The sequence below is a fragment of the Kineosporia babensis genome (assembly GCF_021129305.1).
Lineage (GTDB): Bacteria > Actinomycetota > Actinomycetes > Actinomycetales > Kineosporiaceae > Kineosporia > Kineosporia babensis.
In genome coordinates this window covers 1-111,084 of sequence record NZ_JAJOMB010000030.1, presented here as the reverse complement: position 1 = coordinate 111,084, position 111,084 = coordinate 1, and the positions used below count along the sequence as shown (strand labels likewise).

101 protein-coding genes and 1 pseudogene are annotated in these 111,084 nt (G+C 69.2%); 53 read left to right on the top strand and 49 right to left on the bottom strand.

Annotated elements, in window-relative coordinates; translation table 11 throughout:
• The 4 genes from LR394_RS37090 to rhaI all read right to left on the bottom strand — a co-directional run.
• On the bottom strand, positions 1 to 660 hold a 660-nt coding region (locus LR394_RS37090; RefSeq protein ID WP_231449378.1), incomplete at its 3' end, for an alpha-hydroxy acid oxidase.
• Between the two features lie 14 nt (positions 661 to 674).
• Positions 675 to 2,096 carry a rhamnulokinase gene (locus tag LR394_RS37085; protein WP_231449377.1) on the bottom strand — a complete coding sequence of 474 codons (1,422 nt, stop codon included), beginning with the start codon at positions 2,094 to 2,096 and terminating at the stop codon, positions 675 to 677.
• Positions 2,093 to 4,129, bottom strand: a complete 2,037-nt coding sequence (locus LR394_RS37080; RefSeq protein ID WP_231449376.1) for a bifunctional aldolase/short-chain dehydrogenase — start codon at positions 4,127 to 4,129, stop codon at positions 2,093 to 2,095. The genes LR394_RS37085 and LR394_RS37080 overlap by 4 nt, the downstream gene beginning before the upstream one ends.
• A gap of 31 nt (positions 4,130 to 4,160) precedes the next feature.
• Positions 4,161 to 5,324, bottom strand: a complete 1,164-nt coding sequence (gene rhaI, locus LR394_RS37075; RefSeq protein ID WP_231449375.1) for an L-rhamnose isomerase — start codon at positions 5,322 to 5,324, stop codon at positions 4,161 to 4,163.
• Positions 5,325 to 5,557: 233 nt separating this feature from the next.
• On the opposite strand from rhaI, the gene LR394_RS37070 reads away from it, so the two are divergent.
• Complete coding sequence (locus LR394_RS37070; RefSeq protein ID WP_231449374.1) at positions 5,558 to 6,022, top strand: hypothetical protein; 465 nt, start codon at positions 5,558 to 5,560, stop codon at positions 6,020 to 6,022.
• Between the two features lie 86 nt (positions 6,023 to 6,108).
• Here LR394_RS37070 and LR394_RS37065 read toward each other — a convergent pair whose 3' ends face one another.
• The gene (locus tag LR394_RS37065) at positions 6,109 to 8,343 is read right to left on the bottom strand and encodes a glycoside hydrolase family 3 C-terminal domain-containing protein (protein ID WP_231449373.1); all 2,235 of its coding nucleotides are present in this window, start codon (positions 8,341 to 8,343) and stop codon (positions 6,109 to 6,111) included.
• Positions 8,344 to 8,449: 106 nt separating this feature from the next.
• Between LR394_RS37065 and LR394_RS37060 the strand changes: the two genes are divergently transcribed.
• Entirely contained in the window at positions 8,450 to 9,061 is a 612-nt protein-coding gene (locus LR394_RS37060) for a TetR/AcrR family transcriptional regulator (RefSeq protein ID WP_231449372.1), read from the top strand.
• 60 nt (positions 9,062 to 9,121) lie between these two features.
• Here the strand turns inward: LR394_RS37060 and LR394_RS37055 are convergent, their stop codons facing one another.
• From LR394_RS37055 to LR394_RS37010, 10 genes are all read right to left on the bottom strand, one after another.
• A complete protein-coding gene (locus tag LR394_RS37055) occupies positions 9,122 to 9,415 on the bottom strand; it encodes a WXG100 family type VII secretion target (RefSeq protein ID WP_231449371.1) in 294 nt (97 codons plus the stop codon).
• A 41-nt stretch (positions 9,416 to 9,456) separates the two neighbouring features.
• Complete coding sequence (locus LR394_RS37050; protein WP_231449370.1) at positions 9,457 to 11,253, bottom strand: protein kinase domain-containing protein; 1,797 nt, start codon at positions 11,251 to 11,253, stop codon at positions 9,457 to 9,459.
• The gene (locus tag LR394_RS37045; RefSeq protein WP_231449369.1) at positions 11,250 to 13,454 is read right to left on the bottom strand and encodes a transglutaminase TgpA family protein; all 2,205 of its coding nucleotides are present in this window, start codon (positions 13,452 to 13,454) and stop codon (positions 11,250 to 11,252) included. Before LR394_RS37045 ends, LR394_RS37050 begins: the two co-directional genes overlap by 4 nt.
• The gene (locus tag LR394_RS37040; RefSeq protein WP_231449368.1) at positions 13,451 to 14,665 is read right to left on the bottom strand and encodes a DUF58 domain-containing protein; all 1,215 of its coding nucleotides are present in this window, start codon (positions 14,663 to 14,665) and stop codon (positions 13,451 to 13,453) included. The genes LR394_RS37045 and LR394_RS37040 overlap by 4 nt, the downstream gene beginning before the upstream one ends.
• Complete coding sequence (locus LR394_RS37035) at positions 14,665 to 15,660, bottom strand: AAA family ATPase (RefSeq protein WP_407937191.1); 996 nt, start codon at positions 15,658 to 15,660, stop codon at positions 14,665 to 14,667. The genes LR394_RS37040 and LR394_RS37035 overlap by 1 nt, the downstream gene beginning before the upstream one ends.
• Positions 15,661 to 15,693: 33 nt before the next feature.
• Positions 15,694 to 18,405, bottom strand: a complete 2,712-nt coding sequence (locus tag LR394_RS37030; RefSeq protein WP_231449366.1) for a fibronectin type III domain-containing protein — start codon at positions 18,403 to 18,405, stop codon at positions 15,694 to 15,696.
• A 373-nt stretch (positions 18,406 to 18,778) separates the two neighbouring features.
• Positions 18,779 to 23,035 carry an FtsK/SpoIIIE domain-containing protein gene (locus tag LR394_RS37025; protein WP_231449365.1) on the bottom strand — a complete coding sequence of 1,419 codons (4,257 nt, stop codon included), beginning with the start codon at positions 23,033 to 23,035 and terminating at the stop codon, positions 18,779 to 18,781.
• A gap of 127 nt (positions 23,036 to 23,162) precedes the next feature.
• Positions 23,163 to 24,644 (bottom strand): MFS transporter, encoded by a 1,482-nt coding sequence (locus tag LR394_RS37020; protein WP_231449364.1) that lies wholly within the window; start codon positions 24,642 to 24,644, stop codon positions 23,163 to 23,165.
• Positions 24,641 to 25,201 carry a TetR/AcrR family transcriptional regulator gene (locus tag LR394_RS37015; protein ID WP_231449363.1) on the bottom strand — a complete coding sequence of 187 codons (561 nt, stop codon included), beginning with the start codon at positions 25,199 to 25,201 and terminating at the stop codon, positions 24,641 to 24,643. The genes LR394_RS37020 and LR394_RS37015 overlap by 4 nt, the downstream gene beginning before the upstream one ends.
• 103 nt (positions 25,202 to 25,304) lie before the next feature.
• Positions 25,305 to 25,721 carry a hypothetical protein gene (locus tag LR394_RS37010; RefSeq protein WP_231449362.1) on the bottom strand — a complete coding sequence of 139 codons (417 nt, stop codon included), beginning with the start codon at positions 25,719 to 25,721 and terminating at the stop codon, positions 25,305 to 25,307.
• Positions 25,722 to 26,020: 299 nt separating this feature from the next.
• Between LR394_RS37010 and LR394_RS37005 the strand changes: the two genes are divergently transcribed.
• Positions 26,021 to 27,496 (top strand): serine/threonine-protein kinase, encoded by a 1,476-nt coding sequence (locus LR394_RS37005; RefSeq protein ID WP_231449361.1) that lies wholly within the window; start codon positions 26,021 to 26,023, stop codon positions 27,494 to 27,496.
• Positions 27,497 to 27,571: 75 nt separating this feature from the next.
• Here LR394_RS37005 and LR394_RS37000 read toward each other — a convergent pair whose 3' ends face one another.
• The 3 genes from LR394_RS37000 to LR394_RS36990 all read right to left on the bottom strand — a co-directional run bounded on the left by LR394_RS37000 (position 27,572) and on the right by LR394_RS36990 (position 29,917).
• Entirely contained in the window at positions 27,572 to 28,018 is a 447-nt protein-coding gene (locus LR394_RS37000) for a universal stress protein (protein ID WP_231449360.1), read from the bottom strand.
• Positions 28,019 to 28,178: 160 nt separating this feature from the next.
• On the bottom strand, positions 28,179 to 29,324 hold the full coding sequence (locus LR394_RS36995) for an iron-containing alcohol dehydrogenase (protein ID WP_231449359.1): 1,146 nt from the start codon (positions 29,322 to 29,324) through the stop codon (positions 28,179 to 28,181).
• Positions 29,324 to 29,917: a GNAT family N-acetyltransferase gene (locus tag LR394_RS36990; RefSeq protein ID WP_231449358.1), complete on the bottom strand. Its 594-nt coding sequence runs from the start codon at positions 29,915 to 29,917 to the stop codon at positions 29,324 to 29,326. Before LR394_RS36990 ends, LR394_RS36995 begins: the two co-directional genes overlap by 1 nt.
• A gap of 178 nt (positions 29,918 to 30,095) precedes the next feature.
• Here LR394_RS36990 and LR394_RS36985 point away from each other — a divergent pair, with 178 nt between their 5' ends.
• The 5 genes from LR394_RS36985 to LR394_RS36965 all read left to right on the top strand — a co-directional run bounded on the left by LR394_RS36985 (position 30,096) and on the right by LR394_RS36965 (position 35,395).
• On the top strand, positions 30,096 to 30,926 hold the full coding sequence (locus LR394_RS36985) for a universal stress protein (protein WP_231449357.1): 831 nt from the start codon (positions 30,096 to 30,098) through the stop codon (positions 30,924 to 30,926).
• A gap of 340 nt (positions 30,927 to 31,266) precedes the next feature.
• Complete coding sequence (locus LR394_RS36980; RefSeq protein WP_231449356.1) at positions 31,267 to 32,541, top strand: quaternary amine ABC transporter ATP-binding protein; 1,275 nt, start codon at positions 31,267 to 31,269, stop codon at positions 32,539 to 32,541.
• Positions 32,534 to 33,490 carry an ABC transporter permease gene (locus LR394_RS36975; RefSeq protein ID WP_231449355.1) on the top strand — a complete coding sequence of 319 codons (957 nt, stop codon included), beginning with the start codon at positions 32,534 to 32,536 and terminating at the stop codon, positions 33,488 to 33,490. Before LR394_RS36980 ends, LR394_RS36975 begins: the two co-directional genes overlap by 8 nt.
• On the top strand, positions 33,490 to 34,431 hold the full coding sequence (locus LR394_RS36970; protein WP_231449354.1) for a glycine betaine ABC transporter substrate-binding protein: 942 nt from the start codon (positions 33,490 to 33,492) through the stop codon (positions 34,429 to 34,431). Before LR394_RS36975 ends, LR394_RS36970 begins: the two co-directional genes overlap by 1 nt.
• A 19-nt stretch (positions 34,432 to 34,450) precedes the next feature.
• Entirely contained in the window at positions 34,451 to 35,395 is a 945-nt protein-coding gene (locus tag LR394_RS36965; RefSeq protein ID WP_269330390.1) for a glycine betaine ABC transporter substrate-binding protein, read from the top strand.
• Here the strand turns inward: LR394_RS36965 and LR394_RS36960 are convergent.
• The 3 genes from LR394_RS36960 to mptB form a co-directional block, all read right to left on the bottom strand.
• On the bottom strand, positions 35,392 to 36,906 hold the full coding sequence (locus LR394_RS36960) for a sensor domain-containing diguanylate cyclase (protein WP_231449353.1): 1,515 nt from the start codon (positions 36,904 to 36,906) through the stop codon (positions 35,392 to 35,394). The two genes, LR394_RS36965 and LR394_RS36960, sit on opposite strands and share 4 nt — an antisense overlap.
• A 128-nt stretch (positions 36,907 to 37,034) precedes the next feature.
• Positions 37,035 to 39,056 carry a hypothetical protein gene (locus LR394_RS36955; RefSeq protein ID WP_231449352.1) on the bottom strand — a complete coding sequence of 674 codons (2,022 nt, stop codon included), beginning with the start codon at positions 39,054 to 39,056 and terminating at the stop codon, positions 37,035 to 37,037.
• Positions 39,053 to 40,471 (bottom strand): polyprenol phosphomannose-dependent alpha 1,6 mannosyltransferase MptB, encoded by a 1,419-nt coding sequence (gene mptB, locus LR394_RS36950; protein WP_231449351.1) that lies wholly within the window; start codon positions 40,469 to 40,471, stop codon positions 39,053 to 39,055. The genes LR394_RS36955 and mptB overlap by 4 nt, the downstream gene beginning before the upstream one ends.
• 410 nt (positions 40,472 to 40,881) lie before the next feature.
• Here mptB and LR394_RS36945 point away from each other — a divergent pair, with 410 nt between their 5' ends.
• From LR394_RS36945 to LR394_RS36915, 7 genes are all read left to right on the top strand, one after another.
• On the top strand, positions 40,882 to 41,424 hold the full coding sequence (locus tag LR394_RS36945; protein ID WP_231449350.1) for an RNA polymerase sigma factor: 543 nt from the start codon (positions 40,882 to 40,884) through the stop codon (positions 41,422 to 41,424).
• On the top strand, positions 41,421 to 42,221 hold the full coding sequence (locus LR394_RS36940) for a zf-HC2 domain-containing protein (RefSeq protein WP_231449349.1): 801 nt from the start codon (positions 41,421 to 41,423) through the stop codon (positions 42,219 to 42,221). Before LR394_RS36945 ends, LR394_RS36940 begins: the two co-directional genes overlap by 4 nt.
• A 29-nt stretch (positions 42,222 to 42,250) precedes the next feature.
• Complete coding sequence (locus LR394_RS36935; RefSeq protein ID WP_231449348.1) at positions 42,251 to 43,045, top strand: ABC transporter ATP-binding protein; 795 nt, start codon at positions 42,251 to 42,253, stop codon at positions 43,043 to 43,045.
• Complete coding sequence (locus tag LR394_RS36930; RefSeq protein ID WP_231449347.1) at positions 43,045 to 44,394, top strand: hypothetical protein; 1,350 nt, start codon at positions 43,045 to 43,047, stop codon at positions 44,392 to 44,394. Before LR394_RS36935 ends, LR394_RS36930 begins: the two co-directional genes overlap by 1 nt.
• A complete protein-coding gene (locus tag LR394_RS36925; RefSeq protein ID WP_231449346.1) occupies positions 44,391 to 44,984 on the top strand; it encodes a hypothetical protein in 594 nt (197 codons plus the stop codon). Before LR394_RS36930 ends, LR394_RS36925 begins: the two co-directional genes overlap by 4 nt.
• 101 nt (positions 44,985 to 45,085) lie before the next feature.
• Positions 45,086 to 46,117, top strand: coding sequence for an LLM class flavin-dependent oxidoreductase (locus LR394_RS36920; RefSeq protein ID WP_231449345.1), 1,032 nt, complete (start codon positions 45,086 to 45,088; stop codon positions 46,115 to 46,117).
• Between the two features lie 9 nt (positions 46,118 to 46,126).
• Complete coding sequence (locus LR394_RS36915; protein ID WP_231449344.1) at positions 46,127 to 46,735, top strand: phosphoribosylanthranilate isomerase; 609 nt, start codon at positions 46,127 to 46,129, stop codon at positions 46,733 to 46,735.
• Between the two features lie 26 nt (positions 46,736 to 46,761).
• On the opposite strand, the gene LR394_RS36910 is transcribed toward LR394_RS36915, so the two are convergent.
• Positions 46,762 to 47,631, bottom strand: a complete 870-nt coding sequence (locus LR394_RS36910; RefSeq protein WP_231449343.1) for a nucleoside hydrolase — start codon at positions 47,629 to 47,631, stop codon at positions 46,762 to 46,764.
• Between the two features lie 147 nt (positions 47,632 to 47,778).
• On the opposite strand from LR394_RS36910, the pseudogene LR394_RS36905 reads away from it, so the two are divergent.
• The 4 genes and pseudogenes from LR394_RS36905 to LR394_RS36890 all read left to right on the top strand — a co-directional run bounded on the left by LR394_RS36905 (position 47,779) and on the right by LR394_RS36890 (position 50,532).
• Positions 47,779 to 48,626, top strand: a pseudogene (locus LR394_RS36905) (mycofactocin-coupled SDR family oxidoreductase).
• 8 nt (positions 48,627 to 48,634) lie between these two features.
• Positions 48,635 to 49,189 carry a TetR/AcrR family transcriptional regulator gene (locus LR394_RS36900; RefSeq protein ID WP_231449342.1) on the top strand — a complete coding sequence of 185 codons (555 nt, stop codon included), beginning with the start codon at positions 48,635 to 48,637 and terminating at the stop codon, positions 49,187 to 49,189.
• 10 nt (positions 49,190 to 49,199) lie between these two features.
• Entirely contained in the window at positions 49,200 to 49,745 is a 546-nt protein-coding gene (locus tag LR394_RS36895) for a cysteine hydrolase family protein (RefSeq protein WP_231449341.1), read from the top strand.
• Between the two features lie 106 nt (positions 49,746 to 49,851).
• A complete protein-coding gene (locus LR394_RS36890) occupies positions 49,852 to 50,532 on the top strand; it encodes a carbohydrate kinase family protein (protein ID WP_231449340.1) in 681 nt (226 codons plus the stop codon).
• A 1-nt stretch (position 50,533) separates the two neighbouring features.
• Here the strand turns inward: LR394_RS36890 and helR are convergent, their stop codons facing one another.
• Positions 50,534 to 52,678 carry an RNA polymerase recycling motor ATPase HelR gene (gene helR / locus LR394_RS36885; RefSeq protein ID WP_231449339.1) on the bottom strand — a complete coding sequence of 715 codons (2,145 nt, stop codon included), beginning with the start codon at positions 52,676 to 52,678 and terminating at the stop codon, positions 50,534 to 50,536.
• A 178-nt stretch (positions 52,679 to 52,856) separates the two neighbouring features.
• Between helR and LR394_RS36880 the strand changes: the two genes are divergently transcribed.
• From LR394_RS36880 to LR394_RS36870, 3 genes are all read left to right on the top strand, one after another.
• Positions 52,857 to 53,243, top strand: a complete 387-nt coding sequence (locus LR394_RS36880) for an MFS transporter (protein ID WP_231449338.1) — start codon at positions 52,857 to 52,859, stop codon at positions 53,241 to 53,243.
• Between the two features lie 66 nt (positions 53,244 to 53,309).
• Positions 53,310 to 54,152, top strand: coding sequence for a sulfurtransferase (locus LR394_RS36875; protein WP_231449337.1), 843 nt, complete (start codon positions 53,310 to 53,312; stop codon positions 54,150 to 54,152).
• 9 nt (positions 54,153 to 54,161) lie between these two features.
• On the top strand, positions 54,162 to 54,854 hold the full coding sequence (locus LR394_RS36870; RefSeq protein ID WP_231449336.1) for a GntR family transcriptional regulator: 693 nt from the start codon (positions 54,162 to 54,164) through the stop codon (positions 54,852 to 54,854).
• Here LR394_RS36870 and LR394_RS36865 read toward each other — a convergent pair.
• The gene (locus LR394_RS36865; protein WP_231449335.1) at positions 54,827 to 55,513 is read right to left on the bottom strand and encodes a 4-carboxy-4-hydroxy-2-oxoadipate aldolase/oxaloacetate decarboxylase; all 687 of its coding nucleotides are present in this window, start codon (positions 55,511 to 55,513) and stop codon (positions 54,827 to 54,829) included. The two genes, LR394_RS36870 and LR394_RS36865, sit on opposite strands and share 28 nt — an antisense overlap.
• A 221-nt stretch (positions 55,514 to 55,734) precedes the next feature.
• Here LR394_RS36865 and LR394_RS36860 point away from each other — a divergent pair, with 221 nt between their 5' ends.
• From LR394_RS36860 to LR394_RS36840, 5 genes are read left to right on the top strand one after another with little or no spacing between them, the layout of a single operon-like run.
• Positions 55,735 to 56,676 carry an ABC transporter substrate-binding protein gene (locus LR394_RS36860; protein ID WP_231449334.1) on the top strand — a complete coding sequence of 314 codons (942 nt, stop codon included), beginning with the start codon at positions 55,735 to 55,737 and terminating at the stop codon, positions 56,674 to 56,676.
• Positions 56,673 to 57,446, top strand: coding sequence for an ABC transporter permease (locus LR394_RS36855; protein ID WP_231449333.1), 774 nt, complete (start codon positions 56,673 to 56,675; stop codon positions 57,444 to 57,446). The genes LR394_RS36860 and LR394_RS36855 overlap by 4 nt, the downstream gene beginning before the upstream one ends.
• On the top strand, positions 57,443 to 58,204 hold the full coding sequence (locus LR394_RS36850; RefSeq protein WP_231449332.1) for an ABC transporter permease: 762 nt from the start codon (positions 57,443 to 57,445) through the stop codon (positions 58,202 to 58,204). The genes LR394_RS36855 and LR394_RS36850 overlap by 4 nt, the downstream gene beginning before the upstream one ends.
• Positions 58,201 to 58,998, top strand: coding sequence for an ABC transporter ATP-binding protein (locus tag LR394_RS36845; RefSeq protein WP_231449331.1), 798 nt, complete (start codon positions 58,201 to 58,203; stop codon positions 58,996 to 58,998). Before LR394_RS36850 ends, LR394_RS36845 begins: the two co-directional genes overlap by 4 nt.
• 2 nt (positions 58,999 to 59,000) lie before the next feature.
• On the top strand, positions 59,001 to 60,284 hold the full coding sequence (locus LR394_RS36840; protein ID WP_231449330.1) for an amidohydrolase family protein: 1,284 nt from the start codon (positions 59,001 to 59,003) through the stop codon (positions 60,282 to 60,284).
• Between the two features lie 11 nt (positions 60,285 to 60,295).
• On the opposite strand, the gene LR394_RS36835 is transcribed toward LR394_RS36840, so the two are convergent.
• Positions 60,296 to 60,847 (bottom strand): helix-turn-helix domain-containing protein, encoded by a 552-nt coding sequence (locus LR394_RS36835; RefSeq protein ID WP_231449329.1) that lies wholly within the window; start codon positions 60,845 to 60,847, stop codon positions 60,296 to 60,298.
• Positions 60,848 to 60,971: 124 nt separating this feature from the next.
• Here LR394_RS36835 and LR394_RS36830 point away from each other — a divergent pair, with 124 nt between their 5' ends.
• From LR394_RS36830 to LR394_RS36805, 6 genes are read left to right on the top strand one after another with little or no spacing between them, the layout of a single operon-like run.
• Positions 60,972 to 62,174: an amidohydrolase family protein gene (locus LR394_RS36830; RefSeq protein ID WP_231449328.1), complete on the top strand. Its 1,203-nt coding sequence runs from the start codon at positions 60,972 to 60,974 to the stop codon at positions 62,172 to 62,174.
• Between the two features lie 41 nt (positions 62,175 to 62,215).
• Entirely contained in the window at positions 62,216 to 62,917 is a 702-nt protein-coding gene (locus tag LR394_RS36825; RefSeq protein WP_269330401.1) for an ABC transporter ATP-binding protein, read from the top strand.
• On the top strand, positions 62,914 to 63,687 hold the full coding sequence (locus tag LR394_RS36820; RefSeq protein WP_231449326.1) for an ABC transporter permease: 774 nt from the start codon (positions 62,914 to 62,916) through the stop codon (positions 63,685 to 63,687). Before LR394_RS36825 ends, LR394_RS36820 begins: the two co-directional genes overlap by 4 nt.
• Before the next feature lie 11 nt (positions 63,688 to 63,698).
• Positions 63,699 to 64,862 carry a hypothetical protein gene (locus LR394_RS36815; protein ID WP_231449325.1) on the top strand — a complete coding sequence of 388 codons (1,164 nt, stop codon included), beginning with the start codon at positions 63,699 to 63,701 and terminating at the stop codon, positions 64,860 to 64,862.
• Positions 64,862 to 66,178, top strand: coding sequence for an FAD-binding oxidoreductase (locus tag LR394_RS36810; RefSeq protein ID WP_231449324.1), 1,317 nt, complete (start codon positions 64,862 to 64,864; stop codon positions 66,176 to 66,178). Before LR394_RS36815 ends, LR394_RS36810 begins: the two co-directional genes overlap by 1 nt.
• The gene (locus LR394_RS36805) at positions 66,175 to 66,966 is read left to right on the top strand and encodes a creatininase family protein (protein WP_231449323.1); all 792 of its coding nucleotides are present in this window, start codon (positions 66,175 to 66,177) and stop codon (positions 66,964 to 66,966) included. The genes LR394_RS36810 and LR394_RS36805 overlap by 4 nt, the downstream gene beginning before the upstream one ends.
• Here the strand turns inward: LR394_RS36805 and LR394_RS36800 are convergent.
• Both LR394_RS36800 and LR394_RS36795 read right to left on the bottom strand, forming a co-directional pair.
• Positions 66,920 to 67,540, bottom strand: coding sequence for a DUF1349 domain-containing protein (locus LR394_RS36800; RefSeq protein WP_231449322.1), 621 nt, complete (start codon positions 67,538 to 67,540; stop codon positions 66,920 to 66,922). The genes LR394_RS36805 and LR394_RS36800 overlap by 47 nt on opposite strands.
• Positions 67,537 to 68,037, bottom strand: coding sequence for an NUDIX domain-containing protein (locus LR394_RS36795; RefSeq protein ID WP_231449321.1), 501 nt, complete (start codon positions 68,035 to 68,037; stop codon positions 67,537 to 67,539). Before LR394_RS36795 ends, LR394_RS36800 begins: the two co-directional genes overlap by 4 nt.
• 66 nt (positions 68,038 to 68,103) lie before the next feature.
• Between LR394_RS36795 and LR394_RS36790 the strand changes: the two genes are divergently transcribed.
• Positions 68,104 to 68,754: an ATP-dependent endonuclease gene (locus LR394_RS36790; RefSeq protein WP_231449320.1), complete on the top strand. Its 651-nt coding sequence runs from the start codon at positions 68,104 to 68,106 to the stop codon at positions 68,752 to 68,754.
• Here the strand turns inward: LR394_RS36790 and LR394_RS36785 are convergent.
• Complete coding sequence (locus LR394_RS36785; RefSeq protein WP_231449319.1) at positions 68,738 to 69,133, bottom strand: hypothetical protein; 396 nt, start codon at positions 69,131 to 69,133, stop codon at positions 68,738 to 68,740. The two genes, LR394_RS36790 and LR394_RS36785, sit on opposite strands and share 17 nt — an antisense overlap.
• Before the next feature lie 67 nt (positions 69,134 to 69,200).
• On the opposite strand from LR394_RS36785, the gene LR394_RS36780 reads away from it, so the two are divergent.
• Complete coding sequence (locus tag LR394_RS36780) at positions 69,201 to 69,740, top strand: YbhB/YbcL family Raf kinase inhibitor-like protein (RefSeq protein WP_231449318.1); 540 nt, start codon at positions 69,201 to 69,203, stop codon at positions 69,738 to 69,740.
• A 131-nt stretch (positions 69,741 to 69,871) separates the two neighbouring features.
• Positions 69,872 to 70,354: a hypothetical protein gene (locus tag LR394_RS36775; protein ID WP_231449317.1), complete on the top strand. Its 483-nt coding sequence runs from the start codon at positions 69,872 to 69,874 to the stop codon at positions 70,352 to 70,354.
• A gap of 51 nt (positions 70,355 to 70,405) precedes the next feature.
• On the opposite strand, the gene LR394_RS36770 is transcribed toward LR394_RS36775, so the two are convergent.
• From LR394_RS36770 to LR394_RS36740, 7 genes are all read right to left on the bottom strand, one after another.
• Complete coding sequence (locus LR394_RS36770; RefSeq protein ID WP_231449316.1) at positions 70,406 to 71,671, bottom strand: DUF6924 domain-containing protein; 1,266 nt, start codon at positions 71,669 to 71,671, stop codon at positions 70,406 to 70,408.
• A gap of 78 nt (positions 71,672 to 71,749) precedes the next feature.
• Entirely contained in the window at positions 71,750 to 73,939 is a 2,190-nt protein-coding gene (locus LR394_RS36765; protein ID WP_231449315.1) for a putative bifunctional diguanylate cyclase/phosphodiesterase, read from the bottom strand.
• A gap of 7 nt (positions 73,940 to 73,946) precedes the next feature.
• A complete protein-coding gene (locus LR394_RS36760; RefSeq protein WP_231449314.1) occupies positions 73,947 to 74,753 on the bottom strand; it encodes an SAM-dependent methyltransferase in 807 nt (268 codons plus the stop codon).
• Positions 74,754 to 74,910: 157 nt separating this feature from the next.
• Positions 74,911 to 75,471, bottom strand: a complete 561-nt coding sequence (locus tag LR394_RS36755; protein WP_231449313.1) for a hypothetical protein — start codon at positions 75,469 to 75,471, stop codon at positions 74,911 to 74,913.
• Between the two features lie 78 nt (positions 75,472 to 75,549).
• Complete coding sequence (locus tag LR394_RS36750; protein WP_231449312.1) at positions 75,550 to 75,762, bottom strand: DUF397 domain-containing protein; 213 nt, start codon at positions 75,760 to 75,762, stop codon at positions 75,550 to 75,552.
• A gap of 91 nt (positions 75,763 to 75,853) precedes the next feature.
• Positions 75,854 to 77,035: a PheS-related mystery ligase SrmL gene (gene srmL, locus LR394_RS36745; protein WP_231449311.1), complete on the bottom strand. Its 1,182-nt coding sequence runs from the start codon at positions 77,033 to 77,035 to the stop codon at positions 75,854 to 75,856.
• A 240-nt stretch (positions 77,036 to 77,275) separates the two neighbouring features.
• Entirely contained in the window at positions 77,276 to 79,711 is a 2,436-nt protein-coding gene (locus LR394_RS36740) for a M64 family metallopeptidase (RefSeq protein WP_231449310.1), read from the bottom strand.
• Between the two features lie 304 nt (positions 79,712 to 80,015).
• On the opposite strand from LR394_RS36740, the gene LR394_RS36735 reads away from it, so the two are divergent.
• Positions 80,016 to 80,483, top strand: coding sequence for a nucleotidyltransferase domain-containing protein (locus LR394_RS36735; RefSeq protein WP_231449379.1), 468 nt, complete (start codon positions 80,016 to 80,018; stop codon positions 80,481 to 80,483).
• Between the two features lie 30 nt (positions 80,484 to 80,513).
• Here the strand turns inward: LR394_RS36735 and ligA are convergent, their stop codons facing one another.
• The gene (ligA, locus tag LR394_RS36730; protein ID WP_231449309.1) at positions 80,514 to 82,652 is read right to left on the bottom strand and encodes an NAD-dependent DNA ligase LigA; all 2,139 of its coding nucleotides are present in this window, start codon (positions 82,650 to 82,652) and stop codon (positions 80,514 to 80,516) included.
• 217 nt (positions 82,653 to 82,869) lie between these two features.
• Complete coding sequence (locus tag LR394_RS36725) at positions 82,870 to 83,976, bottom strand: alpha/beta hydrolase family protein (protein WP_231449308.1); 1,107 nt, start codon at positions 83,974 to 83,976, stop codon at positions 82,870 to 82,872.
• A 138-nt stretch (positions 83,977 to 84,114) separates the two neighbouring features.
• On the opposite strand from LR394_RS36725, the gene LR394_RS36720 reads away from it, so the two are divergent.
• Complete coding sequence (locus LR394_RS36720) at positions 84,115 to 84,309, top strand: hypothetical protein (protein WP_231449307.1); 195 nt, start codon at positions 84,115 to 84,117, stop codon at positions 84,307 to 84,309.
• Here LR394_RS36720 and LR394_RS36715 read toward each other — a convergent pair.
• Positions 84,284 to 84,760: an Lrp/AsnC family transcriptional regulator gene (locus tag LR394_RS36715; RefSeq protein ID WP_231449306.1), complete on the bottom strand. Its 477-nt coding sequence runs from the start codon at positions 84,758 to 84,760 to the stop codon at positions 84,284 to 84,286. The two genes, LR394_RS36720 and LR394_RS36715, sit on opposite strands and share 26 nt — an antisense overlap.
• Positions 84,761 to 84,859: 99 nt before the next feature.
• On the opposite strand from LR394_RS36715, the gene LR394_RS36710 reads away from it, so the two are divergent.
• The 3 genes from LR394_RS36710 (at position 84,860) to LR394_RS36700 (ending at position 87,914) form a co-directional block, all read left to right on the top strand.
• Entirely contained in the window at positions 84,860 to 85,936 is a 1,077-nt protein-coding gene (locus LR394_RS36710; protein WP_231449305.1) for a histidinol-phosphate transaminase, read from the top strand.
• Positions 85,930 to 86,580: a YitT family protein gene (locus tag LR394_RS36705; RefSeq protein WP_231449304.1), complete on the top strand. Its 651-nt coding sequence runs from the start codon at positions 85,930 to 85,932 to the stop codon at positions 86,578 to 86,580. The genes LR394_RS36710 and LR394_RS36705 overlap by 7 nt, the downstream gene beginning before the upstream one ends.
• Before the next feature lie 143 nt (positions 86,581 to 86,723).
• Positions 86,724 to 87,914, top strand: a complete 1,191-nt coding sequence (locus LR394_RS36700) for a glycoside hydrolase family 18 protein (protein WP_269330397.1) — start codon at positions 86,724 to 86,726, stop codon at positions 87,912 to 87,914.
• 14 nt (positions 87,915 to 87,928) lie between these two features.
• Here LR394_RS36700 and LR394_RS36695 read toward each other — a convergent pair whose 3' ends face one another.
• Complete coding sequence (locus LR394_RS36695; protein WP_231449302.1) at positions 87,929 to 88,453, bottom strand: GNAT family N-acetyltransferase; 525 nt, start codon at positions 88,451 to 88,453, stop codon at positions 87,929 to 87,931.
• Between the two features lie 324 nt (positions 88,454 to 88,777).
• On the opposite strand from LR394_RS36695, the gene LR394_RS36690 reads away from it, so the two are divergent.
• Entirely contained in the window at positions 88,778 to 89,557 is a 780-nt protein-coding gene (locus LR394_RS36690) for a calcium-binding protein (RefSeq protein ID WP_231449301.1), read from the top strand.
• 75 nt (positions 89,558 to 89,632) lie between these two features.
• Here LR394_RS36690 and LR394_RS36685 read toward each other — a convergent pair whose 3' ends face one another.
• Complete coding sequence (locus LR394_RS36685; protein WP_231449300.1) at positions 89,633 to 91,504, bottom strand: LamG-like jellyroll fold domain-containing protein; 1,872 nt, start codon at positions 91,502 to 91,504, stop codon at positions 89,633 to 89,635.
• A 57-nt stretch (positions 91,505 to 91,561) separates the two neighbouring features.
• Positions 91,562 to 92,854: a CoA transferase gene (locus LR394_RS43455; RefSeq protein WP_231449299.1), complete on the bottom strand. Its 1,293-nt coding sequence runs from the start codon at positions 92,852 to 92,854 to the stop codon at positions 91,562 to 91,564.
• A gap of 42 nt (positions 92,855 to 92,896) precedes the next feature.
• On the opposite strand from LR394_RS43455, the gene LR394_RS36675 reads away from it, so the two are divergent.
• A complete protein-coding gene (locus tag LR394_RS36675; protein ID WP_407937193.1) occupies positions 92,897 to 93,781 on the top strand; it encodes a LysR family transcriptional regulator in 885 nt (294 codons plus the stop codon).
• A 36-nt stretch (positions 93,782 to 93,817) separates the two neighbouring features.
• On the opposite strand, the gene LR394_RS36670 is transcribed toward LR394_RS36675, so the two are convergent.
• Positions 93,818 to 94,645 (bottom strand): mycofactocin-coupled SDR family oxidoreductase, encoded by an 828-nt coding sequence (locus tag LR394_RS36670; protein ID WP_231449297.1) that lies wholly within the window; start codon positions 94,643 to 94,645, stop codon positions 93,818 to 93,820.
• Between the two features lie 155 nt (positions 94,646 to 94,800).
• Here LR394_RS36670 and LR394_RS36665 point away from each other — a divergent pair, with 155 nt between their 5' ends.
• Complete coding sequence (locus LR394_RS36665) at positions 94,801 to 95,391, top strand: acyl-CoA-like ligand-binding transcription factor (RefSeq protein WP_231449296.1); 591 nt, start codon at positions 94,801 to 94,803, stop codon at positions 95,389 to 95,391.
• Positions 95,392 to 95,484: 93 nt separating this feature from the next.
• Positions 95,485 to 96,222 carry a DUF7873 family protein gene (locus LR394_RS36660; RefSeq protein ID WP_231449295.1) on the top strand — a complete coding sequence of 246 codons (738 nt, stop codon included), beginning with the start codon at positions 95,485 to 95,487 and terminating at the stop codon, positions 96,220 to 96,222.
• Positions 96,223 to 96,582: 360 nt separating this feature from the next.
• Here LR394_RS36660 and LR394_RS36655 read toward each other — a convergent pair whose 3' ends face one another.
• Positions 96,583 to 97,953 carry an NAD-dependent succinate-semialdehyde dehydrogenase gene (locus LR394_RS36655; protein WP_231449294.1) on the bottom strand — a complete coding sequence of 457 codons (1,371 nt, stop codon included), beginning with the start codon at positions 97,951 to 97,953 and terminating at the stop codon, positions 96,583 to 96,585.
• A gap of 56 nt (positions 97,954 to 98,009) precedes the next feature.
• Between LR394_RS36655 and LR394_RS36650 the strand changes: the two genes are divergently transcribed.
• Positions 98,010 to 99,185: an acyl-CoA dehydrogenase family protein gene (locus LR394_RS36650; RefSeq protein ID WP_231449293.1), complete on the top strand. Its 1,176-nt coding sequence runs from the start codon at positions 98,010 to 98,012 to the stop codon at positions 99,183 to 99,185.
• Here LR394_RS36650 and LR394_RS36645 read toward each other — a convergent pair.
• A complete protein-coding gene (locus tag LR394_RS36645; RefSeq protein WP_231449292.1) occupies positions 99,182 to 99,553 on the bottom strand; it encodes a hypothetical protein in 372 nt (123 codons plus the stop codon). The two genes, LR394_RS36650 and LR394_RS36645, sit on opposite strands and share 4 nt — an antisense overlap.
• Before the next feature lie 207 nt (positions 99,554 to 99,760).
• Between LR394_RS36645 and LR394_RS36640 the strand changes: the two genes are divergently transcribed.
• Together LR394_RS36640 and LR394_RS36635 are read left to right on the top strand one after the other, a co-directional pair.
• On the top strand, positions 99,761 to 100,615 hold the full coding sequence (locus LR394_RS36640; RefSeq protein ID WP_407937192.1) for a PIG-L family deacetylase: 855 nt from the start codon (positions 99,761 to 99,763) through the stop codon (positions 100,613 to 100,615).
• Positions 100,616 to 100,619: 4 nt separating this feature from the next.
• Entirely contained in the window at positions 100,620 to 101,648 is a 1,029-nt protein-coding gene (locus tag LR394_RS36635; RefSeq protein ID WP_231449290.1) for an aldo/keto reductase, read from the top strand.
• Between the two features lie 24 nt (positions 101,649 to 101,672).
• On the opposite strand, the gene LR394_RS36630 is transcribed toward LR394_RS36635, so the two are convergent.
• Entirely contained in the window at positions 101,673 to 102,266 is a 594-nt protein-coding gene (locus tag LR394_RS36630) for a histidine phosphatase family protein (RefSeq protein WP_231449289.1), read from the bottom strand.
• A 426-nt stretch (positions 102,267 to 102,692) separates the two neighbouring features.
• Between LR394_RS36630 and LR394_RS36625 the strand changes: the two genes are divergently transcribed.
• On the top strand, positions 102,693 to 104,855 hold the full coding sequence (locus LR394_RS36625) for a hypothetical protein (protein WP_231449288.1): 2,163 nt from the start codon (positions 102,693 to 102,695) through the stop codon (positions 104,853 to 104,855).
• A gap of 66 nt (positions 104,856 to 104,921) precedes the next feature.
• Here LR394_RS36625 and LR394_RS36620 read toward each other — a convergent pair whose 3' ends face one another.
• Positions 104,922 to 106,418 carry a DUF1593 domain-containing protein gene (locus LR394_RS36620; protein WP_231449287.1) on the bottom strand — a complete coding sequence of 499 codons (1,497 nt, stop codon included), beginning with the start codon at positions 106,416 to 106,418 and terminating at the stop codon, positions 104,922 to 104,924.
• Positions 106,419 to 106,630: 212 nt separating this feature from the next.
• Here LR394_RS36620 and LR394_RS36615 point away from each other — a divergent pair, with 212 nt between their 5' ends.
• Positions 106,631 to 107,161, top strand: a complete 531-nt coding sequence (locus LR394_RS36615) for a thioesterase family protein (RefSeq protein WP_231449286.1) — start codon at positions 106,631 to 106,633, stop codon at positions 107,159 to 107,161.
• A 28-nt stretch (positions 107,162 to 107,189) separates the two neighbouring features.
• Here LR394_RS36615 and LR394_RS36610 read toward each other — a convergent pair whose 3' ends face one another.
• Together LR394_RS36610 and LR394_RS36605 are read right to left on the bottom strand one after the other, a co-directional pair.
• Positions 107,190 to 107,630: a GNAT family N-acetyltransferase gene (locus tag LR394_RS36610; RefSeq protein ID WP_231449285.1), complete on the bottom strand. Its 441-nt coding sequence runs from the start codon at positions 107,628 to 107,630 to the stop codon at positions 107,190 to 107,192.
• 126 nt (positions 107,631 to 107,756) lie between these two features.
• Positions 107,757 to 108,164 carry a RidA family protein gene (locus tag LR394_RS36605; RefSeq protein ID WP_231449284.1) on the bottom strand — a complete coding sequence of 136 codons (408 nt, stop codon included), beginning with the start codon at positions 108,162 to 108,164 and terminating at the stop codon, positions 107,757 to 107,759.
• 85 nt (positions 108,165 to 108,249) lie between these two features.
• On the opposite strand from LR394_RS36605, the gene LR394_RS36600 reads away from it, so the two are divergent.
• A complete protein-coding gene (locus LR394_RS36600; protein ID WP_231449283.1) occupies positions 108,250 to 108,876 on the top strand; it encodes a TetR/AcrR family transcriptional regulator in 627 nt (208 codons plus the stop codon).
• A 6-nt stretch (positions 108,877 to 108,882) separates the two neighbouring features.
• Here the strand turns inward: LR394_RS36600 and LR394_RS36595 are convergent, their stop codons facing one another.
• Positions 108,883 to 109,335 (bottom strand): tetratricopeptide repeat protein, encoded by a 453-nt coding sequence (locus tag LR394_RS36595; RefSeq protein WP_231449282.1) that lies wholly within the window; start codon positions 109,333 to 109,335, stop codon positions 108,883 to 108,885.
• 287 nt (positions 109,336 to 109,622) lie between these two features.
• Between LR394_RS36595 and LR394_RS36590 the strand changes: the two genes are divergently transcribed.
• Together LR394_RS36590 and LR394_RS36585 are read left to right on the top strand one after the other, a co-directional pair.
• Positions 109,623 to 110,036 carry a PH domain-containing protein gene (locus tag LR394_RS36590; protein ID WP_231449281.1) on the top strand — a complete coding sequence of 138 codons (414 nt, stop codon included), beginning with the start codon at positions 109,623 to 109,625 and terminating at the stop codon, positions 110,034 to 110,036.
• A 189-nt stretch (positions 110,037 to 110,225) separates the two neighbouring features.
• Positions 110,226 to 110,762 (top strand): DinB family protein, encoded by a 537-nt coding sequence (locus LR394_RS36585; protein ID WP_231449280.1) that lies wholly within the window; start codon positions 110,226 to 110,228, stop codon positions 110,760 to 110,762.
• The last annotated feature ends 322 nt before the right edge of the window (positions 110,763 to 111,084 follow it).

The following is a 111,084-nucleotide window of genomic DNA, read 5'->3' as shown; positions in this document are numbered from 1 at the left end:
GCGCACGCTGGCGTTGGCGATCGTGCCCAGCGTGATCTGGGGCGGGATCGAGAAGCCATTGCGCTTGTCCCGCAGCCGAGCTCCCGCGACCGGGGTGTCGACGGTGAAGAACAAGGTGTCGAAGTCGCTGGCCGCCGCGCGCTTGACCAGTTCGTAGGAGATCTCGCGTTGTTTCATCACGTACAGCTGGAACCAGTTGCGGCCGTTCGGGTTGGCTGCCTTCACACCCTCGATGGAGGTGGTGCCCAGGGTGGAGAGGCAGAACGGGATCCCGGCGGCGGCTGCGGCTGAAGCCCCGGCGGTTTCACCTTCGGTCTGCATGAGTCGGGTGAAGCCGGTGGGGGCGATGCCGAAGGGCAGGGCGGAGGGCCCGCCGAACACGGTGGTGGAGGTGTCCACCTTGGCCACGTCGCGCAGGACCTGGGGGTGGAACTCCACGTCCTCGAAGGCGCGGCGGGCGCGGTCCAGGGACAGTTCGCTCTCGGCGGCGCCGTCGGTGTAGTCGAACGCGGCGCGTGGGGTGCGGCGCTGGGCGATCTTGCGGAGGTCGTAGATGGTCAGTGCCTTGTCCAGGCGGCGTTTGCGGCCGTTGAACTCGGGCTTCTTGAACTGCATGAGCTCGAAGACCTCGGCGGGCTTGGGGAACTGGCGTTGCACCACGGTGGGCCCCTTCCTCAGCTGGTGCGAGGTTCGTAGCGGATCGGTGTGAAGGCCTGCGCCACCACTGCGCGCAGCTCGGCCAGACCACCCTCGACCAGGCCGGCGGTACGGGCCTGGACCAGGATATTGCCCACCGCGGTGGCTTCCACCGGACCGGCGAGCACGGGCAGGCCGCTGCGGTCGGCGGTCGCCTGGCAGAGCATGCGGTTCTGGGCGCCGCCTCCGACGATGTGGATGATGCGGACCGGATGACCGGCGATCTGCGCGGCCTTGAGCACCGAGTCGGCGAATGCCTGGGCCAGGCTGTCGATGATGGCGCGGGCGAACTGCGGGGGAGTGCTCGGTGCGGGCAGATCGTGCTCGGCGTACCAGGCGGCGATCCGGCTGGGCATGTCACCGGGGGCCATGAACCGCGGATCGTTCACGTCGAACACGGCCGCGGGCACCGGAGCTTCCTCGGCCTCGGCCAGCAACTGCTCCAGATTGCTGGAACGCTGGCTGCTGTTGGCCAGGCGATCCCAGGAACGCACCGACTCGGACAGCAGCCACAGGCCCATCACGTTGTGCAGGAAACGGATTCGCCCGTCGACCCCGCCCTCGTTGGTGAAGTTGGCTTCCCGGGCGGCGTCCGAGAACACCGGCTCGTCCAGCTCCAGCCCGACCAAACCCCAGGTACCGCAGGAGATGTAGGCGAAGTCGCGGCCGGTGTTCGGCACCGCGACCACGGCGGAGGCGGTGTCGTGTGACCCGACCGCGACCACGTCCAGGGCCCGGCCGACAACTGAGGCCGCGTTCGCGCGCAACGGGCCCACCGACGTCCCTGCTTCGACCAAGTCCGGTAGGAGCGAACCCGGAATGCTCAGCGCCGTCAGTAGTTCCTTGTCCCACTTGCCGTCGCGCGGGTTCAGCAGGCCGGTGGTCGAGGCGTTGGTGCGCTCGGCCACCTCGGCCCCGGTCAGCCAGAACGTCAGCAGATCGGGGATCAGCAGCATCCGTTCGGCCACCTCCAGCAGGCCCTGCTCGGAGGCCAGCTGGAACACGGTGTTGAACGGCAGATGCTGAAGACCGTTGCGGCGGTATAGATCCGACGCCAGGAACCGATCGTGGACGGCCTCCACACCACGCGCGGTGCGCTCGTCCCGGTAGTGGTAGGGCACCCCGAGCAGGGCACCGCCGCGCAGCAGACCGTAGTCCACCGCCCAGGAATCGATGCCCACGCTCAGGATCTCGCCTGGCGACTGCCGTTCCGCAGTCGCCAGGCCGGCCAGCACTTGCTGGTAGAGCTCGAGGACGTTCCAGTGCAGACCGTCGGTCAGCTGGACCGGGTCGTTGGCGAACCGCGCGACGTGCCGCATCCGCAAGCCGCCACCCTCGACGGTACCCAGGATGACCCGTCCACTGGTTGCCCCTAGATCTACTGCGGCAACCGTTCTCATCGCAGGAAGGCCGCCGCGACGCCGGAGTCGACCGGGATGTGCAGGCCGGTGGTGCGGCTCAGCTCGTCGCCGGTGAGCACGAAGACCGCGTCGGCGACGTGCTCCGGCAGCACCTCACGCTTGAGAATCGTTCGGTTGGCGTAGAACTGGCCCAGGTCCTCCTCGGCCACGCCGTAGGTGGCCGCGCGGTTGGCGCCCCAGCCCGAGGCGAAGATACCCGACCCGCGCACCACGCCGTCCGGGTTCACGCCGTTCACCCGCACGCCGTACGCACCGAGCTCGACCGCCAGCAGCCGCACCTGGTGGGCCTGGTCGGCCTTGGTGGCGGAGTAGGCGATGTTGTTCGGACCGGCGAAAACGCTGTTCTTGGAGGAGATGTAGATGATGTCGCCGCCCAGGCCCTGCTCGATCAGTGCCTTGGCCGCAGCCTTGGACACCAGGAACGAGCCCTTGGCCATCACGTCGTGCTGCAGGTCCCAGTCGGCCTCGGTGGTCTCCAGCAGGGGCCGGGACAGCGAGAGCCCGGCGTTGTTCACCACCAGGTCGATGCCGCCGAAGGCCAGAAGAGCTTCGTTCACGGCATCCTGAACGGCGGCGCCGTCAGACACATTCGCGGCCACCCCGATCGCCACGTCGCTGTTACCGATTTCGGCCGCGGCGGCCTGGGCCTTCTCCAGATCCAGGTCGGCCACCACGACGCAGGCGCCTTCGGCGGCCAGACGCTGAGCGATCGCCTTGCCGATGCCGGAGGCCGCGCCGGTCACGAAAGCGACTCGCCCGGCGTGCGTCTTGGGCTTCGGCATCCGCTTGAGCTTGGCCTCTTCCAGCGCCCAGTACTCGATCCGGAACTTCTCCGCGTCCGAGATCGGCGTGTAGGTGGACAGCGACTCGGCGCCGCGCATCACGTTGATCGCGTTGACGTAGAACTCACCGGCCACGCGCGCGGTCTGCTTGTTCGCGCCGTAGCTGAACATGCCCACACCGGGGATCAGCACGATCAGCGGGTCGGCGCCGCGGATGGCCGGGCTGTTCGCGTCGGCGTGCTTGTCGTAGTAGGCGGTGTAGTCCGCCCGGTACTCCTCGTGGAGCTCCTTCAGGCGGGCGATTGAATCAGCAACGGACGCGGTGGCCGGCAGATCGAGGATCAGCGGCTTTACCTTGGTGCGGAGGAAGTGGTCAGGGCAGCTGGTGCCCAGTGCCGCCAGTTCCGGGGCCCTTTCGCTGGCCAGGAAGTCCAGGACCACGTCGGAGTCGGTGAAGTGCCCGACCATCCGCTTGTCCTTGCTGGCGATACCGCGGACGGTAGCGGCCAGGGCGGCGGCCTTGGCCTTGCGCTCCTCGGCCGGGAGGGCGGCGTACCCCTCGCGCGTGGCGCCGAAAGGCTTTTCCGAACCATTCGCCGCGATGTACGCGGCCGCGGTCTCGATGATCCAGAGAGAGTTCTTCTCCGACTCCTCGCTGGTCTCGCCCCAGGCGGTGATCCCGTGCCCGCCCAGGATCGTGCCGATCGCCTGCGGGTTGGCCGCCTTGATCGCCGCGATGTCCAGGCCGAGCTGGAAACCGGGACGCCGCCAGGGAACCCAGACCACCTTCTCGCCGAAGATCTGCTTGGTCAGCGCCTCGCCGTCAGCCGCGGTGGCGATCGCGATGCCGCTGTCCGGGTGCAGGTGGTCCACGTGCGCGGCATCGACCAGGCCGTGCATGGCGGTGTCGATGCTCGGCGCGGCCCCGCCCTTGCCGTGCAGGCAGTAGTCGAACGCGGCGACCATCTCGTCCTCGCGCTCGATCCCCGGGTAGACGTCGACCAGCGCCTTCATCCGGTCCAGACGCAGTGCCGCCAGGCCCTTCTCGGTCAGCGTGCCCAGGTCGCCGCCCGAGCCCTTGACCCACAGCAGCTCGACCGGCTGCCCGGTGACCGGGTCGATCTCGCTGCCCTTGGCCGAGGTGTTCCCGCCGGCGTAGTTAGTGTTCTTCGGGTCGGCGCCGAGGCGGTTGCTGCGGGCGATGAGCGCGGCGACGGTCTCGTTCGTCATTTCGCTGTTTTCCTCTTCGATCGTGGAGTGTTCAGGCGCCCCAGCCGGCCTGGGTGCCGCCGACGCGCTCGGTCTCGATCTTGTTCTGGTAGCCGGATTCGAGGTAGGCCTTCATCGGGTCCGCAGGCAGGCCGCGGCTCTCGCGCCAGGCGGCGAGGTCGGCGCGCACGTCGGTGTAGAAGGCGTCCATGAAGATCTGGTTGGCGCTGAGGACGTCACCCTGCTCCTGGGCCTGCCCGAGCGCTTCGCGGTCCACCAGCAGGGCGCGGGCCGTCATCTCCTGGACGTTCAGTACCGAGCGGATCTGGCCGGGGATCTTCTGCTCGATGTTGTGGCACTGGTCGAGCATGAACGCCACGTCCGGATTGCCGTAGCCGCCGCCGCGGACCACCTCGAACAGGATCCGGAACAGCTGGAACGGGTCGGCCGCGCCCACGATCAGGTCGTCGTCGGCGTAGAAGCGCGAGTTGAAGTCGAAGCTGCCGAGCCGGCCCAGGCGCAGCAGCTGCATCACGATGAACTCGATGTTGGTGCCGGGGGCGTGGTGGCCGGTGTCCAGGCAGACCATCGCGTTCGGGCCGAGGGCGCTGACCTGGGCGTAGGAGGTGCCCCAGTCCGGCACGTCGGTGTGGTAGAACGCGGGCTCGAAGAACTTGTATTCGAGGACCAGGCGCTGGTTCTCACCGATGCGTTCGTAGATCGTGGCCAGGGACTCGGCCAGCCGGTCCTGGCGCCCGCGCAGGTCGCCCTGGCCCGGGTAGTTGCTGCCCTCGGCCAGCCAGATCTTCAGGTCGCGGCTGCCGGTCGCGTTCATCACGTCGATGCACTCGAAGTGGTGGTCGATCGCCCTCTGCCGGACGGACGCGTCGGTGTGGGTGAGCGCGCCCAGCTTGTACTCGTCGTCCTGGAAGGTGTTCGAGTTGATCGTGCCGAGCGCCACGCCGACGTCCTCGGCGTGCTTGCGCAGGTCCTCGAAGTTCTCGACCTTGTCCCAGGGGATGTGCAGCGCGACGGTCGGGGCCAGGCCGGTGTACTTGTGCACCTGCGCGGCGTCGGCGATCTTCTCGAACGGGTCACGCGCGGTGCCGGCCGATCCGAAGACCTTGAAGCGCGTGCCCGAGTTGCCGAAAGCCCAAGAAGGAAGCTCGATCGCCTGCTCGGTGAGCTGCCCGGCGACATCCGTGAATCGCGTCATGACGTCGTTGTCCGTTCGTCGCTGAAACGTTTCAAGGAACGTAGCACGGGCGAGGGCGGGGCATCCAGAGGCAGTAACGGGCAGATTGCGGACGTCGGTCAGCGGTCTGCGGGTCTGCGGGTCTGCGGAGGAGGGTGCCGATCGGCGTGGCCTAGCAAAGCTGGATCATGAAGACGAAGCGACGCTATAGCGCGTTTGTCTTCATGGTGCCGAGTAGCTGTGGGAGGGAGAGCGTGGAACTTTCGCTGGAGTGGTTGATCATCGGCTCGGGCTGGGCCAAGTTGACTTTTCGCCTGGGCGAAGAGTCTTTCGAGGTGATCACCTCGTACCTGTGCGACGGGCTGGGCTCAGTGGTGCAGGCAGCTGTCGATCTTCAGGGCGGGTCGAGTTCGGCCGTCGCCTTCCTGGCGGATGAGCCGGCGGGGACCTACCTGTTCTTCAGCGGCGCGGATCAGGCTGACGGGATGGGTTATCTGCGGGCTGTGACATTCGCGGACTGGATGTCGCGGGAGAACCCATGGGCGAACGGTCGCTGGCGATGGCATGGGCGGATTCCGGTGGAGGCGTTCGTCCGGGCCGTTCTTGGCATGGCTGACGAAGCTGCGGCGCGGTGGAATCCTGCTGGATACGAGGCTGCTTGGGGCGGGGGTTCGTTTCCGGCGGAGCAGGTGGAGCGGCTCAGGGCAGCGCTGGCCTAGGTGGCTGGTGCCCTGGGCAGAGGATGTGACTGCTGGAGTGCTGCGGACGGGTGGGCATCGAGAGCCGACCCGTCCGCAGCGGTTGCTCAGTTGGCCTTGTTCACTCCGGTGAGCAGGCCGTTGATGGTGCCGTCGATGTCGGTGTACCCGGAGAACGAGACCAGGCTGCGCATCGGCATGCTGCCCAGGAGCTTGCGGGCTTCGGGGTCGCGGAACATGGCGCCGGCCGGGCCCAGGTCGGTGAGGAACTTCTCCAGGACATCGGTGCCCTGGGGGTGGGCGAGCCATTCCTCGAAGGTCGACTCCTTGTCCAGGTCGGGCGTGCTCACCGGGACGTCGAGTGTGATCGACCGGGTGGCGCGGATGTCGCGGGAGGAGGCGCCGATCTCGACGGTGTACTCGCCCGGCTCGACCAGCCAGCCGGCCTTGGACCAGTAGGCGAAGGCCCGCTCGCCCAGTTCCAGGCGCACGCGCTGGGATTCGCCCGGGTTCAGGCGCACCTTGGCGAACGCCCGCAGCTCGTGCTGGGGACGGTCCACCCCGGCGACCGGGTCGCCGACGTACACCTGCACCACGTCGGTGCCCGTACGCGTCCCCTGGTTGGTGACCGTAACCTCGACCACCGCAGCCGCCACGCTCGCGTCGGCCACCGTGACCGTCGCGTCCGTGTACTCGAAAGTGGTGTAGCCCAGGCCGTGTCCGAAGGGGAAGGCCACCTCGCGGCGGGTGGTGTCGTACCAGCGGTAGCCCACGTAGATGCGCTCGCCGTAGTGCACCTTGCCCTGGTTGCCCGGCCAGTTCACGAAGGCCGGGGTGTCGCTCAGGGTCAGCGGAATGGTCTCGGCCAGGCGGCCTTCCGGCTCGACCGTGCCGAAGAGGACGTCGGCGGCCGCGCTGCCGCTGGCCTGACCGCCGAGCCACATCTCCAGCACCGCAGACGCCGCCTGGGTGACCTCGCCCAGGTCGACCACGGCGCCGTTGCTCAGCACCACGACGATCTTGGCGTTGGTCTCGCGGAGGGCAGCCAGGAGACGAAGCTGGTTGGCGGGGAGGTCGATGTGGGTGCGGTCGAAGCCCTCGGACTCCTCGGCGTCCGGCAGCCCCAGGAAGGCCACGACGACCTCCGCCTGGCGGGCAGCCTCGACGGCGGCGCTGCGGAGGTTCTCCTCGTCGGAGCCGTCGAAGGCGAAACCGGGCTCGAACGTCACTGCGCGCTGCGTGGACGCGGTGATCGCGGCGAGCGCGTCATCGAGTTGCGTGGGGTTGATGTGCGAGCTGCCGGCGCCCTGATAGCGCGGGGTACGGGCGAACTCGCCCACTACGAGGATCTGGCCGCCGTCCGCGGAATCCAGCGGGAGGAGGTTGTCTTCGTTGGTCAGGAGCACGGCACCGGCCGCGGCGGCGCGGCGGGCGAGCGCGTGGTGATCGCCCGCGACCGCCTCGGTGGCAGCCTGGGCCGCCTTGAGCCGGTCATGCGTGGTCAGGACATTCGAGACTGCCACGTCGAGAAGCGACTCCTCGAGCGTTCCGTTACGCACCGCGTCCACAATCGCCTGGGGGCCGCGTTCGCCGGAGGAGGGCATTTCCAGGTCCAGGCCGGCCGCGACCGCGGCCACGGGGTCGGCCACCGCACCCCAGTCCGACACCACGTAGCCCTGGAAACCCCATTCGCCGCGCAGAACGTCCGTAAGCAGCCAGCGGTTCTGGGAGGCGAAGACGCCGTTGATCCGGTTGTACGAGCACATCACCGTGGCGGGCTGGGACTTCTGCACAGTGCGCTCGAACGCCGGGAAGTAGATCTCGCGCAGGGTGCGCTCGTCGACCTCGGAGCTGATCCGCATCCGGTCGGTCTCCTGGTTGTTGGCCGCGTAGTGCTTCAGCGAGGCGCCGACGCCGACCGACTGCACGCCGGTGACCCAGGCGGCGCCCAGTTCGCCCGCCAGCAGGGGGTCTTCGGAGAAGTACTCGAAGTTGCGGCCGCACAGGGGAGAGCGCTTGATGTTCACGCCCGGGCCGAGCAGCACGTCCACGTTCAGGTTGCGGGACTCCACGCCGAGGGCCTGGCCGACCTGCTGCAGCAGTTCCGGGTCCCAGGTGGAGCCGAGCGAGGCGGCGGTCGGGAACGCGGTGGCCGGGTGGCTGTTGTTGATGCCCAGGTGGTCGGCGCCCTCGGCCTGCATCCGGACCCCGTGCGGGCCGTCGGTCAGCACGATGCTCGGGATGCCCAGCCGGTCCACCGCCCGGGTGTTCCAGAACGCGGCGCCGGACACCAGCGACGCCTTCTCCTCGAGGGTGAGCTGTGCGATCAGCGGATGGGCCATGGGGTCTCCTCGTCGAGTACGGGTACGGCGGCTCGGACTGACCGTACCTGAAATTCGACCAAGTGGTCGAGTATCATTCGGGTGTGGATTCGCTACCCTCACCCGGATGGCAGAATCCACTCCCCGCTCGACCTCCGGCCGCCGCGGGCCCTACGCCGGCACGGCGGAGCGCCGGCGGGCGATCCTGGAGTCGGCGTTCGAGGTGTTCGCGAAGGTCGGCTACCGCAACGGGTCGATGCGCGACATCGCTCAGCGGATCGGGATCGCGCACACCACCCTGCTGCACCACTTCGGCTCCAAGAGCGATCTGCTGGCCGGGGTGCTGGAGCTGCGCGACGAGTACGGCCGGCCCGGGTCCGAGGAACCGGGCGTGGGGATGCTGCGGCAGCTGGTCGAGGTGGTGCGGCGTAACCAGGAGACGGCGGGCCTGACCGAGCTGTACTGCATTCTCTCGGCGGAGGCGACCGATCCGGGGCATCCGGCGCACGAGTACTTCCGTGGGCGGTACACCCGGCTGGTGGCTCAGCTGCGTGAAGAGCTGGAGCGGATGGCCGCGCAAGGGGAGCTGCAGGCGGGGGTGGATCCGGCGCTGGAGGCGCAGCGGATCACCGCGCTGATGGACGGTCTGCAGGTGCAGTGGCTGCTGGACCGCGAGTCGATGGACATGGCCGAGCAGCTGCGCGACTACCTGCAGCGGCTCTGCGTGACGAGGATCTAGCGCCCGCCCGGCGCCGGGTTGCCTTCCACAACACCCGGCACCGGGACGGCGCGGAACGGATCAGGCGCCGGCGGAGGAACCCAGCTCGGAGTCGAGCTGCTGGTGCCGGGCGATGGCCTGGGTCAGGAAGGTGCTCATGCCCTCGAGGCCCTGAATGGCGTTGCTGGCCCCGGTGTTCCACTGCTGGTACGACTGCTGGAACCGGCCCGAGGCCTGGTCCGTGACGAACCCGCTGGCGACCAGGCCGTCGACCAGGCCCTTGAGCCGGTTCAGGTTGGCGATCATCTCCTCGCGGCCGCTGTTCAGCTGGGCGGACGTGGTCTGCAGTTCCCCGTATTCGACCTTGATACCCATGGTTACCCCTCTACATTGTCGGATTCGGTGTGGAAGCTCGGTTACTTGCGGGTGGAGAAGCACTTACGTTCGGACGAGGAGGTCGCGAACCCCTGATCGTTCTCCTCGGTCTGCGGGGCCCGGTAGACCGCGTCCACGGTCAGGCAGTACCGGGTGCCCGGCTCCAGTTCGGTGAGCGTGTACGAGCGGGCCTGGTTCTGCTCCTCGTTGGGCCAGATCGCCGCGTCCTGGCCCTCGATCTGCACCCGGTAGACGTTCTCGTAGGCGCCGGACGCGTGCCAGGTGATGGTGATGCTGGTCGGGCTGCGCTTGGTCGCCTGCAGGCCGCTGACCGTGGGGGGCACGAACTCGGTGGTCTCCTCCGGGGCCGGGGTCTCGTCCTTCTGGCTGTCGGCCATGAAGGACAGGCCGACCACGACGAGCACCACGGTGACCAGACCGCCGATGGTGGAGGTCAACAGCCGGCGTTTCCACGACCAGCCCTTCTTCTCCCGCGGACGGACGCCGGTGCCCAGAACGGTTGCCCCGTCCGGGATCTGGGTTCCCTCGTCGGGAAGCAGGGCCCGGAACTCGGGTGCTGGCTGTTGCGGGCCGTGGCGGTTGTCGGACCGGCGGGAACGTTCGGGCGCGCTGAACTGGGTGCCCGAGTTGAGTTGCGGGCCTGAGCTGAACTGGCCGCCCGGGTCGCCGGGCTGGGCGAAGGCTTCCGGGCCCGCGGGCATGGCCGGCCACGAGGGTTCTTCCGCCCACGAGTCGTCCGGAGTCCGTGAAGATCCCCGAGTCGGTGCAGATCCCTGAGGTTGCGGAGGTTCCGCACGCCGTGAACGTTCCTGCCCCCGTGAAGGCTCCGGCCGGAGCGAAGGACTGGCTGGCTGGGAAGGCTGCTCCCATGAACGCTCGGCCTCCTGCGGTACCAGCGTGTCCGGCTCGGGGCCACGGGAGCGCCGGCTCAGTTCGGGCATCGGGGCCAGCCCAGGCGGAACCGTGACCGGCAGCCCGAGTTCGCGTTCCACGTCCTGCAGGCCGGCGATGAACTCGGCCATGTCGGCCGGCCGGTCGGCCGGAGCCGGGGCCAGCGCACCGGTCAGGGCCACAGAAAGCGAATGGGGGACGTCGGTGCGCACGAAAGGCGGCGGAGCGGAACGGAAACGCTGTTGGATCGACAGCAGGGTGTTACCCGGATCGACCGGGTACGGCGGCCGTCCGGCCAGCGCCGTGTACAGCGTGGAGGCCAGCGCCCACAGGTCCGACTGGGCCGTCGGCTCTTCGTACGAAAGCACCTCGGGCGCGGCGTGGTTCGGGGTCCAGGCCACGGTGGCGTTACCGGCCTGACGCGCGTCCACGGCGATCCCGAAGTCGGCCAGCACCGGCTCGTTCAGCGCGGTGAGCAGGATGTTGCCGGGCTTGACGTCGCGGTGCAGCACGCCGTGCTGATGCGCGTACCCGAGGGCCGAGGCCATCTTGATCGCCAGGCGCAGCAGCACCGCCGGCGGCATCGGGCCGCTGTCGCGCAGGCCGTCGGCCAGGGAACCGCCCTCGTACCAGGGCATCATCAGGTACGGCTGACCGTGCCGGGTCAGGCCGTAGTGGTACACGTCGACGATGTTCGGGTGCGTACCGAGCTTGCCGGTCAGCCCCATCTCCCGGCTGAACCGCTCGCGGTCGCGCCGGTCCACCCCGTCCGCGCTCATGATCTTGACCGCGACGGTGCGGTTCAGCGCGGGCTGGAAGGCCCGGTAGATCACGCTGAACCCACCGCTGGCCAGGGCCTCCATCCCGACCAGGCCGTCGAGCTCGGGGATCACCTCGCCGATCGGGGCACCCAGTTGCTCGCTCATGCCCACCTCCTCGGGCGCGGGTCGACGCCGCGAACCAGCCGGCGCAGCCAGGAGCGGTGCGGGGCGAGAGCCTGCTCGATCTGCCGCAGGTGATTCCAGGCCTGCGGGTCGGCGCCACCAGGGGCACCGCCGTACACCTGGGCATCGACCAGCCGGCCGAGCGCCTGGGCATCCGGCTCGGCGCTGGGCTCGACCCGGGCCACCAGCGAGCGCACTTCCTGGGAGGTGCGCCCGGCGCTGGGGTGACCGTGATCGGCCAGCCGGTCGAGCAGTTCGGCCCAGGCCCCGAGGGCACCGCCGGCCTGGCGCCGGCGCCGGCGCAGGGCGTTGACCAGGGCCCCGGCCACCGGGACCAGCACCAGGAGCCCGAGGAAGCCGGCCAGACCGATGATGTACGGCGTGAAGTCGGTGGTCTTGGCGGTTTCGTCGCCGGCCTGGTCCAGGGTGCCTTCCTGCGGCGGGCTGTCGTCGGCGGGCTCGTCCTTGGGCGGGTCGGGCCGCTGGACCGGGTTGTTCTCCTGCTGCTCGGGCTGCTCCAGCGGGGTGGTGTTGCCGGAGCGGTCGGGCGTGGCCGAGAACGGCACCCAGCCCTGTCCCTGGAACCAGATCTCCGGCCAGGCGGTGGCGCTGCCGAAGCTGACCGTGACCTTGCCCGAGGAGTCCGGCCGGCCGGCGTCGAACCCGACCGCGACCCGGGCGGGCAGGCCCAGGCTGCGGGCCATCAGGGCGTAGGCGGTCGCGAACTGGTCGGGGGTGCCGTTACCGGCGTTCTGCTCGGTGCCGAACAGTTCGAGGACCCGGCCACAGCTGTGCCCGGGCATCGCTTCCGGATCCAGCCGCAGGCCGGAGGAAGAACTGAACCACTCCTCGAGCGCCCGGGCCTGGCTGAGCGGACGGCCGTCGGCGCCGGCCACGGCCGTCTGCGCGAGCCGCACGATCTGGTTGTCGGTGCAGCCCTCGAGCGAGCGGCTGGGGTCGCCCGAGGCCGCGTACCCGGCGGCGGTCGCGGCCAGGGCGGCCCGATCGGTCTCGCCGAGGGTGACGGTCTGCTCGTAGGTGCCGTTCAGGCCCTCCGGGTCGACCAGGGTCTGGCCCCGCAGGTCGTACGTCATGCCGGGCCGGGCCAGGTGGCCGAGCTGACCGGTGACCGGCACGTAGACCCCTTCGAGGTCTCCGGGCGTGACGCTGACCTGGGACTGGGCCAGCGGCGGGCGGGTCTCCTCGGGCGCCGGCAGGTCGTAGCCGACCGGCACGGCCGGGGTGCTGCTGCTCCAGCGGATGCCGTCGTAGCTGTCCAGGGTGGCGATCCGCCAGGGCCGCGGGTTCTCCCGCCAGGCGGCGTCCACCTGGGCCTCGAACGCGGTGTCGCCGGAATGGCGCAGCCAGCCCGCCAGTTCGTCCATCGGGGCGGTGGGCTGCTCGGCCTTCAGCGGTGGGGCGGTCAGGTGCCGGGCGTCCATCGGTTCCCGGGCCAGGTCGGCCACGAACAGGCCGGCCGCGCTGCCGAGGGCGACGACGAGCACGGTGACCAGGACCGGCAACAGCCGGGGCCGGGCCAGCACCAGGAAACCAGCCGCCAGGACGAACGGCAGGGTGACCACGAGCGGGTCCCCGGCCCCGCCGACCCCGCAGATCAGGGCGGTGAGCAGCAGGCACAGGCCGGGCGCAGCCAGCGCCAGACCACCTCGGGTGCGGGCGATCGCGGCGGTGGCGGCCGCAGCCAGGGCGCACAGCACGGCGAACTGGGGGAGCAGGTCGGCGGCCGGCGGCGCGGGCAGGGTGGTGGTCAGGATCCGCGAAAGGCCGCCGGTGACGGCCTCGATCACGCCGCGGACGGCCTCGGCCGGGGAGGTGGCCCGCGGGATCGACACCGTCATCGCGGTGATCAGCCCGGCCAGCAACGCGGCCACGAGCCCGGTGACCAGCTGGGCCAGGCCGCGCAGGGAGGGCAGGCTCGCAGTGGCGCGGTTGGCCAGCACCACGGCGGCGGCGCCGAGCAGCACCCCGCTCAGCGCGGGTACCGGCAGCGACATCGGCGGGTAGACCCGCCACCAGGCCACGGCGGCCGCGAGCACGGTGAGCAGCCCCATGACCAGCCGGGTGACGGGCTGTTCCCGGTCGGGTGCGGGTGCGGCTGCAGGCCTGCGGTTGGGGGCGCTCGGCGCCCGCCGGGTGGGGGCGTCGATCGGCGGGGCGCTCATCCCCACCTCCGGTTCCAGGACGCGGCCAGGTCGGCCGCGGTGGCCTCGCTGAGCACGGCGACGCCGGGCTCGACCGGGCGCTGGGCGCTACGGCCCGAGTCGATGACGGCGGCCAGCACGGTGGCCCAGTTCTTGCGGAGCGGGACCAGCGCCGAAAGCTCGCTCTGGGCGCCCGGACCGAGCACGGCCACGGCGGTGCGCCCGCCCTGGCCGGTGGTGCGCTGGGCGGCGCTGGCCAGGGTGTGCCCGGCGCTGTCGGGCTCGGCCACGGTGATACCGGCCAGACCGTCCAGGATGGCCTGGGCCGAGCCGGCCAGACCGCGCCCGCTGACCGGGCTGATCCGCACGGTGACGGCGGCGGCCAGGGCCATCGTGGCCACCGAGGCGGCGAACGAGACGGCCTGCTCGAAGTCCTCGGCGGTGCGGTAGGAGGTGACCCGGTCGTCCAGCAGGATCAGGATGTCGCTGCGGCTGCTGTCCACGTGCGTGCGCACGGTCAGCGGCCCGCCGCGGGCCAGGCCCTTCCAGTGGATGATCCGCAGGTCGTCGCCGGGCACGTACTCGCGCAGGCCGGAGAACGTGACGCCGTTCTCGGCGTGCGAGTTGGTGCGCGAGCCCTCCAGGTCACGGGACTGCCCCTGGGCGGGCTGGTTCAGCGGGTACGTCTTCGGGCGCACGATCAGCTGCAGGGTGTCGCCGAGTTCGCGCTGGCGGTGCGCGATCTCGCACAGGTCGTGCTGGTGCAGGCGCAGCGGCCCGACCGCGAACACGCCGCGCCGGCTGGTGTCCAGGTCGTAGACCACCCGCCGCAGCTCACCGCTGGAGCCCGAGGGCACCGGGATCTCGTGCTTGCGCCCGCCCACCTGGTCGACCGCGCGCATGGCCCGGCCCCGGCCCTTGATCCGGATGTGCAGCATGCCGATCGCCTTCTCGCCCACGCCGACCCGCTGCGGGGAGATGCTGCGCTCGACCTGGACCGAGACCCGGGCCACCACCTGGGCCACCGCCACCAGCACCAGCAGGGCGGCGGCGCAGGCGATTCCGATCAGCTCGACGTAACCCACCACGAAGCCGGCCAGCAGCCCGGCGACGGCGACCGCCACCAGGGCGCGCCCGGCCGGGCTCAGCCGGATCCGCCCGAGGTCGACGGCCTGGCCGTTCATCGGGCGGGCAGGACCAGCCGCCGCCTGAGGCGCAGCCGGCTCGGTCATCACCACCGGCGGTTGCCCTGCCCGGCGGCCTGCGAGGTGGGCGTGGGCAGCCCGCTGATCACCCGGTCGACGAGGTCGTGGTCGGTCACCCCGGCCAGTTCGGCCTGCGGGGTGAGGATCAGCCGGTGGGCCAGCACCGCGGGGGCCAGGTCCTTGATGTCGTCGGCGGTGACGTAGCCGCGCCCGTCGATCGCCGCGGCGGTTCGGGAGGCGCGCAGCAGCGCCGGGCCGGCCCGCGGGCTGGCCCCGATCCGGACCTCGGGCAGCTGCCGGGTGGCCCCGGTGACCGCCACGATGTAGTCCCGGATCTCGTCGGCCACGTGCACCTTGGCGATCTGCGTGATCATCTGCTGGACCACGTCCAGGCCGATCACCGGGCGGATCGAGGCCACCGTGGGGCCGTTCGCCTCGTACTTGAGCATGTCCGACTCGGTGCGCGGGTCCGGGTAGCCGACGCTGACCCGCATCATGAACCGGTCCAGCTGGGCCTCGGGCAGCCGGAAGGTGCCGTCCATCTCGACCGGGTTCTGAGTGGCGACCACGGTGAAGGGCCGCGGCACCGGGTACTCCCGGCCGTCCACGGTGACGTGCTTTTCCTCCATCACCTCCAGCAGCGCCGACTGGGTCTTCGGCGAGGCCCGGTTGATCTCGTCGGCCAGCACGATGTTGGCGAACACCGGCCCGGGCCGGAACTCGAAACGCCCGGACTGCTGGTGGTACACGGTGATCCCGGTGACGTCGGCGGGCAGCAGGTCGGGGGTGAACTGCACCCGCTGCCAGCGACCCTCGACGCTCGCCGCGAGCGCCCGGGCCAGCGTGGTCTTGCCGACCCCGGGCACGTCCTCGACCAGCAGGTGACCCTCGCTCAGCAGGGTGATCACCGCCAGCCGGACCACCTCCGGCTTGCCCTGCAGGGCCCGCTCGACACTGGAGCGGATGCTCCCGGCGATGTCGGCCAGTTCAGACACGATGTCTCCTGCACTTTCGTAAGTCATGCGTTGCGTCGGGGGTGGTGCCAGGGGGACGGATCAGGTCCAGAACTTGCGGCCGGTGGCGGCGTAGCCGGAGGGCGCACCCTGGCCGGCCGGGGCGTAGTAGTAGCCGCCGTTCGCCGAGCCCGACCACTTGTACTCGCGGATCTCCGTGCCGCTGGCGTTCGCGCTGGTCCAGGCCCAGAACGCGGTACCGCCGTTGGTCTCCGAGCCAGCTGGGCAGGTCTGCAGCTGCTGGCGGATGATGCCGCGCGGCTTGGTGATCATGCACCGCATCAGCTGCACCGTGCCCGGCTGCTGGGTGGACAGCGCCTTGAAGATCGGGGTGGCCGATTCCCAGCGGTTGGCCTGCGGGTTGTTGCAGTCGGTGTCCAGGTCGAGCATGTAGATGTCGGTGACCTCGACGTTGCGGCACTGGTACATCTGCTTGCGCTTGAGTTCGGTGGGCTTGGCCGTGGTGCTGGCCCACTCGCCCTGGCCGTGGGCGTTGACCGCGCGCACCTTGACCGTGGCGCCGGAGCTGCTCAGGTTCTGCGCGGTGTACTCGCGCACGTTCGCGCCCAGGTCCTGGATCGCGCCGGTGCCCACCTGTACCTGGTAGCCGGTGATCGCGCTGCCGCCGTCCGCGGCCGCGTCCCAGCTGATCTTGGCGGAGCCGGCTCCGGGGACCGGGGTGCCGAGCTTCGGCGCACCGGGCTTGCCCGCGGGCACCACCGGGTTGCTGTCGCTGCCGGGCTGACCGTCGGCCGGCTTGCCGACCTCGCCCTCACCACCGGCCGAGCGGGCCCGGACCTCGATGACGTAGCCGGTGCCGTTGGTCAGGCCGGTGAACGTGTACTGGGTGCCGTTCGCGTCCTGGGTGGTGCGGCCGCCGTTCGTGGTGACCGCGGCCACGGTGTACCCGGTGACCGCAGTACGCCCGGCTTCGGCGGCATTCCAGGCGACCCGGACCTGGCCGTCGCCGGCGGTGGCGTTGATGCCGCCCGGCGTACCGGGCAGATCTGCGCTCGGGGTGACGTAGGCGACCGGGGACAGGTCACCGTCGCCCTCGGCGCTCAGTGCCCGGATCTGCACGCCGTACTGCTGGCCGTTGGTCAGCTCGGTGAGCCGGTAGTTACGCCGGTCAGCGCCGACCTCGACCACGACCTGGTTGTCCACGACGACGGCATAGCCGGTGATCTCGGAACCCCGGTCCTGCGCACCCTGCCAAGTGATCAGCGCAGCCTGGTCTTCCGGAGTGGGCTGAGCCACGATCGGAGCTTCCGGCGGGCCGGCAGCCTCTTGCGTGGGATCAGCCTCGGGCTCGGACTCAGGCTCGGGATCGGTGACCGGGTCGGCCTCCGGATCCGGGGCGCCGGCCTCAGGATCGGGAGCGACCGGGTCGCCCTCGTCCCCGCCGACCGGGGTGAGCGGGTTGTTCACGGCCGGGTTGTCGTTGCCTACCGGGGTGTTCGGCAGCTTGTCGCCGGCCGGGTCGTCGCGCTCGCGCTCGGGCTTGTCGTCGTTCTTCTTCTGGTCGTCGTTCTTGGTCTGCTGGTTGTTGTTGCGCGGCTGCTCGCGCTCGGGCGTCTGCGGGACGTCCGGAGTGTTCTGGGGGTCCTGCTTCTCGACCGATTCCTGCGCGTCGTTGTTCTGCGACTTCTTCTTCGACGGCTTCTGGCCCGGCCGGTACTTCTCGATCGGCACGATCACCCCGTCCGGCTTGACCACCTTGACCTGGTTGCCGCCGGAGTCGTTCAGGTACAGGAGGTTTCCGTGGGCAACCACGTCGTCCAGGTCCTTGCCGCCGACGTTCGGGACGGCCTGACCGCTGCCCGAGCCCATGTCGACCTTGACCAGGTTGCCGCCGGAGCGGTCGACCACGTACCCGATGCCCGAGACGATCTCGACCTGGTCGACCTTGGCGCCGGAGGGCAGCGTCACGGCGCGCCCCTCGCCCTCGGCCGGGACCACCACGGCCCGGCCGTCCAGGCCGATCAGCAGGCCGCCGTCGTTACCGACGCCGACCTTCAGGCCCTTGGCGCCACTGCCCTCGGGCAGCGGGGCGAACGAGCGCGCCGCACTGTCGCCGTGCAGCGAGAACGTCGAGCCGGAGGTGGCATTCACCGCGATCACCCGCTCGCCCGACTCGTCGGCCGCCACGGTGATGTTCTGGTTGGCGCTGCCCACCTCGGTGCGGCCGACCGCGCCGTCCCCGATCCGCAGCACCACACCCTGGGCGGGGACCGCGGCCCAGAGGAAGCCCTCGCTGTCCACCACGGCCGCGGTGACGCCCTCGGCGGCGACCGGCTGGCCCAGTGGGGCCAGGGTTTTCGGGTCCAGCCGCTGAACGTTCTGCTTCTCGGTGTCCAGCATCCAGGTGGCCGCACCGTTGGCGAACACCTGCACGCCGCTGGCCAGTCGCTGGGGGCGCTGCGAGGACTCCAGGCGGGCGCCGTCGATCAGGGTGGCCTTGCCGTCCTCGTCGACCGCGTAGGCGCCGTCGGGCCGCTGCACCACCTTGAAGGGAGCGCTGAGATTGTTGACCGGGACGGTCTTACCGGCCTGCCCGGCGTAGCCGTTGACCCAGGTGACGCTGCCCTGGGCGAAGTTCGCCAGCCAGGCCCCGCCGTCCTGCAGGCGCACCACCGCGCCGGTGGCCTGGGCACCGATCAGCCCGGCTCCCACCACGAGCGCGAACACCACGACGCACCCGACCACACCGAGGCCGCGCTGCTTGGCCCGCGACGCAAAACGTTCCCAGAACACAGATCTCCCCCCAGAGACTCCACCCGCGGCGATTATGCCGTCAGAGCCCCCGCGATTCCCCTAAGGCCACATCAAGACAAACTCATCACTTCTTCCCCGGCCCTCACTCCACCCCACGAGGGAAAGAAACCGGTGAAACCGGGCGACACATTACTGTCGTCGCTCACGCTCCGGAACATCCACCCCGGGACGGATAGCTCACAAGCCGGCCGCAGCGTCTCCAATCAACCATATGTGCAAGGGTTTTCGGTCCCGGCGTACGAATTGATAACGCCGGGACCGATCACCTCAACGGGTCACCGAATATTGCATTGTGTGCCGGGCTATGAGCGCAGCGTGGCCGAAAGTGCTTCTGGTGCAGCAGGCGGGCAGTTCAGGCCACCCCCGCAGCCTGGATCGGCTGCACCGAACGCCGCATCGCCACGTACCCCCGCCCGGGCGGCACCGGCAGGATCTGGTCGCGTTCCAGCGTCAGCCCGAGCTGACGGGCCGCGAAGATCCCGGTCGGGGCCAGCACCAGCCGGGTGCCGTTCTGCACCGCGGACTCGACCACCCGGGCCATCGAGCGGACCGAACCCTCCAGCACCGGCCCGGCATCCCCGCACAGCACCAACGCCCGGCTGCCGGCCGAGGCGTGATCGGCCAGATCGTCGAACAAGGTCGGCGCCGGGGCGAAGTTCTCGATCCGCGCCTCCACCTTCATCTGCTCGAAGTCGTCCACCACCACGACGTACGGCTGCCCCTCGAAGGGGGCCACCCCCGTCCGCAGTTGCTCGTCGTTCCACGAGGTCCCGGACAGCAGAGCCAGATTCGGGGCCAGGCCCGCCAGCCCGTGCAGCGGCGAGCGCGGCGGGGCGATCGCCAGGACGCAAACCCCCACGTGCACCAGGGACTGGACGATCGCGGCGGCACTGGTGCTGCGGCCGCTGCCTTCCGGGCCACTGACCAGCAACAGGTGCGGGTCGTCGCCGAACAGGTCCACCCCGATCGGCTCGATCTGCGCACCGCCACGGCCCAGCGGGATCCAGGTCGCCGAATCCGCCCGTTCCCACAGCCCTCGCTCGCCCAGCGGCACGTGCGAGGGCAGCGGTGCCAGACTCATCGGCCCGGCGCTCAGGCCCCGCGCCTCCCGGGTGCGGGCGGTGAAATCGGTCTCGTCGACGTGGAAGATCTGGGTGTGGCAGCCGCTGGCGGTCTCGATGCCGCGCCCGGGCAGCCGGGGCGGCGGGGTGAACTGGCCGCCGACCGCGGACCGGCGGGACGACTCGTTCGGGAAAGCCAGCAGGATCCGCCGGTTGAACAGGTCGGGCAGCCGCCCGTTGATCATCACCTGCCCACCGGTGACCACCACGTGCACCCCGACCGGCGCGCCGGACTGGATCACCTCGTAGAGCATGGTGAGGACGCTGGTGTCGTCGAACAGGCCCTGGTTGCGGTTCTCCAGGCCCTCCCAGCCGTCGATCAGCACCACCAGCGCGGCCCTGGCGGCCCCGCTGGCGAAGCGCTCGCGGGTGCGCCGGGTGACCTCCTCGGACAGCCAGGTGACCAGGCGGCGGATCCGGTCGGGCTCGCCGACGTGCATCACCGCGCCGGTGTGCGGCAGCGCTGTGCAGCTGTTCAGTTCGCCCTCACGGCCCGCGATCACGTACAGGTGCACCTGGTCGCTGCGGTGGATCGAGAGGCCGTTGATCAGGGCGCGCAGCGCGGTGGTGCGGCCGGACTGCGGGCCACCGGCGATCATCCAGCGGTCGGTGCCGCTCAGGTCCAGGCTCAGCACCGGCTGGTCCTGGTTCTCCGGGTCGTCGGCCAGCGCGAAGGCCAGGTGCCCGGGCGGCGCCATCCGCCGGTTGGCGGTGCGCAACAGGGCGGGCAGCGGGGGCAGCAGCGGGCGTTTCATCGGCGGCAGACCGCAGGCCCGGGATGCCGCCTCGACCGCGGCGATCGACATCGTCTGGTCGGTCTCGCCCTGCACCTGCCGGTTCCCGTCGGAGGGCCGCGCATGGCCCAGGACGGACCAGTCCACGGTGCGGACGGTGGCCGGCCGGGCCTGACCGTCGGGTGGCGGGTCGCCCAGGTACCCGGACTGGAACGGGCGCGGCTGGCGGCTCTCGTCCAGGGTGCACAGGATCAGCCCGCGGCCCTTGAACCGGCCCGGGATGCTCACCGCGTCGGGCACCCCGAGCACCTCGACGCTGTCGGACTTCTCGTTCTGGCGCAGGGTGATCCGCAGGCTGATGTTGTTCTTCATCTCCGGCGAGAGCTTGCCCTGCAGCGACTGGGTGGCGAAGACCAGGTGCATGCCCAGCGAGCGGCCCTTGCCGGCCACCGCCATCAGTTCCTTGGGGAAGTCGGGGGAGGTGTCCATCGCCCGGGCGTACTCGTCGAAGACCATCACCAGGCGCGGCAGCGGCTCCATCGAAGGATCGCGGCGGCGGGCCTTCCAGTAGTTGTCGATCTCGCCTCCGTGCCGGCCCAGGAGAGACTCCCGCCGGCGCACCTCGGCGCGCACCGAGGCCAGCACCCGCTGGGCGGCGGCCTCGTCGAACTTCTGCGCCGGGTCGTCCTCGGTGTTGCGGATCAGCGCGACCACGTGCGGGCAGTGCTCGAACGGCAGGAACGCGCTGCCGCCCTTGAAGTCGACCAGCACCAGGTTCAGCTCGTCCGGGCGGTTGGCCAGCAGCAGCGAGGTGACCAGGGTCTGCAGCAGGATGCTCTTACCGGCACCGGTGGCCCCGGCCAGCATGGTGTGCGGTCCCTGCCCGGCCAGGTCGACCATCACCGGGCCCTGGGCGTCGGCGCCGAGCGGGACGTTCAGCTGGGGCCCGGGCTCGGCGTCCCAGAGCTTGAGCACGTCCTCGGCGCCGGGCCGGCCCAGGCCGACCAGGTCCAGGAAGCGCTGCGGGTAGGGCAGCGCGCCTGGGTCGTCGCGGGCGCTGAGCCGATCACGCATCGGGGCCAGGGCCCGGGCCAGCACCTCGGACTGCCGGGCGCTGAACCGCTCGGGGACGATCGTGTCGGCCGTACCACTGCGGTCGCGCCAGGCGGTCACCGTGTCACCGTCGAGCCGGACCAGGCCGCGGCAGTCGATCATGTCGCGGGTGTCCAGGCAGATCGAGTACACCCCGACGTCCGGGCCGTCGTGCAGCACCTCGCGGATGCCGGGCACCTTGCGCATCGACAGCGCGCCCTGCAGGACCACCACCACGTGCTGGTCGAACCGGGCGTTGTACTGGTCCTTCAGCGTGTCCTGACGCACGCTGATCAGCTGCTTGAGCTCCTCCAGCCGGGCCGCCCGGCTGTTCGTGTCCACCCCGATCGCGCAGGGGATCTCGCCGCCGTCCAGGTGCGGCAGCCAGCGGGTCCAGGCCAGGCCGGCCTCGCCGTCCGGGCCGAGCACCACGATCCGCAGGTCGGCCGGGCTGCGCAGGGTGCCCAGCTGGGTGAGCAGCCAGTTGGTGACCTGGGTGGTGCGCTCGGGCGGTCCGACCAGGCCGAGCACCCCGGTGGCCTGCAGGTCCACGGTCCACGGCACGCCGTGCAGCCACGGGTCCTCGAAGCCCACCCAGGGTTCGCCGCGCAGGGAGACGGCGGCCTTGCGGTCATGCCGGCCGACCCGCAGCAGCAAAGAGTCCTCGCTGCCGCCGTCGCGCGGCCACAGACCCCGCACCGAGCCGGAAGCGATCAGCGCGATGCTCTCCGGATCGGGCGCCTGGGCGTGCCGCACCGCGGTCTCGGTGACCATCGCCCGGTCGATCTGGCCGGCCGCCTTCTCCCGCAGACCCTCGTACTTGGCCATCCGCTCGCGCCGGGCCCGGCGCTCGAAGAACATGGTGGTGCCCATGGTGACCGGCGCGAAGGCGGCGAACAGCAGCATGGCGGGCTGCTTCATGATCAGCGCCATCGCCACCCCGAGCAGCAGCGGCACGAACATCGCCACCACCATGGCGCTCTTGCTGCCGGCCTCGGCCGGGGCGGTGGGGAAGGTGAGCTCCAGCGGGGTGACCCGGGGCGTCGGCGCGTAGGCGCGGTCGAACTCCAGGTGCGAGTCGCCGGTGCGGTTCAGATGCATCGGCTGCCCGGGTGAGGGGCAGACCTCGATCACGTCGTCACCGATCTGGAAGCGCTGGCCCGGCCCCAGGAACCGGGGGGCGCCGATCCGCTCGCCCTCCACGGTGATCCCGTTGGCCTGGTCCGCGGCCTCGGTGACCTGAATCGTGACGCCTTCGCGGGTGGCCGAGACGAAGGCGTGCTCGCGAGAGATCTTCGGGTCGCGCAGTTTCAGGTCGGCCCCGGCCGAGCGCCCCATCGAGCTGCCGCCCTCCGGCAGGTACAGCGAGCGCCCGGCGTCCGGCCCGCTGAGCACCAGCAGCCGGGCGACCAGGCTGGAGGAGGCGGGCCGGGTGAGCGGACCGGGCCGGCCCACGGTCAGGTACGAGCCGACCGTGAGCGGGCTGTCCTGCAGACTGTCCTCGGGATCCAGCCACACGTCGCCGACGTAGCAGGGCCGGTCACCCACCCGCACGGGCAGGGCCGACAGCAACGAGCGCACGGTGCTGTCACCGGATGCGCTGATCTCGACGTCGTGCTCCGCCCCGCCCTGCGGATCGAGCACCGTCAACCGAATGATCAAAACCGTTTCCCCCACGGATCGGCCGAAAGTTTCCCGGTGATCCTAGAGGGACGTTCGTGATGGTTGGGTCCGGATGCGTACGGTCACCCGATTGCGCCCAATGGGGGACGGGGTGGCTGGGGCCCGCTCAGTGGTGCACGTCCGAGAGGCTCAGGTCGCGCGGGATGGACCGCCACGCCAGCGCCGATGCGACCAGCATCACGATCGCCCCGATCAGGCCCACAGCGGCGAAGGAGTCGGTGAACGAGGCGGTCGCGACCTGCTCGAAACCGGTGCCCAGCGCCCCGGCGACCGATTCGGTGGCCTCGCTCCCGGCGTCCGCCGGCAGTCCGGAGCGGTAGACCACGCCGGCGATGCTGCCGAGCACGGCCACGCCCAGCACGGCGCCGATCTCGAACGACATCTCCTCGATCGCCGCCGCGGAACCGGCCTGGTGCGCGGGTGAACGGCCCATGATCAGGGCCGAGCCGACGCCGAGGGCGGCGCCGCCCAGGCCGACCATGAACAGCGCGATCGCCACCCCGGCGTACGGAAGCGGCCGGGGCAGAAGGAAGATGACGAGCAGACCCACGGCGGCGACCAGCAGGCCCGACGTGATCACCGTGCGCACCCCGATCCGGGCGGCCAGGGCCGGGGCGAAGGGTGAGCCGATCAGGCCGCCCAGCGCGCTCGGCAGCAGGGCCGCTCCGGCCATCAGTGGGGAGTAGCCCTCGACCAGTTGCAGCCACTGAGAACCCACCAGCAGCAGGGCGATGAACACCGTGCTGTGCGAAAGTGCGGACAGCACACCGGCGCGGAACACCGGATCGGCGAAAAGCCCGACCGCCAGCATCGGTTCCGGCTGGGTCAGGCAGCGCCGCACGAAGGCCGTCATCGCCAGCAGGGCCACCACGGCGATCACGATGGTCGGCACGTCCACGCCGTACTTGCTCAGATGCTTGATCGCATACACGATCCCGACCATCCCGCCGACCGACAGGACCACGCCGGGGGCGTCCAGCCGGCCCGGGCGCTCGGAGCGGCTCTCCGGCAGCAGGAACACCCCGGCGAGCACGGCCACCACCATCAGCGGCACGTTCACCAGGAAGGCCGAGTGCCAGCTGAACACCTCCAGCAGCACCCCGCCGACGATCGGGCCGATGGCGCCGCCGAGCGAGGCCATCGCGGCCCAGATGCCCAGCGCCAGAGCGCGTTCGGTGGGATCGGGGAAGAGCGCGCGGATCAGCGAGAGGGTGGTCGGCATGATCATCGCGCCGCCCACGCCGAGCAGGACCCGCAGGGCGATCACGGCACCGGCCGAGTCGGCGAACAGCACCAGCAGCGAGGCCACCGCGAACACCGTGAAACCGGCCAGCAGCATGCGTTTACGGCCCCAGCGGTCGGCCAGCGCGGCGACCGGGACCAGCAGCCCGGCCAGCACCACCGGGTAGGCGTCGACGATCCACAGCTGGGAGACCGCGCTCGGGCGCAGGTCGGCGATCAGGTCCGGCAGCGCCACGTTCAGCACCGTCATGTCCATCACCACCACCAGCAGGCTGGCGGCCAGCACGGCCAGGCCGGCCCAGCGGCGCGGTGGGGACTCGATCTTGGTCGTGGTGGGAGCGCTCATCGGGCCCGGGTCCCTTCCAGGAAGGTGACGAGCACGTACTCGTCCAGGTCACGCCGGGCGATCCGGCCGAAGGTGACCGCGTCGCGAGCGGCGACGAGGATGCCGTAGACCGCCGAGGACAGCCAGCGCGGGTCCAGGTCGGCCCGCAGCAGGCCGGCCCGCTGCCCGGCGGCCAGCAGAGCGGTCTCCTCCTCGGACAGTTGCTCGGTGCGTTCCATCAGGTCAGGGGCCGAGCGCAGGTACGGGTCGGTGAGCGTGAAGCCGAAGTCGTCGAAGTCGGCCAGGTAACGGCTGAGCAGGTCGCGCAGGCAGGCCTCGATCGGCCCGGCCTGGCCGGAGGCGATCGCCTCGGCCACCCCGGCGCCGCGCATGCTCTGCTGCCAGCGGTCCAGCGACCGGGTACCGAGCTCGTGCAGCAACTCGTCGCGGGTGGAGAAGTGCCGGTGCAAGGTGGCCCGGCCGACCCCCGCCGCAGTGGCGAGGTCGGTCATCGAGGCCCGTGCATCGGCGTTCAGGCAGCGTTGGGCCGCTGCCAGGATCGCGTCCCGGGAGGTCACGGAGGGTCCTTAAGAACTGAGGGATTGAGACAAGACTGTCTCATGTGAGACGCGATTGTCTCAACGACTATTCCCCGGTCGGCCCATCCGCTGCCGAAGGCCGCTACCCCCGCATACCTTGCAGGCCGTCGTCCTGCTTCTGGCCGGCGCTCTCGTGCGGCAACTCGAGGCAGTAGATGGCGTAGCCCTCGTCCACGTACCCCTCGGAGTCGGCCGGGCAGTCGTCGGGGTCGTCCACCTCTTCGCCGCTGACGTAGTCGTGCGGCTCGGAGCAGCTGACCGACACGATCGGCTCGCCGTCCGCTTCCTCGCTGCCGTCGTTGACCCAGCAGGTGTCCCAGAACGAGTACCCGTCCGGGGTGCTGATCCAGGCCAGCATCCCGGCGCTGAAGGTGAGCGTGGCCAGGGTGATGCCGAGCAGGGCGATGACGCTGGTCACGCCGAGGACGACCCTGCGACGGTGCTGCTCGGTGTGGGCGTCGACCAGAGGACGCCAGCCCGGCGGAGGTCTGAGAGGCACGCTGAATCTTCCGTTACGGAAGGGGCGCCTGTCTTCCGTATTCCCGTTTTGTTACGCGGCTGGCCGAGTGCGGTGAACCAGCCCACGTCGAACTGTGGCAGGCAAGAAAGATCGAACAGTAGACGTCGGTGCTCTCGTTGCGGTCGTTGCCCGGCTGGCCCTCTGTAGCCAATGGAAAGCATCTGAGCCGCAAGGATTGCGGCGGTTCGCGGCCGGAGCCGCTCCGGCGCAGTAGGGGCCGGACGGATCCCTGTCGAATCGGACATTTCTGACGTAGCTTGGGTCAGGGGTGATTCGGCATGCTCGCATCGGGACTGTCCGCGCAGGACCCGGCCCAGCTCGGCGAGTACCGGGTGCTGGCCCGGCTCGGCTCCGGCGGGCAGGGCGTGGTCTACCTGGCCGAGGCCCCCTCCGGTCGGCGGGTCGCGGTGAAGCAGCTGCATCCGGGCCCGTTCGCGGCCAAGCCCCGGGAGCAGCTGGCCAGGGAGATCGCGGCGGCCCGGCGGGTGCCCCCGTTCTGCACGGCCCGGGTGCTCGACGCTGACCTGCACGGCGCCTCGCCCTACATCGTCAGCGAGTACATCGAGGGGCCCTCGCTGCAGCAGCGGGTGTCGCAGGAGGGCCCGCTGGCCGGTACCGGCCTGCACTGGCTGGCGCTCGGGACCGCCACCGCTCTGGCCGCGATCCACCAGGCCGGGGTGGTGCACCGGGATTTCAAGCCGTCGAACGTGATGCTCTCGCCGGACGGGCCCCGGGTGATCGACTTCGGGGTGGCCTACGAGCAGATGCCCGAGCTGGCCGACCTCGACGAGGTGGCCGGAACCCCCGCCTACATGGCGCCCGAGCAGATCCGGGGTGGGCCGGTCTCCCCGGCGGCCGACGTGTTCGCCTGGGCCTCGGTCATCGCTTACGCCGCCACCGGGCTGCCGCCGTTCCAGGGGGAGCATGTGGGTGACGTGCTGCAGCGGATCCTTGAGGGGGAGCCGGATCTGCGGGGTGTGCCGCCCGAACTGGCCGAGCTGCTGCACACCTGCCTGGACCAGTACCCGGCTCGGCGGCCCGGCTCACAGCAGGTGCTGATGCGATTGCTCGGGCATCGGGTCACCGACGAAGTACCCGACGATGTAGGACGTTTGGTGGCCACGGCGGCCGGAATGGTGGACGAGGCGACGCTCACCACCCCGATCCGCCCGGCGGCGGCCACGACCACAGCCGTAGGGGTACCGGCGTACGGCGGTCCCGACATCGGCGGGCGCCGCTCCGCGCGTCCGTTGGTGGTAGTTGCCGTGGGCCTGCTGCTGGCCGGGGCGTTCTGGATGGTGAACCCGTTCGACGACCTGGCGTCCTCGCCGGAGAGTCTGGTGCGGGCCGAGAATCCCCCGGCCGAACCCGCTCCCGATCCGGAGCCCGAGCGCAAGCCGGCCCCGGTGGCCGCCGGCGAGGTACCGAGCGGGTTCTCCGGCGAGTGGCGGGGTACGGCCTACCAGCCCGCCGCCTCGCAGAACCAGTGGGAACTGCGGCTCGACCTGGCCGCGGGTACCGGCGGCGGACAGGTCCGGCTGGAGGAACTGGCGTGTTCGGGCCGGGCGACGGTGAGCAAGGTGGCCGACCTGGAACTGCGGCTGAACGTGGTGATCGAGGACGACCCCGACCACGCCTGCCCCGAGGAGGCGTCCCTGCGGGTGACGCAGAACGTGGTCGGTCGGGCCGCCTTCTGGTGGAACGACGGTGGCAACCCGTTCAAGGTCGCCACCGGCATGCTGGTGAAGCAGTAGCCAGGGCCTGTCCTGCGGATCTTTGCCTACTGCGGGGCACCCGGGGCGCCACGGCCAGGATCCACAGGACAGACCCTAGAAGGACACCGGGAACAGTTGCTTCTGGCCCGGACGGACCACCAGCAGCGGTGAGCAGCCCCGGTGCGCCACCTCGGCGGCGACGATGCCGCACTGGTCCTCGCCGACCACGACCAGGGTGGCGGTGAGCGACTCGGCGATCAGGACGTCGTCGGCGCGCCCGGCAATCACCCGGGTGCTGACCGGCAGCGGGCTCATCCCGGCCCGCAGCGGCTCGGCGATGGACTCCAGCCAGTGCGCGGTGCTGATCAGGACCTCCGGCGACGGGGCCGGGGCCCGCATCGCGCCCACGTCCCGGTCGGGCACCCGAAGGGCGTGCACCAGGACGAGAGGTACGTGCCGGGCCCGTGCCTCATCGGCGGCCCGGCGGGCAATAGTGACGTTGGACGGTGTCAGGTCGATCCCCGCGACGACCCGGAATCTGCGCCCTATCTCGGCAGACATTCGTTTCGTTTCCCCCACTTGAATGGTGCGTGGGACAGGACGCTACTCGCTCTACTCGTCGGTCAGTAGCCCTTTTCTTGAAGCTCACAGAAAAACCGCAGGTCAGTTGCGTGCTGTGAGGTTGGTGATAAATGAAAACACCCAGACGGCGGATCGTTGATTACCGGGAAATCTCCACCGCGCGAGTCAGTTCGACAACTGTCAGCGAAATCGGATTCGCCTTCGTCGAAGAGGCCGCCGCAGCGCCCTCGACCAGCTCAGCGACGTGTTCGTCACGCAGGCCGAGCTCGTCCAGGCCGGGCACACCGAGGCTGCGGACCAGATCGCCGAGCGCACTCACCGCCTTTTCCGCGCCAGCCCCAGTTGTACGCGTGACCAATTCTGCGAGGGCCTCGAACCGGTTCTGAACACTTTGATCGGGAGCGCGGCGCAATGCCTCAAGATCGGCTTGCAGCACCCCGGCCAGAAACGCCGCGCACAACGCGCCGTGCGGGGCGCCGAGCATTCCGCCGGCCACTCCGGCCAGGCCGTGCACCGCGCCCAGGCCGGCATTGGCCAGACAGATGCCGCCCAGCATCGAGGCCAGGGCCAGGTCCTCGCGGACCTGCGGATCGTCGGTGCCTTCGGCGGCCGCCCGGGGCAGCGAGCGCAGCGAGGCGGTCAGCCCCTGCCGGGCCAGCGCATCGGTGACCGGGTTGGCCCGGCACGACAGCAACGGCTCGACCAGCTGGACCAAGGCGTCCAGGCCGCCGTGCACCAGCGGTGTGCGCGGGAGTCCCTGCAGCAGGTCGGGATCGACCACCGCCGCGCGGGCCAGCAGGGCGGGCGAGCGCAGGCTGACCTTGACCCGGCCGGCCGTCAGGACCGCATTGCGGGTGACTTCGGAACCGGTGCCGGCCGTGGTCGGCACCGCGATCCAGGGCAGGACCGGGCCGGTCAGGGGCCGGCCGTGGCCCACCACCTCCAGGTGGTCGAGCGGTTCGCCGTTGTGCACCAGCGCGGCTACGGCCTTGGCCGTGTCCAGGGCCGAGCCACCACCGACACCGAGCACGGCCGTGACGTTGGCCTGGCGCGCCTGGGCAACCGCAGCCTGCACCGCCTCGACCGTCGGCTCGCCCTCGGCCCGCACGGTCACGACCGGCGCCTTGAGCTGGGCCCGCAGGGGAGCGGCGTGCCGGTCCGAGGCGCCGGTGACCAGGAGCACGGCTCCACCGTCGGCGGCCTGATCGGTCAGGGCGGCGGCCTCACCGGCCCGTCCGGCGCCGAAGCGGATGTCGCCGGGCAGGGTCAGCGCGAAGCTGGGCATCAGGAGGTCACCTCGGTGGATCGGCCCAAATGGATTCCGTCGACGGGCAGCCGCTCGAAGCCGAGCCGCTGGTAGAACGCGATCGCGCCGGTGTTGGACTCGGCCACCCCAAGGTGCACGGCGGGCGCGCCGGCCGCCCGCACGGTCTGCAGGAAACGGTGGATGAGCTGCCGGCCGAAGCCCTGGCCCTGCGCCTGCGGCAGCAGATCGATGTGCAGGTGGGCCGGGTAGGCAGCCAGGCCCTCCGCGAGCATGCGCTCGGGGTTCAGGCCCAGCTCCAGCAGGAACCGGTCGCTCTCGGCGTGCGGCTGGGGGTAACGCTGTCTGAGGTAGGGCACCCAGGACTCGGTGTAGCGCTGCACGAATCCCGCGGTGTCGGCCGTGCCCAGCACGTAGCCCACGGCTTGGCCGGCGTCTTCGAGGATGAAGGCGAACTGCGGTTCCAGCGTGACGTAGGGAGCGGCGAAGCAGTCGCCCAGTAGATCGTCGGTGCTGTGTCGGCCCCGGGCATCGGCGCCGGCATCACCGGTGCGCACACAGATGTCCTGGACGGCGGGAAGGTCCTCGGGCCGGTACGCGCGAATGGTCGGCACGGCCCGAGCTTAGGGCCTGTCTTGTGGATCTTGCTGCCTTCCGGCTCATCGAAGGCTGGGCAAGGAGGCCGCGAACCTCCTGCGAGGAGGGCTTTTTCCGCATCTCAGCAGGACTTTCGCCCGTGGCCAGGCCCGGTTGCGTCACGCACACTGGGAAGTGGCACGGAGGGAGCTGGTCATGACGTACTCCGAACGCAGGACCGTCGTCGGGTACGACGGGTCGCGATCCGCACAGGCTGCCCTGGAGTGGGCGGCGGCCGACGCCGTCCGCCGGGGCTCGGAACTTCTGGTTCTGCACGTGGCCGAGTGGGGCGGCGCCGAGCGCACGACCGAGGCCGGTCTGCGGCGGATCGGCCCGCTGGAAGATGCCTCGCGGGCGGTGCTGGCCGATGCGCTGGCCCGGATCCGGGTGATCGCGCCGCAGATGCCGGTCACCCTGCAGACCGCCTTGTCGGGGATCAGTTGTTCGCTGGTCGAGGCCTCGCACGGTGCGGAGATGGTGGTGCTGGGCGCACCTCAGGCGCTGGGCAAGGCCACGGCTGCGGTGGTGGCCCGGGCCGGCTGCCCGGTCGTGGTGGTGAGCCCCGGGGTGAGCGCGGAAGCAGCCGATCTGCCGATCACGGTGGGCTACGACGGTTCGGCCGGGGCCGAGCGGGCGCTGTCGTTCGCGGCCGAGCGGGCCGCGCAGCAGGCCGTGGCCCTGGTGGTCGTGGTGGCCTTCTCCGCGCCGGTCTCCGCGCCGGCGACGACCGAGGACGAGGGTCGGGGGCTGCGCGACGCCGAGCTGCTGGGTGAGGTGGCGGTGGCCCGGGTGCGGCGCTGGTGCCCCACGGTGGTGGCCCGCTACGAACTGGCCGAGGGCACGGCCGTGCCGGTCCTGGCCCGGGCCTCGCGGAGTTGCGCTCTGGTCGTAGTGGGCAATCGTGGGTGGTCGGACAGCGGTCAGGGTGGTTCGGTAGGTAACGGTCTGATCACACGTTCCCGCAGCGCCCTGGCCGTGGTGCACTGAAAACTGTTCCGGGGAGCGCCCCGACAGGTCCGGTCCATCGACTTGACGTGCGGGGCGCCGCCCTTCGTGCTACGGGCTTCGACATTGCCGTGATCCACTCACTGCTCTGAGTGACTGAGACGAGCGTCACGTAACGGCGGCGGCCTCGGTGTCGATGTTCCCGAAACGCCTTGCGGCTCCATGAGAAGTGGCCGAATCGGCCGCGACTGGCTCACCCGCGATCGGCATCGTGCGCGGCGCAAGGAAATTCGCTTCGCTTGACACCCCGACGGGGGTGGGCAAGGTTGATCCGGCATTCCTGAATACGGCCTCGCGGCGAAGCGAGTGAAAGGAGCGGCCCTTGACTTCAAGTACACGGAGCAAGCAGGCGGCGTTGCCGAACGAGGCGCCCGACGCTGTCCCTGCCATCGAAGTAACCGGGTTGACCAAGGTCTACGGCGCCCCCGAAGTTTCTGCCTGGAAGCGCCTGCTGGGCGCCAGGCCGGGCACCGGCGAAGGAACCAGGCCCGCCGCCGACGACGTGAACTTCAGCGTCGCGCAGGGCGAGTTCTTCGTCATCATGGGCCTTTCCGGCTCCGGCAAGTCCACCGTGCTGCGGATGCTCAACCGTCTGGTCGAGCCCACCTCCGGCAAGCTGGTGATCGGGGGCCGCGACGTCGCCGCGCTCAGCGCCGACGAACTGCGTGACCTGCGCAATCGCAAGATCAACATGGTCTTCCAGCACTTCGCCCTGTTCCCGCACCGCACCGTGCGGGAGAACGCCGCATATGCGTTGCATGTCCGGGGGGTGTCGGCCAAGGAACAACAAGAACGCGTCGACTGGGCGCTGGAGACGGTCGGTCTCGGCGAGTGGGGCGAGGCCCTGCCCGGTGAGCTCTCCGGCGGCATGCGCCAGCGCGTCGGCCTGGCCCGCGCGCTCGCCTCGGACGCCGACATCCTGCTGATGGACGAGCCGTTCAGTGCGCTGGACCCGCTGATCCGCCGCGACATGCAGGATCTGCTGATGACTCTGCAGCGAGAACTCAAGCGCACCGTCGTTTTCGTCACACACGACCTGAACGAGGCGATGCGGATGGGCGATCGGGTGATGATCATGCGCGACGGGCAGGTCGTCCAGCTCGGCACCGCGCAGGAGATCCTGAACACCCCGGCGGACGGCTATGTCTCGGACTTCGTCAGCGACGTGGACCGGACCCGGGTGCTCACCGCCGGCGACGTGATGCGCGAGCCGCTGTTCACCGTCACCGAGCAGGACGCCCCCAAGGACGTGCTGCGCCGGCTGAGCAACGTCGAGGGGGTGGGCACCTACGTGCTCGACTCCGCCTCGCGCCGGATCATCGGGGTGGCCCGGGCCGACCGGCTGGCCAAGGCCCTCGGGCAGGGCAAGACGGCGCTGGCCGACTGCATCACCAAGGACTACGACTCCTTCGCCGAGGACGTGCCACTGGCCGACCTCTTCCACGTGGCCGGGCGCAACTCCGTGCCGCTGGCCGTGACGGACGCCGAGGGGCACCTGCTGGGAGTCATCCCGCAGGCCACCCTGCTGGCCGCGCTGGCCACCCCGGAGTCGGCCACCGGCAACGACGAGAGCAGGAAGGACGACGCTCATGCCTGAGATCCCGATCATCGACCTCGGTGCCCCGGTCAGCGACGCCGTCGACTGGCTCACCGAGAACCTCGGCTCGCTGTTCTCCGCGATCACCGACGCCATGCTCTACCTGCTCAACGCCGTGCTGTACGGCCTGACCGCACCGCACGCGTTCGTCATCACCGCGGTCTTCGCCGGCCTGGCGCTGCTGGTGCGCAAGTGGGGCCTGGCCCTGTTCGCGCTGGGCGCCTTCGTCCTGATCCAGGCCATGGACCTGTGGGTCGAGGCGATGCAGACCCTGGCCGTGGTGCTGGTCGCCGCGGTGCTGGCCGTCGTGATCGGCGTGCCGGTGGGCATCTGGGCCTCGCGCAGCCGCGGGGTCAGCAGCGTGGTGCGCCCGGTGCTGGACCTGATGCAGACCCTGCCGGTGTTCGTCTACCTGATCCCGGCCGTGTTCTTCTTCGGCGTCGGTGTGGTGCCCGGTGTGGTCGCGACCATCGTGTTCGCCATCCCGCCGGCCGTTCGCCTGACCGAGCTCGGCATCCGCAACGTGGACGGCGAAGTGGTCGAGGCCGCGCACGCTTTCGGCGCCAGACCGGCCAAGATCCTGCGCGAGGTGCAGGTTCCGCTGGCCATGCCCTCGATCATGGCCGGCATCAACCAGACCATCATGCTGGCCCTGTCGATGGTGGTCATCGCCGGCATGGTCGGCGCCGACGGCCTGGGCTCGGTCGTGGTCCGCGGGATCAGCACCCTCGACGTGGGTGCCGGTTTCGAGGGCGGTCTGGCGGTGGTCCTGCTGGCCATCTACATCGACCGGCTGAGCACCGCCCTGGGTGAGCCCCGACCCCGCAAGCGGGTTCAGCCGCAGGCCAAGGTCAAGGCCGAGGCCAGCACCGAGACCGAGTCCGCAGCCCCCGCGGACCAGGCGGCCAAGCTGGACCCGGCCGACAAGAACGCGATGGCGGCCTCCTGATGGCTTCGCTCAGCCGACGCGCACTGTTCGGCGGCCTGCTGGCGGCGGGCACGGCCACCGTTGCTGCGTGCAGCGGTGAGCCGGCCCGCTTCCAGGGGGGTTCCGGCAGCCGGGCCGACGACGCCGGCAGCGGATCCTCCGGCAGCAAGTCGCTGAGCATCGCCGTCATCCCGGGCTGGGACGACGCGGTGGCCTCGAGCAACCTGTGGAAGGTGCTGCTCGAGGAACGCGGCTACACCGTGGACCTGCGCGAACTGGAGGTCGCCGCCACCTACACCGCGGTGGCGAACAACCAGATCGACATCTACATGTCCACCTGGCTGCCCGGTACCCACGAGCCCTACTGGGCCAAGTACCAGGACGACCTCGAGATCCTCTCCGAGTGGGCCGAGGGCGGCCTGATGCTCGTGGTCCCCGACTACGTGCAGATCGACTCGGTCGCCGAACTGGCCGCCCAGGCCGATGCTTTCGGCAACCGGATCGTCGGGATCGAGGCCGGGGCCGGGCAGATGCGGCTGACCCGGGAGGAAGTCATGCCGGCCTACGGGCTGGACGGCTTCACCCTGGTCGAGGGCAGCACCCCGGCCATGCTGGCCGAGCTGAACTCGGCCATCTCCCGCCAGCAGAACATCGTGGTCACCCTCTGGACGCCGCACTGGGCGTTCGGCCGCTGGGACCTGAAGGTGCTCGAGGAGCCGGAAAAGGCCTACGGGGCGCCGGACACGCTCACCGCCATCGCGGGCAAGGGCTTCAGCCAGGCCCAGCCCGAGGTGGCCGGCTGGTTGAAGAACTTCACCATCGACGAGGACAAGTCGGCCGAACTGATGGCCGCCATCCAGGACGCCGGTACGGGCAACGCGCTCGAGGGAACCAAGGAGTGGGTCGCCGACAACAAGGCGATCACCGACGCCTGGTTCACCTCCGCGGCCGACGCCGCCTGACAGGGAGTTTCGAGACAGAATGCCCAGCACCTTCAGCAGACGAGCACTTTTCGGCGGCCTGATGGCCGCCGGCACCGCGACCGTGGCCGCCTGCAGCGGCCAGCCCGCCCAGTTCCAGGGCGGCTCCGGCAGCCGGGCCGAGAACGCCGGTTCCGGCTCCGGCGGCGGCAAGAACATCAGCATGGCCGTGGTGGCCGGCTGGGACGACGCGGTCGCCGCCAGCCACCTGTGGAAGGTCCTGCTCGAGGAACGCGGCTACACCGTGGACCTGCGTGACCTGGACATCGCCAGCACCTTCACCGGCGTGGCCAACGGGCAGATCGACATGTACATGGACGCCTGGCTGCCCGGCGTGCACAAGGAGTACTGGGACCGCTTCGAGGACAAGCTCGAGATCGTCAGCGAATGGTCCAAGGGCACCCTGATGCTCGCCGTGCCGACCTACGTCGACATCGACTCGATCCCCGACCTGAAGGGCCGCTCCAGCGAGTTCGGCGGCCGGATCGTCGGGGTCGAGGCCGGGGCCGGGCACATGCGCCTGATGCGGGAAGAGACCATCCCGACCTACGACCTGGACGAGTACACCCTGGTCGAGGGCAGCACCCCGGCGATGCTGGCCGAGCTGAACTCGGCGATCTCGCGCCAGCAGAACATCGTGGTCACGCTCTGGTCGCCGCACTGGGCGTTCGGCCGCTGGGACCTGAAGGAACTGGCTGACCCGGAACTGACCTTCGGTGAGCCGGACAACCACACCGCGATCGCCGGCAAGGGCTTCAGTGAGGCCCAGCCCGAGGTGGCCGGCTGGCTGAAGAACTTCTCGATGGAGGACTCGGACCTGTCCGGGCTGATGTCGCAGATGCAGGAGGCCGGGGCCGGCAACGAGGCCACCACCGTGCAGAAGTGGGCGGCCGAGAACAAGGAACTCACCGACACCTGGTTCGAGCCCGCCGAAGCAGCGGCCTAAGAGATCCGGGCCCGCCCGCGCCGACGGTTCTTCTCCGTGTAGAGAGCCTCGTCGGCGCGGGCGTTCAGCGCGTCCGGCGCCTCACCCGGGCGGCGCAGCGCGTAACCGGCGCTGAAACCCACGTCCTCCGGCGACGTCCACACCGCCTCCAGCCGTTCCAGCATCGCCTGAGCCACCTTCTCCTCACCGCTCGCGATCACCGCGAACTCGTCCCCGCCGATCCGGCAGACCAGATCGCTCTCGCGCACCGAGCGCGCCAGTGCAGCGGCAAAACTGCGCAGCACCCGGTCCCCGGCCGGATGCCCCTGACTGTCGTTCAGCGCCTTGAACCGGTCCAGGTCGAACAGCAGCAGCACCGCGTCCTCGGCCAGATGAGCCATCCCGTGCTCGAAGGCCCGCCGGTTCAGCACCCCGGTCAGCGAGTCGGTGGTGGCGGCCCGGTCCAGGTCCTCCACCTGCCGCACCCGTTCCAGCACCGGCCCGGCCTGGATCGACAGCAGCTCCAGCACCTGGTCGGTGAAACGGTCCAGGTCGCTGATCGGGGCGGTCCACCACATCACCATCACCCCGATCAGCCGGTCGCCGACCAGGATCGGGACGTAGAGGATGGATGCGGCCGAGTACCGGGCCACGTACTGCTGCGAGACCAGCGGGCTGTGCGGGGCGTCCGGCACGAACAGGTGACGACGCGTGCGGGCGGCGATTCCGGCGCCCGACTGCTCGTTGTTGACCGACACCGTGACCCCGCCGTAGTCGGCGCCGCCACCGGCCCCACCGCGCGCCGTCATCGTCTGCCCGGTGGCATCTTCCGGTTCCAGGATCAGCGAGAGCACGCCGTCGGCCCGCAGCACGTGCACTGCCAGCTCGCTGACCAGCCGGGCCGCGTCCTGCTCGGTCTGTGCCTCCAGCAGCGGCCGCAGCCCGGCGTGCAACTGCTCCAGGACGCTGCGCTGACGCTTCTGCGCCCAGATGGCCGAGGCGATCAGCTCACCGATCACCCCACCGAACAGGATCGTGCCGGCCACCTCGAACAGCGACTCCTGCTGCCGCCCCAGCCCGGCCACCACCCCCAGCAGAGCCAGGTTCAGCACCATCAGCAACGCGGTCCGCCCGGGCCGCAGCACCAGCCCGGCGTAACCCATGCTGAGCATGAAGATCGGCTGGTAGTGCCCCAGCACCCCGGTCATCCCCTCGCCCAGGACCAGCAGGAACGCGCTCGGCACGACCGGCCAGATCAGCACCGAGTCGCTGAACCGGCGCCAGGGCAGGACCAGCAGGGTGACAGCCAGCAGCGCCACCGCCCCGATGATCACCAGCTGCGGGACCCGGGCCTGCGTGATGTGCCAGTTCTGCCAGGTCACCAGCCCGGCGTAGATGTCCGCCACGATGTAGAGACAGGCCGCCAGCCGGCCCTTACGGCGGCGCTGCGCACCCTCGTCGAGCCCAGGGACCAGCCAGGCGCGCAACCAGCGGCCGGCGCCCCCGAACCAGCCAGGCCGCTTGCTCTCCACAGTCGCTCATCGGCCGCCCGGGCCCTTGGGTCAAGCTCCAGCGCGCAATGGCCCGGTGGGAAGGCCATGAACGGCGACTCGCGGCAGGGGCGTTGCCGGCCGGTGGCGCTCTCTGCTGAACACCACCGTCACCGATCCGCACGTGCCATCGTGCGGGATCCAGACGCGTCGCCGATCCTGGCCCGCTGACCCTCCCGATGGGCTCTCGCCGCGACGGCGACCAGGAGCGGGACGACGAGGAGAGACGCGTCGGCGGGGATCGAGGCTCCGGAGTCGTTGAGCAGGGCGGCGATCAGCATGCTCACGCCGAAGGCGACAAGGAACGGCCGCAGGGTGGGCGACTGGCGGTAGGCCTGTTGCAGAGACTGCGGGCTCAGCGGCAGCCTGCGCCAGAGCCGGTACCCGGTCAGGACCAGCAGGGCCGGCACCAGCACCACCAGATAGGTGGTGAGGAGGATGTGCAGGTTCAGCGCGGCCTTGCGTTCGATCACGGTCAGCGCGCCGCCGTCGAGCAGGGTCTGCACGAACCGGCCCAGATGGGTCTGCTGCTCGGCCGGGCGTAGCCAGTCCAGCAGGCCGATACCGGTGACGACGATCAGGGTGAGGCCGCCGAGGGCGAGGACACGGCCGCGGGTGATCGTTCGGCCCGAGACGAGGAAGGCCAGGACGGCGAAACCAGGGATCAGAGCGGGGGGACCGCCGAAGTCGCTGCCCAGGCCCGGTGTGCCGTCGACGATCACGGCCGTGGCGCCGACGACGGCCACTGCAGCCAGAGCCGGGCCGGTACGGCCACGACGGACGAGAGGCTCGGCCACGGCCGCTGCGGTGAGCAGGGAAGCTGTGGCGAACACGGCGAAGGCGGCGTTGCCGAAACCGTAGAACCGGCCGGCGACAACCGGCTGCAGCCCCATCAACGCGGAAAGGGCCAGACCGGAGCCACTCAGCACGTCGGCGGCCAGGACCGCCATCGTCATGGCGGCAACAGCACCGGCCGCACCGAGCGGGGCCCGTCGCCAGGGGCCCAGCAGTGCGACGGCCGCCATGACGGTGCTGCACAGCAGCACCGCTGCGGTCAGCGCCAGTCCTTCGTGACCGGCGCGCCACCAGGGAAAGAGGTTGGCGGCGAAGGTGGCCGCGGGAACGCAGGCGAAAGCTGTTGCCAGGCGCGGGACCCAGCGGCCGGAGCAGCAGAGGTAGAGCAGGGCCTGCAGCGCTATCAGGGCGACGAAGAACGGCGGGACGATCGCATCGATGGCGGCTGAGGCCTGCTCGAGGTCCCTCAGATGCCCGGGACGGTCCTGGATCTCGTCGGCCACGGGTTGCAGTGGCGCGCCGACGACGGTCGGGGGGATCGGCAGGTCGAGAGCGGAGAGGATGGTCGGAAAGAGGTCGGTGCTCTGGGCCAGACCGTCCTGCCGGGTGGCGGTGCTCCCCAAGAGCGATCCCGTGACATCCGGCCCGCTGCGGGCCAGGAGCTGAAGTTCTGGCTCGGTCCCCGAGTCGGACAGCGAGGCCACGATCACCCTCGCGTCGGTGGGAAGAACAGCCAAAGTGTCCCGCAGGCGGGTGTCGAGGTCCTGGACCGATTGTGATGCGGTGGTACCGATATCGACCGTGAGGACGTCCGGGTCGGTGTGCAGGGCATCGCGCACCTGGTTGCTGTCCCAGACTTGGGGAACATGACCGTCAGACTCGGCCAGAGCAATGGCGGCGCCGGCGCCGACCGCGGCCGAGCGCAGACCGGCCTGGGCCAGAAGGTCGCCCAGGCGGCCCGGTTCGGCGTCGTAGCCGTCCACCTTGGCCTGATCGACGTACTGCTGCCAGCCGGCCACGGTCGTGGTGTTCCCGTTCTGCTCCAGAGCGGGCTCGGCGCACTGCGGATCGCCCGCTGCCGCGCGGGCTCCGGCCGAGACGGCCAGCCATCCGTCGATCGGGCAGGTGCTGGGCTCGACACTGCGTACCACCAGCCAGCCCAGGTCTGCTTCACGTTGCAGGCGGCTCAGGGCCGGCTGCTGTCCGGTGACATCGTTCCAGCTCAGGCCTCCGGTGCCGATCAGGACGACCGGGCCGCGCGCGGCGGCCTGGGCCGGCCCGGCCAGTAAGGTCAGGGCCAGGGCCAGCAGGAGGGCGAGGGCGGCGGAACGCTTCACGTACGCAGGCCCTGGGCGGTTGAGGGCTCGAGCGCCGCCGAGCGTCCGTCCAGCAGGTAGTTGGCCAGCAGAGCCCCGGCGATCAGCGCGACAGCCAGCAGGTAGCCCAGCACCAGGCTGATCCCGGGGGTCACCACAGGCGGCAGAAGCATGGCCGCCACGGCGCTGAAGCCGGCGACCACCCGTACCCGGCGGGCACTCGCCGCGGTCGCGGCCAGGGGCAGCAAGGCCCACAGCAGGTACCAGGGCTGCACGACCGGGGATGAGGCCACGACGAGCGCGAACACCAGGCCGACGCCGTGCACCGGGTTCAGGCGGGTCCGGTGGATCAGTCGCAGCGCCAGCAGGGCGCCCACGGTCAGCCCGGTCAGGTTGGTGAATGTCACGGCAGGCTGGGTGAGTTCGGCATTGAAGAGGCCGAGGAGGAGCCCGAGGACGGTGGAGGGGGACATCCAGCTGTACACGGACGTGGTGGCCGCGAAGGGTGCGGTGACCCAGCCGAATCCGGCCAGGGTGGACAGGGCGAGCGTGAGGGACACGAACACGCCGGTGCTCAGGAGAAGGACGGACAGGCTGCGGATCGCCACGAAGCACAGAGCCACCGCTGCAACGATTTTGATGTTCGCGGCGACGGTCAGCAGGGTGAGGCCGAGAACGAGTTCCGGCCAGCGGCCGGGCGCCCGATCGGCGAGCTTGTCCAAGGCTTCCAGACTCAGGTGCAGCCCGCTCAGCATCAGGCCCAGCATCAGCGCGTCGTTGTGCACGCCGGCCACCAGGTGCCAGAGCACCAGCGGGTTCAGCAGTCCCAGCCACAGGGCGGTCGCCGGTGCGGTGGAACACCGGCGGGCGAGCCGGGGCAGGGACCAGGCGATCAGCAGGACGCCGGCCAGGGCCAGCAGGCGGTACAGGGCCACGCCCGCCACCAGATGCTCGCCGGCGCCGGCTCCGGCCAGACGCGAAAGCAGCATCCAGGCGGGCCCGTACGGTGCGGGCGTGTCCAGCCAGTAGTGGCTGACCTGCCCGACCACTGCCGAGCCGGGGTCGAGGGCTTCGGCCGGGCCGTACCGGTAGGCGTCCAGCCCACGGGCCGCGGTGATCCCTTGCGCGATGTAGCTCCACACGTCGTGGCTGAACAACGGACGCGCCACCAGCAGGGGAGCGGCCCACACGGCAGTGATGGCATACAGCCGGCGCGTGCTGAGAGCCGGAAGCTCGCGCCCGAGTCCGAGCCAGGCCAGGACGAGAACGGCCATCGCGGCAACACTTCCCGCGGTCATCAGCGGAGCTGAGAGCACCAGACCCGAGGTGGCCAGGGCCAGCACCGTCGCGGCGGCGCCCCCCATGACCGCCAGGCCCGTGCCGGGCGCGGTGAACAGGGTTGCCGTGCGGCTTCTTACGTCCAGTAGCTGTGTCACGCCCGGTTAGTCGGCGGTTCGTTCCGGGCCGGATTGCGTGGGGCGTATGGCCTGGGTCACTTTGGCGGATGTGATGCGGGTCACCGGCGCGATGCAATCCCGAAGGCTTCAGGGAATCGACTGGCAGGGAGTCGGGCGCAACCGGGCCTCCGGTTCGTGAGCTGAGGGCGGAAAGGTGCTGATTCTCTGATGTTCGGACTGTGGAGCAGTGAGATGGCCTTCGTTTCGGGACTTTTGGACGACCTCGGCTCACCTTCGAACGTTTCCGTGTTCGATCTCATCAGAATTCTCGGAGATGCGGTCGCCCCGGACGGTGAGCGGGCGGACCGCTGATCCGCCCGGGAGTGATCCAGATCACGCCCGGGAGGCAATCCCTGAGAATGAGGGATCCCGACTGATGGGAGGTGGAAGTGAGAACCGGACCGGTGAACGAGGCGGCGTTGCTGCGCCGGGTGAGCCAGGGAGACCGTGCTGCGTTCGACGAGCTGTACCGGTGCACGTCCGCCTGGCTGCTGGTGCGGCTGCGCCGGCGCTGCTCGGACGACGAGCTGGTGGCCGAGGTGCTGCAGGACACCTACCTGTCGGTGTGGCGGGCGGCGGGGTCCTTCTCCGGGCAGGAGGAGACGTCGGCCGGCTGGTTGTGGTCGATCGCCTCACGCCGGCTGGTGGACGCCTACCGGCGCCGCTACCGGGAGGCGGAGGTCGTGATCAGCAGCGAGGAACCGGTGGCGACCGCACCGGCGGCCGAGGAAGTGGTGCTGGCCGGGCAGGTGTCCGGGGAGATGGAGCGGGCCCTGCTGGCCCTGCCCCCAGAACTACGGCAGGTGCTGAAGGCCATGGTGCTGGACGGCCTGACCGCGCGTGAGACGTCCGTGCTGCTCGGCGTGGCCGAGGGCACGGTGAAGACCCGGGCCCGGCGTGCCCGAGCGGTGCTCAGGGAGGCATTGTCATGAGTACTCAGCACCCCGAGGTGCTCGCCCTGGAGTTGTACACGGCCGGCGATCCCGGCCTGGACGACGCCGAGGTGTGGTCGATCGAGGCCCATCTGGAGACCTGCGAGCAGTGCCGTCAGCAGCAGACCGGCATCCTGGCCCGGGTGGATCCTTCAGGCGCGGATCTGCTGGCCCGGGTGGCCGACGGCCTGGACCTGCAGATCGCGGCCGGGCCGCCACCGGCCCCGGCTCCGGCCCGCTTCGCGGTCAGGCAGCGCTGGGCGGCCTGGTCGCTGGCCCCGTGGACGGGCATGGCCCTGGGCGTCCTGGCCGCGGCCTGGCTGCTCAGCCGGGTGTCGCCGGGAGAGACCTCGATGGTGCTGCTCCTGGCCCCGGTGCTGCCGCTGCTGCCGGTGGCCGGTAGCTGGAGCAGGTACGCCGACCCGGCCTGGGAACTGCTGGCCGGATCGCCCCGGGTCGGCCTGTGGATGCTGCTGCGCCGCACCCTGGCCGTCCTGCTCGTGATCATCCCGGCCCTGCTGCTGGTGAGCTTCATGATCGGGCTGGCCCCGGCCCTGTGGCTGCTGCCCTGCCTGGGCCTGACCCTCAGCACCCTGGCCCTGAGCGAGAAGCTCGGCGTGACCAATGCGGCGGTGGGGATCTGGGCCCTGTGGACGGTGGGCGTGCTGCTCCCCAGCTTCTGGAGCGCCGACGTACCGCCGGTGCTGAGCTCGTCGGCCACCCCCGTCTGGGGCGCCCTGTGCCTGATCGCCGCCGCGGTGGTCGCGATCCGGGCGCGCGGCTACGCCCGCCTCTGAACCACTGCTCTCACGAAGGGAACGACAGCATGCGATCGGTCAGTGCCGCGGAGACCGCGCCCACCCAGTACGCGTGGCCGGTCGAGGCCGAGGACCTGAAGGTCCGGGCCGGACGCACGATGGCGGTCGACGGCCTCGACCTCAGGCTCAGCACCGGCGTGCACGGCCTGCTGGGCCCAAACGGTGCCGGCAAGACCACCCTGATCCGGGCCCTGGCCACGGTGCTGCCCCCGGCCGGCGGGCAGTTGCAGCTGCTCGGCCGGGGCACCGCCAAAGGCTCCGACCTGCGTGAGATCCGGCGTGAACTGGGGTATCTGCCGCAGCACTTCGGCTTCTACCCACGCTTCACCGTGCGCGAGTTCATCGAGTACATGGCCTGGCTGAAGGAGATGCCCGACCGGCAGGTGACGGCCGCCGGGCAACGGGCGATCGACCGGGTCGCCCTGAGCTCCCACGCCGACAAGAAGCTCAAGGCCCTCTCCGGCGGGATGCTGCGCCGGGTCGGCATCGCCCAGGCGATCGTGCACGATCCCCGCCTGGTCCTGCTGGACGAGCCGACCGTGGGCCTGGACCCGGCCCAGCGCGTCGGATTCCGTGACCTGCTGCGCGAGATCGGCGGTGACACCTGCGTCCTGGTCTCCACCCACCTGGTCGAGGACGTCAGCGCGGCCTGCTCGAACGTCATCGTCATGGCCTCCGGCCGCCAGGTCTGGCAGGGCACCCCGGCCCAGCTGAGCGCACTCGGCGGCCCGGACGACCCGGGGGACAGCCCGACCGAGCGCGGCTACAGCGCGGCCCTGGGGCAGGCCGGAGGCTGGGGCTGATGCGGGCGCTGCGGATCGAACTGCGCCGTTCGGTCGCCCTGGGCATCGGGCTGGCTCTGCTGGCGTTCGGGGCGTTCACCATCCTGGCCGGCGGCTACTTCCGGTACGGCGGCTGGGCTGCGCTGTCCTACACCCTGCGCGATTCCCTCCTCATTCTGTGGCCGCTGGCGGCCGGGGCGGGAGCCTGGCAGGCCCGGCGGGAACAGAGCCGGGGCGTGGCCGAACTCATGACCACCAGCGCCCGCCCGGCGGCGGCGCAACTGGCTCCGGTCGCCATCGCCCTCGCCGTCACGGTGAGCCTGGCCTACCTGCTCACGCTCCTGGCCGGATCCGTGCGGCTGTGGCTGTCCCCGGCACAGCCCTACCTGACCCTGCCCGGTCTGGCCGCGGCCGGGGTGGGAGCACTGTCCCTGATCACCGCCGCCTGGACCGGTCTGGCGGTGGGCCGGGCGGTTCCCAGCCGCTTCACCGCTCCCGGGCTCACCCTGATCACCTTCATGATCGGGGCCGCGCTGCAGGAGTTCGACCTGCTCAGCAACACCCACGACCCGGGCCTGCTGCTGGCCACCATCTCCGCCCCCTACCAGCAGGACTGGGTGCAACTGCCGCTGTCGCTGAGCGCCCTGCAGGCCTTCTGGCTGACGGCCCTGGCCTTCAGCGCGTTCTGCTTCACGCTCGCCCGGCACCGGCGCGGACGAGCCCTCGCCGTCGTGCCGGCAACGTTGGCCCTGATGGTCACCTTCCCCCTGCTGCCGGCCCCGACCCCAGACGGCTGGGACACCGCCTTCCGGGAAGACCCCGAGGCGATGCGGCCGGTCTGCGCCGAGGGCGAGCCCCGGGTGTGCGTCATGCGGGTGCACTCCGGGCTTCTGGAAGACCTGACACCCCCGATCCGCCAGGCCCTGAAGGCGATGGAGACGCTGCCGTCGGCCCCCACCGCGGCCACCGAGGTACGGGCCGAGTCCGGGTCCCCGGACCGGCAGACCCTGGGATTCGAAATAGTTCTCGGCGCTGCGGGACGACTCGAGGAACCCGGGCTGATCACTTTCGAGACACTGCGCGAGGCCATGGCACCGGCCTGCGAGCCACCTTCCGACGCCAGCTTCGAGGACTACAGCGATCGTTCGCTGGCCTGGGACCTGGCCGGAACCTGGCTGACGGACCAGGTGGACGCCCCCAGGGGCGAGAACTGGCCCGACGAGCGGTTCGCCGATGCCTATGCCGCCCTGACCGCCCTCCCACCCCAGCAGCAGGCCGAGCAGATCGCCACCTACTACCGCAACGCGACCGGGTGCACCGGTGACCTCAGGGCCGACCTGCTGGCCGACGTGACGGGAACCGTCTCGTGAACCACGTGATGCTGCACCTGCGAGCCCGCCACGTACCCCAGGCCCTGGCGGTGGCCTTCGCCGCGACCACCGCCATGTGGCTGGGCTGGCTCGTCTTCTCCACCGGAGAACAGATCGGCGAGCGGATCTCGGCCCTGAGCATCGCGCTCGCCTGCGTCGCGGTCGCCGGCACCCTGGCCGGCTACGACGAGTCGCTGGACGAGACCGGTGCCCGGCCCTGGCCCCGGGTGCGGGCCCTGCATCTGCTGATCGCTTTCGCACTGCTGTCCGGCCTTTTCGCGATCTCGCTGCTGACTCCGATGCGGTTCGGCCCGCTCGGGTTCCTGATCCGGGACGTGGCCGGGGCCCTGGGGCTGACCGCCCTGACCGCAGGCGCGCTGGGATCCCAGCGCGCCTGGTTCGGGCCGGTGGTGCTGAGCGCGGTGAACCTGTTCTGGGGCGCACCCGACGACCGGCCCATGCTGCAGGCACTCACCTTCATGATTCAGCCGGCCGACTCGATCGCCGCCGGCGTCGCGGCGGCCGGTCTGGCGGTGATCGGAACCCTGGCCTACATGCGGCGCCCGCGGCGCCCGGCCACTGGCCTCTGAGCAGCCCGCCGTCGTCAGTTCTGGGGTGAGTAAGGGACATTCCGCCGACTCTGACGTATTGTCTAGTTGGTCAGTAGACAATGCCTTCGGAAAGGCAGCGCATGCCCGCGATCAGCTCCCTGGCGTTCCTGACGCCCGGCAACTTCGACGACGACGATCCCTACGGCGGCCTGGAAGACACCCTGCAGCTGTTCGAGTTCGGCGAGCGCCTGGGCTTCGACGGCGCCTGGATCCGGCAGCGTCACCTGGAGCACGGGGTGGGCTCGGCGGCGGTGTTCCTGGCCGCAGCCGGTCAGCGCACCCGGCGGGTCGAGCTGGGTACCGCGGTCATCCCGATCGGCTACGAGAGCCCGTTCCGGCTGGCCGAGGATCTGTCGCTGTCGGACGTGCTCTCGCAGGGGCGGCTGCAGGTCGGGCTGAGCGCGGGGGTTCCGCCGCACGCCGATCTGATCGGGGACCTGGTCTTCGACGGCGACTGGCGGCAGTTCGACCTGTCCTACGGCCGGATCACCCGGTTCACCGACAACCTGCGCGGCGCGTTCATCGGTGACGAGGACACGGTGATCCACTCACCGGGCAACGTGCAGCGCCCGCGGCTGCAGCCCTACAGCCGCGGGCTGGAGAACCGGATCTGGTACGGCGGCGGCAGCGGCCGATCGATCCGCTGGGCCGGGGAGAACGGACTGAACCTGCTCACCGGCAACATCGTCTTCGCCGAGGCCGGCGACGACTTCGGGGCCAGCCAGGTGCGGCTGGTCAACGAGTTCCGCGAGCGCTCCGGCGGCCGGCGGCGGATCGCGCTGGGCCGGGTGATCGTGCCCACCGACAGCGCCGGCCCGGCCAGCCGCAAGCGGTACCAGGAGTACGCCGAGAGCCGGCACGAGCGCACTCTCAAGCCGGCTGTGCTGGGGGACCGGCGGGTGCTGTTCGCCCGCGATCTGGTCGGTACCGCCGAGCAGATCCTGGAGCAGTTGCACGCAGACCCGGTGCTGGAGGAGGTCACCGAGCTGAGGCTGGAGCTGCCCTACGAGTTCGTCCGCGAGGACTACGAGCAGATCCTGCACGACGCCGTCCACCTGATCGCCCCGGAACTGGGCTGGAAAGCCACCGGCGGCGACCAGGGCATGCCTTAAGCTCCCAGCGTGTTCGTGAAGATCTGTGGCATCCGTGACCTGGAGACGGCCCGCGTGGCGCTGGACGCCGGCGCCGACGCGATCGGGTTCGTGCACCACCCGGCCAGCCCCCGGCACATCGACGCGGCGGGCATCCGGGCGATCATCGACGGTCTGGGTGACAGCGGCGTCGAGACCGTTCTGGTGGTGCGCAAGCTCCCGGTCGAGCAGGTGCTGAAGGTGGCGCACGAGAGCGGTGTGGGCACCGTGCAGTTCCACGGCGGCGAGGGCGACGAGGATCTGCAGCGCGCGATCAGCGAGGGGTTTTCGGTGATCCGCGCTCTCTCGCTGGCCGAGTACGCGGCCGGCCCGCACGCGTCCTCCATTTCGGCCCGGCTCCTGCTCGACGCCCCGGAGCCCGGCCACGGGCAGCTGATCGGGGCCGAGGCCTTCGCGCAGTTCGGCAATCGGCCCACCGAGCCCTGGATCCTGGCCGGTGGGCTCACCGTCGAGAACGTCCGGGCCCAGGTCGGCGGGCTCCGGCCGGACGGTGTGGACGTCTCCAGTGGGGTCGAATCCGCGCGCGGGACCAAGGATCACGCGAAGATCCGCGCGTTCATCGCCAACGCCCGCAGCTGAGAGCTACGAACGTCCGAAGCTGAGGGCTAGGAACGTCCGAAGCGGCGGATCTTGGCGAACATGTCCTCGAGCAGGAACCGCACGTCGACGGTCTCGATCACCCGCATCGGATGGCCCGCGCCCCGCACGTAGTAGCCCTCGGTGTCGAAACGCGGCGCGGGTCTGAGCCGGAAGCTGCAGCCGCCCGGGAACAGCATCAGCCCGACCACGGGGGAGTCGCCCAGCGTGCGTGACTCGATCGCGTCCGGGTGGTGCTGGGTGTTCCACTCCACCAGCTGGTCGATCAGGTAGTCGGCCAGTGCGCTGGTGCCGCGCAGCTTCTCCTCCAGCTCCGCGTAACCCACCGACACCTGCGAGAACACGTTGCGCGGGATCTGCCAGACGGTGATCCCGGAAGTCATCACCACATTGGCGGCGGCGATGTCGTTGCCCAGGTTGAACTCCAGGCCGTTCCAGGAGTCCAGGCCGTCGTACCCGGTCCCGCCGATCCAGATCACCACCACCGGCCGCTCGACGATGGTCGGGTCCAGCAGGATCGCCGAGGCCATGTCGGTCAGCGGGCCCAGGAAGCCGATGTAGAGCGGGTCGTTGCCCGAGGCCAGCCAGCTCTCCTCGATGATCAGCCGGGCGCCGTGGCTGTCGTTGGGGGTGTACTCGTCGGGGATCGCCCGCGAGGCTCCGTTGGCCACCGGCACGTCCAGGCCCATCAGGCCCAGCAGCCGGTCGATCTCCTCCCGGGACTCCTCCATGCTGCGGGTGGTGCGGTGCTCGCCGAAATGCGCCGGGATCAGCCCGCGGACGTCGAGCGAGGGGGACAACAGGGCGTGGACGATCGCGTACTGGTCGTCGGCCTCGTTCTTGGCGTCGGTGTTCAGGATGACGCGACGGCGCTTCACAGGGACTCCAGGGTGGGTTCGGGAGGAAACGGGCGCATTCTGCCGCAATGGGCGGGTGGCCAAGAGCTAGCCGTACGGCTAGCTTTGCAGTCAGCCGAGCGGCTAGCTCTCGGCTCGTCAGGTGCTCACCACCCCCGGAGGACCACCATGAGTAACCCCGTTCCCGCACTCCCCGTCCCCGCTGAGCCGATCGCCCACCGCTACGTCGGCAAGGTCGCCTTCATCACCGGCGCCGCCCGTGGCCAGGGCCGGGCCGAGGCGGTCCGCCTGGCCGCCGAGGGCGCGGACATCATCGCCCTGGACCTGTGTGCGGACCTGCCCACCACCACCTACGCCGGCGCCACCCCCGAGGACCTGGCCGAGACGGTGGCCCAAGTGGAGAAGCTGGACCGGCGGATCATCCCGATCCAGGCCGACATCCGTGACTACGACACCCTCGAGGCCGGGCTGAAGGCCGCCGTGGCCGACCTCGGTCGGCTCGACGTGGTGATCGCCAATGCGGGCATGACCAGCGCGAACCGGGCCTGGGAGATCGACGCCGAGCACTGGCGCACAACCATCGACATCAACCTGACGGGTGCCTTCCACACCGCCAAGGCAGCCATCCCGATCATGATCGAGCAGGCCACCGGCGGCGCGATCGTGTTCACCAGCTCGGTCGCGGGCCTGGTCGGCCTGCCGTTCCTGGCCGACTACGCGCGGCCAAGCACGGCGTCACCGGGTTGGCCAAGACCCTGGCCAACGAGCTGGCCGAGTACCGTATCCGGGTCAACAGCGTGCACCCCCACGGAGTGCTGACCGGGCTGCAGATGAGCGAGATCCAGTCGTTCTCCGCGGTGGAGCCGCTGCTCGCCCCGATGTTCATGGGGAGCCTGCCGGACGGCATCAGCCAGAGCGAGGACATCGCCGCGGCGGTGGCCTGGCTGGCCTCCGACGAGGCCCGGCACGTCACCGGTATCCAGCTGCCGGTCGACCTGGGCCGCACCAACCGCTGAGGAGATCGATGGCCAAGCCGGTCGGCCGGCGCGGGGAGACGCGCGAGCGGATCCTCGCCACCGCCCTGGACCTTTTCGTCGAGCACGGTGTGCACGGCACGTCGCTGCAGCAGATCGCCGACCGGCTGGGTGTCGCCAAAGCCACCGTCTACCACCAGTTCGCCACCAAGGACGCGCTGATCCAGGCCCTGGTGCAGCCGGTCGCGGACACCCTGGGTGAGCTGCTCACCCGGGCCGAGGCCGCGGCCGGGCGTGAGGCCCAGGTCGAGGTGGTGATCGAGGGGCTGGTCGAGATGGTGCTCGCCCGCCGCCAGATCGCCGCGGTGATGCACGGGGACCCGGCCGTCGAGGCGGCGATCCGGGCCACCCCGGAGCTGGCGGTGCGCAGCGCCAAGGTCAAGGACCTGCTGCTCGGCCCCGATCCGAGTCCCTCCCGACGGGTCGCCCTGTCGGTCTTCAACGCCGGGCTGATGCTCAGCGGCACCGACCCGGAGCTGGCTGAGCTGCCCGAGGAAATCTTGCGGCAGGAACTGCTGGGCACGGCCCGGCGCCTGCTGGTCTGAGGAGAAAACAGTGCCCGAAGAGGCTTTGCTCGTGATGGATGTCCAGGAGCTGGTGCTGGCCCGCTACCCCGACGAGGGGTATCTGGACCGGCTGGCCGCGGCGATCGGCAAGGCTCGCGCGGCCGGGGTGCCGGTGATCTACGCCAAGGTCGGCTTCCGGCCCGGCTACCCCGAGATCCACCCGCGGAACAAGATGTTCGGCTTCATGCCCGCCCGGCTGGGCAGCACCGCCCCGCCCAACGAGATCCCCGCCCAGGTGGCCCCGCTGGAGACCGACGTGGTGGTGAGCAAGCGCCGGGTCTCCGCCTTCGCCGGCAGCGACCTGGAGATGGTGCTGCGCGCCCAGGGCATCGAGCATCTGGTGCTGGCCGGGGTGGCCACCAGCGGCGTGGTGCTCTCCACCCTGCGCCAGGCCGCCGATCTGGACTACCGGATCACCGTGCTGTCCGACGCCTGCCTGGACAACGACCCGCAGGTGCACAACCTGCTGCTGGAGAAGGTGTTCCCGATGCAGGCCGAGGTGATCACCGGCCCGGACTGGCAACCCGGAGCCTGATTGCTCCAGACGTGCTACCTCCTCCTGCGTCGGCCCGGCCCGCTGATTACGCTCGGAACATCGGGGAAGTTCCTGGGCAGGACAGGCTCTAAGGGCGTGATCTCAGATGGGCCGGAGCTACCAGGTCGTGGTGGTCGGGCAGAGGGCGGGCCAAGCGGCCGCCGCGGCGACCTTTCTGGGTGGCCCGGGGGTCGCCTTGGTCGGTTGTGTCGGTTCCGAGCAATTGAAGACGTCGTTGGTCACCGAACTGGGGCACCTCCAGGTCGATGTGTCCCGCTTGCGCAAGTCGCTCAGCCCTGGCGACGCGCTGCGGCCCGACGACGTCTGCGGTGACGAAGTCGCCAACGCCGACGTCCTGCTGGTGGGCCTGGACGTTCCCCCCGAAACTGCCCGGGCGGCGATGTATTACGCCCGCGGCAAGGTGGTGCTAGACCCGACCCCGGCCGACGGGCAGGAGTTCCAGCCCGAACGGGTCGAGGCCCTCGCCCCGTTCGTCCACGTCATGGTGCCGGATGCGATGACGGTCGCGGCGATGGACGAGTCGAACCCCCTGGACGCCGAGATCTACCAGCAGGCGGGTGATCTGGCCGAGCGCCTGCGGGTGAACGTGGTGGTGCCGCCGGGCCCGGCCGAGGAAGCGGGCGACTGCTTCCGGGGGGTGCTGGCCCTGCTGCTGGCCGAGAAGACGCCGCTGCCCGAAGCCGTGCGCATCGCGGTGCGCGCGGCCTCGGTGGCCACCCTGACCGGAAAGCTCCCGGCCCGCAACGCCACTGCCCCCACGGTCTGACTCAGGTCAGGATCACCAGCTGCTTGGTGGCCCGGGTCATCGCCACGTAACGGTCCACCGCCCCCTCGGTGCCGGTGCCGAACCTGTCCGGATCCACCAGCACCACCAGGTCGAACTCCAGGCCCTTGGCCAGCGTCGGGGTCAGCGAGCGCACCCGCGGCATCGGGCGGAACCGGTGGTCGCCGATCACGCAGGCGGTGCCCTCGTGGTTCTCGGCCAGCCAGGCCTGGAGGATGTCGGGCAGATCGCCGGCGTCACCGTGGATCACCGGCAGGCCACTGGAACGAATGGACGTGGGGACGTTCGCGTCCGGGAGGGCGGCCCGGATCACCGGTTCGGCCTGCGCCATCACCTCTTCCGGCGTGCGGTAGTTGATGCTCAGCGACGAGATCTCCACGCGGTCCAGGCCGATCCGGTCGAGCCGTTCTTCCCAGGACTCGGTGAAGCCGTGCCGGGCCTGGGCCCGGTCGCCGACGATGGTGAAGCTGCGGGACGGGTTGCGCAGCAACAGCATCTGCCACTGCGCGTCGGTGAGTTCCTGGGCCTCGTCCACCACGATGTGGGCGAACGGCCCGTTCAGCTCGTCCTGGTCGCCTGCGGCCCGGGGGATGTCCTCGATCAGGGCCTCCTGCAGGTCGCTGCCTTTCAGGATGATCATCGTGTCGTCCGCGTCGTCGATCGCGTCCACGATCTCGAAGGTGACCTCGGCCCGCTGCTGACGCTGCGCCTCGGCTGCGGCCTCCGCGCGTCGACGCCGGGCCGCGGTGGCCGGGTCGCCCAGACGCTGGCGGGCAGCGTCCAGAAACGGCAGGTCCTCGACGGTCCAGGCCTGAGCGTCCTTGCGCTGCAGCAGACGGATCTCCTCACGGCTGAGCCAGGGGGCGCAGCGGCGCAGGTAGGCGGGCACACTCCACAGGTCGGCGACCAGCTCGACCGGGTCCAGGCTCGGCCAGGCCCGGTTCAGGGTGGTCATCAGCTCCTGGTTGCGCTGGAGCGCGCGTCGCAGAACCGGTGCCGAGACCTCGGTGTCGGGATCGTGCTTGTCGGCCAGCAACGTCACCAGTTCGTCCAGGATCACGTCCTGGGCCTCGTTGTGGGGCGTGCCCGGGGCCACCGATCCCAGCGCGGCAGCCCAGTCGTGCCGGGTCAGCCGCAAGTCATCGGCCCACGGGGTACTCACGTCCAGACCCTGCTCCGGTGGCGTCACGTAGAAGCGGACAGCCGCGTCGATCACCTCGATCACGTCGGCCGTCGACTTCAGCCGGGCCACTTCCGGCGATCCTTCAGGCTTGGCGGCGGCCCCCTCCGGCAGCAGATCGCGCAGGGTGCAGGTGCGCACCCCCTCCTCGCCGAGGCTGGGCAGCACATCGCCCACGTAGTCCAGGTAGGGCTGGTGCGGGCCGACGAACAGCACCCCGCCGCGCCGATGCTCCAGCCGCGGGTCGGAGTACAGCAGGTAGGCCGTGCGGTGCAGCGCCACCACGGTCTTGCCGGTACCCGGCCCGCCGTCCACCACCAGCGCGCCCCGGGAACCGGCCCGGATGATCGCGTCCTGATCGGCCTGGATGGTGCCCAGCACGTCGCGCATCCGCGGGGAGCGGGTGCTGCCGAGGCTGGCGATGAATGCCGACTGGTCGTCCAGCGCGGCATTGCCCTCGAACGCCTCCGGGTCGAACACCTCGTCCCAGTAGTCGGTGATCCGGCCCTTTGTCCACCGGTAGCGCCGCCGGCTGGCCAGGCCCATCGGGTTGCCGTGGGTGGCCCCGAAGAACGGCTCGGCGACCGGGGAACGCCAGTCGTTGAGCAGGCGCCGGCCGTTGCGGTCGGTGAGGCCGAGCCGTCCCACGTACACCGGCTCGTCCGCGTCCTCGGCGACCATCCGGCCCAGGCACAGGTCCAGCCCGAACCGGTTCAGGGTGCGCAGCCGGGCGGTCAGGCGGTGCACCTCCTGATCCCGGTCGAGGGCCTGCTGCCCGCGCCCGGCCGGAGCCTTGCGCACCACGTCCAGGCGTTCGGACAGATCCGCGATCGAGTCCGCCAGGGTGGTGGCGATCGCGGTGAAGTGCTCCTCGTCGGTGGCGATCAGGTCCGGGCGGGCCTTGGCGTCCAGATCGGCGGGCAGGTCGAAGGCGCTGAGAGCGTTCACGATCGGTGATTGTGCGCCTCGAAGAGGGCCTTGCCGCAAGCCCCCCACTGCGCTATAACGTAGATAGTGGCGGGGAGAACCCGCCTTTCTTCATGCCCGGAAACCGGTGGCGGCGACCGGCCGGCGACCGGATCCTGACCGGATGCGGCAATTGCGGTGGATGATCGCGGCAAGCCTCGTGAACACCGTCGGAACCGGCCTTTTCGCCAGCATCTCGGTGCTCTACTTCACCCAGGTGGTCGGGTTCGGCGTGGCTCAGGTGGCCGCAGTGATGACTGGCGCCGGTCTGGCCGGGCTGGCGGCAGCGGTGCCGCTGGGGCACCTGGCCGATCGGTTCGGCCCACGCCGCATGCAGGTGACGCTGTTGCTGATCATGGGGCTGGCGGCGGTGAACCACGTCTTCGTATCCCAGCTCTGGCAGTACGCGATCGTCCGGCGGCTGGGCGCGGCGGCCGGGCCGCTGGTCATGGCCGGGCTGCCGCTCGGGCTGGGCGCGCCCGGCTGGCTCCTGCTCGGTCTGGTCCTTGCGGCCGCGGGTTGGGCTGCTGGTGTGACGGCACGGTGAAAGTGGGCCCGGACCGGTGTCGATGTTTGCATATTGCTGCATACAGTCTGAGGTGGAAGCGACTTCATGGAGGCGGCACCGGTGACCGACCAGATCGACGACATCTGCAAGGACTACAGCATGAGTTCCCTGGTCTCGGCCGGTTGGCTGGCGTCTCAGGCCGAGCAGATCGCTGACGGCTCGCTGGTTCTGCTCGACGCCAGCATCAGCCGTACCTCCGACGGTTATCACGACGGCCGTTCCGACTACGAGGCCGGGCACATTCCCGGCGCGCAGTTCGCCGACCTGTTCGCCCAGTTCTCCGACTCAGCAGTTGCTTTCGCGTTCGCCGCTCCGGGTCTGGAGCAGATGACGGCCGCCGCGCGTTCGGTCGGGATCCAGCAACGGACGCATGTGGTCGTCTATGATCGGCTCTCCGGTGCGTGGGCGGCCCGGCTCTGGTGGCTGCTCCGCTCGTACGGTTTCTCGTGGGTCTCCGTGCTCGACGGCGGATTAGCCTCTTGGGATGGACCTTTGGCGGTTGGCCCTGCTCCCGTTCCTCCGGCCGGTGATGTGCTTCTCCAATCCCAGCCAGGCTTTTTCGTGGCCCTCAAGGATCTGCCTGGGCAACCCTTGATCTGCGCGCTGCGGGGGAGCGAGTTCGACAAGGGCCACATCCCCGGCTCGACCAGCCTGCCCTACCCCTCGCTGCTGGCCCCCGACGGAACCATCGACCTGGTCAAGGCCCGTGCCGCCGCCCAGGAGCTCACCGGCCAGGAACGGGTGGTGCTCTACTGCGGCGGCGCGATCAACGCCGCCGGCCTGGCCCTGGCCCTGCACGAAGGCGGCCTGGACCTGCAACGGCTGAGCATCTACGACGGTTCACTCAGCGAGTGGAAGTCCGCCGGCCTTCCACTCGCCACGCGGTAGCGTGCCGGAATGCCCAGCGCCCGCGACAGCATCTATGCCACTCTGCGCTCCCGGCTGACCTCCGGCCACTACGCCGAAGACGCCTCGCTGATCCCGCAGGTGCTCAGCGAGGAGTTCCAGGTCTCGCGCACTCCCGTGCGGGAGGCCCTCGGCCTGCTCGAGCGCGACGGGCTGCTGGTCTCCACCCAGCGCGGCTTCGCCCTGCGCAAGCGCAGCGACGAGGAGATGCTGGAGATCTTCGAGGCCCGTGCCGTCCTGGAGTCCTCCGCCGCCTACGCCGCGGCCCTGCGCCGCAGCCCGATCGACGTGGCCCGGCTGGACGACCTGCTCACCCGCACCCGGGCCGAGGGCGAACCCGAAGGCATCCGCCGCTGTTTCAACCTCTGGCACGAGGCCGTGCGGCAGGCCGCGCACAACCAGACCATCGGCAGCCTGCTGCACACCCTCGACGCCCAGGCCAAGCTCAGTGCCCCCTGGAAGACCCCGCTGGCCGAGGGCACGTTCGACGCCAGCATCGCCGAGCACGAGACGATGACCGAGGCGATCCGCAGCCAGGACGCCGAACGAGCCCGCGCCCTGATGCTGGAACACCAGGCTCACGACCGTGACACCCGCATCCTGCAACTGGTCTCACAGATGGCCCGGACCGCCCCGGTCGACCAGCTACCACCCGTTCACTCCGGCAGGCGGTCGACGTACTGAACCCCGAGATCGGCCAGCAGGGGACGTAGGTTGAACAGGTCCACTCCGAGGGTTCCGGCGGCGAGGGCGGCCCGTTTGCTCTCCTGAACGGCCTGTTGCTCGAGCGCGGCCTCGGCCACCTGGTAGGCGTAGCGGGCCGGCACCACGACCACTCCGTCGTCGTCGGCCACCACCACGTCTCCGGGATTGACCAGTTGCCCGGCGATCACGACGGGCACGTTCACCGAGCCCGGGCTGGTCCGCCCGGTGGCCTGGGCATGGACCGCGCGTGACCAGACCGGGAAGTGCATGCGGCGCAGCCGGGCCAGGTCGTGCACCCCCGCGTTCAGGACCAGCCCGGCCACCCCTCGCACCTGCAGGGCGGTGGCCAGCAGGTCACCGAACATGCCGTCGGTGGAGGGCGAGGTGGTGGCCACGACCAGCACGTCGCCGGGGGAACAGACGTCGACAGCGGCGTGGACGATGAGGTTGTCGCCGGGTTCGCAGAGCACCGTGACGGCCGAGCCGGCGATCGCGTGACCGTTCTGGCGGGGCTGAATCTCGTGGCTCAGCAGCCCGGTTCGGCCGGCCGCCTGGTGGGTCAGGGCCACGCCGGCCCGGGCGAGCGCGGTGAGGGCGCTGGGCGAGGCCCGGTCGATGTGGCGCACGATGTAGTACATGGCTGTTCCCCCAGGATCGAGACCGTGGGTAGTACGATAAGCACAAAAAGTGGCTTTTGTGCGGTCAACGGTCGTCCGGATCGTTGACGGGTTCACCGGTCATCGTCTTGAGTTGTCGCCTGCTGGACAACTCTGCCCGCTGCTGCCCGATGAGGAGGAGCCCGGCCATGCGCTCACCGTTCGCGAGCTCGAACCCGGTTGGTACAAGGCGTGTTCTGCTGGTGGCAGCGCTGCTCGCCGCGACGGGGCTGGCCGGGTGCGGCGGTTCGGACGACGAGCCGGGGCAGACCGGTGCGGACGGCACCACCAAGCTCAGCGTGGGGGTCATCCCGATTCTGGACGTGGCGCCGATCTACCTGGGCATCGAGCAGGGCTTCTTCAAGGAGCAGGGCCTGGAGCTGGAGCTGCAGAAGGCGCAGGGCGGCGCGGCGATCGTGCCGGCCGTGGTCAGCGGCCAGTACCAGCTGGGCTACAGCAACACCACGTCGCTGCTGATCGCGGCCTCGCAGGGGTTGTCGCTGAAAGTGGTCGCCAACGGCAACAACTCGACCGGGGAGCCGGGCAAGGATTTCGGCGGGGTCGTGGTGCCGGAGAACAGCCCGATCCGCAGCGCCGCCGACCTGGCCGGGAAGCGGGTGGCGATCAACACGCTGCAGAACATCAACACCACCACGGTGAACAAGGTGGTGCGGGACGACGGCGGTGACCCGTCGAAGATCTCCTACACCGAGCTGGCCTTCCCCGAGATCCCGGCCGCGGTGGCGAACGGCGACGTGGACGCGGGCCAGGTGGTGGAGCCGTTCCTGACCATCGCCCAGCAGCAGGGCATGCGGGTGATCGCCTCCAACTTCGCCCAGACCGACCCGAAGCTCAACGTGGGCATGTACTTCACCTCGCAGCAGTACGCGAGCCAGAACGCCGATGTGGTGGAGAAATTCGCCACCGCGATGAAGCAGTCGCTGAACTACGCCGACGACAACCCCGAGGCGGCCCGGGAGATCCTGTCCTCGTACACCGAGATCGAGCCGGAGATCCGGGAGGCCGTGACGCTGCCCCAGTGGCCGGAGCAGATCGACACCAACTCCGTCCAGGTGCTCAGTGACCTGGCCCTGCAGGACGGCCTGATCGAAGAGCAGCCCGACCTGACCGAGCTGCTTCCTTGAGAAGTTCCCGGACCGGCCTCGGGCTGCTGGGGCTGTTGCTGGTCGCGGCCGTCTTCGAGGTGCTGCCCCGGGCCGGCCTGGTCAACCGCGACTACCTGCCGCCCGCCTCCGAAATGGCGGGCAAGCTCGCAGAACTGCTCGGCGACAGCGCCTTCTGGACGGCCACCGGGCAGACCCTGCGGGGCTGGGGCGCCGGGCTGGCCGTCGCCATGGTGGCCGGGGTCGCGGCCGGGGCGGTGATCGGCAGTGTTCCGGTCCTGCGTGAATTCACCGCCTCCACCATCGAGTTCCTGCGGCCGATCCCGTCCGTGGCCCTGATCCCGCTGGTCGTGCTGATCTACGGCAGCCGACCGGAATCCGCGCTCGTCCTGGTGGTTTACGCAGCCCTCTGGCAGGTGCTGGTCCAGGTGCTCTACGGGGTGGCCGATGTGGACCCGGTGGCCCGGGACACGGCCCGTTCCTACGGGTTCTCGAAGCTCTCCATCGCTCGGAACATCCTCCTGCCAACGGCGCTGCCCTACATCCTGACCGGTTTCCGGCTCGCTGCCGCGGTGGCGCTCATCCTGGAGATCACCGCGGAGCTGGTGATCGGCGTCCCCGGTCTGGGGCAGTTGATCGGGGTGGCCCAGTCGTCCGGTGCCGTACCCCGCACCTACGCGCTGGTGATCGTGGTCGGCCTGATCGGCGTCTTCGTCAACAGCCTGGCCCGGATGCTGGAACGTCGCCTGCTGCACTGGCATCCGTCCGTCCGGCGGGAGGTGCCCGCATGATCCGCCGCATCGTCGCTGCCGTGGCCCTGCCGGTCGTGCTGATCGCGCTGTGGTGGCTGCTCACCGCGAACAGCACCAGCTACTTCTGGCCGCCGCTGGCCGACATTCTCAAGGTGCTGCCGGACACCTGGTTCGGCGAGCGGGCCCGGACCGACATCGCCCCCAGCATCGCCCGTCTGCTCATCGGCTATCTCTGCGCGCTGGTCATCGGCGTGGCCGCCGGTGTCGCGATCGGGATCAGCCCGGTGCTGCGCGCCCTCACCGAGCCCAGTCTGGAGTTCTTCCGGGCGATTCCCCCGCCCGTCCTGGTGCCGGTGATCGCGCTGTTCGCCGGCTACACCGGGTCGCTGTCCAAGGTCATCACCATTGCCCTGGGCTGTCTGTGGCCGATCCTGCTCAACACCGTCGAAGGGGTGCGCGGGGTGGACGAGGTGCTGCTGGACACCGCCCGCAGCTACCGGCTGCCGCGGCACAGCGTGATCCTGCCCGCCGCCGGCCCACAGATCGCCGCCGGGGCCCGGCAGGCCCTGTCCATCGCGGTGATCCTGATGGTGATCAGCGAGCTGTTCGGTGCCAGCAACGGGATCGGCGCCTCGGTGGTGCAGTTCCAGCGCAGCTTCGCGGTACCCCAGATGTGGACCGGGATCATCGTTCTCGGGTTGCTCGGCGTGCTGCTGTCGCTGATCTTCCGGGTGGCCGAACACCGAGCGCTGGCCTGGTACCGGGGCTGGCGCGATGCCGAAAGGGCAAGCCGATGAGCGTACTCGAGGTGGCCGGCCTGGCCAAGACCTACCAGCGCAACCGCAAGCCTCTCGAGGCGATCCGCGAGCTCACCTTCACCGTGGACGCCGGGCAGCTGGTCTGTGTGGTCGGGCCGTCCGGGGCCGGGAAGACCACGCTGCTGCGGTGTATCGCCGGTCTGCTGGAGCCGACCAGCGGTGAGGTCCGGCTCAACGGCGAGAAGGTGACCGGGCCGCCCCGGGGTATGGCCGTGGTCTTCCAGGAATACGGCCGAAGTCTGTTCCCCTGGATGACGGTGCGCCAGAACGTGGAACGCCCGCTGATCGAAAAGCGCCTGTCCAAGCCGGATCGCCGGGCCGCGGTCGACGAGGCGTTGAGCGCGGTGGGCCTGCTGGACAGCCATGATGCGCACCCCTGGCAGCTTTCCGGCGGTATGCAGCAGCGCGTCGCGATCGCCCGGGCCATCGCCTACCAGCCCAGCGTGCTGGTGATGGACGAGCCGTTCGCCGCCGTGGACGCCCAGACCCGCGCCGAGCTGGAAGACCTGGTCCGCAGCATCTGGCAACGGCTGAACGTCACCATCGTCTTCGTCACCCACGACATCGACGAGGCTGTGTACCTGGGCCAGCGCGTGCTGGTGCTGTCCAACCGCCCCACCGTCGTCCTCGAGGACGTCACCGTCGACCTGCCTGCTGAGCGCGATCAGATCAGCACCCGATCCCACGCCCGTTTCGCCGAGTTGCGGGCGCACGTGTACCGCCTGGTGCAGCAGGCCAAGAAGGGCCTGCGGGAGACATCCCCTACCTTGTAGCAATGCTGAGAATCACCGGCGCGCGAGCCGTTTTCGCTGGTAACACGGACGAAACATCAACAACGGACGTGGTGGTCGCCGACGCGTCGCAGCAGGACCAGATCTTGGACGCCCGGGGTGGCGTGGTCACGCCCGGTCTGGTGAACGCGCATCACCATTTGCTGCAGAGCGCCTTCCGCACGCTGCCCGGGACCCGCGGAGTCCCGATGCGCGAATGGCTGGGCGTGATGTCGGCCGCTTACGACCGCGTCGGAGTCGACCCCGAGCTGGCGGGCCTGGCGGCTTCGGTCGGCCTGGCCGAGGCTCTGCTGAGCGGGGTCACGACGGTCGCCGATCATCACCTGACGTGGCCCGCCGGAAGCGACGATGTCGGGATCGCGCAAGCAGTTGCCGATGCGGCCCGGGGCCTGGGAGCCCGGTTGGTGTTCGTGCGCGGCAGTGCCCGGGACGACCCGCAGGAAGCCGCTGACTCCGCGACCCGCATCATCGAGCGGCTCCTGCCCACCGCGTCCACTGGTGTGAGTGAGGACGGAATGCTGCAACTCGCGGTGGGCCCGGCCGGGGTGCACAGCGATGCCAAGGAAACGTTCCAGCTGCTCGCCGAGGTCGCCAAGAAGTTCGGCCTGCGCCGCCGCACTCAGGCCAACGAGCAGGTCGACGTCGAGATAGCGCTGGAACGCTACGGCCGCCGTCCCCTGGACCTGCTCGAGGAGTGGGGCTGGCTCGAGCCCGACGTCACCCTGGCCCATCTCTGCGACGTCACCCCGCAGGAGATCGCCCGGCTGGCCGCATCCGGCATCACCGCCACCCATGCCCCCGGCTGCGACGTCCCGATGGGCTGGGGCATTGCGCCGGTCGCGGCCCTGCTCGAGCAAGGCATCCAGGTCGGCCTCGGCACCAGCGGCGGCGGCAGCAACGACGCCGGGCATCTTCTCGCCGACGCCCGCCTCGCCCTGCAGGTCTCCGCCCTGGTCGGCCCGGTCCTGCCCGCCCGCACCGTGCTGAGCATGGCCACCAGCGGATCTGCGGCGGGCCTCGGTCGTCCCGAGCTGGGCCATCTGCGCGAAGGATCAGCCGGTGACCTGTGCGTCTGGGACGTCGACGGAGTGGCGGACGCCGGCGTGGCCGACCCGATCGCCGGCCTGCTCTGGGCCAGTCCGGGCCGCCGCCCCCGTCACGTGGTGGTGGCCGGACGCGTCGTGGTGCGCGACTACCAACTGGTCAACGCCGACGAGCACGACCTGGCCGCCGCCCTGAACCGGCGCCTGAATCAACCAAAGCCGTAAACCAGCATTGACTACGGCATCCGCGTTCCTTCTTTCACGATGAACAGCCGGTAGCAGCCCGGTTCGGCCGCGGCCCAGCGGTGCGGCACCCCACCGGCGAAGTACAGCGAGTCGCCCGGCTCCAGTTCGGCCGTGCCTTGCGGGCCGAGATCGACGAGCACCCGGCCGTGGGTGACGTGGATGAACTCGTCCTCGGCGTGGGTGAAGAACTCGCCCGGATCGGTGTTGGACCCCTCGAACAGCATCGGCTGCAGGCGCCGGTCGCCGCTGGTGAGCAGCTGGGCGCTGCCCAGCCCGTACGGCCCGCTCATGCCCTCGTGCGCGCGTTGCACCTGGACAACGGGAAGGTCGGGTGCCGGGGTACCGGCCAGGAGCTCGACCTGGCTGGTGCCCAGGGCCAGGGCAATAGCGCTGAGGGACGGGATGCTCGGGTTGGCCAGTCCGCGTTCGAGTTTGCTGAGGAAACCGTGGGTGAGACCGGCCGCCTCGGCCAGGTCGGCCAGAGTGAGCCCGCGGGCTCGGCGCAGCTGACGGATTCGGGCCCCGAGCAAACTGTCCTCCACGGTTTCTTTACAGCTGTGTCGGCGCATGTGACATGCCGGAAACGCGGGATGCCTAGATTCGGCGAATGTTCCCCACAGGAACATTTCCCCACATCTTACGCAAGGGCCGGAGGTCGGTGATCGAGTGCGGCTGCTGAACGCGACGCTGCCGGACCAGCACGTGGTGGACGTGGGTCTGCGCGGCGGGCTGGTCGAGGAGGTGGTGCCGGCGCAAGGTCGCACGGCGGGTGAGGACGAGCTGGACCTTAGCGGGTACCTGCTGCTCCCAGCCCCGGCCGACCCGCACGCCCATCTGGACAAAGCCCTCTCCTGGGACGTGATTTCGCCTCCCATGGGAGATCTGGGGCTGGCAATCGACTCGTGGCGGGTGCACAGCCGCACGATGAGCACCGAGAGCATTGCCGAACGGGCCACGGCGGCGGCCGAACTGATGCTGCGCAACGGCACCACGGCGGTCCGCACACATGTCGACATCCTCACCGGGCCGCACCCGATGCGCGGCGTCGAGGCGCTGATCGAACTGCGCGAGCGGCTCAGCGGCATCATGGACCTGCAGATCACCGCGCTGGCCGGGCCGGACGCGCCCGACGAGACCATCCACCAGGCCCTGGATCTCGGCGTCGACCTGGTCGGCGGCGCCCCGCATCTGGCGGCCGAACCACTGCGTGACCTGGACCGGCTGCTGGCCATCGCCGAAAAGCGGTGCGTAGGCGCCGACATTCACACCGACGAGGGCCTGTACGGCGAGCCGACCCTGGAGCACTTCGCCAAGGCGGTCCAGGCCTGGCCCAGCGACCGGATCCGCTCGGCCGGGCACTGCGTCCGACAGGGCACACTGCCGGCCGAAGATCTCACGGCAACGATCGAGGCCGTCAAACAGGCCGGTATGGGCATCATCTCGCTGCCGATCACCAATCTCTACCTGCAAGGCTGGGATCAGCCGGTCTCCACACCCCGTGGTCTCACCGCGCTCAGAGCTTTTCTCGATGCCGGGGTGACGGTGGCCGCCGGCGCCGACAACCTGCGTGACCCGTTCAATCCGGTCGGCCGCGGCGATGCCCTGGAAACGGCGTCGCTCCTGGTCACGGCCGGGCACCTGAGCGTCCAAGAGGCCTATCACGCGGTCTCCGACGGAGCCCGGGACGTCCTCGGCCTACCCCGGGCCGGGGTGTTCGCGGGTGCCGCGGCCGATCTGCTCGCGATCCGGGCCGGCAGCCTGGGTGAAGCTGTCGCGGCTGCCTCACCCGACCGCATCGTTCTGTACCGAGGCGCCGTGGTGGCCCGAACGTCCGTTGTTTCGACTACTGCTCTGGAGGACCGGAGGTGACCGTGACCCTCGAACCCCTGCTCGACTTCGCCGACGTCTCGATGCGCTTCCCCGACGGAACGACCGCCCTGACCGGGGTCGACCTACGCGTCGCCCGAGGGGAATTCGTCTCGGTGGTAGGACCGTCGGGCTGCGGCAAGTCCACCCTGCTGCGCATCGCGTCCGGGCTCGAACAGGCCTCGGGCGGCACGTCCACCGTCTCCTCCAGGCGCATCGGCTACGTGTTCCAGGACGCCACGCTGCTGGCCTGGCGATCGGTGCGCCGCAACGTCGAACTGCTGGCCGAGTTGCACGGTGTCCCCAAGGCCGAGCGGGCCGACCGGGCCACCGAGGCGATCAAACTGGTCGGCCTCGAGGGCTTCGAGAAGCACCTGCCCAGACAGCTTTCGGGCGGGATGCGGATGCGGACCTCACTGGCCCGCTCGCTCACCCTCGATCCCGAACTGTTCCTGTTCGACGAGCCGTTCGGGGCCCTGGACGAGATCACCCGCGAGCGCCTGAACGACGAACTGCTGAAACTGTTCGTGCAGCAGGGCTTCGCCGGGCTGTTCATCACCCACTCGGTGGCCGAGGCGGTGTACCTGTCCACCAAGGTACTGGTGATGTCCGGGCGGCCGGGCACCATCGTCGATTCGTTCGACATCCCGTTCGAGATGCCCCGCGACCCGGACATCCGCTTCACCGCCGAGTTCGCCACCCTGGTCGGCAAGATCTCGCACGCCCTGCGGGAGGGGCACCGATGAAACTCAACTGGTGGCAGCCGTCCATCGTTCTCGCCTTGGTCATCGGGTTCTGGTACGCGATGGCGTACTGGTACGACAAGGGCAAGGAACTGGCGTTCGTGGTGCCCTACCCGCACCTGGTGCTGGACACCGCCCTCAACGACGCGATGTTCCGCAACGCGCTGCTGGACAACCTGTTCCAGACGATCGTGGTCACCGCCACCGGCCTGCTGATCGCGGTGCTGATCGGGATGTCCTGGGCGATCCTGATGTCGCAGGCCCGCTGGCTGGAGCACTCGCTGTACCCGTACGCGGTGATCCTGCAGACCATCCCGATCCTGGCCATCGTCCCGCTGATCGGCACCATCTTCGGCTACGAGTTCGCCTCACGGGTGATCGTGACGGTGATGATCGCGCTCTTCCCGCTGGTCTCCAACACCCTGTTCGGCCTGCACTCGGTGGACAAGGCCCAGCGAGAACTGTTCCAGCTCAACGGCGCCGGGCGGCTGACCACCCTGCTCAAACTGCAGCTGCCGGCCGCTCTTCCGGCGATCTTCGTGGGCCTGCGCACCGCGGCCGGGCTGGCGGTGATCGGCGCGATCGTCGGTGACCAGTTCTTCCAGCGCGGCACTCCCGGCCTGGGCGTGCTGATCCAGGTCTCCAACTCGCGGCTCAACGGGGCGGGCACGTTCGCCGCCATCATCACGGCCTCCCTGCTCGGAGTGATCGTGTTCCTGCTCTTCGGGCTGCTCGGCCGGCTCGTCACCGGCAAGTGGTCCGAAACTTCCTGAAGGAGAACAAGATGCGTCGCACTCTGGCTGCCGGGTTCGCCCTGGTCGCGGTCACCACGATGGCCGCCTGCGGTTCCTCCGACGAGGAGCGCACCATCGGATCGGACGCGGCGATCGGGGCGGTGGACCTGTCCGCCGAGTGCCCGGAAACCGTGGTGATCCAGACCGACTGGAACCCCGAGGCCGAGCACGGGCACCTGTACCAGATGCTCGGCAAGGACTACACGGTGGACGCCAACCAGAAGTCGGTCTCCGGGCCGCTGCTGTACCAGGGCGAGCCGACCGGGGTGGACGTCGAGATCCGTTCCGGTGGGCCGGCGATCGGGTTCTCCACCGTGACCAGCCAGATGTACCAGGACAAGGACATCATGCTGGGCTACGGCAACACCGACGAGGCGGTGCAGCTGTCCGGCAGCACGCCGGTGACCGCGGTGTTCGCGCCGCTGGAGAAGAGCCCGCAGATGATCATGTGGGATCCGGAGACCTACCCGGAGGTCACCGACATCAAGTCGCTGAGCACGGCGCTGAAGGCCAGCGGGGGAGTGGCCCGCTACTTCGGGGGCGCGGCCTACATGGAGTACCTGACCAGCTCGGGCACCCTGGACAAGAGCGTGGTCGACGGCACGTACGACGGCGCACCGGCCAAGTTCGTCGCCGCCAAGGGCAAGGACGCGCAGCAGGGCTTCGCCAGCGCCGAGCCGTACGTGTACTCCACCGAGGTGGCGGCCTGGGGCAAGGAGCTGAAGTACCAGCTGGTGCACGACGCCGGCTACCCGTTCTACTCCTCGCCGATGAACGTGCGCAGCGCCGACCTGGAGAAGTACAGCCCCTGCCTGAAGAAGCTGGTGCCGGTGCTGCAGCAGTCCGAGGTGGACTACTTCGCCGACCCGGCCCAGACCAACGAGCTGGTGCTGGACCTGGTCACCCAGTTCAACAACGGCTGGGTGTACAGCGAGGGCGTGGCCGGGTACTCGGTGGACACCATGTTGGAGCAGGGCATCGTCAGCAACGGCGAGAACGACTTCATCGGTGACATCGACGCCGAGCGGGTGCAGCAGATCATCGACATCACCACCCCGATCTTCACCGCCGCCAACAACGCCCCGAAGGACGGCCTGACGCCGGAAGACCTGTTCACCAACGAGTTCCTCGACGAGACGATCGGCCTGTCCTGATGCGCACCGAGATCCAGCACCTGGCGGCCGAACTGCTCGACCTGCTCGGCGAGGACGGCGTCAGCTACCAGGACGCCGCCCTCGACCGGGCCTCGATCGACGGCGCCCGGCTGTCCCCGATCATCGTGGAGCAGCTGCCGCTGGGCCGGGCCGAGCTGGTGGCCTGGCCCACCAGCGCCGAACTGATCGCCGAGACGGTGGCCGCGGCGGTGCGCCACAACGTGCCGATCACCCCCCGCGGCAAGGGCACCGGCAACTACGGTCAGGCCATCCCGATGAGCGGTGGGCTGGTGCTGGACACCACCCGGGCCCGGGCCGTCGTCGAGCTCGGCGAGGGCTACGTGGTGGTCGAGGCCGGAGTGCCGATGGCCGCCATCGAGCACGCCGCCAACGCCGCCGGGCAGCAGGTGCTGATGTATCCCTCCACGGCCAACTCCAGCATCGGCGGGTTCCTGTCCGGGGGCTCGGGCGGCACCGGGTCGATCCGGCACGGCATGCTGCATCAGGACTTCGCGCTCGCGCTGGATGTGGTGCACGCCGAGCCGGACGCCAAGCTGGTGCACGTGGAGGGCACGGCCGCCGAGCCGTACATCCACAACTACGGCACGGCCGGCATCATCGCCCGGGCCAAGATCGCGCTGGAGCCGCTGCAGCCCTGGCGCGGATTCTTCGCCAGCTTCGACACGTTCGAGCAGGCGCTCAGCGTGATCCGGCCCTTCGCCGATCTGGAACCCACACCGCGTCTGGTCTCGGCCGACCCGGTCGTCCTGGCCGAGGCCCTGCCCAGCGACATCGGCATCCCGTCGGGCCGGGCCAGCCTGCGGGCGATCCTCGACGAGGCGTCGCTGGAAGTCGCGACCGCGCTCGTGGAGAAGGCCGGCGGCCGGATCGAGGACGTCCGCGAGGGCACCCAGGCGATGCTCAAGATCAGCCGGATCTCCTACAACCATCCGATCGAATGGCTGCAGAAGTCGTTCCCGGGCAAGTATTTCCACGTCGAGGTGGCGGGCGACGCGCTGGTCGACCGGATCACCGAGGTCGAGCAGGTCTACCTCGGCGGGATGCTGCACATCGAGGCGCAGAAGGGCCGCCCGATCGGCATGCTGGCCGGCATCTACTCCAGCGCCGAGCAGGTCTACGAGGGCTTCGAGAAGCTGACCGAGCTCGGCGTCGGGTTCCACAACTGTCACCAGTGGTACGTGGACTACCAGCCGCAGCGCACGGCCGAACTGGCCCGGACCACCGATCCCCGGGGCCTGCTCAACCCGGGCAAGCTGAAGCAGCCGGTGGGCGTGCAGACCGGGCGGCAGCGATGACGTACAAACTTGCCGAGCTCTCCGGTCCCGCGGTCGCGCAAAACCTCACGGACACGTCCATTGTTGTGATCCCGACCGGCGCGATCGAGCACCACGGAGCGCACCTGCCGCTGATCACCGATGCACTGATCGCCTCGTCGGTGGCCGAGGAAGCGGTGGTGGAGGGCCGATCTCAGGGCCTGGATCTGTGGCTGCTGCCGACCCTGACCTACACCAAGTCCGACGAGCACGCCTGGGCGCCGGGCACCATGTGGCTGTCGGCCGAGACCCTCTGGTCCACCCTGATCGACCTGGGGCGTTCGATCGCCACCACGCCCGCCCGCAAGGTGGTCTTCGTGAACGGGCACGGCGGCAACACGGCCCTGCTCGGCGTGGCCAACCGCGAACTACGCCGGCAGTTCGGGCTGGCCACGTTCAGCATGCCCGCCGGCCTGGCCCAGGCCGCGCCCGAGGAACTGGGTTTCGGCATCCACGCCGGCTACGCCGAGACCTCCGTGGTTGCGCACCTGCGCCCCGACCTGGTCTCCATGGACCTGGCCGAGCGCAATGTGCCGGAACCGATGGCCGACCTGAAGTACATCGGTTTCAACGGCTATCCGGTGAGTTTCGGCTGGACCAGCGACGACTTCGGCCCGTCCGGCGTGATCGGCGACCCCACCGGCGCCACCCCCGAAGCAGGTAAGAGCCTGTTCACCGAATCCGTTCACCGAGCCGTCGCGGCCCTCACCGAGATCTCGGCCTTCACGACCCGTCGCGCAGATCCGCCAGCTTCTGAGGCCGGTAGCTGACCTCGTCGAACCGCACCGCGCAGCCCTCGCCCATCGGTGACTGCGCCTCGAAACCGAACTCGAAGGGCCGGCCGACGGTGCCGAGCGTGAAGTAGCGGATCAGCTGCCACACCCGGCCGTCCACCGAGGCGTGGAAACCGAACGTCTCGCCGATCCGGGACACCCGCAACCACACCGTCCTCTGCTCCACCACAAAGGCGTTGGCATCGTCGGCGACCCCGCGGCACACCACCGAGACCACCATCGGCTCACCCGCCGGCGAGTACTCGAAACAGAGCTTGGCCCAGTGCGTCTCGTCCACCCGGACCAGCAGCACCCCGGCATCGAACGTGGTACCGAAATCGACGCCGACCCGCGCGCTGAACTGGAAGTCACCGGCCGGGGCATCGGTCAGCAGGGTGGCCGCGTTGTGCAGGGCGGCCGAGGCGAGCGTGACCGCGGTACCCGCCGGGTCGACGAAGATGTCGCTCTTCGGGTGAGCGGTGGTGCTCAGCGTCGCGCCGGTGACGTCCCACGAGGAGCCGGGCGAGGGCGTCAGGTCGAAGGGAAGACCAGGTACACGCGTCGATGTCATGCACCCGATACTTGCAGACCGTTCTCCAGGTAGAAGGTGACGCCCAGTTCCTGGGCGGTCAGCGCGTTGGCGATCCGGCGGGCCAGACGCTCGTGGGTACGTTCGGCGACCTCCTCGGTGGTGCACCACGCCCAGGAACGCAGTTCTTCCTCCTGGAGCACGATGTTGGTCCCTTCCGGTAACTGACCTCCCTCGAACATCCAGTCGACGCTGTCGCCCCCGATCGGCCGGGGAGCGATCCAGTCCACCACCAGAAGACGTCCGGGCTGGATTTGGAACCCCAGTTCCTCGAGCGTCTCCCGGGCAGCTCCGTCGCGGGGAGACTCGCCCGCCTCGACCACGCCACCGGGCAGCCCCCAGGTGTCCCGATAAGTGGGCTCGACCAGCAGCACCTTGGTCTCGTCGCCGGAGACGTCGGTGAACAGGACACCGGCGCCCATCACCTTGCGCGGGAGAGTGGCCAGCCATGCCGCGTAAGCGGTTTCTGTGTTCGTCACCCGCACAAGGTAGGGGTGGTCGGGCAGACCCGCCCAGGGCGGTGCCGAATGGTGCAGTATCGAACGGTGCAACCCGCCGCAGCCGTCTCCCTTGCCACATCGACGAACGCCGCCGTGGTGATTCTGGTCGAGGGGGAGAGCGATCAGGGTGCGGTGGAGGCGATGGCCCGACGTCAGGGCATCGACCTGCAGGGAGCACGGATCCTGGTGGTGCCGATGGGCGGCGCCTCCGGGATTGCGCGCTTCGTTGAGCTTCTCGGTGACCGGGGTCTTGGGTTGCCCCTGGTCGGCCTGTACGACGAGGCGGAGATCGGGTACGTGCGCCGGGCGCTGGAGCGGGCCGGGTGGTTTCCTCGGTATCTCGGCTCCCGGCAAGACCTGTTTGAGGACGTGGACGCGCGGGCTGGTCTGGCGGCGCTGGGTTTTCATGCCTGCGTGGTAGACCTCGAGGACGAGCTGATCCGGGCCCTCGGAGCGGAAGCGGTGCTGGCGGTGGTGGCTGCGGAACACGAGTTGCAGCGCTTTCAGACGCTGGCTCAGCAGCCCGACCATCGAGGCGAACCGGTTGAGGCGCAGCTGCATCGCTTCCTGGGGACGCGGTCCGGCCGCAAGATTCACTACCCGCCGCTCCTGGTGGAGGCTCTGCCTCCCGGTTCAGAACCGGCGTGTCTGGTCCAGGTGCTGCGTTCCGCGGTCGCGCTCATTCCGCAAGCGTGACGGAGCTCTTCTCCAGGCTGTACGTATCCACGTCGTCATTCCCGACCTGGAGCAGGGCCCACCAGGAAAAGGTCGGTCCGTACTCGGCTACCACCGCGCGGGGGAACTCGGCCACGAGCCGTCCATCAGTCTGCTCCACCACCCGGCCACAATCCCGATCGTCGCGTGGTTTGAACTGGTGGCGGTAGGTCCGGATGGTTCCGTCGGGCGTGATCTCGGTGCTCAGCAGGGCGTTCCGGTCCGGATCGGGCGTGCACTTGATCCAGATGGAGAACGTGGTGGTCTCCTGGGGATTCAGCTCGCCGGCCCAGCGGAACACCGCCCGCACCGGATCGCCCTCGGTCTCGAAGGAGACGCTGGTGAACGCCGGATCCGTCATGACGGGTGACCCTAGCCGATCGTCTATAGCATCGGGCGGCAACGGCTCGCGGAACGAAAGGACCATGATGACGGCCAACGACCCCTTCGCCCGGCTTCCCGAGGTGCCCGGTTTCAGCCTCACCAGCAGCACGGTGACCGACGGCGCACCCTGGCCCCAGGCCCAGTTCTCCGGCGCCTTCGGGGTGCCCGGTGGCCAGGACGTCTCCCCGCAGCTGTCCTGGAGCGGCGCCCCGGAAGGCACCAAGAGCTACGCGGTGACGGTGTTCGACCCGGACGCCCCGACCATGTCGGGCTTCTGGCACTGGGCGGTAGCGAACATCCCGGCGTCGGTGACCAGCCTGGACGAGGGCGCGGGCGACGACACCGGCTCGGGCCTGCCCGCGGGTGCCTACCAGCTGCCGAACGACGGCCGGCTGTCGCGGTTCGTGGGTGCCGCTCCGCCGGCCGGGCACGGTGCGCACCGGTACTTCATCACTGTGCACGCGCTGGACGTCGAGGACATCGGAGTGCCGGCCGAGGCCACCCCCGGGTTCCTCGGCTTCAACATCTTCAGCCACATCCTGGGCCGGGCCACGATCGTCGTCACCGGCGAGATCCCCGCCTAGGGCCTGTCCTGGTGCAACTTTCGGATGACCCTCGCCGGACCAGGGTTGCGACGGACGTTCGATGTGGGCTTGGGCCAGCCACTGCCACCATTTCGAATCGTTGAGCAACACCCCCTGACGAGGAGAAACCGATGTACGCGCCCGACATCTCGCTGGTCGTCCTGTTCCTGCTGACCGCGGCCTACACCGCCGTGACCGGCTCGTTCGTCGCGGCGAAGCGGCAGCACGGCAGCCCGGTCCTGGTCGGCGGAGCCGCGTTCGCCGGGGTGCTGGCGTTTCTCTTCGGAGTGCTGCTGATCGCCAACCTGTCGGTGATCGCGGCTCTGGTGGTGTCGGTGCTGGCCTCCGGCGTGGGCTGTTACCGGCTGGTGCGCGCCGACCTCACCCAGAACCAGGCGATCACCGTGGCAGTGGGCGCGACGCTCCTGGTCGCCGCGGTGGGACTGTTCGTGCTGTACCTGGCGCTGATCAGCCTCATCGTTGCGGGCAGCAGCTACCTGGTGGTCCGGCTCTGGTGGCAGGCACGGGCCACGCTGGTGGCGATGGGCACGATGCTGGGCGGCCTGCTCGCGGCCTCGGCGGTCGTCTTCGGGATCGCGCTCAGCCAGATGTGAGCAGCGTCAGGGCGGCAACCCCGGTACCGGGGTTGCCGCCCTGACGTACGTTCAGTCGGACCAGTCGGAGAACCAGTTGTTGCCCAGGCCCAGGTTGGCAGTCATCGAGCCGACCTGGTCGGGGTCGATCCGGAACTGCGAGGTGAAGTCCTCCGGGTCCTCGAGATCGTCGGGCCGCTGCTCGTAGTACAGATCGACGGCCAGCGTCTGCTTCTCCTCCTGCATCGCCTCGGCGTCGGCGATGAACACCACGTCGGGCAGGCCCACCCGGGCCGTCAGCAGCGCCGCCACGACCTCGGCAGGCTCGGCCCCGGCCCAGACCGGATCGTTGATCAGGAACAGGTTCTCGAAGCCGGCTTCCTCGTCCGGATCGTCCTGCGACTCGTCCTCATTCTCGTCCTCGTCCGACTCCCACTCGTTGATCAGCTTGGTCAGCTCGTTCCAGGCCGCCTCGTCGCTGAAGTCCGTCCGCACCACCAGGCTCTGCATCTTCTCGTAGCCGGTCAGGTCGATCTCGGCGCGGGGCTGCGGCTTTCCGGGATAGGGGCCGGCCTCCTGCGGCGGTGCACTGGCCCAGAGCACGGTTCCGGACTCGTCGGCGAAACTGAGCCGCCCGTCGTCGGCCACGAACATCTCGGCTGCGCGCAGGTCCTGCGGAATACCGAGGAAACCGGCCTGCACGTAACCGTTCTCCCAGTCCCGGTCCTCGAGGCGCCCGCTCTCGGTGAGTTCCAGCCCGTGCAGCCATTCCAGATGGTGGATCCACAGGATGGGGCCGCCGACCTGGCGCAGATACAGAAACCCCTCCTGCGTGGAGACCAGGATGTAGCGGCCGTTCTCAGAGGTCAGCGTCTGTCCCCGCAGCACCTGCCCTCGACGCAGCCGCTTCCCGTCCGGAACGCTGGTCCATTGACCCATCAGCGGTGCGGGCAGCGGGCTTTCCCAGACTGTCTCGCCCCGTGCATCGAGCAGCAGGGCTTTTCCGGTGTCCTGCAGAACCAGCAGCCGCCCGTCGCTCGCCCCGGCACTCCAGACCTGCTCGCCGTCCGCCTTGAGCACCACCAGTTCACCGTTCTCGCGCAGTTCCAGCCGGCCGGGCCGGGAACCGGCCCGGTTGTGCAGGAGGCTGCGCAGATCGGGCTGGCCCTGGTAGTTGCAGTTGGCGGCCCAGATCGCTTCCCGGTCCACCGAACGGTAGATCACGATGTTGCCGTCGTGCTGGTGCACGAAGCTGTACTCGCCGTTCGGGGAGCTCACAGCCTGTTCGGCCAGATGCTCTCCAGGGCGCAGGATCACGGCGTGGTCAGTGCTGGGCACCTTGAGACTTCTTCCGTCGGGGGCGGTTACGGCGGAGGAAGTCTAGGGCCTGGGCTGCATCCCGGTGCCGGGCAGACCTTAGCGGCGGACCTGGATGGTGTTCATCGGGGCGGTGTCGGTGGGCTTGCGCCGCTGGTTCGGGGTGGCGCCTGAGCCCGGCCGGATCACCGGTGTCGGCGCGGTCACCGGCGGAACCCGCTTGGCGGTCACGTCCGACGAGGGATGCAGTGGTTCAGGTACCGCGTAGAACCACCCCTGGGCCACGTCGCAGCCGATGCCCCGGATCTGGGCGTCCTGTTCGGCGGTCTCCACACCCTCCGCGGTCACCAGCAGATCCAGGCTGTGGGCCAGGTCGACCAGCGTCTTCAGGATCCGCTGGTCGGTCGGTGACCACGGACGTCCCGACCTGGTGCTCTGCAGGAACGTCCCGGCCAGTTTCAGCTCGTGCCACGGAAGCCGGCGCAGCGCCGCCAGATTGCTGTAGCCGGTGCCGAAGTCGTCCATCACCAGCCGGACCCCGAGGTCGATCATCGAGTCCAGCACCGCGATCGGCTCGGTGTCCTCGAGATTCATCACCACGCTCTCGGTGATCTCCACCCGCAACCGCGAGGGCTCCAGCTCGGCCCGGTCCAGGGCCCGCCGCAGGTCGTCCACGAACTGCGGCGAGTACAGCTGCCGCACACTCACGTTGATGTTCACCGCCGGCCAGTCGCTGACCGCCAGATCGGCGCAGGCGCGATCGAGCACCCAGCGCCCGATCGGCAGGATCGCGGCGTTCTCCTCGGCGATCCGGATGAACATGTCCGGCGAGAGCGAGCCCATCGTCGGGTGTTTCCAGCGCAGCAGCGCCTCGACGCTGTGCAGGTCCCCGTCGGACAGGCGCACCAGCGGCTGGTACACCAGCGCCAGCTCACCCCGCTCGACCAGGCCCGGCAGCTGCATCGCGACCTGGAATCTGGTCAGCTGCCCGGCCTTACGCTGCGGATCGTGCTCCACCACGCGGCCCTTGCCGGCCTCCTTGGCCGCGTGCAGGGCCAGGTCGGCGGCCTGCATGATCTCGGCCGAGTTGGACCCGGCCGCAGCCAGTTCCACCACGCCCACGCTGGCGCCCACCTGCACCGGAAGCTGGCCGGTCACCTTCAGCGGCTGCTTCAGCGCGGCCAGCAGGTCCTCGGCCACCTGCATCGGCACCAGGTCCTGCGAGCCGCCGGTCAGTAAGGCCACGAACTCGTCCCCGGCCAGCCGGGCCACGAAGGCGCCGGAGGGCAGCGCCGCCTCCGAAAGCCGTTCGGCCACGGCGATCAGCACCCGGTCGCCGACGATGTGCCCGCGCGAGTCGTTGACGAACTTGAAGCCGTCCAGGTCGATGAACAGCACCGCGATCCGGTCGCCCGGTCCCGGATCGGCCACCGCCCGGTCGAGGCGCTGCAGGAACAGCACCCGGTTGGGCAGCCCGGTCAGCGGGTCGTGGGTGGCCTCGTGCTGCAGTCGCTCCTGCAGCAGGTAGCGCTCGGTGATGTCCTCGATCACCGCCACCATGAAGGCCGGGTCGCCGTCCGGGTCCCGGATCAGGCTGACGCTGAGGTTGGTCCAGATCCCCTCGCCGTCCTTGCGCACGAAGCGCTTCTCGGCCTTGAACTCCTCCAGCACCCCCTGCGCGGTGTCGGCGTACTGCTGCCAGACCGCCGCGCCGTCCTCCGGGTGGATGTACTCCTGGATCTTCATGGAGCGCATCTCGTCCACCGAGAGGCCGAACATGTTCTGCAGCGCGTGGTTGACCTCGATCACGTTGCCATCGATGTCCCCGACAGCGATACCGACCGGGGCCTGGTCCACCAGCCGGCGCCAGCGCGCCTCGGAGTCGGACAGGGCCCGGGCCACCTCGTCGCGGGCCGAGGACGAAGCCTGATGGATCGACTCCTGCTGCAGGAGCAGGCGGCGCTGCACGGCCGCGGCGTGCCCGGCCGCCAGACCGCCCTGCATCCTCACCAGCTGCTGCTCGCGGTGCAGGTCACCGACGTCCGGGGCATAGCGGGCCAGCACCATCAGCGCCTGCCCGATCGCCCGGGGCGCGGTCAGGTGGGCATCGGCCAGCAACCGGCCGAGCCGACGCCCGGCGGCGTCGGCGTCGGCCGTCGGGGTCAGCCCGGCCAAGGTGACCATGGTCAGCCGCTCAGCCAGGTGGGCGAACTCCTGCTCGCTGGCCAGCGGGTCACCGGCCGAGCGCAGGGCCTGCTCCCAGCCCGCGATGAGCTTCTTCTGCGTCATCAGCCCATCAGGGCTTCTTGCCGACCCCGGCCCAGCCCGGCACTCGTTCGGCCTCCTCGAGGGAGATCTCGCTGTCCGGATGCCACAGGGCGGCCAGGCTGACGCCGGGCTCGATCAGCTCGTAACCCTCGAAGAAGGCCTCCACCTCGGTCCGGCCACGGAAGTTCATCGTGGCCGTGGCCTTCGTGTAGAGCTCCTGGATCTCCTCGGTCTGGGTGCTGGGGTGCAGTTCGTTGGTGGCGTGGCACATCAGCAGGTAGCTGCCCGGCGGCGTCCAGTCCCGGTAGGTGGCGATCAGCTCGCCCGGCTTGGCCTCTTCGGGGATGAAGTGCAGCAGCGCGTTCAGCAGCAGCGCAATCGGCTGGGAACGGTCCAGCAGGCCCAGCGCCTCCACCGCCTCCAGCAGCTCCTGCGGATCGGTGAAGTCCCCGGCCAGGACGGCGGCGTTGGCGTTGCCCTCCAGCAGCGACTTGCTGTGCGCGACGGCCACCGGGTCGTTGTCGACGTAGACGATCTTGGCGTCCGGGGCCAGGCCCTGCGCCACCTCGTGCACGTTGCCCACGGTCGGGATGCCCGAGCCGATGTCCAGGAACTGCCGCACCCCCTGCTCGACCATGTAGGTGACCCCCCGGCGCAGGAACGCCCGGTTGGCCTTCATGATCAGGGGCAGGTCGGGCCAGCCGGCGATCGCCTTCTCGGCCATCTCCCGGTCGGGCCCGAAGTTGTGGAAACCACCCAGGTAGAAGTCGTAGACCCGGGACACACTGGGGCGGCTGAGATCGATGTCGTCGCCAACCCACTGCGGATTCGTCAAAGTCGAACCACCCATCAACCCTGGCGTCTGCGGCGGCCGGGAGCCATTGCCGCTCCGGCCGGCGAACGCAACCGAAGCGCATTCCGTACCGGACGGTATCAGAAGGTGGCTAAGGGGCAGATGATCAACAAATGGACGTTTGGGGCCAGTGTGATCCTCAGCGGTCCAGTTGGGCGATCAGCGGGCCCAGGGCGTCGCTGAGTTCCCTGGCCAGCACACTCACCGCTCGCGCGGCGAGTTCCGGCAGATCGGGACCGGGACCTTCGGGGGTCGGCGGCAGGTCGTTCAGGGGGAGGGGGAGGTCGACGAGGAGCAACGGACGCACGTGAGGGAACCTGCTCATCTCCTCCGCGGAGGGCGTCAGGTACTGCCCCATCACGGCCGGCCAGCCTCGCCAGCCTCGGTCCTGCCCCCAGACCTGGGTCTTGGCCAGCCCTTCGGGTGCCGGGGAGACGAGCTGCACGTGAGCGGTCAGCGACCCGTCCCACTCGTTGCGCTCACAGACCGCGCTCAGCACCCGCCGGTGGAAACGCACGTAGCCCGGGTCCAGATACGGGACACCGGCCAGCCGCCAGGCCGTGCAGGCGAAGCCGACCGGGGAGATGTCGCCCCAGTGCTCGGTGAACACGGCTTCCAGGGCCCGTACGTGCGTGGCGTAGCGCTCGCCGTTCTCGCGGTCGTACTGCTGATCGATCCAAGCAACACTCGGCGTCGGCATGACGGCAAAGCGTAGTGCTCGACGACAGGTGCATAAAAGGAACCGTGCGGTCGTCGGCCCGCAACCGCACGGCCCCCGTCAGTCCCGGTGAGCCGTGATCAGATGGTCGAACTCGCCTCGGCGGGCCCCGTCGAGCCACGCTCCCGCGCAGCCAGTGGACAGCCGCAGAACGGTGCCGTGCGGGTTCTTGGAATCACGGATCTCGGGTTGCCCGGCCCGGCTGCGCATCTGCACGCAGGCGCCGCCGGCGTTGGACGCCCTCGCCTTGATCCATGGAGTGTCACTGGACATCGGATTCTCCTTGCCTGATGGTGCTGCGGGTGGTGATCCGATGGTGCGCAGGGCACAGCGTTCCTGGTGGGAGAGCAGATCGACTTCGCCCCTAGGGGCATGCCGAGCGCGGAACCCGGCCGCCTCTGCCACCCTGACCAGCGCTGTGAGGCCGGTCAGGACCCGTTCGCGCAGCCCATTCCAGAACCGGGCCACGGTGCACCGCCGCGTATACACGGTCGCGCAGGGCATTGGCCCCGGCATCGGTCAGAGTCTTGTTCAGCGGCCGCAGTTCTAGTCTCAGCAGAACATTGACCTGCCCTGGCTGCGTACCGAGGCGCTCCTGCACCGCCCGGGGAAGCGCCTCGTGCGGGGTAGACGCGATCACCGACACGGACTCCAGATCTGCCGAGGCAGCACCGAGAGCGGAGCGGACGCTGTCGCCCAGCAACTCGGCGTCCACATCCCCGTCGGTAACGATGGACAGGTCGCGGCGAATGACCGGGTGTACGGAAACCGGCCGCCAGGGGGAAAGATCGAGCATCTGCGCGGCGATCTTCGGGTTCTCAGAGCGCAGCAGCCGAATGTCGTCAAGGCCCTTGCGCAGCATCAACGCCCGGTCCAGCCCCAGCCCCAGCGCCAGGCCACTCACCTCCGCCGGATCATGGCCTGCGCCGGACAACACGTGCCCAGCGATGAGCCCGCACTCCGCCACTTCCATCCACCCGGCCGCAGTTCGCACGTCTATTTGTAAGCCGTTCTGGGTGTAAGGATGTGACGCCGGAAGCGCGCGCCAATCAGCTCCCGGTAGGACCGCGTCCACCAGGAGAGCAATCATCTGCTGTAGGTCGCGCTCGCCCGTGTGACGGTTGCTGGTCACACGCCAAAGATCCACCTGATGGGGCGTGCCGACATGCGTCCGGTCGATACTGTCGCGGCGATAGACCATTCCTGGCAGGACCAGCAGGACGTCTACGGGGTTCTCCAGTGACCGTAACGTCGGCGGGACGCCGGCACTGGTGTGGCTGCGCAGCATGACGGTTTCCCCGACGTAGCGGCTGTAGCGGGCGTCACGAGTGATGTCGTCGGGGGAGTAACCCAGGCGATCGTAGTTGTCTTCGACCGCGACCAAGGGGTGCCGTCGTCGTAGGTCCAGATCGCAATTCCAGGCAGTGATCAACGCGTTCAGGACGTCGTCCAGCAGGAGTTGCAGGGCATGCGGGCCCTGGTCCGGGTCGGTGAGATCGCGGACAGCGAGTGCCTCGAGCAGGGTCTGGGCAGGCAGAAGATTCACGGCAGGTCCTTCACGGTTGTCGGTAGGGGAGACGGACACCCCCGGCCGACGTTTCCGTGACGGCTACCAGCACACCCCGCAGCCCTCACGGCTGCTCGGCAGCCGGGGGCCGGTAAATCGGGTCACGAGATGTGGCACGTTCTCGACGATAGGACGGTCCGGATCGTTCGTCGATCGGTTTTCGCACGGTGACGGCACGGCCCGTGGGCTTGAGCGGGCCCAGCCCACGGGCTGTCCGCCCTACTCGCGAAGGACAGCCCGAAGAGCTTGCGGGAGGTCGGCCGAGCCCAGGTTGAGCGACTCCTCCCGTTCGGTTTCGGCTGCCTCAGGCCGCAGGCGAGGAAGCAGGTTCAGCCGGTCGGCCTCGCGCCCGGCGAGCCGGCCCACCCGGATCGTGATGTCGTTCGCCGCAACCGCGCGGAACTCGTCCGTGGGCACGCGCACTACGAACTCGAAGTCGTCCGGGTCGTAGATGTGGTGCTCGTCCGGTCCGGGGGTGTTGGGTTCGCTGAACGACCGGGAGATGGCCTGGTCGCCGATGTCGCCCACTGCGACGGACCGCCCGGCCACCAGCACCTCGTGGGCGAGAGCACCGTCCTCGGGCGGGGGTTCGACGAAGGGCCCGTCGATCTGCTCGGCCCCGACGACGGAGAGCCTGCCCGCCTCGCTGCGCACCCGCAGCCGGATGTAGGAATCAGCGGTGGCCACGAGGTGCTCCTGTCCGGCGGGGGCTGGGGCGGTGGCGAACGGATCGGTCACCGCATGCATGGCACGGTCGCACACCGGGCAGAAGGCCGGGTTGTTCGAGCGCATCCGGCAGTCGATCACCGGTCGGTAGATGCCGGTCGAGAACGAGCCGGAGCCACCTTCGAACAGCCCGACGCTCTGGTTGTCGTTCCAGCCGGCGGGCTTCGGTGGAGTGTAGTCGTTACCGCCGGTGGGGATCGGGGTGGTGGGGGCGAGCGCCCAGTTCCATTTCAGGGTCGCCCGGTTGGTGTTGATCGTGGCGTTGGCGGCGAACGGCTCGGTACCCGTGTAGTTGTTGTTGCGGTTGTTGTACTCGTCCTGCAGGCCGCCGAGGGCGTGACCGAACTCGTGCGCGACGGTGGACCACGTCACGCCCAGCGGCAAGGTCAGACGCCCACCGCCGCCGCAGCCGCCGAAACCGGGATTGTTGAGCAGGAGCATCACGATGCGCCGGTCGGGGACGAGGTGGTTCAGCACCCGATCGAGTTCGGCGGCCGTGTTCGGGCCGTCCTCGACCCAGCAGTGGGCCCAGTCGCCGTTGAAGACGGCGCCGAAAGCGGTGTTCCGGTCGACCTTGGCCGTCACCGTGCCGGCCGCGTCGTAGGTCTTGGTGCTCACCCCCGAATCGACCGAATTGACGTTGACCCGGACCAGGTTGAACGAGCCCCGGTTGGCAGCGAAGTAGTCGTTGGCGAACAACCCGTTCGTCACCAGGGAGTCCACCGCCGCGTTGTAGGCGACCTGGTCGGCCGCGGTGAAACCGTCACCCACGACCGCGATCGTGTACTTCGCGCCGAACGGGCCGTTGTCGATGAGTTTCGTGATGGAGGCATGGCTCTCGCCCCAGAAGGTCGACCAGATGTGCTGGTCGTAACCGATCAGGAAGAGATCAAGATTGAGCGTGGCCCGGGAGACGGCCGCGATCTGCTGATGCTCCCAGTCGAAGACGGCATCACCCGGTAACGGGAACGGTCCGGGGGCCCAGCCCGTCTGGTCGCTCCAGTAGGTGCTCCAGAGCTTTTGGTCGTAGCCGATCACGAACAGGTCGAGGTTGCCGGGGGCTCGCGAAACAGCGGCGATCTTCTGACGCTGCCAGTCGAAGACAGCGTCTCCTGGTAGGGGGAAGGGGCCCGGGGCCCAGCCGGTCTGGTCGCTCCAGTAGGTGCTCCAGAGCTTTTGGTCGTAGCCGATGACGAACAGGTCGAGGTTGCCGGGGGCTCGGGAGACGGCGGCGATCTGCTGATGTTCCCAGTCGAAGACATCGTTTCCCGGCAGCGGGAACGGTCCGGGGGCCCAGCCCGTCTGGTCGCTCCAGTAGGTGCTCCAGAGCTTCTTGTCGTAGCCGATCACGAAGAGATCGAGGTTGCCGGGGGCTCGGGAGACGGCGGCGATCTGCTGATGTTCCCAGTCGAAGACATCGTTTCCCGGCAGCGGGAACGGCTCGGGAGCCCAGCCCGTCTGGTCGCTCCAGTAGGTGCTCCAGAGCTTCTTGTCGTAGCCGATCACGAACAGGTCAAGGTTGCCCGGCGCTCGCGAAACGGCGGCGATCTGCTGGTGTTCCCAGTCGAAGACGGCCTGCCCCGGAAGCGGAAAAGGCTCGGGAGCCCAGCCGGTGGCATCGCTCCAGTACGTGGTCCAGAGCTTCTTGTCGTAGCCGATGACGAACAGGTCGAGGTTGCCGGGGGCCCGGGAGACGGCGGCGATCTGCTGGTGCTCCCAATCGAAAACGGCCTGCCCCGGCAACGGGAACCAGTCCGGAGCCCAGCCGGTCGCCTGGCTCCAGTAGGTGCTCCAGAGCTTCTTGTCGTAGCCGATGACGAACAGGTCAAGGTTGCCCGGCGCTCGCGAAACGGCGGCGACGCGCTGGCGGCGCCAGTCGAAAACGGCCTGCCCGGGCAGTGGGAACGGGTACCAGTTCCAGTCCTGCATGGTGAACTCCCTGCGTCAGCGCAATGGTCGTTCGGATGTTCTCGAGGCGCGGACGCTTCGAGGAGGACGACCTTGGGGCCCGGTGTCGGAAGCTCCTCAGAGCGGGACCAGGATGCTTCCGGCACGCGGTTGATTCCCGGAACTATGCGCCGTGATCCTCAAGACCGGCGCAGGAGTGGGGGAACGCTGCCTCTACGGGCAAACCCCATGGCAGCAGGTCCGTAAGGGGCCGGCTCGATGCTCTTGAGGGGGCTGCCGACGGGGAGAACGTTGTCGGATCGGGCCGTAGGTTTGCGCCGTGAAGATGGCCGAGGTCTTTGAGGTCTTGGACGCTGCCGAGACGCTCGGATCGCCGGTGTGGGTAGCGGGCGGCTGGGGTGTGGACGTCCTGGTCGGGCGTCAGACCCGCGAGCATCGCGACCTGGATCTGGCTCTGGACGCAAGGTTCGAGGATCTCCTGGTCGGCCGGCTCGAGACGCTGGGCTACCGGGTGGAGACCGACCAGCGCCCGGCCAGGGTCGAACTCGCGGCGCCTGGCCGGCGCTGGGTGGATCTGCACCCCGTGGTTTTCGACGATGCCGGCGAGGGCCGCCAGGCCGACCTGCATGGAGGCTTCTTCGTCTACCCGAGAGAGGCCTTTGCCAGCGGTCACTTGGCAGGCCGTCGCATTCCTTGTCTGTCTGCGCGACAGCAACGCATCTTCCGTCGCGGTTACCCCCTCAGGCCCGTGGATTACCTCGACCTCGCTGAACTCGAGCGCCTCGTCGGCTAGCCTGGCCGTCCCACCCCCTGCGGCCGTTATCTACAGCAGGCTCTCCAAACGCTGGGCGAACTCCTCCGGGGACTCGATCGGAACGCCGAGACTCTGGGCCTTCTTGTACTTGCTGGAACCTTCGTCCGCGGCCACCAGCAGGCTGGTGTTCTTGGAGACCGCGCTGCTGGCCTTGCCGCCGGCCCGTTCGATGAGCTCGCTCATCTCGTTGCGGGAGAAGGCTTCGAGGGGGCCGGTCATCTTCCCGGTGACCACCACGGTCATCGGCTTGCCGTCCTCACCGGCCAAAGGCCGGGCTGAGGCTTCGCCGGGTTCTGAGGTCGTGTCCTCACCCGCGTCGTCCGCCTGGTCGGCATCGTCCGTCCTGACCGGCCTTCCCGTCGCGCCCGGTTCAGTCATCGAGACTCCGGCGGCGCGCAGCTTCTCGATGACCGGAGCCAGTTCGACGAGTTCCTCGACGATGACCGGCGCCTTCTCCGGGCCGATCCCGTCGACCTCTTCGAAGGCGGCGGCATCGGCGGCCTGAATGGCTTCCATCGTGGCGAAGTAGCGGGCGATGCGACGGCTCATCGACCGGCCGGTACCGCGCACCCCGAGCGCGGTGAGGGTGCGGGCGAGCGGCTGGGACTTGGCCTTCTCCACCTCGGTGAGAACCTTGGCGGCGCTGGTCCGGCCCATACGTTCCAGCCCGAGCAACTGCTCCTCGGTGATGGCGAAGATGTCGGCCACATCGGTGACCAGGCCGTTGTCCACGAGCTGGCGGACGAGTTTCTCCCCGACGGACTCGATGTCCCAGCAGTCCCGGGCGGTGGCGTAACGCACCGCCTGCGGCAGAGCGCAGGTGCGGCCGCGCTTGCAGCGCCAGCGCTCCTGGGAGCGGTCGATCTCGCCGCTGCAGTTGGGGCAGACCTCGGGGGCCGGGATGGGCGTCTCGTTACCGGTGCGGGCCGAGACGACGGCGCCCTCGATCCGGGGGATGACTTCGCCGGCCCGCAGCACCATCACGGTGTCACCGATCATCAGACCCTGGCGGGCCAGGTCGTTCGGGTTGTGCAGGGTGGCGTAGGTGACGGTGGTGCCCCCGACGAAGACCGGCGTGACCCGGGCCCGGGGGGTGATGACGCCGGTGCGGCCGACCTGCCAGATGACTTCTTCGAGGGTGGTCAGGCGGGAGTCGGCCGGGAACTTGAACGCGATGCCCCAGCGCGGGGCCCGGGACGAGGAACCGGCCTGTTCCCGGTCGGCGGGGGAGTCGGCCTTGATCACGGCGCCGTCGATGCCGAGGCCCAGATCGGCCCGGCGGCTCAGGAGCGAGTCGATGTACTCCTGCGCGGCCTCGATGGTCTCGGCCACGGCGATCCGGGCGGAGGACGTGGCTGCGGTGGAGACGCCGAGCTCTCCGAGCAGGGCGATACCGGCCGAGTAGTCCAGGTCGGCATCGGGCCGGGTGCCCGGGTAGGTCTCGGGCAGGGGAAGCAACTGGTAGGCGAAGAACGTCATGGGGATGACGTAGCTGCGGTCCTTGGAGCCACGCAGCGAACCGGCAACCCCGTTGCGGGGATTGACGAACGGCTTGTCGTCGTTGGCCAGGCGCAGCTCGTTGGCCGCGGCGAACTGCGCGTCGGTCAGCATCACCTCGCCCCGCACCTCGAGGGTCAGCGGCTGGGTGAGCGTGGCGGGCAGCCCGACGATGGCCGGCGCCGCGAACGTGACGTCTTCCCCGTGGACCCCGTCGCCGCGGGTGATCAGCTGGACGAGTTCGCCGTTCTGGTAGCGGGCCGCCAGGGCCAGACCGTCGAACTTGGGCTCGACGACGTAGCGCGGCGCGCGGTCCAGCCGTTTGGCCAGGCTGGTGTGCCACTCGGCCAGCTCGGCCGAGGAGAAGACGTTGTCCAGGCTGAGCATCGGGGCAGAATGCTCCACATCGCCCGCTTCGCCGCCCACCACCTGGGTGGGTGAGGCCTGGACCTGCCAGTCGGGGTGCGCGGCCTCGGTGGCGGCGATGTCCCGGACCAGCGCATCGTAAGTAGCGTCGTCCAGGACCGTTACGTCGGCGGACTCCTCCACCACCGCGTCGGCGGCCGCGCCGGTGCCGTAGTACAGGCTTGCCGCGGAGCGCGCGGTGGCGACCGCCTGCTCGTACTCCTCACGGGGCAGCACGGTGCTCATCAGGACGCCTCCAGAAACCGGATACCAGGAGCAACGCAACGAGCAGCACCATGACGAGCAGGTGCGCAGCGGGGTTTTTCTGCCATGACGGAAACCTAGCTGCTGCCACCGACAATCTTGATCACCTGGCTGCCTGTTGCCGGTCTGTCACGCGCCGTGGCAGGTCTGGGGTGGTGGTCGTTCTGGGACGCCATCTGACCGGAGCCGGCGTGCAGGCTCAGCCGGGCAGCCAGTCAAAGGCTTCCTTCTGCATGGACGGGCTGAAGCTGTGCGGGGCGTCGTGGAACGAGCCGGTGTAGGCCTCTGTGCTACCGGCCTGGGCATAGGCCTCGCTGATCTGGCGGTGGGCGTTCTGCATCCCCTCGAGCGGGAAAAGCTGGTCCTGGCGCGCGTACTGGACCAGGAGGGGCCGGGGTGCGGCGGTGGCAATGATCTGGGGCCAGTCGGCGATGCGCCCGAGGCCGGGAGTCATCAGCGCCCAGGTGTGCGAGGACACGTGGGCGGGCAGCATGTGGGCCAAGCTGGAGGTCATGGCGCTGACTACCACTGCCCGGGCGGGCATTCCGAGGGCGGTGGCCAGGGCCGCCCGGGCGCCGCCGCCGGACAGGCCCATGACGGAGTACCCGGTGGGAGCCAGATCGGCCAGCACCTGCCCGGCGATCAGGTCTTCCCGGGCCAGCAGGCCGGCCCAGGAGGTGCCGAGGATGCCGAGGGCCTTGGCCACCGCGTCCTCGGCGGGGTTGGCGTGGATGTCGTAGAGCGTGGCTTCGTCCAGATCGGGACCAGCAGACCGAATTTCACGTTCGGCGAAGGCCTCGCTGCGGGCCGGCATGGAATCGAGCGGCATCCGGCGACTGCCCCAGCCGAAACCGTCGTGCACCAGGACGACCCGTCCGGTCCGCGCCAGGTCTTCCGCTGCCGGGCGTCCGCCGTAGAGCTGCGAGCGGATCTGCTCGATGACCGGGTGTTCCGCTCTGCCGTCCGCGCCGTCGGCCAGTTTGGCCAGCCCGAAACGTTTGACCCCGCCGTGGCAGTGCAGGAACAGCACGCCCGGCAGAGCCTTCTGCTCGCTGCCGGCGGGACGTAGACAGCGCCCGGCCACACGTTCACCGAAACCCGCGTTCCAGGACAGTTCGGTGCCGCTGAGACCGTCTCGCTGCCACTCGTCCTCAATGTGGACGTCCAGTTCCGCCGGAGGATTCGGGACCCCGAGCGTGCCGCGCAGCCGTTCCCGGACGGCCTCGGGAGTGGGGGAGTCGCTGCCGAACAGTGGCCAGGACTCCTGGAGCAGTTCGACCAGGCCGTCGGGGACTCCGAGACGCATCGTCACGTCCGTTCTGCAGGGGATCCGGAAAGCGTTTACCGAACCTAGCCGGAGGGACCGTCGTCCGGCAATCCGCGCGGTGAGCGCCCGAAGGGGTGATTCGTCGGCTCAGACGGTCTGCGAGCCGGTGGAAGAGGCATGCTGATGGCGCTCGAGACAGTCACGGCGCAATGGAGCGCCAGATTGGATGGCTACAGGGCCATGCTTGCGACAAATCACCAGCACTACCACCATCGGCAGGCCGGGCTGTACTGGCCGTCCCATCTGATCGGCCTGGCCCTCGCGCTGGTCCTGGGCGGACTGGTGCTCATGTCCTTGGGGTGGGTGTTGTAGCCACCTGCCGGATCAGGGCCTGCAGGCGCAGCGGCATCTCCTCGAACAGCGAGATGGCGGTGCTGGTCCGCACCACACCGGGCGCCTCCAGGATCTGATTGGTGATCCGGTGCAGGTCGGCGGTGTCGACGGCCACCAGTTTGACCAGAAGGTCGGCTTCGCCGGTGGTCATGTGCATCTCCACCACCTCCGGGACGGCCCGCAGGACGTCGGTGACACCGGTGGACGTGGTCTGGCTGATCGCGATCGACACGAACGCCACCAGGCCACGTCCCAGGTGAGCCGGGTCGACCCGGCGCGAGAACTCGCGCAGGGCCCCGGTCTCGCGCATCCGGGTCAGGCGGGCGCTGAGCGTGTTGCGGGCGATCCCCAGCCGCTGGGCCAGAGCCAGCGCGGTGGCGTCGGGGTCTTCGTCCAGGGCCAGCAAGATCCGGGCATCAAGAGCGTCCATGTGAGCATTTTGGCACCTCTCGAACTTGAGACGTGCCGTTCTGCTCAGTCGCGAAGCCGTCTGTTGCGCAGGTGGCTGGCTACCGGTGAGTCTTCCCCCATGAACCACGTGCAGGAACAGCCCGCGCTGCGATCGGTGCTCTCGGCGATGCCGCCCTACCGGCCCGGCCGCCGGGCCTCGTCGGCGCGGACTGCGTCGCTGGCCGCGAACGAGAGCCACTTCGAGCCGTTGCCGTCGGTCCAGGAAGCGATCCGGCGCGCGGCATCGGCCGCCAATCGTTACCCGGACGCGGCGTGCACCCAACTGCGGCACGCAATCGCCGAGCACCTGTCGGCCGAACTCCCCGCCACCGAGTACCACGCCGTCACGCCCGACCAGATCGCGGTCAGCCCGGGCAGCGTGGGCGCCATCCAGCAGCTCATGGCGACCTTCTGCGACGCCGGTGACGAGGTCGTCTTCGCCTGGCGCTCGTTCGAGGCCTACCCCCTGCTGACCCGGCTGGCCGGGGCGCAGCCGGTCCCGGTCCCGCTGACCCCGGAGCTGGGCCACGACCTGGACGCGATGCTGAAGGCGATCACCGAGCGCACCCGGATCGTGCTGCTGTGCGTGCCGAACAACCCGACTGGTACCGGGCTGGACCCCACAGCGCTGGCGGCCTTCCTCGATCAGGTGCCGCCCACCGTGCTGGTGGTCCTCGACGAGGCCTACGCGGAGTACACCAGCCCGGTCGGCCTGCTGAACCGCCGGGCCAACGTGTGTGTGCTGCGGACCTTCTCCAAGGCTTACGGCCTGGCCGGGCTGCGGGTGGGCTACGCCGTGACGTCCGAGATGCTGGCGGACGGTCTGCGCCAGACCGCGCTACCCTTCGGCGTCAGCAGCATCGCCCAGGAAGCGGCCATCGCCTCGTTGTCCGCCCGGGAGGAGTTGCGGGAACGGGTCGAGGCGATCGTCCGGGAACGCAACCGGATGCTGGCCGCGGTGCGCGAGCTCGGCTGGTGGGTGCCGGACAGTCAGGCCAACTTCCTCTGGCTGCCCGGTTCGGTGCATCTGCTGGAAGCCTTCGGTGAGGCCGACATTCTGGTGCGCCCGTTCGCCGACGAGGGCCTGCGGATCACGCTGGCCGACCGCGCCACCAACGACCGGGTGCTCGACGTCCTGGCCGGTCCGAGGTGCTGACCACCGCACCGGCGCCTCCTCCGGCGTCATCGCCGTCGTCGATCCATCGGCACGGGCTCGCCGAGGATCTCTTCGCCCTGGTCACCGGGACGCTGATCACCGCCTTCGGGCTCTACCTGATCAAGTCGGCCGGCGCGGTGACGGGTGGTACGGCCGGGTTCGTGCTGTGGCTGTGCCAATGGCTGTCCTGGCCCTTCGGCCTGGTCTTCGCCGCGGTGAACGTGCCGTTCGCGGTGCTGGCCTGGAACCGCAAAGGCCCGGCCTTCGTGGGGCGTTCGGTGCTGTCCGTCCTCCTGCTGTCCGGCTTTTCGCTGCTGCAGTCCCGGTTTCTCGAACTGGGACAGGTCAACCCCGTCTACGCCGTGCTGCTGGGCAATCTGGTGGCTGGGGTCGGCCTGCTGATCGTGCTGCGGCATCACAGCAGCCTGGGCGGTTTCAACGTGATCGCGGTGCTGGCTCAGGAACGGCTGGGCTGGCGAGCCGGTTACGTGCTGCTCGGGCTGGACAGCGGGGTGGTGGTGTTGTCCATGCTGACGGCCGACGTCGGCACCGTGGCGCTGTCGGCTCTGGGGGTGGCCGCGCTGAACCTGGTCCTGGTGCTCAATCACCGTCCCGGCCGGTACCCCGCCGCAGACCCACGCTAAATCCCGTATAAGAGGTTCTTGCGGAGCCGGACTCGACCCGGAATCCCTGCTAGCTTCGGCTGAGCTTGATCAGTAGCTGGGGGTTTTCGGTGACACGTGCTCGGGTTGTTCTGATTTCGTCGGCGGCGTCGATCGCGGCCCTGATGGCCATCGTGCTGCTGAACCCGTTCGGTGCCGGCGCCGCCAACCCCGAGCCCGATCTCACCGTGGCCGCCGCCAAGAAGGCCAAAGTGGTCGGTTACTACACGAACTGGGCCACCTACCGCGGGGCCACCGGGCAGGTGAAGCGGCTGCACACCAGCGGCGCGGCCGGCAAGCTCACGCACGTGCTGTACGCGTTCGGCTCGGTCGAGGGTGGGCGTTGCGGTATCGGAGACGCGTATGCCGACTACCAGAAGAAGATTCCGGCCGCCCAGTCGGTCAACGGCCGGGCCGACCTGGCCTCGCAGAAGGTCGCGGGCAACTTCAACCAGCTGCGCCAGCTCAAGCAGAAGCATCCCCGGCTCAAGGTGATCTGGTCGTTCGGCGGGGGCACCGGCTCGGCCGGTTTCACCCAGGCCGCGCTCGACCCGGCCGGCTTCGCCAGGTCCTGCCGGGCCCTGGTCGAGGACAAGCGCTGGGCCGACGTGTTCGACGGCATCGACATCGACTGGGAGTACCCGAACACCTGCGGCGTGAACTGTGACGCCAGCGGCTACAACGCCTACCCGGTCCTGCTCAGGGCGGTCCGCAAGGAGTTCGGCAAGGACCTGGTCACCTCGGCGATCACCGGCAACGGCCGGGCCGGCGGCACCCTGTTCAAGGCGAACTACGCCGAGGGGGCCAAGTACCTCGACTGGCTGATGCCGATGACGTATGACTACCACGGCAGCTGGGAACGCAAGGGCCCGACCGCGCCGCACTCGCCGCTGGGCGACTACGCCAGCGCGAAGCCGAAGGGGTACGACTCCAAGACGGTGATCGCGGCACTGCGTCAGCAGGGCGTGCCGTCGAAAAAACTGCTGCTGGGGGTGCCCTTCTACGGCCGCGGCTGGACCGGGGTGAAGCAGAAGGCCCCCGGCGGCGCGGCGACCGGCCCGGCCAAGGGCAGCTCGGGCACCGGGATCGAGAGCTACCGGGTGCTGGCCCGGACCTGCCCGCCCAGCGGCACCGTGGGTGGCAGCGCCTACGCCAAGTGCGGCAAGAACTGGTGGAGCTACGACACCCCGAAAACCATTGCCGGGAAGATGAAGTACGCCAAGAAGCAGAAACTGGGCGGGGCGTTCTACTGGGAGTTCTCCGGGGACACCGCCAAGGCCTCGTTGACCAAGGCCATCGCGAAGGGCCTGTCCTGACCGCTCGTCGTGCGCTACAGCGACAGGTTCAGGTAGAGCTGGTCACGCAGGTCGCCGCCTCCGAGGTCGATGGCCTCCGGGTACCGGCCGACGACCTCCCAGCCGAAGTGCTCGTAGAAGCGTTCCAGACCTTCCCCACCGCGAGCGTCCAAACGGAGTGAAGCCAGCCGGAGATCGACCTTGGCGTAGCGAGCCAGCTCGGTCAGCAACGCCCGGGCTACTCCGGTACCTCGCACGGCCGGGGCGGTCTGGACTCGGGTGACCAGGCCCCAGTGCCGGAAGGCGAGCGAGGCGTTGGTGGTGAGGACCAGCCAGCCCGCGACCTTGTCGGGCTCGCCGGCGACCAGGAGATGAGCCCGCCCGAGCTGCTCGACGATCTTGTCCACCTCGGGCCGGACCACGTCGTCGCTGACCGGAGTCTGCTGAACGAAGCCGACGGATCCGCCGGCGTTGGCCACGTCGCGCCAGCAGACGGTGAGGGCCTCACGGAGATGGTCGTCGACCTGGTCAGGGGCGCTCAGCCAGCGCGGTGCGTTCACCGGACCATGGTTCCAGATACCCGGCCCCGGTGCTTGCGCCCAGCGTCAAAAGGCACTCAGACCTTGGGGTTGCTGAGAAAACTCTGATGCCTGAGGCCTTCGTTAAGAATCGCGGGAACGGCCGCGGCGTGGGCCCGGGTGAATTCGTCGGTTCTGGACCGAAAATCGCTTGGGCTGAATTTCTTTCCCTCCGATCGGCCGCGGAGACTAGGGAGTTCGGTTCACATACTGCGCTCGTGATCCGCCGAATCCCTTGAGCTGGTTACTTTTCTCGCGTCGGAATTCCATTGATCGTGTGGGGGGAAAGTGATTCGGGGAAAGAGAGTGGCCGGGCTTCTGGGAGCTTCGGTGCTGACCGCGGTCGTCGGCGGCCAGATCGCCCTGTCGCAGGCGCAGGCCGCGCCTACCTGCAACGGTAAGGCGGCCACCAGCACCACGTTCAGCCACGGCACCATCGTGGGAACCGCCGGTGACGACGTCATCATCGGGACCGCGGGCGGCGACCGCATCGTCGGCATCGGTGGTAACGACACCATCTGCGGGCTGGGCGGCGACGACGAGATCGCCGGTGGCGACGGCAACGACTGGATCGACGGCGGCCTGGGGAGCGACAGCATCTCCGGTGGCCTGGGCAACGACACGGTCGACGCCGGTGACGGTTTCAACTCGGTGACCGGTGGCGACGGCAACGACGTTCTCACCGGCGGCGACCAGGACGACGTGCTGAACGGGGGCGCGGGTAAGGACGTGCTCGCCGGGGCCGGCGGCGACGACCGCCTGATCGGCGGCCTGGCCAGCGACTCGCTGTACGGCGGGGCCGGTGACGACGATCTGTCCGCCGGTGACGGCGACGACTGGATCTGGGGCGAGGACGGCGACGACTGGGTGCGCGCCGGAGGCGGCCACGACAGCGTGTGGGCCGGCGCCGGTGACGACGAGGTCTACGGCGGCGGGGGCGACGACACGCTCCTCGGCGCCGAGGGCGACGACCAGCTGTTCGGCGAGAAGGGCGACGACGAGCTGGAGGACATGGACGGGACCAACGTCCTGGAAGGCGGCTCGGGCTGGGACACCATCAACGGGGTCATGGACTCCAAGCCCTGAACCACCTGAAGCTCTGATCCACCTGGCCCGGGCGACGTCCGCACGTCGCCCGGGCCAGCCGCATCTGGGGCCGGGCTACTGAGCCGGCGTCATGAAATCCTTCGGCTTCAGGGCCCGGTCGACGATGCGCACGTCACCGAGCCAGCCGTAGTAGCCCTGCCCGAACTTCTCCGCCGACTGTGTCCCACCGAGCGCGAAAGGCTTGCCCAGGGTCGCGATCCCGGTCGAAGGCTGGGTGGGATTACGGGCGATCGGTGAGCCGTCGATGTAGATGATCGTGCGCTTGCCGTCGTTGACCACGGCCAGGTGCATCCACCGGCCCACCGGCAGGGCGTGGCTCCACGAGGTGGGCTGCGAGTTCTGCACCGAGGGGTAGACGGCGTACTGCAGGAAGCGCTCGCCGGACAGGTTCAGCGAGCAGGGCGCCTCGTCCTCGGAGTAGCCGTTGGTCTTGCCCGCGTCCCCGGCCCGGCCTTCCCAGCTCAGGATGCCCATCCAGGCGTGCTGGCCCTCGAACTTCTCGGGCAGCTTGAAGTAGGCCTCGATGGTGTAGCCGGAGGTGAACTTCATGCTGTTGATCGGTGCCTTGGCCGCGGTCTCCAGCACCGCGGCCCGGTTCGGGTTCTGGCCGCCGTCGAAGCGCAGGCTGGCGTGGGCGGGCTGGGCGGGGTGATGCTCGGCCGACCAGCTGAGGACGTCGGCGCTGCTGTTGTGCAGGATCGCGGCGGTCAGGTCGTTGCCCTTGCCGGTGAGGTCGCGGGCCACGGTTCCGGCGGGCAGTGCCTTGCCGTCGGAACCGGCTGCGGTGAGCCCGGCCTGGTCGAAACGCCAGTACGCCACGGTTCCTCGCACCAGCACCGCCGCCGGCGGGACGGGATCGGCCGCCTTGACCCCGGCGAAGGCGGCGAACCGCTCGTCGAAGTCGATCTCCACGCTGAACCGGTCGGCCGGGCCGGTGAGCTCGATGGTCTCGGCGCCCAGCTGCGAGCGCCGGGCCGGGTCGGTGTCCAGGAACCAGGGCGAGAAGGTCTCCACGTCGATCACGTTGCGGGCCAGGTCGAACGAGTACAGCCGGATCATCCCGGCGCCGCCGTAGTAACGGTCCTGGTAGTTGGTGATGTGCGCGTGCACCGGGTGCCCGGCCTGGTTGGTCAGCACGGTGCGGCCGGAGGGCCAGTAGTGTCCGTTCAGGGTGAGGAAGATCTGGTCGTTGGCGTTGATCAGCTGGTCCCACAACCGCTGCCCGTGGCCGGAGAGCGCGGCCTGGCCCTGCTCGTCCGAGGCGGCCAGGTCGTGCGTGGTCAGGATGACCGGCAGCTTCGGGTGCGCGTCGAGCACGCCCTGGGCCCAGGCCAGGCCCTGGTCGGAAGCGCGCCAGTCCAGCGCCAGGATCAGCCACTGGCGGCCGCCGCCGCGGATCACGTGGTAGCTGTTGTAGCCGTCGGGCGAGCTGCCGCCGAACGTCGGGCGTCCCCGGAACCGCTTGGGCCCGAACGCCTGCAGGTACGGCGAATCGCCGCGCTGGTCGTCGGTGGAGCCGTTGATGTCGTGGTTGCCGGCCAGGACGCTGTAGGGCACCTTGCCGTCGATCAGCTTGAAGGTCTTCGAGGCCAGGGTGATCTCGTGGTCGGTGCCGTGCTCGGTGACGTCGCCCAGGTGGGTCATGAACGCGATGTTGGCGTCGTCGCGCTCGGAGACCAGGTAACGGAAGGTGGCCCGCAGCGGTTCCGGGTCGGAGCTGTCGGCATCGAAAAGGTACTGGGTGTCGGGCAGAACGGCGATGGCGAAGCGGGGGCCGGCTGAATCGAAATTTGCGGCGCTGATCGAGTCGGCGGCGGCCGTGGGCGCACTGACCAACGGCGCAACCGCGCCGACCGCGGGAACGGCCACGGCACCACGAAACAGGGTGCGCCGACTGACCGGGAGCCGGCCTTCATGCTGAGTCATGCCCAGGACTCTGCTCGCGTCAGATGGCCGCGTAGTGGCTCAAAAGGTAATAATCGGCTACCAGACCGGGGCGTCCTCGCCGTAGAGCCGGGGCGGGTGCGGGTAGGTCAGCGGCGCACCGTACAGATCGAAAGGTGAGGGGACGTAGCGCAGTTCGCCGTACGGGCTGTCGGTCGTGATCAACTCCGGATCGGCAACCCCCTGCACCGGAACGTCGGGCGCCTTGCTGCGGAACAGCAGGTCGGCGGCCCGCACCAGACTCAGCCGGGCGATGCCACTCACGCCGTGGCGCAGCCGCGCGGTCACCAGCCCGACGGTGGCAGCGACCATGCCGTACCCGGTGGCGTGGTCCAGCGCCTGAACCGGCAGGGCACCCGGGCGTCCGTTGCGCTGGCGGTAGACGTCGGCGATGCCGGTGGCGGCCTGCACGATGCTGTCGAAACCGCGGCGCTGAGCCCACGGGCCGGTAGTACCCCAGGCGTCGAGATTGATGACGATCAGGGCCGGGTAGCGTTCGCGCAGGGCTTCGGGGGACAGGCCGAAGCGGTCCAGGGCGCCGTTGCGGTAGCCCAGCAGCACCACGTCGGCGAGCTCGAGCAACTGCTCAGGTCCCTGACCGAGATCCAGCAGGGCGGTACGTTTTCCGAATCCGCTGTCGATGTGCTGGTCCACCGGCTCGGGCAGCGAAGGTGAGTCGATTCGGAGCACGTCAGCACCCAGCGCAGCGAGGGTACGGGAGGCGACCGGCCCGGCGATGACCCGGGTGAAGTCGAGGACCCGCAGGCCGGACAGTGGCAGGTCGGCGCCTGGACGCCAGGCTGCGCCGGGTGAGGAGCCCACGTCGAAGGAGATCCAGTCGCGGGGCAACGGAGCATCCGCCATCGGCGAATCCAGCCACTGCCGACGGGTTCGCACCACCGCTGCGATACCGCCGGCGTCTCCGATCAGCTGCTCCGCATCCAAGGCGGACAAACGCGTGAGGCGCTCACCGACGTCCTCTGCTGTGGATGCCCCTAAAGCCCGCCGCAGGCGATCTGCATGGTGGGGGTAGTTCGCGTGGGTGCGGATCCAGCCGTCAGCGGTAGGGAAGAAGCCGGACAGCTCCGCAAAGCCGAGCGGCCGACGTCCGTTGATCTGCAGGTACCCCAGAGAATTGAAGGCGCTGGCGATCCGGGGCGAGGACGCCCGTAGCGCACCGGGGCGGTCCAGCAGATCGTCTACCGCGGCCGTGGCCAGCCCCACGGAGGCCAAAGCCAGTCCCTCCACATCGAGCGGTCCACCCCACCATCGGCGCGGACCGTAGGGCAGTTCACCGGGGTCCAGTTCCAAAGGCGGCAGGATGCGGGTCACCAGCTGATCATGCCCCAACGCACGCAGGTATTGTCCGCGAACATGTTCTCGTTCGAGCAGCTACGGGGTTTCGTCACTGTCGCGGAGGAGCTGCATTTCGGCCGCGCCGCAGCCCGGTTGTCGATGACCCAGCCGCCGTTGTCCCGGCTGGTGCAGAAACTGGAGCGCGAGGTCGGCGTGCGGCTGTTCGACCGGGACAGCCGGGGCGTTCGCCTGACCAAGGCAGGGGAGGCGTTCTACGGCGAGGCCCGGCGCTTGCTGGCCCTGGCGGAGACGGCACCGGAGCTGGCCAGACGGATCTCGGCGGGGTCGGCGGGAACGCTGCGGGTGGGCTTCACCGGCGGTGCGGGATACGGCGTGCTGCCCCGGCTGCTCAATCATCTCTCGGAGCAGCTGCCCGATCTGGAGCTGGAGCTGTTCGAGCTGGTGTCGCGCGATCAGATCGAGGCGGTGCAGGCGCACGAGATCGACCTGGGCCTGGCCCGCCCGCCGTTCGACACCGCGGTGTTCGGGCATCGGCTGCTGATGCGGGAAGGGCTGATGGTGGCGGTGCCCGACGCGCATCCGCTGACCGGGCTGAAGCGTCCCCTCCGGCCCGAGGACCTGGCCAGTGAGCCGCTGATCATGCACTCGGACGCCAAGGCCCGCTACTTCTACGACCTGGTGGTGGGCCTGCTGCCGGTGCGGCACGACAACGTGGTGCACTCGGTCAGCCAGATCCTGACCATGGTCTGGCTGGTGCAGGGTGGCCGCGGGGTGGCGCTGGTGCCGCAGAGCACCCAGCTGATCCACGCCGACGGGGTGCGGTTCCTGCCGTTCGCCACGCCGACGCCGAAACCGGTCGAACTGCATCTGCTCTGGGCCCACGACAGCCAGAACCCGGCGCTGGCGGTGGCCCTGAAGGCGCTCGAGGACCTGAAGTTCTAGGCCCCCGAGCGCCTTGGGCGACTCGCTCGGGTCAGGTCAGAGCGCGCCACCGGCGTCGACCACGTGGGTCGTGCCGGTCACGTAACGGCCTTCGTCGGAAACCAGGTACATCACGGCGTTGGTGATGTCGATCGGCTCGGTCACCGGCACCGGCAGGGCGTTGAGGGTGTTGGCGGCGACGATGAAGTCGTCGTAGGTGGGGTTCTCGATGTCCGGGCGGAACAGCCGGAACGTGGCGTCGTTGATGATCATCGGGGTCTGCACCGTGGTCGGGTGGATGGTGTTCACCCGGATGTTGTGCGGCGCCCACTCCTTGGCGGCGGTCTTCATCATCGAGACCAGACCGGCCTTGGCGGCCGAGTAGTGGCCGTTGTTGCCGTTGGCCACCATCGCGGCCAGCGAGCTGGTGATCACCACGGAACCGCCGCGGCCACCCTCGATGATGTGCGGGACGGTCGCCTTCAGCGTCTTCCACTGACCGGTCAGGTTGATGTCGACCATCTCGGTGAACATGTCCTCGTCCATGTCCACCAGCGGGGCCATGCTCGAGATACCGGCGTTGGCCAGCACGATGTCCAGGCGGCCGAACTCGGCGACGCCCTCCTTGGCGACGGCGGTCAGCGCGGCCAGGTCGCGGATGTCGGCGGTGCGGGCGATGATCCGGCGGTCCAGCGCCTCGACGGCCTTGACCGTCTCGGCCAGGTCGTCGGCGGTGGAGGTCGGGTACGGGGCGGAGGCGACCTGGGTGTCGATGTCGACGGCGATGATGTCGGCGCCCTCTTCGGCCAGCTTGATCGCGTGGCTGCGGCCCTGCCCACGGGCAGCTCCGGTGATGAATGCGACCTTGCCTGCAACGCGGCCCATGACGGCTGCTCCTTCGGATGGGGGAGGTGGGGACGAACCCGGTTATGACACAGCGTGTCGCAACCTATTGGAGGGAGTTTCCACCTGTCCACCCTAGATTGCATTGAATAGTGTCACGGTTTGTCGTGAGGTGGCTGTGCAGCACGATGATTCCCATGACACGACCTCTCGGTGGTCGCCCGGCCACGACCAGTGCACGCGAACTGGCCGACACCGCGCAGACGCTCTTCCTCGAGCGCGGCTTCGAGCAGGTCTCGGTCGAGGACATCGCGGCCGCCGCCGGGGTCAGCCGGCGCACCTTCTTCCGCTACTTCTCCACCAAGTCCGACGTGCTCTGGGTGGAGACCGAGTCGGAGAACATCCAGTTCGCCAAGCTGCTGGCCGCCGCCGACCCGGACCGCCGCTACGACGAGGTGCTCACCGAGGCCGCACTGAGCGTGCACCGGATCACCACCCCCGACAAGCGCGCATGGGCCCTGCACCGCGCGCAGCTGGTGTTCAGCGTGCCCGCGGTGCAGGCCCAGATCTGGGGCGCGTTCAACGGATGGCGCAGCGAGGGCCGGGCTTTCGCCGCCCGCCAGACCGGCTCTCCGGAAGGCGGTTTCTTTCCGGTCGCGGTCGGCCAGGCGCTGGTCGCGGCGATGCTCACCGGTCACCAGTTCTGGGTCGAGCACCCCGAGACCGAACTGGAACCGGCTCTGGTGCAGGCGCTCTCGCTGCACCTACCGCCCGATCCGCGGTTCTGAGCATAAAACCTGTTTTGCCCGGAACGCTGCGGTGAGTACGGTCCTGCTCAGCATCGCAGCGGGGTCGGCCTCGCTCGGGAGGGAGTCGTCGTCATGACCAAGCTGAACCAGATCATCGCCATCGAGAAGGGCGTCAAGGCCACGGCCGAGCAGGCTTTCGTCACGGCGCACCGGGACGTGCAGAAGAGCGACCCGCTGTCCGGCATCTCGCGCAGCTACACCCCGCGCGACGAGGACGGCCTGCAACTGCCCGCCGAGACCAAGCTGCCGCAGATCCGGGCCACCGAGGTGATCGACCGGGTGACCGGCCAGCTGACCCGGCTGTTCGACGTGACCGCGACCAAGGACGCCGCCAACTGCGAGGCGAAGGCCGACGTGGTGGTCGACGGCCGGACCATCCTGCCCGGGGTCACCGTGACCACCCTGCTGTTCCTCGAGCGCAAGCTGGGCGAGCTGCAGACCTTCATCACGAAGCTGCCGGTGCTCGACCCGGCCGAACGCTGGTCCTACAGCCCGGACGTCGGCGCCTACGCCTCGGCCCCGGCGCAGACCGTGCGTTCCAAGAAGGTGATGCGCAACTGGGTCAAGGCCGAGGCCACCGAGCACCACCCGGCCCAGGTCGACGTGTACACCGAGGACGTTCCGGAGGGCACCTGGACCACGGTCAAGTACTCCGGTGCGCTGCCGGCCGACCGGGTCGGCGAACTGCTGGCCCGTGTGCAGAAGCTCACCGAGGCGGTGAAGCAGGCCCGGGAAGAGGCGAACTCGATCGAGATCACCGACACCGCGATCGGCGCCCCGTTCTTCGCCTACCTGTTCGGCGAGCGGTAACCCCAGACCACCCCGAATGAGCGCGGGGTGTAGGTAGTAAAACTGAGAATCAGCCTGACGGTGGGCTGCTCGGCAGCAGCCACCACTCAATCGTCAGACTATCGCTCAAATCTCAGGGTGAAACACCAGCGGTCCGATCAACCGGGCGTCGGCAAGGTCTGCGAGGCCACGGGTTCAAATCCCGTAAGGCCCTCCATCATGGGCCTTTAGCTCAGCGGCAGAGCGCGCAGGTAATCAGCGTGACCGGCGCCGTTCAAGACGGTCGGGCGGATCTGGTGCACGGGCCCGCAACGGGTCCATCTCCGGTCGCCCGGGGAAGGGTATCCCCGGGCGACCACCTACCTCACGGCCGTCGATGACTCAGTCGGCGATGTAGTACAGCCGCTTGTTGCAGAACTCGTCGAAGCCCAGCGGGCCCAGCTCCCGGCCGAAGCCCGAGCGCTTGGTCCCGCCGAACGGCAACTCGGCCGCCTCACCGGCCGGCGTGTTCACGTTCGCCATCCCCACGTCCAGGCGCCGGGCGATCCGTTTGGCCCGTTCGACATCGGCGCTGAACACCGAGCCGCCCAGGCCGAAACGGGTGGCGTTGGCCAGTTCCACCGCCTCGTCCTCCGAGGCGACCTTGTAGACCACGGCCACCGGCCCGAACAGCTCTTCGTGGAACGCCCGCATCTCGGGGGTGACCCCGGTGAGCACACCCGGCGAGAACTTCGCCGCCGGACCGTCGCCCAGCACCCCACCGGCGTGCAGGGTCGCTCCCTTGCCCACCGCGTCCTTGATCTGCTCGTCGATCGCCTCGGCGGCCCGGCGCGAGGACATCGGCGCATGCGTGGCCAGGTCGATCGCCCTGGCCTTCTCGGTGAGCTCGGCGACGAAGGAGTCGTACACGTCCTCCATCACGATCATCCGCTTGTTCGAGTTGCAGACCTGGCCGTTGTTGTAGACCCGGAAGTCCCACGCGGTCTCGGCCAGCTTCGGCACGTCGGCGCTGTCCAGCACCACCATCGGGTCCGAGCCGCCGAGCTCCAGCACGCACTTCTTCAGGTACTGCCCGGCCAGCGCCGCCACCACGGCCCCGGCCCGCTCCGAACCGGTCAGCGACACACCCTGCACCCGGCGGTCGGCGATGATGGTCTCGACCTGCTCGTGGGTGGCGAAGACGTTGACGTAGGCGCCCTCGGGCACCCCGGCGTCCTTCATGATCTGGGCCACCGCCAGCGCGGTCTGCGGCACACACTCGGCGTGCTTGAGGATCACGGTGTTGCCCAGCACCAGGTTCGGGGCGGCGAACCGGGCGATCTGGTAGGTCGGGAAGTTCCACGGCATGATCCCCAGCACCGGGCCCACCGGCCGGTACTCGACCATCGCCGTGCCGCCGGTGTCCTCGCTGGTCGGGATCGGCCGGTCGGCCGCCAGCCTCGGGCCCTCGGTGGCGTAGTAGCCGAAGATGGCCTGGGAGAACTCGCTCTCCTCCTTGCCCTCGTCGATCGCCTTGCCCATCTCCTGCCGGGAGAGCCGGGCCAGTTCCTCGGCCCGCTCGCCGAACAGGTCCGACACCTTCTGCACGATCGCCGCGCGCTCGGCGATCGGCACCTGCCGCCAGGCGGTGAACGCGGTGTCGGCCGCAGCGATGGCCGTCTCGATCTCGGCGCCGGTGGCGTACGGGAAGGTCTGGAGAACCTCGCCGGTGGCGGGGTCGGTCACCTGGTACGGCGGCTGAGTGGGGCTCATACGGTGTCTCCATCCAGGGGTGGTCTTGTCGTTGCCGAGGAGCCTACTTTGGCCCGGTGGACCCCATCGATGTGGCCGTGGATCTTGCTGGCGTCGACGACCTGCTCACCGACGACGAACGTGACATCCGGGCTGCTGTGCGCACCTTCGCACAAGCCCGGATCGCTCCCCACGTGGCGGACTGGTTCGAGCGGGGAACGGTCGAGGACCCCCGTGGCCTGACCCGCGAACTGGGCCGGCTGGGTGTGCTCGGCATGCATCTGCAGGGGTACGGCTGCGCCGGGATGACGGCCACCCAGTACGGCCTGACCTGCCTGGAACTGGAGGCGGTCGACTCCGGCATCCGCTCGCTGGTCTCGGTGCAGGGCTCGCTGGCGATGTACGCCCTGTGGCGCTGGGGCTCTTCGGAACTCAAGGACGAGTGGCTGCCCCGGATGGCGGCCGGTGAGGCGATCGGCTGTTTCGGGCTGACCGAGCCCGATCACGGTTCGGACCCGGCGGCGATGCACACGCACGCCCGGCGCTATGGGGACGACTGGATCCTCAACGGCCGCAAGACCTGGATCACCAACGGCTCGATCGCCGACATCGCGGTGATCTGGGCCAACACCGACGAGGGCATCCGCGGCTTCGCCGTTCCCACCACGACCCCGGGCTTCAGCGCGCACGACATCCGGCACAAGCTGTCGTTGCGCGCCTCGATCACGTCAGAACTGGTGATTGAGGACGTCCGGGTCCCCTCGGCGAGTGCGTTCGCCTCGGTGCGGGGGCTGGCCGGGCCGTTGTCCTGCCTGAACGAGGCGCGGTTCGGGATCATCTGGGGTTCGCTCGGCGCAGCCAGAACGTGTTTGTCCGCGGCGTTGCGCTACTCGATCGAGCGCTCGCAGTTCGGCCGCCCGATCGCCGGATTCCAGCTCACCCAGCAGAAACTCGCGGACATGGAGGTGGAGTACACCAAGGGCCTGCTGCTGGCCCTGCACCTGGGCCGGCGCAAGGACGCTGGTGTGCTCAAGCCCGCGCAGGTCAGCCTGGGCAAGCTGAACAACGTGCGCGAGGCCCTGGAGATCTGCCGTACCGCGCGCACCGTTCTGGGCGCCAACGGCATCTCCCTGGAGTACCCGGTGATCCGGCACATGAACAACCTGGAATCGGTGCTGACCTACGAAGGCACCGTCGAGATGCACACGCTGGTGATCGGCAAGGCGATGACCGGGATCGACGCGTTCCGCTAGAGCTTCAGATGATCAGGCATCAGCCGCTGCTCACCCCAGGCCACGAACTCGGGAATCCATTCCTCCATCACCCAGGCGAACTGGTACGCCGCCTGCGCGAGGTTCTCGTAGCTGGTTCCCGGGCGCCAGAGACAGTGATGCAGCCGGTTCTCGGGGACCTGCGGTACGACGACGACGTAAAGACAGTCGGCCTCAGCCGTGCGCTCGGGGCCGACCGTGTCCAGGTCGGCCTGCCAGTTCACCCATCCCAGCTGGTACTCCCGCAGTTCACCGTCACGAAGCATCGCGGTCAGCACCGGAAGCACCACCTGAGCGCGAAGGGTTTCCAGGTCGTTGGGGTCGAACAGCTGTGAGGCCGCGTGCGTCATACGCTCACGGTAGGAGTGGCGCTCGCCCAGGGTTTGCCGGTTCTGCGGCTCTCACCCGTCTGCCGCCTGGTGTACACGTCGACCCGCCGGCCAGGCCGCGCTGAAACGTTCGGGCCGGCCCAGGTATGCCCGGCTGCGCCCAGAACGAAAAGCAGTCCAAGACTGTCGGTGGTCCCGGCTACTGTGCCCGTTGTGACCTTGACCCTGATGGCCGTCCACGCCCATCCCGACGACGAAGCCACCGGCACCGGCGGAGTCTTCGCCAAGGCTGCCGCCGAAGGCATCCGCACCGTGCTGGTCACCTGTACCGACGGCCGTTGCGGCGACGGCCCGGGCGGCGTGAAACCCGGCGATGCCGAGCACGATCCCGAAGCCGTCGCCGTGGTGCGCAAGGGCGAGCTCGAACGCAGCGCCAAGGTGCTCGGCCTGGACCACGTGGAGCGGCTCGGCTACCACGACTCCGGGATGATGGGCTGGGACACGAACAAGGCCCCAGGCGCCTTCTGGAACGTCCCGGTCGCCGAGTCCGCCGCCAGCCTGGCCGAGCTGATGCTCCGCCACCGTCCCGACGTCGTGGTCACCTACGACTCCAACGGTGTGTACGGCCACCCCGACCACATCCAGGCCTACCGGGTCACCGTCGCCGCCCTCGAGCAGCTCAAGGCCGCCGGTGGCTGGTACCCGGCCAAGGTCTACTGGTCCTCCCCGCCCTACTCACAGATGAAGCAGTGGGGCGACCTCACCCGCGAGTTCGGCACCGAGGAGGAGAAGGCCGAGGTCGAGAAGTACGAGGCCGAGATGGACCAGGCCCTGGCCCGCGGCGAGCGCCTGCCGATGGGCCTGCCGGACGACGAACTGACCACCTGGGTCGACGTGAAGGCCTGGAGCCAGCAGAAGTTCGACGCCCTGGCCGCCCACGCCAGCCAGTCCGACAGCGCCATGATGCTCGGCCTCGGCGTCGAACGCTTCACCGTGATGATGGGCGTGGAAACCTTCCAGCGCGCCCACGACACCACCGGCGCCCCCGTGCCCGAGGCCGACCTGTTCGACGGCCTGCGCTGAGGCCATGGCCGTCGAGTACCGCACGCTCGGGCGCACCGGAGTCCAGGTAGCCCCACTCGCCCTCGGAGCCATGAACTTCACCGTCCGAGGCGAGGATTCGGTGCAGGAGCCGGTGCGGATCATCCACCAGGCCCTGGAGCGGGGCATCAACCTGATCGACACCGCCGACGTGTACGGGCAGGGCGGCTCCGAAGAAGTGGTGGGCCGGGCGCTGAAGGGCCGCCGTGACAGCGTGGTGCTGGCCACCAAGGCCGGTCTGCCGATGGGTGAGGCGCCTCAACGCAGCGGTAGCTCACGGCGCTGGCTGGTGCAGGCCGTCGAGGAGAGCCTGCGTCGCCTCGGCACCGACTGGATCGACCTGTACCAGGTCCACCGGTTCGACCCGCAGACCGCGCACGAGGAGACCCTGGCGGCTCTGACCGATCTGCAGCACGCCGGGAAGATCCGGTACTTCGGCACGTCCAACTACCAGGCCTATCGCCTGGTCGAGGCGCAGCACGCTGCTCACGACCGGGGTTTGAGCGGTTTCGTGTCCGAGCAGGCCAACTACTCCCTGCTGATGCGCGGCCTGGAACGCGATGTGCTGCCGGTTGCCCAGCAGTACGGCCTGGGCACGCTGATCTGGGGGCCGCTCAGCGGTGGCTGGCTCAGCGGTGCCGTACGGGCCGGGCAACCGATCGACACCAACCGCGCTCGGCACTTTCCCGCGTGGTTCGACCTGGATGTGCCGGTGAACCAGCGCCGCCTGGACGTGGTGGAACAGCTGGCCGGCGTGGCCGCGGGAGCAGGGCTCACCCTGATCGAGCTGGCCCTCGGATTCGTCACCGCGCACCCCGGGGTCACCGCCGCGATCATCGGGCCGCGCACCCGGGAACACCTTGAGGCTCAGCTGGCCGCGCTCGAACTCAGACTGCCCGACGATGTGCTCGACGCGGTGGACATGATCGTCGGCCCCGGGAGCGACCTGGCCCCCGGAGAACGCTACGACCTGCCCTCCGACCTGCAGAACCCACGGCTCAGGCGGCGGCCCTAGAAGTCGACGGGCCTGCAGGGTGCATCACCAACCCCAGTCCTCCACCACCCAGCCGCCCTGCGGGTCGCCGACGAGCTTGATCACCTGAGTGTTCAGCAGCGGGTTGTCCTCGGCGTACTCCACGTCCACACCGGTGGCCCGGGCCGCCACCCAGGTCCGGATCGCCGCACCGTGGCTGACCACGGCCGCACAGCCCACGCCGCTGGCTGCGATCTGCTCGATCACCGCGTCGTAGCGGCCCAGAGCCTCGGCGCCGCTCGGGCCGCCGGGCATCTGCACGTCGGTCTGGCCGGCGGCCCAGCTCATCGCGACCTTGACGTACAGGTCCACGGACTCGAGGTCGTTGTTCATCTCCAGGTCGCCGGCGTCCCACTCGCGGATGCCGTCGTGAATCGCCACCTCCAGCCCGCGGGCCTGGGCCAGCGGGGCGATGGTCTGCTGCGTACGGACCAGGGTGCTGGCGTGCAGGGCGTCGATGGTTTCGTCCTTGAGCCGGTCCACCAGCAGTTCGGCCTGCTCGCGGCCGAGATCGGTGAGGTCGGCACCGGGGCGGGCGGTGTCCAGGGCCCCGGCCACGTTGGAGTGGGTCTGGCCGTGACGGATGAGCAGGAGACGCATGAAGAACCTTGTCTGTCGGGGATCCAGCTCCTCCATCTTGACCCAGGCCGGCCCCCGGACCGGTGTTCGGTGCCCGAGACGTGTACCACCGAGGATCCGGCTCAGGTCACGACTGCCTGCCGGACTATGCTCAGGTTGAGAGCGAAGTGCCCAGGAATGCCTGATGGGGTGGGATCGGTGCCGGTCGACCGATGGCTGGACGTGTTCCGGGACCGGATCGGCTGCGCTGGCGCTGACGGGGGTTTCGGCGGTGAGGTCCTGGCGGCCGATGCGGACGACCGGGGTTCCCGGGTGCGGGTGCGCTGGGCCGACGGCCGGTATGACGCCTACGAGGTACGGCCGTGCGAGTGGGCGCTGGCCGCCGAGCCATGGGTGGACGAATGCGTGCTGATCCGTCACCTGCAGTGGTCGGAAAGCCAGAGCGAGGTGCTGACCGCGATCATCGTCGCCACCGACGGCACGGAGTACGTCATCGGCCGTCATGGCACCCGAGCCGACCAGAGCCGGCTGATCGAGCGTCTCCTGCTGCCACAGGCTCCGGGTCCGGTAGCGCTGGCCGAGGTTCTTGCCTTTCTGTCCACCTCACCAGACGCGATTCTCGTGGAAGGCGCATTCGGACGTCCCCCATTGATCTCTTTCCCGGCGGGCCAGGAGATCCAGGCCTGGCTGCACCCGACACGACTGTCGCGTGATGGCGACCTCGTGCGCCTGGAGTTCTTCTTCTACGCCTGGCGCTGGGAACACCCTGCTGTCACCGAGGTGCGCAAGGGCTTCGTGGAGGTGGGACCCGGACGGGAAGCGTTCTTCGACCACTTCGCGTTCCGCGATCTGCCAGAGATCCCGATGACGCGGCGGATGACTCGTGAGCGTGTGGCCGAACTTCTGGCCACCGAGTTGTATCTGGAACCGGACGAGGCACTGGTCGGCGAGCGGTTGCTGACGTTGCGGGACGTTCCTGTCGGCGTCCGACCGGTCTGGGTGAAGCAGGCCGCGGCGGTCGGCGATCTGCTGACTGTGCTGCTGGCGCAGGATGGCACCGAGTATGTGCTGACCGCAGGTCTAGGACGAGGATCGCGCGCGCTCGCGGAGCGGATGCTCTCGGCCGGTGAGCACCAGGAATTGGCGGACCTGCTGGCCTTCGCGCAGGGCGAGAAACTCGTGGATCCCGAGGCTCCGGTCATGGAGCGGATCCGGGCGCAGGTGTGGCCGCTGCGCTGCACCGATGCAGGGCTCAGTTTCTTCACGCACCGATACGCCGAGCAGGGCGAGGGTTTTGAGGTGTTCCGGTGGACGGCCAACGTGACGGAGGGTTGCGAGACGCTCCTGGTGAAACAGCCGTTCGCCGATCTTCGCCCGAGCAGCGTGAAGCGGCATCACCCACCCGCCAGGCGCCCTCGTCCCCTGACACCGGAAGCGCTCCCGGTAGCCGACTGGGTGCGGGAGGTCTGCTGGGATCGCTTCTTGCCAGTTGGTCGGCTGACCATGATGACTCGGATGGAGCGCGGTCTGGCCGAAACACACTGGGTGCAGCAGGTCGTGACGCTGGACAACGACTCCTGGATGCTCGACGAGACCCCGATCGAGAATACGCGGCTGGATTCGGTGATTGTCCGGACGGTGGACGGTACGGATTTCGTCCTCGGCCCGGGCGAAAGAGCTGACGAGGCAGCAGAACTGGTTCTGCGGGTTCGGTCCGGCGGGCGGCTCGAGGAACTCGCGGACGTGATGCTGCGCGGCGCCCTGCCCGACGTTGGTGCAGGGCTTCTGGTCGAAGGGACAGACATCGATCCGCCGCTCGAGGACATCCACCCCTGGGGCGCTCAGGTGCGAGAGTGGGCGCATCCGCTGCGTGCTGCCCGCGACGGAGCTTCCCTGAGCATCGATTTCTTCTCCTACCACCGCACCGCTGAGCAAGAAGTGGCGCTGGTGCGTTGGTCGGTCAGGGCACAGGAGAACCTCGATGACGCCCCCAGTGCAAGCGTCACCTGTCACGAGGTAGCCCGACTGGGAGACGAAATCGTGGTGCACGATCAGCCCCGGGTCCTGCGACAGGCGAGTGTCAGCCCCCCGGCGCGCCGCGCCCGGCGTGCTGCCTTCGACGTTCCGGTCCGCGAGAACTACGGTCTGGCACTGCAAAAGGTGGCGTGGGTTGACCGGCTCGGCGTAGAGAAGGCAACGGGGTCGACCTTAAGCTGGTACGCAGACATTGCCGCGGTGCACATCCGTGCGCACGACGGGGCTGAATATCTCCTCGGGCAGTACGACTCCTACGAGGACGAGATCCGACTGGTGGAGCGGGTACTGCTGTCCACGGATCAGCCCCACGAACTGGAGGCGCTGGCCGAAGCGCTGGCCAGTGGCCGGAACGAGGACCTGGTACGGGCTGCCCCGTCTGAGTGGGGGGGGCAACCGCCGGTGGGCGGGCGGGTCCATCCGCTGCGTCACGAGCGTGAAGGGCCGATCGTCAGGCTCCAGTTCTTCAGCAGCCGCTGGTACGAAAGCTGCCCTCCGGTCGGTGTGGTGCTGAAGTGGTTCATCCAGGTGGGACCGGACACGCCAACGGTGTTCGAACGCCACGCCCTGCGGTGACCGGCGGATCCGGGTCCCGGCCCAGATCCGCCCGTCGGCGTAGTCCGCTCTTGCGCCTGTGGATCTTTAGCGCACGGTGACAACCGCGCGCTGATAGTGCTTCAAAGCCGGCGTGCCATCGTCCTCAATTTCGAGAATGACGTGGATGGTCGAACCGGTGGGAGCATCGGCCGGAACGGTGAAGCGGGCGCTCTTGGTTTCGGCGCCCTTGATCTCGACCGTGCCGTCGAACGTGTCCGCGTCGGTGTACTGCCACCAGCGGTACGTCAGCTTGTCGCCGTCGGGGTCGGATCCGTGGCCGTCGAGCCGGATGCTCTGCCCTGGGCGGGCCTTGAGGTCTACCCCTTGCTTCACCGAGCCCTCCGGCACGTGGTTCGCCTTACGGTACGAGGGCGTAATGCCCCAGTCGGCGCGGGCGGCGAAGTCGTTCTGGATCTCGCGGACCCAGCGGATCAGGGGGTAGCTGCGTGGCGGGGAGCCGTACGGGCTGACGTCGGTGGTGTCGAGCCACCCGGTGGCGTTCGGGGTGAAGCGTCCGCCCCAGCCTCCCCACGTCGGGTCTTCGCTGGAGCGCAGGCCGTTGCAGTCGAAAAGGTACATGAACGCGGGGGAGTCACCCTCCGAAATGAAGTCGTGCACGGCGTAGTTCAGGTTGGACTCCGGCCGCCAGCGGTTGTTCTCGTCATCGCCGGGCGTCGGCTTGCCGTCGCGATAGGTGCGGTACTGCTCGAGCAGCGGCCCGTGCCCGTTGAGCAGGTACTTCTCCATGTAGGGCGCCTTCAGGACGTCCTGCAGCGGGGCGGGCACCGTGCTGGTCCAGGCGTAGGCGAACGACCAGAACTGGCTCTGGTTATCGATGATCTTGATGTCCGGCCAATTCGGCTTGATGTAGTCGGCCAGCGTGGAGTCCTGGGTGAGGATGTTGTAGATGACGACCTTCTGGCTGACCTCACGCTGGATCCGGGGCCAGGCCTTGGTGCCCTGGTACTGCTCCTGAATCGACTTCAGCGCCCGTGCAGTGGCGTTCGTGCCGCCCCAGGCCTGGATGTTCAGAGTGCGCCGGTCCTTGTCCAGGATGGTCTTGCGGATCAGTTCCGAGCCCTCGGTCACTTCGGTCATCTCGCCGACATTGCTGATGTTGCCGATCTTGTACAGGCTGCGCAGCTTGGCGGGGGAGGGGTAGCCGTCGGCGTGCTTGCGCAGGTTGGGGTAGATCTTGGCGTAGCGGTCGATGTAGTCGTTCACCCACTCCGTACCGGTCCAGCGGTAGGGCTGGACGTCGTCACCGTTGCCCGCCCAGTGGAAGCGTGAGCTGGTCAGGATGATCCCGGCGGTATCGAACTCGTTGGCGTAGTAGAGCCAGCGGATGAACGAATCCATGTCGTCCACCTCGCCGTCCTGGGTGATGATGATCCGCGGCTTGACCTGCTGATTCTGCCGGCCTTGGCGGTCCTGACCGGACCGGTCGGCCGTCGAGGGCGCGATGGATGCGACGGCCGTGCCGGGCATCAGCGTCAGGGCGAGCAGCGCGGCTGCGGCGACAAGAGTCTTGGGACGAGGCACGTCAGGGTTTCCCTTCCTGGAACGTCATTGGACCGGAAGTGAATATCCATTCGATAGTGAATGAAGGGCGTGGTCATCGTGCGCGATGTGCCGGATATGCGTCAAGCAGATGGCGGCTAAGCAAGCGCTCACTGGTCGTCTTAGGATGACCGGGCCGAGCGCAGTGGCGCGATCGGCCCACCCGTAACCTGCCTGGTCGACCGGAAAGCCTGATGAACCTCTACCTGCGCCTGTTCCTGACCATGCTGCTGGGACGATTCCGGTCCAAGGTGTCGGTCTGGGAAGGCTCCCGCACCCCGTTCCGCGTGCTGCCGAACGACCTGGACGTGTTCCGGCACCTGACGAACAGTCGCTACCTGGCCTTCTGCGACCTCTCCCGGCTCGACCTGCTGGCCCGGGCCGGCTACTGGCAGGAGATCACCGGCCGCGGCTGGTACCCCGTGGTCACCGCCCAGACCATCACCTACCGGCGCTCGCTGAAGCCCTGGCAGAAGTTTCATGTGCACACCCGCATGCTCGGCTTCGACGACCGGCACACCTACCTGGAGCAGACGTTCGTCGCGCGCGGTGAGACCACCGCCCGCGCAGTGGTTCAGGCCCGATTCCTCAAGCGCAGCGGCGGTTCAGTGACGCAGGCCGAGCTGGAGGAGTCGGTGGGCGGTTACCCGGCCGATCTGGAACTCCCGGTCTGGGTGAAGGAATGGGCCGACAGCGTGCGGATCTCGAAGAACCCCACTGCTTGAGGACGTTGTTGCTGGGTGAGGTGTCCGCTTACCTCGGGTGGCGGATCAGGAAGGCGTCCAGCGCATCTTCGTGCTCCAGCGTGAAGCCGTGCCGCTCGTACAACCTGCGGGCCGGGCTCTGCTGCAACACATCCAGCCGCACGATCTGCCCGTCGGCGTCACACTCCTCCAGTAAAGCGGCCAGCACGGCGCTGCCCAGCCCCTGCCCCTGAAACTCCGGCACCAGGTAGAACTGCTCGATCCAGCGGCAGTCCTCGGCCTGCCGCAAGGCAACACATCCCGCGAAAACCCCGCCGACCTCGATGATCCGCACATTCGCGGGCACCCAGCGCACGTACAGGTAATGACGGGCCGAGCTCTCGTCCCACGGGCGAAGCCGCTCCAGGTGCTCGCGGATCACCAGAACCTTCAGATCGGCGATGCGGTCGACGTCTTCGGGGACAGCGGGGGAGAAAGTCCAGTCGGCCATGGCCGCATCGTAAATCCTGCCGCCAGAGCCCGGACCCGAGGGTGGGAACCGGGCCGGGTCATGCGCGGCCCAGCCACCCGCGGTCAGGCTGAATGCGGTCGGTTCACTCGGCCGTCCCGATACGACTCAGTCCAGGACGGCCACGGCGTCGACCTCGACCAGGTACTCGGGTGAGGCGAGCGCGGCTACGCCGATCCCGGTGAGTGGCGCCTGGATCTTCACGCCGAGTTTCTGCTCGGCCCGCGCGATGCCCTCGCCGGAGGCCGCGATCACGTCGGGCGTCATGTTCACCGCGTAAACGTTGATCTTCACGACGTCGTCGAAGGTGGCGCCGGCGGCGGCCAGCACCTTGGCCACGTTCAGGTAGGCCTGCTCGATCTGGGCCACGTAGTCGCCCTTGCCGACCGTCTCGCCGTTCTCGTCGATCGGGACCTGACCCGCCATGTGGACCATTTTCGAACCACTGGCCACCGAAACGTACTTGTACAGCGGCACCTCGGGCAGACCGGCGGGGTTCTTCAGGCTGATGGCCATGTTTCGTCTCCTTGCAGGCGTTCGTCGACGGCGGGAGCCAGCGACCCGGAAAACATAACATAGCTATGCCATGTATCATCGACGCATGGCGAGACCGAAAGATCCGGCGGTGCGAACCCTGTTGCTCGAGCGCGCGGGGCAGATGCTGCGCACCCGCGCCCCGATCACCCTGCGCTCCCTGGTGGCCGACACCGGCTACTCGACCATGGCCGTCTACACGCATTTCGGCAGCATGGACGGGCTGTGGACGGCGCTGCGGCAGGAGGGCCACACCCGGATGGGCGTGCTGTTCCGGGAGCTGCCGACCACTGACGATCCGGTGCTCGACCTGGCCGCCCACGTCACCGCGTACATCCAGAACGCGCTCGATCACCCCGACCTGTACCGGGTCATGTTCGACGCCACGTTCGGCCTGGACGATGCTCAGGCAGCGGACGACGGGCTGGAGTGCATGGTGCAGTCGGCCCTACGCGGGGTCGAGGCCGGCCGCTTTGCCGAAGACGTCGTGCCGCTGGACCTGGCGGTGCAGACCTGGGCCGTGGCCCATGGCCTTTCCTCGCTGGTGGCCAACGGGCCTCAACCGGTCGAAACGTTGCGGCACGGCCCGCTGCTGCTCGAAGGACTGTTCGTGCGGGTGGGCGACAAGCTGGATCGTTGCCAAGCCTCGGTCGGGCAGGCATGGAAACAGGCGGGGCTACCGATGGCGGGGTAGAGCTGTTCAGGGCAGCTGCGAAGCCACCTTCGCCAGACCGTCTCTGATCAGCTGCCCATAAGCATCATCGCCCAGCGCGCCGACGGACTCCTCGGCCTGCCGGAGGTGCTCACGAGCACGCTCAAGATCCCCAAGTTTGCGGTAGCACTCACAGAGATTGAGGTGCAGTGACGGATAGAGACCAGCCACAGAAAGCTCCACCCCGCTCGCAGCCATGCGCTCATCGGTGAGCCGTTCCGCCGCGGCGAGAGCGCGCAGGTCCCAGGCCAGTTCCTGCTCCACGTCGTCCTGGGCGTCGGCCATCGAGTGCGCCAGCGTGCACAGATGCAGAGGATCAGCGTCCCCTTCGCTGATCTCGTGCCAAAGCTCGGTGAAGGCAGCGATCGCGGCGTCGGTGTCCCCCTGGTGCCGAAGCTGAGCGGCAGCACCGATGCGTAGCAACACTGGGTCGGTGATCACGAGCAACCTCCTGGAAAGATGATCAGCCGTTTCAGATGAGGGCCGGTCCAGCGAGCATTCTGAGCGCAACCGGCGTGGCGCTACGTAGAACGCCACTATGGCTCAGTCGTAGAGGGTAGGAAGAGCCCTTGGCCGTACCGGGGCATTTCCTCACTCCGACCCTGATCGATCGAACGGGTCTGATGCGGCGCTTACGATGTTCACCGGGCTCAACCGATCGCAACCCTGGGGCCGTTGATCTCCGCAACAACCCGATCCAAGTGAGCTCGGTCTGGTGTCATGACCGGATGCCCGTCGTCCTCCGCCCGCCGCTCTGGCAGCGTCTGGTTTGTGGAGGCGCCATGGTCTGCCTGATGGCCCTGCTGATTGTCGGAGGCGCGCTCGAACCAGAACGCCGGTTGCTGAGCTGGATCGGCGCGCTGGCCGTCGGCGTCGTAGCCGTTCGCGCCTGGGTGCTGCGCATCGAGGCCGGGAGTAGTGGGGTAGTGGTGGTGAACTATCTGAGGACGAGGCGATTGGCTTGGGCTGAGATCAGGCGGGTTTCGTACGGCAACGGGCTGGTTTTCGAGCTGACGGACGGCCGAAGTCTGGGATCGGCTGCTTTCCCGCACGTGTTCCAGGGGCTGGACATTGCTAGGGAACCCGGACGGCAAGCGGTTCGGCGACTGCAGCGACTCAAGGTCAGGCAGGCTCGGCGCTGAACCGGTCTGCTGGTTGAACGCGGTCGCTTCCGATGGGCGTACGTGGAGGCGCTGCGGCAGCGGATCCACCTTTGGCGAGACGGGAGGTGGTCCGCCGGTAAGGGGCCGGGCAAATCTGGTCATTTCGCTCTGACCTGGGCGGTTCGCAGGAACGTTGCCGCGGAGATGATCACATGGGAAGGTCGCCGGATGGAGTCCTCCCGCCGAGACCTGTTGCGCTGGCAGTTCGACCTGGCCTGGTCGTTCTTCGAATACCACCTGGAGCGCCTGGAAGACGGCGACTTCCTGTGGGAGCCCGGTCCGTTGTGCTGGACGATGAACCCTCAGGCCGACGGCACCTGGGAGCCGGACTGGGCGGAGAGCGAGCCCGACCCGATCCCGGTGCCGACCATTGCCTGGACGAGTTGGCATCTGACCTGGTGGCTGGGCAGTGCTCTGGAGCAGGCGGCCGGTCGTGAGCCGCTCGATCCACTGACGGTTGCCTGGCCTGGAGTGGGCGAGCCCGCGGTGACCCTGTTGCGTGAACTGGGGGCCCAATGGGTCGCGGTGCTGGACGGGCTCGATGACGAGACCTTGGCTGCAGCGACGTCCTACCCCTGGCCCGCCGACGCTGGGCGAACGGTGGCGGACACGGCTGCCTGGGTGAACGCCGAACTGATGAAGAACGCGGCCGAGATCGGGACGCTCCGACTGATGAAGGCCTCGGGGGAGACCAGCGCCGGCTGACGGAACCAACCGGATGACCCGCTCGAGGGCATCGAGTTCTGAACGGAGGTTCAGGCTCGGTGCCCTTCCTGCGTTCCGAGGCGACTCCTGACCAGCGGGTTCGGGGGCCTCCTCTGCTGGCACCGGGCAGGCGAACGAAGACGCTGAAGCAGGGGGTTGGCGGGAGGGGCCGATCCTGGTAATGTCTTCCAAGGCCCTGCAGCCGGTCGCCTTGTGCGGCGGGCAGGTTCTGAGAGCAACGGACGCGTGAGCGGCCGGTCTCGGGATTCAGTGGCCTTCATTTTCTGCAACTGTCTGAGCAGTGCATGCTCATGCCCTTCGT

Coding starts and splice junctions, on each gene's coding strand:
- ligA (WP_231449309.1), bottom strand. CDS start 82,652: ATGAGCACCGTGCTGCCCCGTGAGGAGTACGAGCAGGCGGTCGCCACC.
- LR394_RS36875 (WP_231449337.1), top strand. CDS start 53,310: ATGGAGGCGGCACCGGTGACCGACCAGATCGACGACATCTGCAAGGAC.
- LR394_RS36825 (WP_269330401.1), top strand. CDS start 62,216: ATGCGCTTCCCCGACGGAACGACCGCCCTGACCGGGGTCGACCTACGC.
- LR394_RS36725 (WP_231449308.1), bottom strand. CDS start 83,976: ATGCGTCTCGGAGTCCCCGACGGCCTGGTCGAACTGCTCCAGGAGTCC.
- LR394_RS36810 (WP_231449324.1), top strand. CDS start 64,862: ATGCGCACCGAGATCCAGCACCTGGCGGCCGAACTGCTCGACCTGCTC.
- LR394_RS36630 (WP_231449289.1), bottom strand. CDS start 102,266: ATGCGTCTCCTGCTCATCCGTCACGGCCAGACCCACTCCAACGTGGCC.
- LR394_RS36820 (WP_231449326.1), top strand. CDS start 62,914: ATGAAACTCAACTGGTGGCAGCCGTCCATCGTTCTCGCCTTGGTCATC.
- LR394_RS36615 (WP_231449286.1), top strand. CDS start 106,631: ATGAACCTCTACCTGCGCCTGTTCCTGACCATGCTGCTGGGACGATTC.
- LR394_RS36585 (WP_231449280.1), top strand. CDS start 110,226: ATGGAGTCCTCCCGCCGAGACCTGTTGCGCTGGCAGTTCGACCTGGCC.
- LR394_RS36930 (WP_231449347.1), top strand. CDS start 43,045: ATGCGGGCGCTGCGGATCGAACTGCGCCGTTCGGTCGCCCTGGGCATC.
- LR394_RS36755 (WP_231449313.1), bottom strand. CDS start 75,471: ATGCCGACGCCGAGTGTTGCTTGGATCGATCAGCAGTACGACCGCGAG.
- LR394_RS36635 (WP_231449290.1), top strand. CDS start 100,620: ATGGCCGTCGAGTACCGCACGCTCGGGCGCACCGGAGTCCAGGTAGCC.
- LR394_RS36845 (WP_231449331.1), top strand. CDS start 58,201: ATGAGCGTACTCGAGGTGGCCGGCCTGGCCAAGACCTACCAGCGCAAC.
- LR394_RS36600 (WP_231449283.1), top strand. CDS start 108,250: ATGGCGAGACCGAAAGATCCGGCGGTGCGAACCCTGTTGCTCGAGCGC.
- LR394_RS36675 (WP_407937193.1), top strand. CDS start 92,897: ATGTTCTCGTTCGAGCAGCTACGGGGTTTCGTCACTGTCGCGGAGGAG.
- LR394_RS36665 (WP_231449296.1), top strand. CDS start 94,801: ATGACACGACCTCTCGGTGGTCGCCCGGCCACGACCAGTGCACGCGAA.
- LR394_RS36985 (WP_231449357.1), top strand. CDS start 30,096: ATGACGTACTCCGAACGCAGGACCGTCGTCGGGTACGACGGGTCGCGA.
- LR394_RS36995 (WP_231449359.1), bottom strand. CDS start 29,324: ATGCCCAGCTTCGCGCTGACCCTGCCCGGCGACATCCGCTTCGGCGCC.
- LR394_RS37005 (WP_231449361.1), top strand. CDS start 26,021: ATGCTCGCATCGGGACTGTCCGCGCAGGACCCGGCCCAGCTCGGCGAG.
- LR394_RS36655 (WP_231449294.1), bottom strand. CDS start 97,953: ATGAGCCCCACTCAGCCGCCGTACCAGGTGACCGACCCCGCCACCGGC.
- LR394_RS36840 (WP_231449330.1), top strand. CDS start 59,001: ATGCTGAGAATCACCGGCGCGCGAGCCGTTTTCGCTGGTAACACGGAC.
- LR394_RS36590 (WP_231449281.1), top strand. CDS start 109,623: ATGCCCGTCGTCCTCCGCCCGCCGCTCTGGCAGCGTCTGGTTTGTGGA.
- LR394_RS36750 (WP_231449312.1), bottom strand. CDS start 75,762: ATGTCCAGTGACACTCCATGGATCAAGGCGAGGGCGTCCAACGCCGGC.
- LR394_RS36940 (WP_231449349.1), top strand. CDS start 41,421: ATGAGTACTCAGCACCCCGAGGTGCTCGCCCTGGAGTTGTACACGGCC.
- rhaI (WP_231449375.1), bottom strand. CDS start 5,324: ATGACGCGATTCACGGATGTCGCCGGGCAGCTCACCGAGCAGGCGATC.
- LR394_RS36685 (WP_231449300.1), bottom strand. CDS start 91,504: ATGACTCAGCATGAAGGCCGGCTCCCGGTCAGTCGGCGCACCCTGTTT.
- LR394_RS36870 (WP_231449336.1), top strand. CDS start 54,162: ATGCCCAGCGCCCGCGACAGCATCTATGCCACTCTGCGCTCCCGGCTG.
- LR394_RS37085 (WP_231449377.1), bottom strand. CDS start 2,096: ATGAGAACGGTTGCCGCAGTAGATCTAGGGGCAACCAGTGGACGGGTC.
- LR394_RS37065 (WP_231449373.1), bottom strand. CDS start 8,343: ATGGCCCATCCGCTGATCGCACAGCTCACCCTCGAGGAGAAGGCGTCG.
- LR394_RS36965 (WP_269330390.1), top strand. CDS start 34,451: ATGCCCAGCACCTTCAGCAGACGAGCACTTTTCGGCGGCCTGATGGCC.
- LR394_RS36670 (WP_231449297.1), bottom strand. CDS start 94,645: ATGGGCCGCGTTGCAGGCAAGGTCGCATTCATCACCGGAGCTGCCCGT.
- LR394_RS36815 (WP_231449325.1), top strand. CDS start 63,699: ATGCGTCGCACTCTGGCTGCCGGGTTCGCCCTGGTCGCGGTCACCACG.
- LR394_RS37000 (WP_231449360.1), bottom strand. CDS start 28,018: ATGTCTGCCGAGATAGGGCGCAGATTCCGGGTCGTCGCGGGGATCGAC.
- LR394_RS36780 (WP_231449318.1), top strand. CDS start 69,201: ATGACGGCCAACGACCCCTTCGCCCGGCTTCCCGAGGTGCCCGGTTTC.
- LR394_RS36720 (WP_231449307.1), top strand. CDS start 84,115: ATGCTGATGGCGCTCGAGACAGTCACGGCGCAATGGAGCGCCAGATTG.
- LR394_RS36715 (WP_231449306.1), bottom strand. CDS start 84,760: ATGGACGCTCTTGATGCCCGGATCTTGCTGGCCCTGGACGAAGACCCC.
- LR394_RS37060 (WP_231449372.1), top strand. CDS start 8,450: ATGGCAGAATCCACTCCCCGCTCGACCTCCGGCCGCCGCGGGCCCTAC.
- LR394_RS37040 (WP_231449368.1), bottom strand. CDS start 14,665: ATGACCGAGCCGGCTGCGCCTCAGGCGGCGGCTGGTCCTGCCCGCCCG.
- LR394_RS36970 (WP_231449354.1), top strand. CDS start 33,490: ATGGCTTCGCTCAGCCGACGCGCACTGTTCGGCGGCCTGCTGGCGGCG.
- LR394_RS36610 (WP_231449285.1), bottom strand. CDS start 107,630: ATGGCCGACTGGACTTTCTCCCCCGCTGTCCCCGAAGACGTCGACCGC.
- LR394_RS37055 (WP_231449371.1), bottom strand. CDS start 9,415: ATGGGTATCAAGGTCGAATACGGGGAACTGCAGACCACGTCCGCCCAG.
- LR394_RS36710 (WP_231449305.1), top strand. CDS start 84,860: ATGAACCACGTGCAGGAACAGCCCGCGCTGCGATCGGTGCTCTCGGCG.
- LR394_RS37080 (WP_231449376.1), bottom strand. CDS start 4,129: ATGACGAACGAGACCGTCGCCGCGCTCATCGCCCGCAGCAACCGCCTC.
- LR394_RS36920 (WP_231449345.1), top strand. CDS start 45,086: ATGCCCGCGATCAGCTCCCTGGCGTTCCTGACGCCCGGCAACTTCGAC.
- LR394_RS36765 (WP_231449315.1), bottom strand. CDS start 73,939: ATGACGCAGAAGAAGCTCATCGCGGGCTGGGAGCAGGCCCTGCGCTCG.
- LR394_RS36735 (WP_231449379.1), top strand. CDS start 80,016: ATGGCCGAGGTCTTTGAGGTCTTGGACGCTGCCGAGACGCTCGGATCG.
- LR394_RS36900 (WP_231449342.1), top strand. CDS start 48,635: ATGGCCAAGCCGGTCGGCCGGCGCGGGGAGACGCGCGAGCGGATCCTC.
- LR394_RS36605 (WP_231449284.1), bottom strand. CDS start 108,164: ATGGCCATCAGCCTGAAGAACCCCGCCGGTCTGCCCGAGGTGCCGCTG.
- LR394_RS36850 (WP_231449332.1), top strand. CDS start 57,443: ATGATCCGCCGCATCGTCGCTGCCGTGGCCCTGCCGGTCGTGCTGATC.
- LR394_RS36890 (WP_231449340.1), top strand. CDS start 49,852: ATGGGCCGGAGCTACCAGGTCGTGGTGGTCGGGCAGAGGGCGGGCCAA.
- LR394_RS36975 (WP_231449355.1), top strand. CDS start 32,534: ATGCCTGAGATCCCGATCATCGACCTCGGTGCCCCGGTCAGCGACGCC.
- LR394_RS36645 (WP_231449292.1), bottom strand. CDS start 99,553: ATGACGCACGCGGCCTCACAGCTGTTCGACCCCAACGACCTGGAAACC.
- LR394_RS37020 (WP_231449364.1), bottom strand. CDS start 24,644: ATGAGCGCTCCCACCACGACCAAGATCGAGTCCCCACCGCGCCGCTGG.
- LR394_RS36805 (WP_231449323.1), top strand. CDS start 66,175: ATGACGTACAAACTTGCCGAGCTCTCCGGTCCCGCGGTCGCGCAAAAC.
- LR394_RS36700 (WP_269330397.1), top strand. CDS start 86,724: ATGGCCATCGTGCTGCTGAACCCGTTCGGTGCCGGCGCCGCCAACCCC.
- LR394_RS37050 (WP_231449370.1), bottom strand. CDS start 11,253: ATGAGCGAGCAACTGGGTGCCCCGATCGGCGAGGTGATCCCCGAGCTC.
- LR394_RS36785 (WP_231449319.1), bottom strand. CDS start 69,133: ATGACGGATCCGGCGTTCACCAGCGTCTCCTTCGAGACCGAGGGCGAT.
- LR394_RS37045 (WP_231449369.1), bottom strand. CDS start 13,454: ATGAGCGCCCCGCCGATCGACGCCCCCACCCGGCGGGCGCCGAGCGCC.
- LR394_RS36865 (WP_231449335.1), bottom strand. CDS start 55,513: ATGTACTACATCGTGCGCCACATCGACCGGGCCTCGCCCAGCGCCCTC.
- LR394_RS37035 (WP_407937191.1), bottom strand. CDS start 15,660: ATGACTTACGAAAGTGCAGGAGACATCGTGTCTGAACTGGCCGACATC.
- LR394_RS36800 (WP_231449322.1), bottom strand. CDS start 67,540: ATGACATCGACGCGTGTACCTGGTCTTCCCTTCGACCTGACGCCCTCG.
- LR394_RS36775 (WP_231449317.1), top strand. CDS start 69,872: ATGTACGCGCCCGACATCTCGCTGGTCGTCCTGTTCCTGCTGACCGCG.
- LR394_RS36660 (WP_231449295.1), top strand. CDS start 95,485: ATGACCAAGCTGAACCAGATCATCGCCATCGAGAAGGGCGTCAAGGCC.
- LR394_RS36640 (WP_407937192.1), top strand. CDS start 99,761: ATGGCCGTCCACGCCCATCCCGACGACGAAGCCACCGGCACCGGCGGA.
- LR394_RS36740 (WP_231449310.1), bottom strand. CDS start 79,711: ATGCAGGACTGGAACTGGTACCCGTTCCCACTGCCCGGGCAGGCCGTT.
- LR394_RS36935 (WP_231449348.1), top strand. CDS start 42,251: ATGCGATCGGTCAGTGCCGCGGAGACCGCGCCCACCCAGTACGCGTGG.